Below are 115,343 nucleotides of genomic sequence, written 5' to 3' on the forward strand. Positions count from 1 at the left end.
AACCAGACGTAAATCCAACGATAAAGGCAATAGCCGCTCCTAATACAGGAGGATACCCATATCGAAAGGTCTTTCCAGCGGGATCCGTAAACTCCCTTTGAAAGGAGGCATCCTTAAATTTCTCAATAGGCTTTAACCTGTTTCGAACCATAAGAATAATGGCGATTAAAATCATGAAAATACCAAAGTATAAATTAAAGCTCTCCATGTTCAATCCCTTGTTTACCCAAGCTCCCAGTATTGAACCCGGCCCACTGCCCGCAAAGAAGATCAAGCCGCTTTTATAATCTACGGTCTTGTGCTTTAGATAAGCCAGGGTTGATGATAACCCTGTAAAAATCATAATGACCAATGATGTACCTACAGCTGTCTGAGGGTTCATTCCTTCTATCAAGCTTGTATATGTACCGAAATAAATGAGGGCAGGAACAATGATCACCCCTCCGCCCAGGCCTACGAGAGATCCCATTGCTCCTGCTAAAAGTCCGATTGATAGAAGAACCATCCATTCCATCTGTCTTTCATCTCCTGTCAGCTAAAATAAATCCAGTTGCTTTGGTGCAAGTCCTCCATATTCAAGGCCTAATAATTCAATGAGCTGTTTCGCGTTATCAGCGGCGTCCCCACCGGAATTATTATTGAAGAGAACATAAAGATCGTTAGAGGTTTCGTGCAAATGATGGATATGCGGAATCCACTCTTCTAATTCAGCACGATTATAGCGATATAAATAACGAACCTCCCGCCAATCTCCTCCATTCGGATTATTCCACCCATACAGATTCCTTCCGTGAAACCGAACTAGAGTCGCATCTTTATGCGTGGCTTCCAAGACCCGCGGTACAGATCCCTCTCCTGCCTGAGGTTCATCGCAAATGCTATGGATCCACCCTTCCTTTCTCATAAACATTAACGTCTTATCCCTGAACTCCGGTCTGAACCAGCTTTGATGACGGAACTCCAAAGCCAGGGGAAATTCCTTTAATTGCTCCCTGCAGTACCGGATATAGTCAACATGCTCCTTTTTACAATCATACCAAGGGGGAAATTGAAGCAGCACCATTGCTAATTTACCTGCATCCACATACGGGGCAAGGGATTCCTTAAAGGCATTGAACATTTCATCCTTTGTTTCAAAAGGGATCTCCCCCCGCTGATGTCCCGTCATTCCCTGATACGCTTTTACAATGAACTTAAAGTCCTTGGGTGTTTCCTTTACCCATTTTTTAGCATTTCGAAGTGGCTGCACAGCGTAGAAGGTTGTGTCCACCTCGACAATGGGAAAATGAGCACCGTATTCTTTTAGTTTGTCTCTCGGGGAAACATTTTCATAAAGGGTATCATGATCTCCCCACCCTGTTACACCTATGTATATCATCCGCATTCACCTGCTTTATTATGAACATGTCCATTTTATCATAAGGGAAATGGAAATTCTTATGTTTGGCTTCATTATTGTTTTATAGCATTTAATCTACCTGGCACTGCCAATCAGCGTGTGCATGATGTTGAGGGGAACCGCTCCGCTTGCAGCTAGCGTACGGCCGAGCCTCCTCAGCTTAGCCGAACGGGGTCTCGGCACGCCCGTTCTTCCGCAGGAGTCTACGCAGTTCCCCTCACCATCAATAGAAGATTTTCGTGGCAGAGCCAAAAGGTGACAAAAACATTCTAAAAAATAAAGTTTTCATTTACAAGAGATATTGATTGGTTGTTCTTTTTTGTCATTTGTAATTTATATGGGACAAACTATCTTCATAAGAGGCTTTTTTGTGTTTGTCTATATCAAGTTAGCTAGTAATAAAGTAGAAGCACAGAGTGGATTGTAGCGGAAGGCACTTGACTCCTGCGGGCAATAGAGGAAAGCAAGTGCCTGGAGCGGAAAGGAACGGACTATGTTTTAATACTTCTACACATCAAAATGCTTTACATATGAAAAAACTCCCCTGATGAAACATCAAGGGAGTTTAAATGATATATTATCCGATTGAACCTTCCATTTCGAACTTGATCAGGCGGTTCATTTCGACTGCGTATTCCATTGGAAGTTCTTTCGTGAATGGCTCGATGAAGCCCATTACGATCATTTCTGTTGCTTCTTCCTCTGAAATACCGCGGCTCATAAGATAGAATAATTGTTCTTCGGATACTTTAGAAACCTTCGCTTCGTGTTCTAACGAGATGTTATCGTTCAGAATTTCATTGTAAGGGATCGTATCGGAAGTTGATTGGTTATCCATGATCAGCGTATCACACTCAATGTTTGAACGTGCGCCTTCCGCTTTACGGCCAAAGTGTACAATTCCACGGTACGTTACTTTACCACCATGCTTGGAGATGGATTTAGAAACGATCGTAGAAGATGTATTAGGTGCCAGGTGAATCATTTTCGCTCCGGCATCCTGATGCTGACCTTTACCTGCGAGTGCAATGGAAAGTGTCATACCACGTGCGCCTTCACCTTTAAGGATGACCGCCGGGTATTTCATCGTTAATTTAGAACCGATGTTTCCATCTACCCATTCCATCGTTGCGTTCGCTTCACATACAGCACGTTTCGTCACGAGGTTGAACACGTTGTTCGCCCAGTTTTGAATCGTCGTATAACGGCAGTAAGCATCTTTCTTGATGATGATTTCAACGACTGCAGAGTGAAGTGAATTCGTTGTGTAAACCGGTGCCGTACAACCTTCAACATAGTGAACGCTTGCGCCTTCATCGACGATGATCAGCGTACGCTCGAATTGACCCATGTTTTCAGAATTGATACGGAAATAGGCTTGAAGTGGTGTATCCACCTTGATCCCTTTAGGAACATAGATGAAAGATCCACCGGACCATACCGCTGAGTTAAGGGCAGCGAACTTGTTATCCGTAGGAGGAATAACCTTCGCCCAGTGCTCGCGGAAAAGTTCTTCATTTTCTTTAAGAGCAGAATCTGTATCTTTGAATACGATGCCCATCTCTTCAAGGTCTTCTTGCATGTTGTGGTATACAACCTCTGACTCATACTGAGCAGAAACCCCAGCAAGATACTTTTGCTCAGCTTCAGGAATACCTAATTTATCAAACGTTTGCTTGATTTCTTCAGGTACTTCATCCCAGCTGCGCTCTGACTTTTCAGAAGGCTTCACATAGTAAGTGATCTCATCAAAGTTCAGTTCCTGCATGTCTCCGCCCCATTGAGGCATAGACATATTATAAAAATGCTCTAGTGACTTCAAACGGAAATCAAGCATCCATTGAGGTTCTTCTTTCATGCGGGAGATTTCTTCTACGATTTCGCGCGTCAAACCACGTTTCGAACGAAAAATCGAGACGTCTTTGTCGCTGAATCCATATTTATAATCCCCAATCTCAGGCGCTTTCTTAGCCATGTTGATTCCTCCATTCTTTGGTAGTGCCGAAGGAGAGCATCATTCCTGCTCTTCCTCTGACACTCCTTTTTCCATCGCTTTCCAAGCCAGTGTCGCACATTTGATACGGGCAGGGAATTTAGCGACTCCTTGTAATGCTTCAATATCTCCTAAATCCACATCGTCGTCATAATCATTACCTTGCATCATATCAGAGAAGATTTTGGAAAGCTTCAATGCTTTCTCAATTTCTTTCCCTTTGACCGCCTGTGTCATCATGGACGCAGAAGCCATGGAGATCGAACAGCCTTCCCCGTCAAACTTTGCATCCTGAACGATACCGTCTTCCACCTTTAACGTCAGGTGAATGCGATCTCCACAAGTAGGGTTATTCATATCGATGGTAAAGCTTCCATCCTCTAGAGAACCTTTATTTCGTGGATTTTTATAATGATCCATGATGACTTGTCGATATAACTGATCTAAATTATTAAAAGACATCGCTGAAAAACTCCTTTGTCTTCAATAGGCCTGCAACAAGTTTATCAATATCTTCTTCTGTATTGTAAAGGTAGAAGCTGGCACGTGCTGTTGCGGATACGTTCAACCACTTCATCAGCGGCTGTGCACAGTGATGACCTGCGCGAACGGCAATCCCTTCAGCGTCAAGTACGGTTGCCACATCATGCGGATGGACATCATCTATGTTGAACGTTACAAGACCTGCACGCTTACCTGGATCTGTTGGGCCGTAGATTTTCATTCCTTCGACTTCATTCATTTTCTCCAATGCATAAGCGGCAAGCTTATGTTCATGCTCTTCAATGTTATGAAGCCCTACTTGCTCAAGGAAATCGATCGCAGCTCCAAGTCCGATGGCACCCGCAATGATCGGTGTGCCACCTTCAAATTTCCACGGGAGCTCTTTCCAAGTGGATTCCTGAAGTCCGACAAAGTCGATCATTTCACCACCGAATTCCACCGGTTCCATTTTATTAAGGTGCTTTTTCTTACCATAAAGAACTCCGATCCCTGTGGGACCTACCATTTTATGGCCTGAAAAGGCAAAGAAATCACAGTCCAGGTCTTGTACATCGATCTTCATATGTGGAGCGGCCTGCGCTCCGTCAACAACCATGACAGCACCATTTTCATGAGCGATCCCGGTGATTTCCTTGATTGGGTTCATCGTACCAAGTACGTTTGAAACCATCATGATCGAAACGATCTTCGTTTGAGGTGTAACAGTCTCTTTTACATCCTCGATCGCAATCGTCCCATCTTCTTGAAGAGGAACATATTTTAACGTCGCCCCGGTTTCTTTGGCTAACTGCTGCCAAGGAATGATATTACTGTGATGCTCCATGTGAGTGATCACAATTTCGTCTCCCTCGGTCAGGTTCGCACGCCCGTAGCTTGTTGCGACTGTATTGATTGCGGTTGTCGTTCCACGGGTGAAGATCACCTCTTGAGTAGAGGACGCGTTAATGAAATTGCGGACCTTTTCACGGGCACCTTCATATCCATCTGTCGCTCTCGTACCAAGAGTATGAACACCACGGTGAACATTTGAGTTATATCCGCGATAATAATCATTCATCGCTTCGATAACGGAAACAGGCTTTTGAGATGTTGCCGCACTGTCAAGATAAACCAGTGGATGTCCATTTACTTCCTGGTCGAGAATCGGAAATTGTTTACGAATCTCTTTTACATCCATTAGTTTACTTTCCTTTCGATAACCTCAACAAGTTGCTTCTTAACTCCTTCGATCGGTAATTGCTTCACTACTGGAGCCAAGAAACCATGAATAACCAGACGTTCCGCTTCATGCTGCGGAATACCACGGCTCATCAGGTAGTAAAGTTGCAATGGATCTACCCGGCCTACAGATGCAGCGTGTCCTGCCGTTACGTCATCTTCATCGATCAGAAGAATCGGGTTTGCATCCCCACGTGCTTTTTCGCTTAGCATTAACACGCGTGACTCCTGCTCTGCATTCGACTTGGATGCACCATGTTCGATTTTACCGATTCCATTGAAGATGGAGGATGCTTCGTCTTTCATAACCCCATGCTTAAGGATGTATCCTTCGGAGTTTTTACCGAAGTGAACAACTTTTGTCGTAAAGTTTTGTTTCTGTTTTCCACGTCCGACGACAACCGTTTTTGTATCACCATATGAGCCATCGCCCATTAGGTTTGTTACGTTTTCAGAAACGGTGTCTCCATCGTTCATCAATCCAAGGGCCCACTCGATGCGAGCATCTCTTTGTGCAACTCCACGACGGTTAACGTAAGTCGTTAATCCGCTTGCTAAATTATCCACTGCACCGTATGCCACTTTCGCATTATTGTTTGCCACAACTTCCGTTACGATGTTGTATACGCCATTTTCTACGTCTGTCGTAGAAATGTAGTTTTCAACATACGTGACAGAGCTATTATCTTCAGCGACAACCAATACGTGGTTAAACATCGCCACTTCAGCATTGTCATGGACGTATACCGCTTGGATCGGTTGGGTTAATTCTACGTTTTTCGGAATGTAAAGGAATGCCCCTCCATTCATTAACGCTGCATGCAGTGCTGTTAGCTTATGCTCATCCGTTTTCACGCCTTCAGTCATGAAGTACTTTTGAACAAGATCACCATGATCCTTCACTGCTGTAAAAATATCCGTAAAAATAACACCGTTATCCTTTAATTCGTTCGAAAGAGAAAGAAAAGCAGGTGTATTATTACGTTGAATATATAGACTTTGGTCTGTGCTTTCCAAATCAACTAATGCTTTAACTTCATCCGGCAGCTCACTCAGTGATGAAAACGTATCACTTTCCACTGTATGCTTCTGGAATTGTGTAAAATTCCAGTTCGTGATTTTCGTTTTATCAGCAACTGGAAGGCTTAGATCCTTTACTTTATCAAAGGCATCTGTTCGAAGGGTTGTTAACCATTCCGGCTCTCCAAGTTGTTTTGAGTAGGAGCTGACATAGTCTTGATCTACTGGTAGTTTCGTTTCTACAGTCATTTTCATCCCCCTAACACTTACGCTTCTTGGCCAACAGTTTCGTCTTTGATTCCTAACTCTTCTTTAATCCAGTCATATCCTTCTGCTTCGAGGCGTTGTGCTAATTCCTCTCCGCCTGATTTTACAATGCGTCCTTGCATCATAACGTGGACATGATCAGGAGTGATGTAGTTAAGAAGGCGCTGGTAGTGAGTGATGATCAAGCAACCGAAATCCTCACCGCGCATTTTATTGATTCCTTTTGATACAACTTTAAGTGCATCGATATCAAGACCAGAGTCAATCTCGTCAAGGATGGCGATCTTAGGTTGTAACATCATTAGTTGAAGGATTTCATTACGCTTCTTCTCTCCACCAGAAAATCCTTCGTTTAAGTAACGCTGTGCCATATCCGGATCCATTTCCAGGTATTCCATTTCCGAATCCATTTTGCGGATGAATTTCATAAGAGAAATTTCTTCGCCTTCTTCACGACGGCTATTGATCGCTGAACGTAAGAAGTCTGCATTCGTTACACCGTTGATTTCACTTGGATACTGCATTGCAAGGAATAGACCTACGCGAGCGCGCTCATCCACTTCCATTTCAAGCACATCTTCACCGTCAAAGTGAATGCTTCCTTTTGTCACTTCATACTTTGGGTGACCCATGATAGCAGAAGATAAAGTAGATTTACCTGTACCATTTGGTCCCATTACTGCGTGGATTTCTCCACCTTTAATTTCAAGGTTAACCCCTTTTAGGATTTCCTTTCCTTCAATCTCAACATGAAGATCTTTAATTGTTAAAGTAGAACCTGCCATGTGTATTTACCTCCGTGACTTTATAATGAATTTAAGAATTAAATTCTTTAATCATTCTCAATTTATTCTCATTACAATCTTATAACAAATAAAAGCTATAATCAACTTTTTCAACTATACAGATAGTGTAAACTTGACAAGATAATCCTTTCCTATTGTTGGCTTAATATAAAAGAAAAATGTAGCATGCTTGTTCATTTTTCCGGATTGATCATATTGAAGAAATTTTGTTGTTATCTAATGATCTCGGAGAACATTCCGCTTCGTCCATCACCCTATGAGATGCATCACAACAAAAAAACCAGTGTATCAATTTACACTGGTTTCCTTTTTTCTTCCTTATTATATATTAGCATGCACTCTTCTATCAAGTGCCGCAATCATTCTTCTGCTTTCCTTGTAGTCCTGCTCTCTTCTTTTCTCTACTTGCATTCTGACATCATGCTTTCGTTTGTACACCTCATAACCAATTCCATGGGCTCCATGCATTGCCTTTTCCATTTCACTTGTGTACGAGATACTCTCAAGAGAGTCGATAATGAATCATTCCTTTCAGGTTTTTAATTACTTTACAACTATACTACCCCCTCGTTCACAAGACAAAACCAGTTTGAGGTCATTTTCTTTTAAAATCATCCTTATCATTCTAACTTTAGGGGGTTACCTTTAAGTTTTCACAAAATTCCGCCATTATACTGCCAATTAATAGCTTTTTTAATATATATTCATTTTATTGAATAAGTATTTAGAATTGGTGATCATAGATTCAATAAAAAAATCAAGGAGGTTTTCTCCCCCCTTGATCCTCACCCGCTTAGCTTATTGCTTTAACTGATTTAAGTCCTGAATCGATTGCTGTACTAGTGTCACTGCCTGACTCATGACCGCTCCGCCTCCGAATGCGGCCGTTACTCCTATTGCTTCCAGGATTTCTTCTTCTGAACACCCTTGATCCAGGCATCCTTTCGTGTGGTAGATGATGCAATATTCATCTTGGGAGTAAAGGCTGATTCCTAACGCGATCAACTGCTTTTCTTTTTTAGAAAGAATCCCTTCTCTAAAGCAATGCTCGGTGAACGTATTATACTGCTCGGCAAGCTCAGGCATTTTTTCAGTGAAGATTCCAAGTCCCATTTTATAATCATGAAGAGCAGCTTCTGTTGTATTTCTTGGTTCCATCTGCATTTCATTCAGCTCCATTTCTGAAATAGATTCATCGAAAATAGTATGAGCCATAATGGAAATGATTATGTTAAAAAAATACTGTTAGTACATATTCATAGAAGAAACCCGATTCTGATCAGCATCAAAAATCGGGTTCCTTATCTACGTTACATGAAATTATTCAGTCACCGGAACTACTGAACCGTCCCATTCCTCTTTAATAAAGTCTTGGATTTCCTTTGAACGAAGAGCTTCAACAAGCGCCTTTACTTCCTCTTTATTTTCGTCACCTTTATTCACAGCAATCACATTCACGTATGGAGAATTACTGTCTTCAATGGCAATCGAATCTTTCAATGGATTTAAACCGGCATCAATTGCATAGTTGGAATTGATCAGAACGGCATCTCCCTCTTCATTTTCATACAATTGTGGAAGAAGAGCTGCTTCATATTCGTAATCGAATTTCAGTTTCTTTGGATTTTCTTTAATGTCTTCCAGCGTCGCTTTTGTCTTGTCTACTCCATCATTTAATGTAATTAGACCTTTTTCTTCTAATAACGTAAGGATACGTCCGTGGTCTGCTACGGAATTACTCATTAAGATCGTTGCACCTTCAGGCAGGTCTTCAAGGGATTTATACTTTTTAGAATAAACGCCAATCGGCTCAATGTGAATGCCGCCAGCATTTTCGAAATCATATCCGTGTTCCGCTTTTTGGGATTCTAAGTAAGGTACGTGTTGGAAATAGTTTGCGTCAATATCTCCATTATCCAGATCTTTATTTGGCAGGATATAGTCCTGGTACGTTTCAATTTCTAAGTCGATACCTTTCTCCTCTAATAAAGGCTTCACTTGTTCAAGAATTTCAGCGTGAGGAATATTGGAAGCTCCAACTACTAATTCTTTCTCGTCGCTGCCTCCTCCTGATTGTGAATCACTTCCGCATGCTGCCAATCCAAAAATGCTTGTTGCTGCAATAACTCCTGCTACCCATTTTTTCATTTTTATTTCTCTCCTTTTATCGTTTATCCAATTTATTTGTAAAGAAATCACCTAATAGTTGAATCGCAAACACGATGAGTAAGATCATAATGGTTGCGGCGAGGGTCACGTCTTCCCTGCTTCGTTGAAAGCCATCTAAATAGGCAAGGTTTCCTAAACCGCCTGCTCCGATGACCCCGGCCATAGCCGTATATCCAACGAGGGCAATCGCTGTTACTGTAATTCCCGAAACCAAAGCCGGCATGGATTCTGGAATCAGTACTTTCCAGATAATTGTGCTCGTCTTTGCCCCCATCGCTTTCGCGGCCTCGATGACGCCTTTGTTCACTTCTCTTAATGCAATTTCTACCATCCGGGCATAAAATGGAGCTGCTCCGATAATTAGTGCCGGCAGGGCTGCGTTCGCTCCTCGAATCGTGTCCAATAAAAACTTGGTGAATGGAATTAATAGCACAATCAAAATAATGAAAGGAATCGACCTGAATACATTCACGACTGCACTTGTTATCGTGTACGTCAGTTTGTTATCCCATAAATTCTCCTTGGAGGTTAGAAAGAGCAGAATACCAAGAATCATCCCTAGTATAAAGGTAATCACCACGGACATTCCGGTCATGTACAGGGTTTCGAGGGTCGCTTCCCACATCTTCTCCCAATCTACATTTGGAAATAAATTTTCAATCATCCTCTTAACACCTCCACTTGAACCAGTTGCTTTTCTGCAAACGCCAAAGCATCTTTGATGGTCCGTTCATCCCCATCAAGGTGGACAAATAACGTTCCATAGGCACCCTTTTGGGTTTGGGAGATTTGTCCTTGAAGGATGTTCACGTCTAAGTCAAACTTCCTTATCAGAGTGGTGATGAGAGGCTGCTCAGTTGATTCACCTACAAAAGTGAATTTCAACACTTTTCCATTCGGATATTGCGTCAAAAGGTGATCAATGGTTTCACCCGTTTCTTTTGCTTGCGAAACTTCTTTCACGAAACGCTTTGTCACTTGCTCTTGTGGATTTCGGAACACTTCCAATACATCGCCGAGTTCCACGACCTTGCCCTGTTCCATGACTGCGACACGGTGGCAAATCTTCTGAATCACGTGCATTTCATGAGTGATCAGGACAATCGTCAGCCCTAAGCGTTTATTAATATCCACCAATAAATCAAGGATGGAATCGGTTGTTTGTGGATCTAAAGCGGAAGTAGCTTCATCACATAATAGGACATCGGGATTGTTGGCAAGGGATCTGGCAATCCCAACCCGTTGTTTCTGTCCTCCGCTCAGTTGAGACGGATAGGCATCTCCTCTGCCTTCCAACCCTACAAGCTTCAATAATTCATTGGATCTTTGAACTCTCTCTTTCTTTGATACTCCGGCAATTTCTAATGGGAACTGTATATTTTCTAATACTGTCCTGGACCAGAGGAGATTAAAGTGTTGAAAAATCATGCCTATTGACTGTCTTGCTTCCCGAAGCTTTTTACCCTTTACTTGGGAAACGATTTGACCATTCACGTCCACTATTCCTTCTGTGGGAACTTCGAGACCATTGAGCATGCGGATCAGCGTACTCTTACCTGCTCCACTATAGCCAATCACCCCAAAAATTTCTCCTTGGGCAATCTCGATATTGACGCCATCAACGGCTGAGATCGGACCCGATTTGGATTGATAGATTTTTTTTACATCTGAAATGGTAATCATGTTGTATTCCACCTTCTTTCGGAGTAAAACGACCTGTTTAATCAGGATTGTTGGTGTACCTACCCTGGCGTTTTCCGGTTACATTTTTTATTTCAATAAAAAATGCCTTTCCGCGATAAGCAGAAAGGCATAATCATATAGGACTATCCTTTCTCTCATCTGTCAAAGCCATTGCTTTGAGTGAATTGGCACCATTTCAATTTTCATTGACGGTTGCCGGGCTTCATAGGGCACGTCCCTCCACCTCTCTTAATAAGAGTAAAGTATCGATTATTAAATTTTTTAATAAGTTAAAGACTCTGAAAATTTGCTACAAGAGAGATTCTATCATCGGTGATCGAGTGTGTCAATTATTTTTTCTACTCATTCTTTAAACTTCAACCGGCTCTTTTCTCCTTGACCTCGTCAGCCAAAGAACAGACTCAACAAATAGAAGGGGGCGATACCCTCCTCTGATTTTCAACTCTCCGGATTCAATCAGTTGAGACAATCGTTCCTCCCCTGTAAGTAGGGAAACCACTTTTCCCTCCATTCCTTCGATTACGAAATGAGCGTCTTCACTCAAATCATCTAATACAACGCACCCCTTGCTGGAAATAGAAATACCGTACAAATCTTTTCCACAATCAAAGTGAAGAACAAATGGGCTGTCTGGAAATAAGAGTCGTAAGTGATATCTTGAATGACACTGAGCTACTAATTCCTCTAAATATATTCGCATGAATACCCTCCCAGTGAAACTTCTATATTATTACAATTCCACTTTTAGGTATTTATCCCTTTTATACTTTCTCGACATGTTTTGAACGTATCCATCTAATTTGTCGAACAGTAAGAATCTGGATGAATACTAGCCAAAAAATGATGCCATTCGCAACATTTCCCGAGAAATATGTCTTCGTTTGTAGAAAGAAAATCGTTTAGAAAATAGACATATAAAAAAGACCTTCTCCTAAAAGGTCTCTTATCCTCTAACGATCAGTGATCTTGTTTAAGGTTTCATATAAAAATGGAACGGATTGAAAGGCATAGATCCTGTCCCTTTCGACCCCATCCTTAAATAAAAGTAAGCAGGGTACACTTTCGATGGATTGTCCTTCTGCGAATTGGGGCAAATAATTCAAGTTGGCCTTCACAAAATGAAAAGGTTGCGGAAGCTTTTCCACTACGTCAATCATTTTACTTGCTACCTGACAGGTACCACACATCGGGGTATACAGGTAAACGGCTTCAAACGTATTGTCTTCAATCAGATGGGTTAATGCTTCGGTATTACTTACCTCCATCAAAACTAGATCATCCTTTTTCCTAAATATTCTTTATGAACGTCTATATTGGCTCCAATCAGGACAGACGCCAAGTGATACTCCGGAGCTGCTGCCACTTCCTTGTACATACGATCAATGTACAAATGTTCAGCTTCAGGGAACTCACGTTTAAATTGCTTACGTAATTTTTCACCTGCATCATCAGCATCTACGAGGATATAGACATCCCTTTCCAATAATGCATCAATGAGTTCGTCCATTTTCGTAATGCTAATGGTCCCGTTTGTACAAATAATTTCAATCGGTTCTTTAATGATATCTTTCACTTTCCGTTTGTCCGTTGTCCCTTCGACAATGATTACTTTTTCGTCAAGTTCCATCATGATCATCACCTTATCTTTCAGAAATAAGATTACGATAGTATATTCAAATAACAAGAGATGATGTCCACTTTCTACACTTTCTGCTTATATTTTCTCATGTTTATAAAAAAATGCGCAAGTGGTTTGCCTATCTGCTTATACAAATGGTGCCAGATCCATTATAGAATCTGGCACCATGAGCATCTCTAACACCAGCCACCTTCATCACAATCTGTGTATCTTGCTTGATCGCCTTCCGTGGAAGTGTAGCTTTGATAAATTTTATTTTCTTTTGCTTCAAAGTTTGGCTCCATGTTTAACCCATCAAGGGGTAAAGCCATTCTGCCGATTGGCTGATTATCTAAATATAGTTCTACTTCACCATTTTTTAGTTTTCCTGTCACCCTGTTGGTTACATCTAATTTCTTAGGCTTGAGCACCATAAATGTTCATCCTTTCTAATTGAAAAAACGTCTACTCATATGATGCCCAAAATATAAAACAAAACACCTTGAGAAGCCCTCAAGGTGTTTGGAAAGAAATTATCCTTCATTGATCATTTCATCGTATTGTTCAGCAGTCATAAGCTTGTCTACTTCTCCAGCGTCTGAAGGTTCAACAACGATCATCCATGCTTTTTCATAAGGTGATTCGTTCACGAACTCAGGGCTATCAGACAGCTCTTCATTCACTTCTACCACCTTACCTGATACTGGTGCATATAGCTCAGAAACGGTTTTAACCGATTCGACACTACCGAATGGCTCGTCCGCTTTGATTTCATCCCCAACCTCTGGTAACTCAACGAATACGATATCGCCAAGTTCAGATTGTGCAAATGATGTGATTCCTACGCGTACATTTTCCCCTTCAACTTTGACCCACTCATGTTCTTCTGAATAACGAAGTTCTTTCGGTGTACTCATTCTCTATCCCTCCAAATGCTAGTATACAACCTAATATTGACACACTTTTCATTAAAAAAGCAAGAAAACTAAGCGTGAATGATGAAACTTTTTCATTGTCCATGATCTGGTAATCCCAGACCTCTTTTTACTTCCAGGTTTCTTCAAAGGTTTCTTCCTTGAAACCAACTGTCACCTTGCTTCCATCCGTCGTAATCGGACGCTTGATCAGCATCCCGTCCGTGGAAAGGATTTCTAATAGTTCCTCATCAGAAGCTGAGTTTACTTTATCTTTCAAGCCCATTTCCCGATATTTTTTCCCACTTGTGTTAAAAAACTTCTTAAGAGGTAATCCGCTCTTTTCGTAAAGACTTTTAAGCTCGTCTTTTGACGGCGGATTTTCCACAATATGTATTTCATTAATGGCTAAATCTTGATCTTCCAGCCATTTCTTTGCTTTGCGGCAAGTGCCACACTTTGGATAAGAATAAAAAGTCAACGACATCATTCCACTACCTTTCATAATGATCTGGATGAAGCTTGGCCCCATCCAGCATTCTGTATTGCACGAATCTATCTCTACATTCGACAATATTCACTATTATCCTTCTTTTGTGAAACATTACTCACATTGTTTTTCAACCGTCTCAACCAGTTCCTTCAGAAGGACGGTTGCATTATCCAATTCAAGGGAATAGAAGCGCTGTGTCCCCTTTTGCTCTAATGACACCAATTGCTGATCTCTCAGGATCTTTAAATGATGAGAAACAGCAGGGCGCGATAATGTTAGATTTTCAGTTATTTGATTGACCGTAAGAGGTTCTTGTTCGGCAAGAAGTAATATTATGTCCTGACGATAAGGATCACTCAGTGCTTGAAATAATGGAATGCAAGCACGAAATGTATCGATTGCTTTTTGACCCATAGTCTTCTCCCTTCAAACTCATTCACATTCAATTATACCCGTTCTTGTACTTTACGAACAATATTTGTGACCATTTTCCTCGGCATAAAGCGGATGGATTGAGTCAGCATTCTATTTTTGAAACCAGGGATGATGACGGTTTTGTTCTTTGCCATCATTTGTCTATACCCCTCATCCACCACTTCCTCCACACTCATTACCCCTGACTGAAACAGTTTTGAAGATTGAAGTTCAGCTGCATCGCTGAATCCCGTTTTGGTAGCACCGGGGCATAAAGCGCTCACTGTCACTCCGTGTGATGCCCATTCATTCGCCAGGGCTTCTGAGAATGACAACACATACGCTTTTGTTGCATAGTAAACGGCCATCAATGGGCCCGGCTGGAATGCTGCTGTTGATGCTACATTCAGGATTTGCCCACTCTTTCTGCTCACCATTTCTTTTCCAAAATACTTACTCAGCTCTGTAAGGGCAGTGATATTAACTTGAATCATATCCAGTTCTTTTGATAATTCAGTCTGCTCAAATTCGCCAAACAACCCGAATCCTGCATTATTGATAAGGATATCAACATGGATTCCTTGTGCTTCCACTTCCTTGTATAACGCTTCAGATGACCCTGGTTTGGAAAGGTCGGATGAGATTACGTATGATTTCACTCCGTATTTATTTTCAATTTCGTTTGATAGAGTACGAAGCTTCTCCTCACTTCTTGCTACGAGAATCACATCATGTCCTGCACCTGCAAATTTATGAGTAAAGTGCAAACCGATACCACTTGAAGCACCTGTAATTAAAACTGTTTTATTCATCAATGATTACCACCTTATCTTTAATGTTTAAACACTTAAACGTTTAAGTGTTTAAACATATAATAATTAATACAATTTGAAATGTCAAGTTACCAACAAAACAAAGGGACGGACCTCCATTCAGAGGTCCGTCCCTTAAACTATTCTATTACACTGTATATTTTTCTGCGTCGATCAGCTTTTCTGATGCCGCACGTTTGACTGCGATTACGTTGATCGGTGTGTGGCGGGTGAATTTACGAAGTGCTGACAACATCATGCGCAGAGTGTCGCCTGTTTCGGTTGCCACAAGCGTTTCTTTTGCATGCTGTTCGATTTCGTTGAATGCTTCTTGACAGAAGATTTGTGTGTAAAGAAGTTTTTGCTGAGCTTTCTCTACTCCACCTTTTTGGATCGCTTTTTCTGTTCTAAGGACAACGGATTCCATCGCGTATGCGTTCGAAACGATATCAGCAATGTTCACAAGGATTTCCTGTTCTTTTTCAAGAGCTTTACCGAATTTTTGAGCTGCTAAACCAGAAAGCATCAAGCCGATTTTCTTCGCATTCTTCACAAGATATTTTTCTTGGGCAAGTGGCTCATCCCCTACTTCTTCAGGCATAAGCATCATTAATTCCTCTTGAAGGGCCTGTGCTTTTTGAAGTAATGGAAGCTCACCTTTCATTGCTTTACGCAGGTAAGTGCCTGGAACCAGAAGGCGGTTGATTTCATTCGTACCTTCAAAAATACGGTTGATACGGGAGTCACGGTACATTCTCTCAATTTCGTATTCCTGCATGAAGCCGTATCCTCCGTGAAGTTGAACACCTTCATCGACTACATAATCCAGTACTTCTGTTGCGAAGAATTTATTCAGTGAACATTCAATCGCGTATTCTGCAATCGATTTAGCCACTTCTGTTCCGTTCTTCACTTCTTCATCCGTAAGCTTGCTCATGCGATCCTCGAACAATCCTACTGTACGATAAACGGAGCTTTCTGCTGCGTATAATTTAGCCGCCATTGTTGCCAGTTTTTCTTTTGTCAGATTGAAAGCGGAAATTGGTGTTTTGAATTGCTGGCGTTGGTTTGTATATTGTACCGTCACCTCTAATGCACGTTTACTTGCTCCAACGGCACCTACACCTAGTTTATAACGGCCGATGTTTAAGATATTGAAAGCAATGATATGGCCTTTCCCTGCATCCCCAAGAAGGTTTTCTACTGGAATTTCTGCATCTTCCAGAATTAATGTCCGAGTGGATGAGCTCTTGATACCCATTTTCTTCTCTTCAGGACCGGTTGAAACACCAGGGAAATCTTTTTCTACTATGAATGCCGAGAAATGCTCCCCATCGATTTTTGCGTACACAACAAACACATCAGCAAATGCAGAGTTTGTGATCCATTGTTTCTCACCATTTAAAATGTAGTGAGTACCTTCTGCATTCAATTTAGCTGTCGTTTTCGCACCAAGGGCATCTGACCCTGAACCCGGCTCCGTTAATGCGTAGGCTGCCAATTTCTCACCAGTTGCCAGTGGAGGAAGGTATTTTTGCTTTTGCTCTTCATTACCGAACAGCACGATTGGCAGTGAACCGATTCCGACGTGTGCACCGTGAGAGATGGAAAATCCACCTGCGCGGGACATTTTTTCAGCAATCAGTGCCGAGCTTACTTTATCCAAGCCCAATCCGCCGTACTCTTCAGGAACATCCGCACCCAGAAGGCCAAGATCCCCCGCTTCTTTTAACAGGCGAACGGAGTGGTCAAATTCATGGTTTTCCAAATTATCGATTACAGGTACCACTTCATTTAACACATAATCCTCAGTTGTTTTAGCAATCATTTTTTGTTCATCAGAGTATTCCTCCGGTGTGAAAACTTGCTCACAACTTACATCTTCAATTAAAAAACTTCCACCCTTGATCAGCTTTTCTGTTTGATTCGCCATTTCGAATCCCCCTAAAAATTATTATTTTGAAGGAGCAGGGGGCCTCGGCATTCGAGGTCCGTCCCTCCTATTAACCTATTAATTCAAAGACGCCGGCTGCGCCCATTCCGCCGCCGATGCACATGGTGACGATACCGAATTGCTGGTTTCTGCGTTTCATTTCGTGTACGAGGGAAAGGGTCAGCTTCGCACCTGTACATCCCAGTGGATGGCCTAGAGCAATTGCTCCACCGTTCACATTCACTTTTTCTTCGTCCAACCCCAGTTGACGAATGACTTGGATGGATTGAGAAGCGAATGCTTCATTCAGTTCAAATAGTCCGATATCTGAAAGCTCCAAACCTGCCATCTTCAATGCACGTGGAATTGCCTCGACCGGGCCGATCCCCATGATTTCCGGCGGAACTCCCGCTACTGCGAAGCTTCTGAACTTCGCCATAGGCTGAAGACCCAGAGATCCAGCCTTCTCTCTATCCATCACCATGACCGCTGCCGCTCCGTCACTCGTTTGTGAGGAATTTCCTGCTGTTACAGAGCCCTTCACATTGAAGGCAGGACGTAACTTAGCCAGAACTTCCGAGCTTGTTTCAGCACGTACACCTTCATCTTTTGAAAATTGGAATGATTTCTCAACCAGTTTATTATCATTGCTTACTGAACGATGAAGCACATCAACCGGTACGATTTCATCGTCGAATTTCCCTTCAGATATCGCTTTTGCCGCTTTTTGGTGACTTCTTACCGCAAATGCATCTTGATCTTCACGGGATACACCGAACTTTCTTGCCACCTGCTCAGCTGTATGCCCCATACTCATATAGTATTGTGGCGCGTTTTCAGCTAATTTTGCATTCGGGCGTACAACGTGACCCATCATGGGTACGAGGCTCATGGATTCCGCTCCACCTGCAATCGCTGTATCAGAGTGACCCAGCATGATTTTTTCTGCAGCATAGGCTATGGACTGCAATCCGGATGAACAATAACGGTTGATCGTAATTGCCGGTACTGAATCAGGCAGTCCCGCAAGTCCGCCTATATTTCGCGCCATATTTAACCCTTGCTCAGCTTCAGGCATGGCACATCCGATGATCAGGTCATCGATGTTGCCTTCATAATTTCCTGCACGTTTGAGGGTTTCCTTCACTACAAGTGCTCCGAGATCATCTGGTCGAACTTGAGCCAATGATCCTTTTCTTGATTTTCCGACTGGTGTTCTTGCACCAGCAACAATGACTGCTTCGCGCATGATATTCCCCCGCTTTCTAATATGGTATAAACGCTCATTAATTACGTAATGGTTTTCCTTTTACAAGCATGTGCTGCATTCTTTGTTGTGATTTCGGCTGTGCAACAAGACTCAGGAATGCTTCTCTTTCTAAGTCCAACAGATATTGTTCATCTACTTCTGTGCCGTATGGTACTTTTCCGCCTGCGATCACGTAAGCAAGCTTTTTCGCGATCATCAGATCATGCTCTGAAATGAAGCCCGATTGGAGCATGGATTGAGCTCCTAGAAGAAGGGTTGCATATCCTGTTTCACCTACAACGGGTACCTTCTTACGTATCGGAGCTGAGTATCCACCTTCGTATAGGCTTAGTGCAGCCTGTTTTGCATCGTATAACAGATGATCACTGTTTACACTTACTCCATCTGCTTTATTTAAAAAGTTATTGTCCCTTGCTTCATCACCGGATGTGGAAACCTTCGCCATAGCAATCGATTCGAATACTTTATTGGCTACTTTTTGAAGATCGAATTCCACTCCATTCGGAAGGTTCGCTAAGTGCTTCATATAAAGCTCTTTGTTTCCGCCTCCACCCGGTATCAATCCGACTCCGACTTCCACTAATCCCATATACGTTTCCATGGAGGCCTGGATATGAGCTGCTGGTAAGCAGACCTCGCTTCCTCCGCCTAATGTCATACCGAATGGGGCAGCCACCACTGGCTTGGATGAATATTTGATCTTCATCATCGCCTGCTGGAAATGCCTGACGACCATATCGATTTCAAATATGTTGTCATCCTGTGCTTCCATTAGAATCATGGCAAGATTTGCACCTACACAGAAGTTCTTACCCTGGTTTCCGATGACGAGTCCTTTATAATTCTTCTCTACTTCATCAACGGCAAAATTAATCATTTGCGTAATATCCATACCAATGGCGTTATTTGGAGAATGGAATTCAAGAAGCGCGATGCCATCACCAATATCGATTAAGCTTGCTCCGGAGTTCTTTTTAATCAGCTTCCCTGAATTCTTCAGTGCCTTTAAGTCGAGTGCCTTTGGATTCCGTTCTACAAGTTGGTAATCACCATTGTGATAGAAGTAACGCTCACCATTTTCTTCTTTATAGAAAGTCGAATGTCCTTCACTAAGCATGTTTTCCACCCACTCAGGGACGTTCATGCCTTCTTCCTTCATACGTGTTACAGACTTTTCAACCCCGATGGCATCCCATGTTTCAAATGGACCCATCTCCCATCCGAAGCCCCATTTCATTGCTTGGTCAATGCCTACGATATCATCGGCAATTTCGCCATGGAGCTGGGCTGAATAGGTTAAGACGGGCGACACGATATTCCATAGAAGCGTGCCTGCCTGATCTTTCGCATATACGAGTGATTTCATTTTGTTTTTTAAGCCTTTTTCATTTTTCGCCATTTCAAGTGAAGCTGTTTTCAGCTTCTGACGTGGCTGGTAATCCATCGTTTCAGGATTAAGCTCCAGGATCTCTTTCCCTTGCTTCAGGAAGAATCCCTGACCGCTCTTGCTTCCCAGCCAACCATTTTTAAGCATTTTTTGCATGAAGGCCGGTACTTCAAACACTTTCTGCTCTTCACCATCTACTTGGTCGTACACATTCTTCGCTACATGTGCGAAGGTATCGAGTCCAACCACATCAAGTGTACGGAAAGTGGCACTTTTCGGTCTTCCGATCGTTGGTCCCGTGATGGAATCAACTTCTCCCACAGAGTAGCCGCCTTTCAGCATTTCCTGCACCGTGATGAGCAATCCATACGTTCCGATGCGATTAGCGATGAAGTTCGGTGTATCCTTCGCCATCACGACACCCTTACCGAGGACGTCTTCTCCAAATGTTTTCATGAAACTTACGACTTCGGGATCTGTCTTTTTCGTCGGGATCACTTCAAGAAGCTTTAAGTAGCGTGGTGGATTGAAGAAATGAGTACCTAAGAAATTCTTTTGGAAATCATCGCTGCGTCCTTCTGACATAGCCTCGATTGAAATCCCCGATGTATTCGAACTGATGATGCTTCCCGGTTTACGATAGCGTTCCACTTGTTCAAACACTTTCTTCTTGATATCTAAGTTCTCAACGACTACCTCAATGACCCAGTCACAATCCCCGATATTCTGAAGATCATCCTCGAAGTTGCCTGCTGTAATGAGTGAAGCATTTTGCTTTGATGTCAATGGCGCCGGTTTTTGCTTAAAGAGCTTTTTTAAAGCGTTTTCACTAAATTGATTACGAAACACCTTGCTCTCTTCTGTCAGTCCCTTTGCTTTATGTTCGTCGGTTAATTCTCTTGGTACGATATCTAATAACATAGTCGGGATGCCGATATTTGCAAGATGAGCGGCAATTCCTGAACCCATGACTCCCGATCCTAACACTGCGGCTTTCTGAATTCTACGAACCAATGGTATTTCCCCCTTTTACACACTTTGAATGAATACTCATTCATTTTTTACTCAAAAAAAAGACTCGAATGAGTTCCTGTTACATCTAATATAGCTGATTTTCTAATATATCGCAATATTTAAAAGACTAAAAATGATAAATTTTACAAAAATTTCGGTGTTTTTACTATGTCATGTTCTTCCTGGATAATGTAAACTTGTTAACACAATAATATGTTTTTAAGTATCTGGAGGTTCGAATGAAAAACGATACAACATCTATCACGATCCTTGAAACCAGTGATATCCATGGACATATATTCCCTTACTTATATGGAACCAAGGAGAATGCTGCCGTTGGTTTAGGTAAAATTGCCACCTATATTAAAGATGTACAAAAACAAGCCGGGAATGTGCTGGTCATTGATAATGGAGACCTCTATCAAGGCACTCCCCTTACTTATTACTATATGAAACAAGCTCGTCATTTGCCAAACCCTTTTATTTCAATTTTACATGAACTCAAATTTGATGCAGTCGTGATTGGCAACCATGAATTCAATTATGGGCTGGAACCCTTACGTAAAGCGCAACAAGATGCAGAGTTTCCTTTTTTATCCGCAAATATTCTTGATGAAAAAACGAAGAAACCTTATTTTGGTCTCCCATACTTCATCAAAGTACTACCTAACGGGGTAAAAGCAGCTGTGCTGGGTGTAACCACACATTATATCCCAAACTGGGAAAACCCCTCTCACATAGCAGGTTTGTCATTTGAAAATGCCTTAGCTTCAACTCAGAATTGGGTTTCCTGCATTCAAGAAGCAGAAAAACCTGACGTGATGATTGTTTCGTATCATGGGGGTTTCGAAAAGGATATTCGAACAGGTTCACCGACTGAACGGCAAACTGGTGAAAACCAAGGTTATCAAATTTGTAGGGAAGTAAAAGGGATCGATGTTCTCCTGACTGGTCATCAACACCGAAAGCTTGCCGGCACCATCAATGGGGTTTCAATCGTTCAGCCGGGAATGCATGGTGGGAGCATCGGACAAGTTACCATTGAGTTACAACGAAACAAGCAAGGATGGACTGTGTTAAACAAGGAGCCTCAGATCATTTCCATGGAGGGAATCGAGGCTGATGAAAATGTCCTTTCCTTAGCGCGAAATATTGAAAGCAAAACACAATCCTGGCTTGATCAACCGATTGGTACGATTGAAGGAAATATGCTGATAGAAGATACATTCGAGGCCCGTATCAAGGAACATCCATTCATTGAGTTCATTCAGCGTGTCCAAATGGAGGCTGCTGGAGTTTCCATATCAGCAACCGCACTATTTAGTGAATCACAGCGGGGGCTGCCTGATATGGTCACAATGAGGGATATCGTGTCTAACTACATCTATCCAAATACTTTGACCGTTCTTGAATTGACAGGGAGAGACATCCATCTTGCCCTTGAGCGTTCGGCATCTTATTTCGCTGTGAACCAAGTGGGATTGCTTAGTGTAAACCCGAATTTCACCACTCCTAAACCCCAGCATTATAATTATGATATGTGGGAAGGGATTGACTACGTGTTGAATATCAGCCATCCAATAGGAAAACGGGTTACTTCCCTACTTTATAATGGGGAGCCCCTACAGGAAAATAAACATTACCAAGTCGTCATGAACAATTACCGGGCAGGTGGCGGCGGGGAATACACCATGTTCAAAAACAAACCGATGATCAAAGAAATCCAAATCGACATGACGGAGCTGATTGCTGATTACTTCCTCAAACATAAAACCATAAAAGCTGCCTGTAATCACAATTGGAAAGTTGTTGTCGATTATGAGGGACGGACCTCTGTGTAGGTCCGTCCCTTTTCTGCATGATGTTCATCATAATTTCTAGAAGATCCGGGAACCTTAGTAATGGAGGTGTTCGACATGGCTAAGCATAAGAAAAATCCTTCCAAGGCTGGAGTCAGTGCAGCAAGTGTGAAGGGGAACGCTGGTCCTACCGTTGATATGGACGGCGGAGGAAAAAGAAACAGTCAAAACAATCAATTTAAGAAGCAACCATAATATGTAATGAGGAAAAGGCGCCTGATTTTGTTGATCGGGTGCTTTTTGCTGGAGTGGAAATTTATCAACCGTTTTTCGGAATTATCGACCGTTGTTTCATTTTATCAATACCGTATTCAATATATCGACCGATCGACATATTTCGCTAACCACACACCTAATAACCCAAACCTCCCCACCAATCTTTTCCCCACCCATACAAAAATTAACTTTGCCTTGTCCCCATTTATGCAGTAAACTAAGAATATAAATCCGAAGTTGTCAGACCTCCTACTTTATCATCACCATCCAAGGTAGCTCGTCTGTTTTTTAAAGTATAGTAATGAGAACGTTTACAGTAAAGGAGACTATGTGAATGAAGCGCAGACTTTTGTTTTTTACGATTGGACTTTTTATTTTGACGATGGGTGTCGCCCTGATAATTAAATCTGGTCTAGGTGCCTCTGCCTGGGATGCCCTGGCCGTTGGGGAATCCAATATGTTCGGGATAACGGTTGGTACCGCTGTTTTCATAAACGGGATTGTGTTGATTGGTCTAAATGCTCTTATAATGAAGAAGAAGCCTGATGTACTGGCAGCGGGATCCATTCTTGTTATTGGTCTTTTGATTGATTTTTGGTTACTGGTTGTCTTTAATGATTACGCTCCTGAGATGCTGATGAATCAGGTGTTCACCCTTGCTTCAGGGATTTTGACGATGGGACTTGGGATTGCGATTTACTTACAGGCTAAATTCCCGGCAAGCCCCATGGATACACTGATGGTGGCCATCCATACACGTTTCGGGTTAAACCTTCGCAATTCCCGTATTATCAGTGAAGGATTTGCTCTATCACTGGCTTTCCTGTTTAAAGGAGATATTGGAATCGGTACAATCATTGTAACGCTTCTATTAGGATTCGTGGTTCAATACAGCTTTCCAATTTTTGAACAGCTCTTCGAGAAAAAATCAGTGGGCAAAGCAGCCGTTTCTGCTGATTGATCCATAACAAAAAGCAATCTACCATGAGGGAGATTGCTTTTTTATTTGGTGATATATTGTGTATCCTCATGGCTGAGGTAATTCGTGGCAAGCTCCCGCATCTAAGGAAAGAACTGGTGGAATTGTTCCATAGTTTAAGTAGAGCTTAATCCACCTTTAGAATTCAGGAGCTCATTGATACGCTTTCTCTGACTCTTATTTGCAAGCACATAAAGTGTATCGTTTGCTTTGATGATCGTGTCTCCCATTGGAGTGATCAGTTCATTGTTTCTGATAACCGCAGAAATCAATGTCTTCTCAGGGAGATTGATGTCCTTAATCGCCTTGTTTGTAATATAGGCATCGTCGTTTATGAGAATTTCAAGCATTTCATTGTTTGTCTTTCCGATCGAAACGAGTTCTATGCTGTGAGCGATTGGCGGTTTTTCTTCTCCGGCCAGCTTCAGATAGTTGGCTAACGGTGAAATCGTCGTTCCTTGAATCAGGGCTGATAGGAGGACAACGAAAAACACGACGTTGAAGATGACTTCACTGTTTTCAATATTAGCCACCATCGGATACGTTGCCAATACGATTGGGACCGCGCCCTTCAAACCTGCCCACGAGATGAAGAATTTTTCTTTCATCGTGAAGTTCTTGGCAAGTGCAAGACTTAAATAGACTCCAAGCGGCCTCGCTACAACAATCAATAGAATCGACAGCACAATCCCTTGCCATGCAATGCTCGGAAGATGCTGGGGGAAAACCAATAAACCCAGGAGGATGAACATGACGATTTGCATCATCCACGCAAACCCTTCATTAAAACGCACGATGGAATGTCGATAGGTCAATTCCTGATTTCCGACTACGATTGCCATGATATAAACGGCCAATAGACCGCTCGCTTCCAATATGCTCGTAATGGCGTACGTGAAGATAGCCAGCGAAATGGACAGAACCGGGTATAATCCGGATGAATCAAGGTTAATACGGTTAATGATCCATACAGATGCCCATCCAAACGCCAGCCCAAGCACCAACCCCATACCCATTTGCCAAAAAAAGCTTAAAATCAAGGTAGCAGGATTTAATCCTGGAAATTGGATCAATTGTAAAAAAGCTACCGTTAAAAAAATGGCCATCGGGTCGTTACTGCCTGATTCAGCTTCCAGTGTGGAAGAAATTTTCGGTTTGATGTTTTTGTTGCCTAAAACGGAGAAAACCGCTGCAGCGTCCGTTGAACCAACGATCGCCCCAAATAACATCCCTTCCAGCCAACTAACATCCAGAATGAATTTGGCAGCCACCCCAATCGATAGTGTCGTCACAATGACTCCAATGGTTGCGAGTGATAATGAAGGTTTATAGACACTTTTCACGTTGCTCCATTTTGTCTGAAGTCCACCTTCAAACAAAATGATAATCAAGGCAAGTGTTCCGATGAATTGTGTCATTGGAGCATTATCGAAGAAGAAATATGTATTCAAGACCATACCTACGATGATAAATAAAATAAGTGAGGGGACGCCTAATCTGGTGGAGAACTTGGCGGTTATGACACCGACTAAAAGCAAGAGGCCAAGCAGTAATGTCAAATTATCAATGGTGATTTCCATTATATCGCCTCTTATTCATGAAGATTATACTCTTTTATTATATTATATTGTGAATACTGTAACAATTAAAATGCCTCTTCTCTCTTCTATTCAGCAATAATATTCCCATCAGTCGTTTAGCAATACCTTTTCCTCTTATATTGGGATGCTTGCTCCTGTAAACAAAAAAGACTCCGTGAATTTTCACAGAGTCTGATAAATCTCTTTTATTTTTTCATGACACCTTTTAGAACAAAGGCGACGTTGGCCGGTCTTTCAGCCAGTCTTCTCATGAAGTATCCATACCAGTCAGTACCGTACGGAACGTATACGCGCATTTTGTAGCCTTCTTTGACCAGTTCATGCTGGCGTTCCACACGGATACCAAAAAGCATTTGAAACTCGAATTGATCACGTGGAATATTATACTCCTCCACGAGTCTCTTCGTATATTCGATCATCTCATCATCGTGTGTGGCAATGGCTGTATAATTGCCGTTCAACAGATGAGTTTTAATAATTTTTTTGAAATTATCGTCTACATCCTTCTTTTCAGGAAACGCAACTTCAGGTGACTCTTTATAGGCCCCTTTTACTAGACGCAGATTGGGGGAATACGCATTCAGATCATCCATATCCTTTTCTGTTCTATATAAATAGGCTTGTATGACCGTGCCGATATTATCGTACTCGGACTTTAACCGCTTGAAGATATCAATGGTCTTTCCACAGCGGGAATAGTCCTCCATATCGATGGTCACGAATACATTTTGTTTGGTTGCTTCATCAAGAATCAACCTCATATTCTTCATGACAACCTCTTCGGAAATATCCAGCCCCATTGATGTCATCTTTAGGGATAGTTGAGATTTCAGGTTTTCTCTCCCGATTGCACGAACAGCCTCTACACATTCAAGGGCCATTTCGTTTGCTTCTCGCTCATTGTCCACAAACTCTCCTAAATAGTCGATCGTTACAACAAGATTCTGACTATTCAGTTCACGAATGACCTCAACTGCCTGCAGAATCGAAGACCCTGCAACGAATCGGCTGGCTCCAAAACGCAGGCCATATTTCTTAGCGAGCTTCGTCATCGGTTTATTTTTTGAAAGGAATAAAAAGAAATTACGCATTGCTTGCTCCATGTTGCTTACCCCCTGAAAAAACATATATATCATACTATGAAAACGTTTTCTTCATTGCTAAAAAAGAAAAAGTTCATACCATTATATACTTAGCAATATTTTATCACCTTTTATACGTTTTGAATATACTTTCAATATTTTCTTAGTAGAATATTATCGAAATTTGTAAATACGTGAATAATCATGCTGAGCATTAGGAAAAATAACCTTTGCCCTATGATTATAAAACTTTCTTAAGGGGTCGTATACAGGGTAATATTACCTATCGACCATACAAAGAAAGGAAATTAAAGGAATGAAAAGGAGGAAAAGAATATGCAACAACAACCTCAACAAGGAAGTCAGCCACAAGCCTATACAGAACCACCACAAATGCTTACAACGAAGGACTCTTTATATTTAAATGACATGCTTGCATGGAATCTTAATGCCATGAAGAAGTGCCATTTTGCAGCAGCTCACTGTCAGGATACTGAGATTAAAGCTGAGCTGGATAAGTGCGGGCAGATGCATCAGCGTCACTATCAACAACTATTGGCACATTTAAATACGACTAACCAAAACATGATGTAGAAAGGAGTACGATTACATGAATCAACAAAATCAACAAAAAATCCAAAATCCACAGACTCAAGTACCGGCTACACCTCAGATGAATGATCGTGACTTCATCACCGATGTCCTGTCTCAGGAGAAATACATGACTGCTTCTTACTGTACAGCACTTAACGAAGCGAGTCATCAAGCGCTATATCAAGACCTGCTCACGATTTTTAATGAAACTCAAAATGCTCAACGCGAGCTATACAATGAAATGTTCCGCAAAGGCTGGTACAAGCTTGAGACTGCCGACAGCCAAAAGATTCAACAATCCTATCAGCAGCACCAGCAGTACTCTTCTCAATTTCCTTATGGATATGGCGGTCAAGTTCAATAATTGGTGGCAGACTCGGGTCTGCCTCTTTTTATTGTGAATTGCATGCGGGGTGAAGCTGGTATGGGCTGCGAGTTTATGGCTCTCGGGATAAGGTGGGCATTTTTGCCCGAATTGAAAATAAAAGTTGGGATTTGAAAATAATATCGGAAATTTGAAAATAAATGTAGCTAATTTGAAAATAAAATTTGAAAGTCGATAATAAATAGTGCTAAGTCGATAATATAATCCTAAAGTCGATAATAAATAGGCCGAAGTCGATAATATATCCCATAAACCCGGTTAAAATCTCTCTCTGCCTCCCCACTCCAGATAAAATCCAATAAAAAAAGCACCCTCTCAATCAAATAAGGGCACTTTTTACATTAAACTGCTTACTCTTCATTCTTTTTCCCATTCATTTCCGCGCGATGAGCTTCATTCATCTCTTTGATCTCTCCAACGATTCGTTTCATCTCATCTTTTCCATCGGGATATAAAGAATTCCAATGTTTCACGAGGGCAGGCATGTTTTTCGCGATGAATGAATAAAGAGCATAGCGGCTGACCATTTCTTTTTTTTCCGAATCGATCTCACCTACTAATAGCTCAGTGTACTTATCTATCAATGCATCAAATTGTTCCGGAAAGTCTTTCATTATCTTAAACCTCCTTGTGAATATTGAGCTATGTCCTTTTCACTCGACAGGTTTGCGGACATGTTTTACAACGATACTGCTCCCCGTTTTCCAATCTATAGGAAAAGCAGCATGTTTTACGAACACGGACCTTTTCCGTTACACCTTCTACATTTACTTTACCACTATAATAACGGGCCAGTGGATTTCTGTGATAACGACCGAACCATTGGCTGTTTTCGTCCAAAAGCAACTGATGGAATTGTTCATCCCTCTGCTTTTTCATTCCTTCACTTAAAAGGAAGTCATCATTCTCATATATCCAGAAAACATATACAGCGATGTTTTCCCACAATATAAGGTTAGATAGCTTTGTCGTTTTCTTTAACGACTGAATCACTTTATCAAGATGCTCCGCAAAAATCGACTGAATAAATGCCTCTTTTTCCTCATGAGAAGTAAATTGAGTAACGGATGCGTCTTTTATATAAAACTGGGGCATCCACAAACCATTCTTGTCTCCATCTAAAAGAATAAGGTTTTCCGGTTTAAGGTTTAATTTCTTATTCCAATATGTCATCGCCATCAATCCCATAGCCGCTATGAATGCATAGCGTTTCATGAACAGGGAAGCCGCTACTTTGAGATCATCCGTTCTAATTGATGCAGCCCGGTCAGAGAGGTAAGAATTCATCCCTTGCTCATCTAAAAATGAGCTTGCTTCTTCCCCTTTAAAGGCAGGTGACCACTCCTTATGAAAACGATACTTCTCAAGGATCACCCACTGTTCTTGGGTCAGGGCATTCATCCCGTCTCACCCACGGCATTCAGAATGCAACGGCCTTTACCGAATGGGATGCAAAGCGGGGTTCCGAACAAAGGATCTCGGGATACCTGACAATCCATATCAAATACATTCTTCACCAGCTCACAGCTAATCACATCTTCAGGCTTCCCTTGGGCATAAATTTGCTTATCGCGGATGGCGACAATATTATGGGCATAGCGACAGGCCAAGTTAAGATCGTGCAGGACCATAACGATGGTTCGCTGCTCTTTCTCGTTGAGTTCGAATAATAAATCGAGAATTTCAATCTGATGGGTCATATCGAGATAGGTAGTCGGTTCATCCAACAGAATGATGTCTGTGTCTTGGGCTAATGTCAACGCAATCCAGGCACGCTGTCTCTGTCCCCCTGAAAGTTCATCCACTTTACGGTGCTGAAGCTCTTCCATCTTCGTTGCCTTCAGTGCATCCTGGACAATTTCTTCATCCTTATGGGACCATTGCTTGAGCCAGGTTTGGTGAGGGTAACGACCTTGCTTTACCAGCTGCAGGACGGTCAATCCTTCAGGAGCGGTTGGCGATTGAGGAAGAATGGCCATTTTTCGAGCGACTTCTTTCGTTGATAAACGAGAGATTGCTTCCCCATCTAACAGAACCGATCCTTGTTTCGGCTTAAGCAATCTGGCAATTGAACGAAGAAGAGTGGATTTACCGCAGCCGTTTCCACCGATAAAGACTGAAATCTCCCCTTTTGGAATGTCAATATTCAGTTCATCAATAATCGTTCGTTCCCCGTAAGATAGAGTTAAATCCTTCGTTTGTAAAATGTCACTCATTTATGGCCAACTCCTTTAAGAATTTCTTGTTTTAAATAATAGATAGATAAAATAAGGTGCTCCGATCGCTGCTGTAAATACTCCCGCAGGAACTTCCAAGGGCAGAAATAATGTTCGGCCGATCAAATCTGCCACCATCACGAGGATACCACCGATAAAGGCAGCAGTCGGAAGTAACGCACCGAAAGATGATCCAACCATCCTTCTTGCCATATGGGGAGCCATCAGGCCTACAAAGCCTATTCCCCCTGCAAATGCAACGGCTCCACCAACTAAAGCCGTTGACATCAATAGGAGTAAAAAGCGTTGTCGCTGAACGTTCCCTCCAACACTTGTAGCGATTTCTTCCCCAAGTTCCTGGATATTCAATTGACGGGTTATAAAGAAGCTTAACAGAATAAAGACCAGGCTCCACGGAAGCAGGATCCATACGTCCTGCCAATCCGATCCGTTGACGGTACCTGTAATCCAAATGTTTGCCTGACTTGCTCTATAAATGGGTCCAAGGATCATAAGCAAAGTAGTCAATGCTTGTGTCAGAGCTGAAATCCCGATTCCGATCAATACGAGCCTGACAGGGGATACACCTTTTCTCCAAGCCAAAAAATAGACTAAAAAGGCAATGACTGCTGCCCCTATAAATGCGGCAACAGGAAGCCACTTAATGCTGATCATCAAAGTATTATCATCGTTGCTGAAAACGGTCAGAAAAGCGACGACAGCTGCTCCTGCCCCTCCGGTTATCCCGATAATGTCGGGAGATGCCAAAGGGTTTCGGATCATCCCCTGTAAAATCCCCCCTGCCACGGCCAATGCCATCCCGGCCAGCAGGGCAATGATGATTCTTGGAAGTCGAAAAGAAGTAACAACAAGCTGTTCTAAACTTGTTCCGCCTCCAAAGAAGACGCTTACGACCTTCCAGGGTGCTATTTTCAAGTCGCCTATTCCTGTACTCATAATAAGGACCAGTAAAGTGATGACACCTAATATCATAATTTTTTTCATCGCTGATAAATCAACGAGCATAGAAACCCGGTCCTCGAGCCAACGTTTTCCTATAAATCTATTCATCGGTTAAAACCCCTTCCTTGCAACGTACACGAAGAACGGTGCACCAATAATGGCTGTCATAACACCAACCGGCACCTCTTGGGGCATGATGATGTAACGGGCTCCAATATCAGCAGCCAATAGTAAAATCGCTCCAAGTAATCCTGAGTAAGGAATCAACCAGCGATGATCTACACCAATGATTTTTCTGGCAAGATGGGGGATGACAATTCCGATAAAGCCTATCGGACCGGCAACGGCTACTGAGCCTCCAGCTAACAGTACGACAACAAGTAATGCGATAAATTTAATCAAGGCTGTTTTAAGCCCCAACCCTTTGGCAACATCTTCTCCCATGGCAAGTATATTCATTTTTCCTGCCAACATGAGTGCAAGGACCCAGCCTGCCACGATATAAGGAAATACTCCGGATAAAATGTCGAGGCTCCTTCCTTGAACAGATCCTGCAAGCCAGAACAAAACCTGCTCCAATGCTGCTTCATTCAATACAAGCAAACCCTGTGTAAACGAAGAGAACATTGCCGTTATGGCAGCCCCTGCTAACGTCAGCTTCATGGGGGTCAAGCCGTTATTCCCGACTGAGCTGATGACGTACACACCGACAGCCGCTAAACCAGCTCCTAAAAACGCCAGCCACGTAAAGGATTGAAGATTGGTTACACCAAATAACGTAACCGCCACTACCACCATAAAGGCACCGCCCGCATTGATCCCAAAGATACCGGGTGAAGCCAATGGATTTTTTGTTAAAGTTTGCATAAGAACTCCTGCAATGGCGAGGGAGGCCCCCACCGCGGCAGCAATAAGTGCCCGCGGTAATCGGATGGTCTGAAGCACGATATGTTCAGTTGATCCATTAGGGTTGGTAAACGCTTCAAGAGCTATTCTCCACGACGTATCCGTATACCCATATACAACGCTGATTCCTATACACACTATGAGAAAAAGAATGGTTCCTATAAACAGAAGAAATTGCTTTTGAATTTTCATTATGTGTTAACCTCTCTATCCCTTATTGAAATCAATAAGGGAAGGAAAATCTAATTTCACGTTCTTAACTTTCACTACTATTTTAAAGAAGAATGGAACAACCGTCAATGACTTTGAAAATCATTATCATTTAGATATTGACAATGAAAACCTTCTCAACTAATATAAAAGGTGTAAATGATAATCATTATCAATATCAAAATATTTTCAGGAGGAATTATACATATGAAGTTAAGAAATTTAGTATCTTTATTGCTTTTCGCTTCTCTTCTATTTTTAGCTGCTTGCGGTAATAAAGAAGAAAAAGAAGGTTCTACAGGGAACGATGATAAAAAAGAAGAAACCTATACAGTGGAACACGCAATGGGTACGACTGAAATCGAAGGAACACCTAAGAAGGTCGTGATCCTTACGAATGAAGGAACAGAGGCTCTTCTTTCTTTAGGCGTGACACCGGTTGGTGCCGTACAATCCTGGACAGGTGATCCTTGGTACGATCATATTGCAAAAGACATGAAAGATGTTGAAGTAGTCGGAACTGAAAGCGAATTAAACATGGAGGCTATTGCAAAACTTCAACCGGACCTGATTATCGGGAACAAAATGCGTCAAGAAGAACAATACAATCAGCTGAAAGACATCGCTCCAACTGTAATGGCGGAAACACTTCGCGGTAACTGGAAAGAGAACTTTGAATTATACTCCAAAGCAGTAAACAAAGAAGAAAAAGGTCAAGAAGTATTGGCCGAGTATGACCAGCGAATCGAAGATCTAAAAGGGAAGCTTGGGGATAAACTAAACCAGGAAGTTTCCATGGTCCGCTTTTTAGCAGGTGACGTACGTATCTACCATAAAGATTCATTCTCAGGTGTGATCCTGGATCAATTAGGATTTGCCCGTCCTGAAGGGCAGGATGTAGACGACTTTGCTGAAAAAGGTGTGACGAAAGAGCGCATCCCGGCAATGGATGGAGATGTGTTATTCTACTTCACATATGAAACGGGTGATGGGGAAGCGAACAAGCTTGCTGAAGAGTGGCTGAACGATCCCCTATTCCAAAACCTTGAAGTAGCAAAGCAAGATAAAGTGTATGAAGTAAGCGATGCTATTTGGAACACTGCAGGTGGCGTTATGGCAGCAAATGCGATGCTTGATGATATCGAGAAGTTTTTCTTGGAACAGGAATAACGACATGAGACTGGAAAAGGGACTCCCTTTTCCAGTCTTTTTTTAATTCAGCCCCAACCTGGATTGACCCACCTCAAACGGACCCCTTTTTTTTTTCAAGCATACCTTAACGTTTTTTTCCACATACCCCATCCTTTTTCATAATTCTCCTATTTTCGGAAACACTACAGGATAGACCATACATCGAACATGAGGGATTAGTATGTTTCCATTCTTTAAGAACAAGAAAAACACCGATAAGACGAAGAAAAAACAGACATATGAAAACTTTAAGCAGGAAGCTGAGAAATCGGCTGACTATAAACAAGCCTTTTACCAAAACCCTCATACAGGGGTCAAATTCAGTTTGCACTTCATCACTACACTCATCGATGGGAAGATTCTGCAGGAGGACGTCCTCCCCTCTTTGCTTTCAAAAGATTTTCACTCCTTTGATGATCTAAAAACGCTGGTTCCAGTATTGGATATTCAAATCTCAAAAGATGAAGCGGATATCGAACAGAAACTATTTAATGGATATACCTTATTAACGATGGATGCCTCCAACCGGAAATTCGCCTTCATCGCTACGAAAAATGAAATGGGAAGAAAGGTTTCCCAACCAGAAGTGGAATTCAGTGTGGTTGGTCCTAAAGAGGCCTTTGTTGAATCCCTAAGTGACAACCTTAATCTGCTTCGGAAACGTCTTCCGATTAAAGAGCTGATAGTCGAAGAATTTAATGTAGGGAAATTGACTCACACGAGACTCGCCCTTGTTTATCTTGATGGTTTAGTGGATGAAGCCAATGTGAATACGGTTCGTCAGCGTTTACATGGATTGGACTTTGATCAAATTATGGATAGTTCATTCATTGAACAGCTCATTGCCGATAATAGCTATTCCCCCTTCCCACAGCTATTGGATTCGGAACGCCCCGATCGTGTTGCTTCTGTACTGGTGGAGGGAAAAGTCGCAGTAATGGTGGATGGATCTCCTCATGCCCTTATTGGACCGACAACGCTCGTCGAGTTCTTTAATTCATATGAGGATTATTTCTTGAATTTCTCGATTGCTTCATTCCTCCGCCTCGTACGTGTGTTTGCGGTAGCATTTTCGATTTTGATCACACCGATTTACGTTGCGGCATTGACGTATCATTATGAACTCATTCCAAAAGATTTAATGGCGACTCTTATTACCTCAAGACAGGAAATACCTTTGCCTCCCATATTAGAGGCATTATTTCTTGAATTAACAATCGAATTATTGCGCGAAGCAGGAGCCCGCCTGCCGACGAAGGTCGGTCAAACCATCGGTATCGTGGGGGGGATCGTAATAGGGACCGCATCCGTTGAGGCCGGAATTACGAGTAACGTACTGCTCATATTAGTGGCCCTTGCTGCCCTTGCTTCCTTTACGACTCCCGTTTACCGCATGGGTAATACAATCCGCCTGCTTCGATTTCCATTTTTGTTGTTTGCACAACTTTGGGGGTTATTAGGAATCGTTTTCTGCTTCTGCCTGCTTATGGGACATCTCTTACAATTAACCTCCTTGGGGAGACCGTTCTTGGAACCGCTCTTCCCACCTAGAATGAAGGATTTTAAAGACGCTCTGATCCGCTTTCCCTTTAACAAGCAATCAGATCGTCCGGAGTATTTAAGAACAAAGAAACCTAACCGGTTCCGCGCATCTGAAGGAAAGAGAAAGCTAGATATCGATGAATGAAGGTAGGAGGTGATCAGATGCAACCGATTCCAGATAGAAGAAAAATATCCCCTTTCCTTGTGTTCTTTCTCATTCATTCAATGCAGGTGGGAGCAGGAGTTCTTGGATTTCAACGGGTCATTTCTAAGAATGCCGGATATGACGGATGGATTTCCGTCATACTTGCCGGCCTTTTCACTCACATTATCATATTTTTAATGTATCTTATTTTAGAGAAATCTGATGGTGATCTTGTATCTGCCCATACACTTGCCTTTGGAAAATGGATAGGGAATCTATTTAATTTCATTTTTGTCATCTATTTCAGTTTGCTTGTGATCACCATTATGAGAACATACATCGAGGTACTGCAAGTATGGATGTATCCAAGATTAAGTACCTTTATCTTTTCATTGATATTTCTCATCTTGGTTTACTATATAGTAAAAGGCGGCGTCAGAACGATAACGGGGACGGCCTTTTTCGGAACGGTTCTCCCCAGTTACTTACTTTTAACTTTCGGATTTACATTTCAATACGCAGATTTTCGAAATATCTTGCCCGTATTTGATCATTCAGTGAAAGATTTGCTCATTTCCACTAAAAATATGTCCCTCACATATTTAGGTTATGAGTCCATTTTAATGCTCTATCCATTTGTTAAAAATGCAAAAAAATCTCAGAAATATGCTCACTGGGGATTATTGCTCACAACGACCATCTATACGTTTATAGCACTCATTTCATTTGCATTTTTTAGTCAAAAACAATTGGAGAAAACCGTATGGGCAACCCTCTCCATGTGGAAAATCGTAGAGATGCCTTTTGTTGAACGCTTTGAATACATCGGGATTGCCAACTGGTGCCTCGTTATTCTTCCAAATGTATGTATCTCGATCTGGTGTGCAAGCAGGATCTTGAAACGAATGACACCTATGAAACATAAGCATACATTACTCATCATCTGTCTTATCTGTGTATCAGCACTGTCCTTTTTTACAGATAGAAAAGAAGTGAATTTATTAAATGATATGTCGAACAAGATTGGATTTTATATTAACTATTTCTATATTCCCTCATTATTGGTCTTTGTCATCATCATGAAGAAAGTGAGGCATAAACAGCAGTGAAACCCCTAAAACTAATTGGCTATATCCTCATTTGTTTGGTGTTCATGACAGGTTGCGTTGAAAGGGAAATCCTTGATGATTTATATATCGAAACGGGGAAGGCCTACGACCACGCCGGCGAAAATAAAATAAGAGGTACCGCCCTCTTTCCCATTTATCTAGCGGATAAATCCATCCAAAACGGAACCCTATCTGCAGAGGCTTCATCCACCAGAGAGGTCCTGGAAAAATTAGAGAGGAGAGCTCAACAGCCGCTTGTAAGAGGAAGCTTGGATGTTGTGCTGATCGGGGAGGAACTGGCCCGGAAAGGAATCATAGATATTGGTGATTCCCTGCAAAGAGATGCCAGTGTGGGAGCAAGAGTCTATATTACGGTTACCGAGGGAAATGCAGGTGAACTAATCAAAGGAAATTACGGATTAAGAGGAAATGGTACGTACCTTTCCAATCTGATTCACCATAATATCACCCGCAGAGAATTACCGGAGACCAATCTTCATTTATTTTTATTCGACTACTTTCAAGATGGACAAACACCGTATCTGCCCGTTTTAAAGCAGCTCTCGAATGAAAGTGTGGCGATTACAGGTGTCGCCCTCTTCGATAAAGATAAAATGGTCAAGAAAATCCCTGCTAAGGATATGTTTTTCTTTAAATTATTAGTGGATAAGCTGGCAGAGGGAAGCCATGTGATTAAAATGGGAAAAATGCAAGGGCATGCAGAGAAAATCGTTGAGGCTTCTGTTACGAGCCTGATTTCAAAGCACAAGTTAATAGTGAAACACAAAGCAGATCCAGTGGAAGTGACTATGAAGATCAAGATCAAAGGAATAGTCAGGGAATACACAGGGAAAAAATTGACCCCCGATAAAGTAGTGGAAGTTGAGAAAAAAATGAAAAAGGATATTGAAGAAAATTGTTTAGCCATGCTCAAAGAATTTCAGGAATTAGGCATCGATCCTGTCGGCATCGGGCAAAATCAAAAACACGGGGTTCGCGGATTTGATATTAAAGAGTGGAAAGAAAGCATTTATCCGCGAGTGAAATTCAATGTAGACGCAAAGGTTCAGATTTTAGAAGCAGGTACGGTGGAATAGCATCAATAAAGAAAGGCTCCTTTTGTGAGGAGCCTTTCTACTTTATTTCAGTTGGATAACACGTTTACTTTCCGCGCTCTCTTTACATGCTTCAATCAATTTGATCACGTGAAGAGCATCTTCAGGTTTTACCGGTAGAGGTTTGTTTTCTCTTAATGCCATATAAACCCCTTTATAGTATTGTGTGTAATCTCCCTTTTCAGAAGGAATCACTTCCGAGGTCACTTCCTCACCGGATAGGGTTGTCAATGCACCCCAGTTTTCTTCATCTTCCATTCCCCACTCTTCGCCGAGAGGGTTTCCCCCTGCTTTCAAGTCATCCTCCTGACGATCCATTCCGTGCTTCACATAGCTGCCCTGTAATCCATGAACTTGATAACGAGGTCCTGGATCCAGGACGATCGAACGTGAATACAATTGCACTCTCAGTACGTCATATCCGAGCGTAATATGGAAGTAGTCTTCAGCTTTCTCCGGGTCCCTTTGCGGGAACACATCTGCCTGCACCCATTGTGGTGCTCCAAACAGAGTAAGTGCCTGATCGAGGAGGTGTGATCCCAAATCATATAACACACCCGCCCCCTCGATTTTATTTTCTTTCCAACGGTCTTTAATGGCCGGTCGGAAACGGTCGAAGTGGGCTTCATATGTATAGACTTGTCCTAAAGCATTTTCTTCAAGTAATTTTCGGATGGTTAAAAAGTCGGCATCCCAACGGCGGTTATGGAAGACAGAAAGATGCAAGCCCCTCTCCTTCGCTAAAGCAAGAAGCTCTTCCCCTTCTTCACTATTCGTCACAAATGGCTTCTCTACCACTACATGTTTATCCGCAAGTAAAGCCTGCTTAATCATGGAATAGTGAAGATGGTTTGGGGTTGTAATCACGACTAATTCAATGTCTTGTTGAAGTAAATCAGCAAGGGATGAAACCACAGTCGCACCCTGAATATCCTTCAGCACTTTCTCTTCATCCGAAGAAAGCACCGCTTCGATATGAAACTCCTCCATATGAGAAAGTAACGGGCGGTGAAAGCTTTGTCCGGAAAAACCGTATCCTACTAATCCAACTTTGATCGGTTGCATAATGTCACCTTTTTCTTTCAAAATGTATTCCCATATTATCATGTACAAGTTCAGACGAAAAATGATTCGTTTTACAATTGATTATTTGTTTGTATAAAATAATGTAGAAAGGGAGGTTAACAACATGCAAGCAATCAAAAACAAAGAAACCTTTGAAGATTTAATCACTTCTGCGGAGCCGGTGATCGTAAAATTCCACGCGGACTGGTGCCCTGACTGCCGTCGTATGGATATGTTCATTGATGAGATCATGGAAGAGTTCGATCAATATAAATGGTACGACATCAATAAAGACGAATTTCCTGAAATCGCAGAAAAATATGATGTCATGGGCATCCCAAGCCTGCTTGTCTACAAAAACGGCGAAAAAATCGCTCACCTGCACAGCGCCAACGCCAAAACACCAGAACAGGTAACAGAATTCCTGAGTGCACTATAACCCAGAGGTCCGTCCCCATTATGCATAATGGGGACGGACCTTGTTTTTAAACCCCTTCAGATGAATATCCCTCAAATAATCAATAGATGTTTCCTTTTCCATCTACATAAACTGTTTGAATGATCGTTCTCTGATATTGGTTCCCCCCCTGTGTTTCCCCTTCTATATCGATGGTGATGTTATGGACTCCTTCTTCAAATTCAGCAAGGGGCAGAGAAGATAGATTTTCCGTTGTAATGAGGGTAGTTGTTTTTTTATTTCCGCTGTTCGTTGGAATATGATGAATCGTATAGGTTATCTTCACAGGTTTGTCGTGTATATTCCATGAACCCATTAAAGGTTCTCCATCACTCGCGAACTGATCCCCTTTCTTACTGACTCCTTTTTGAAACAGAATGGTCAGCATGTATTTTTCGCTATGACTATTATGCGCCCTCATCTCCCACTGTCCCAATAGCGGCTTTGAAATGATGATGGAATGATGATAAGCGCCAGGGAAAAAACCAGTCGCATCTTCAGTAACCATGAACTGTTTATACACTTGCCCGTTTGGACTAATGAGCTCATAGCTCGAACCCTGTTGATCGCTGATCCAGTCCACAGAGATTTTCTCTACCCCTTCCTCCACTGAAAACTTCTCCACTCCAACACCCATAAACACCCCGCCTCTATGGAGGACCGATATTTCTTCATCCTTTGCAAGCTCGCTCACAGCAGCATAGGATATCTCTTGCACCTCTTCAGTCAACAGATCCTTCAAATAAGGGAAAATCTCCCCGCCTTCTTTTATTGTTGTATGGGACCAGTCTTGGACCCGCACCTCTTTCCCATAAGGAAGGCGTGAACTTGTTACAAGCACCGCTCCATCACTTTGCCCATATCGGCTTAAGTATAACCCGCCCCAAAACAGTTCAGAATTCACCCCTCCCCATCCTGTACCACCGAACGTATAGAATGGGATGGCTTTTGCACGTTCAAGTTCATCCGTCTCTGAACGGAAAGATTTCATATATCCCGTTTGCAATGAAAACACGGCATTATTTTTACTTTTTAACGCATCGGTCAACCAGCCGGCCCATTTACTATAGGCAAGGTCTGCAAGTTCTGATCCATGATGAGGGGATGAAAGAGTGATGACCCTCTCCACATATGGTCCTGCACCATAATGAACCAATGCGGTTTGAACATCGATCCCTCCTTTACTATGCCCTACAACCACTACCTTCCTCTTAAAATAGCCGTAAATCTCACGAAGCTTTTCTCCTAAAAGCTGCCCATTCTTCCACATGTCTTCGTCTGGATACAAATCAATGAAAGCTGCTTGATGCCCATATTTCCGTGTGAATTCCTGTAGATCATTTTCTCGTATCCACGTGTCTGATGAGGCATGAATTCCATGAATAAATAAAATCGGATAGCCCTCCGACCCTTCCGCCATTTCATCCACAAACCACCTGCCCGGTATTCCCGACGAATTCTTCATCCCATTCATTTTCTCATGCAATGCCTTTACCTCCCTTTAGTTATCCTTCTATCTTCATTATGATTTAGAAGAATCAAAATATCAGTAGTAATGTTAAATATAGGAATAAAGTTACACATCATCGCAAAGGTCGTTCAGAACGAAATCAAGGCAGAACCTCTTACGGTTCATAACCTTTCTGTATAAACCGGTGAGGACATCCCCCCCCAAAAAGAGACTATGTATCTTTGATGAAAGAAAACATTCAAACAATCAGGAAAGCACTAGAATACAAATGATAAAAGCCAGGCGCATTCAAGCGCCTGGCTTTTTCCATCTATCAAACTTCCACCGTAAATGCAGGAATCGGGTCTTTAAATTCAGTCCAATCCTCTGTCATTTCTTTTTCTGTTAGCAAGCAGCTATCTAATGACTGCTCGATTTCTTCCCTATTCATCCCAAGGCCGATAAATACGATTTCGTTCATTCGATCCCCATGAACAGGGTCCCATTTCTCTGCTAATTCCACTTCCTCAGCAAGGATTTCCATTCTTTCATTCTCAGGATAAGCAGCTACCCATTCCCCTGCTCCCTGGATGATGATCGATGGACCTGCCTGGGATAATAAGCCCGTCATGTCGTTACGGGTCGGCAGCCAAAAGAAGCCCTTTGCCCTAACGATATCAACCGGCCACTCCTCCATCCAAGCCATGAAACGTTCTGGGTGGAAAGGCTTGTTGCGGCGATAGACAAAAGAAGAAATTCCATATTCTTCAGTCTCGGGTGTGTGTTCTTCTTGTAATTCTTTTATCCACCCGGCTGCCTGGCTGGCTTTCTCAAAATCGAATAGTTGGGTATTCAGGACTTGATCTAAAGAAATATTAGAATGTGAAGTTTCGATGATTCTCGCTTCCGGGTTCAACTTATGAAGAACTGCTTTTAATTCAACCACGTCCACTTTCTCCACTAAGTCTATTTTATTTAACACAATCACATTCGCAAACTCGATTTGATCAATCAGCAAATCCACTACTTCCCTTGTATCTCCTTCGCCTGTTGCCTGTTTACGGTCCAGCAGAGTTTCACCACTTGCAAAATCGTGCCAGAATCGGTTGGCGTCCACAACCGTCACCATCGTATCCAGTCTCGTTTTACTCGTCAGATCAATGTCCATCTCTTCATCCAGATAAGTGAATGTTTGAGCTACAGGAATCGGTTCCGAAATCCCGGTAGACTCGATCACAATATAATCAATATTCCCCTGGTCGACCAATCGCTGGACTTCGATCATTAAATCTTCTCTTAATGTACAGCAAATACACCCATTTTGAAGCTCGACCAGTTTTTCTTCTGTTCTAGCGAATCCCCCACTCTTAACGAGGGACGCGTCGATATTCACTTCACTCATATCATTCACAATAACCGCTATTCTCTTATCTTCCCGATTATGTAAAATATGATTTAATAATGTCGTCTTGCCTGATCCTAAATAACCGCTTAATACTGTTACTGGTACTTTCATGATAAACATTCATCTCCTTTTAAATTCGAAATCATTACGATTTAAACTGTATGGTTCACTATTCTTTCTGCTGCTTTCCTTGCACCTGAAATATTACGCGAGGGCGGCCCGATTTCTAACTCAGCCAGTGGTCCTGTAACAAATAAATGATTACACCATGACAAGTCCTCTTTCACTACCGGAAAACCACATTTCGCACACGCTAACTTTTCTTCCTGAATGAGTCTTTGCAGCCAGTCCACTTTCATGACCTCTCTTGAAAATCCGGTGGCAAATAGGATCGTCTTTGCCTTTACAATCGACTCTATCTTCGTTAAATGCAGTATAATCTCATTGTCTGATACATCCCATGATTGGATTTCATCTTGGATAAAGGTGAACGTGTTGCTTCGTTTCAGATTTCTCAACTTATTAGCTAATTCACTTGGCATAGACCCTTTATGACGGGCATGATCAATGACCTCTCTTCTGTCTTCATACCGTGAAATCTTTTCAAAGCCACTCATATACTTAGGGCCAAGCCAGCCAGGATCACTATCAAAGTCGTGAACTCTATAAGGGTGCCTGGCTATTTGATATACCAGTCCGGGGAATTGTTTGCTTAGCTTAACCACCAGGTGGGCAGCGGAGATCCCTCCACCTATCACGACGATTGGTGGTTCTATTCTCGGAAGGGATTCAGCAAATAAATGTCCAACTTGTTTTGGGTGTGCCACAACAAGATCACTTCCCCAAGAGGGATAAGCCAATTTATTATTCATTCCCGTTGCAATCACAATGTTACTCCCATAAAAATGGTCCAAACTACTTGTTCTCACTATCCACCCGTTATCACCTTTCTCAACGTGTTCCACCTTTCCCTGAAACCAGGCTTTAGAGATTTTTATTCCTTCCAAGACAGCGTTACTATGTTGATTGAATAGAGGAAGAGCCGGCCGCTTATATGGTCCGTAGAAATTTTCTCCTCCACCCTTCTTAAAGGATTTCAGACTAAATGGATGTGTATCCAAATGGTGGACAAAAGGTGATCGCAAATACGGCATATCAATTAAACCAGTCAGCCTTTTCCACTTAAATAATGGCTCTGGGTAAGGATCAATTACACATATCTTATGAATTGGCACCTCTTTCTTTTTCACAAGATACGTAGCCACGGTGCATCCATGGATACCTCCACCGATTATGATCCATTCATACATATCCTCACCACCTGATTACGTCTATTAAAACGAAATAATTACGATTTATTTATTATGAGAGAATCCTTACTTACATAAAAGTAAGGATTCTTTCGTTTATTCAATTTTAATGAAAAATTCTTCTACATAAGGATTAGCAGGCGGGTCGATTACTTCAAACACCGGATTCTTTATTACAGGCATTTGCTGACCATTAAAATCCACCTTATCAATCACGCCGCTCACGTTAATCCATGTATCTGGTTCCAGTTTACTCAGTTCTGAATCGCGTGCCAATAAACCATAAACAGAGGCATCGGCTACGCAGCATGTAACGGTGAAACGAGAAATGACCAATTCTTCCTCTGCAAATCCTTCATCTTTATAAACAAAACCTGTAAGCTGAATTTCTTTACCGACGAAGTTGTCAAGATTTTCATCCACAATACTTAATGTTTGAATATATTGTTCATCTCTTACGAATATTTTTTCTTTTTTATTTACTATCTCCTTCAACTTGTCGAAATCCTTTTCCACAGGAAATTCGTCATACGGGTCGAGGGTGGGATCGGTTGCAGTCGAACTTTTTTCACCATTCTCATCTTGATTTAACTCTTTTTGTTCACTGGATGGCGGTGTTGAAAATAGACTATTCCCCACTTTCACCCCTCTTTTAGCCGCAACGGAACTATCCAATAAGTTATCCGGCATGAGGAACCCAACCACAATTGGAAATATAAATAGGGCATATACCATGCTGGACTTGATGAACCCTTTTGGCAGTTCATGACCTTCGCAACCACAATGGTGTTCTTTTGCAGATGCTGAAGATGTCCCCCGGATGATTTGAATCGCCCCCAGAAGAATGAAAACACCCAGAGCAAAATACATATAACCATGCATTTTGGGTGCGACAAAGTTTTGCAAATTAAACGTTAAAAATAGTTTCAATACCAAGAGAGCATATCCGATTAAGATGATCCCTCTGATGAATGTATGGAATTGAATGGATTGTTTCACTCCTCTTGCCTCCTTTACACAAATACTTGGAATATAAGCGTGCAAATATATACTACGATTGTCACGATTCCAATAAAGGTCAACACGAATTTTTTATTAAAGTAAGCAAGCATCAATAATGTATTCTTGAAATCTATCATCGGCCCATACACTAAAAATGCCAAAAGGGACGAAGCAGAAAAGATACTGCCGAAAGACGAGGCCACGAATGCATCTGCCTCTGAACATAGAGAAATAATATACGCAAACCCCATCATAACCGCCGGTGCCAGAACCTCATTCGTCCCAATCCCCACTAACAGTTCTCTATCAAGATATGTCTGAAATCCTGCTGCAACAAATGCTCCGATGATAAGAAATTTACCCATGTCAAAAAATTCATCACTGGCATGTACAATCGTCTGCATGAGTTTATTGGAAGAGTGATCGTGATGATGCTCGTGATCATGCTCTTTCTGTATGAGCGGGTTTCTCTTTCCATAAAACCTGTACAATAGTGCCCCGATTATTAAGGCAGCTATTAGAGCAATACCCATCCTGCCCCAGACAACCGTCATATTATTCTGGAACGCATAATAAGTAGATGCGAAGACTATCGGGTTTAATATAGGCGCCGTTACCATTACGACAATCGCAAGATGAGCGGGCATCCCTTTTTTAATCAGCCTCCTGGCCACTGGTACAATGGCACATTCACATACCGGAAGCAATGCCCCTACTACAGCTGCAGGAAACAAAGCCAGGTAAGGAAATCTCTTGGGAATGATTTTTTGTAATAACCTCTCAGACACAAATACTTGAATAAGTGCCGATGCGAAGACACCGATTAAGATAAAAGGAATCGCTTCTAATAGGATACTTAAAAATATGGTAATGACATTCGCCATCGAAGAAGTAAGAAACTCGTCCGGGACATACCCTTTCACCCAATCTCCCGCTAAAAAAAGAACAATGAATAACAAAAATAATAGTATCCCTGTCATCTCTTGACTGAAGCTCCTCAAAGAATTCATTGGTTTACGTTTCCTTTCTTAAGACTGCATTTATTAATCGTAATCATTTCGCTTTACATTATACCTTATTCTTGTCCCAAAAAACTATGCTAAATTTTTTTTAATCTTTCTTTAACATTTCAATTCTGCATAACCTAAAGTTTTTCTTCAAAAACTACATATGAATTGAATAGATTGGAGGGGATTCATATGACGAAAAAGTACAACAAAGGCAGTGAAAATCAAAATTCACCAAAGCGCGGCACGACGGAATTTGCTAATGAAATCACGAGTGGAGACAACAGTAAGGGTAATAAGCACAATAAAGACCAACGTAATAAAACGAAATAAAAAGAACCTGCCTGATGATTCATCAGGCAGGTTTTAATTAGTTATAAGTAAAGGTCTCAACTGGTTCTCTTACTCATCATCACCAGTAATCCTCACCGCGGCCGTACCATTTTGAAGATAAGTGGGCGGTGTCGGATCAACTTCTTTATCATTACTTCCATAAAATCTTTCATTCAATTCCATATTTGCTTCTGTAGTCGATGTTCTTTCATCCTGCTTCTTCATATCATCATCACCCTTTCGCTATTAGCGTATCGGATTCCAAATGAAATATACGCTCATTTTTCTCTAAAAAAAGGACAAACTAACCAATGAAAATAGACTAAAAGGAGGAAATGAAGAATGGATTATAATCGTGTAAAACAGATATTATCTTCTTCAGCTGATATTGAAGTAAAATATAAAGATGCATCTGTCTGGATCGACTCTGTTACTGAAGATGGAAAAACAGCCGTTGTTCATCTTCGCGGACCATTAGAAGAACGTTCCGAAGTAAGTGTTTCAGATTTAGAAGAAGCATAAAGGTAGAAAAGACCATGCAGTCCCCCGAAAGGAAGGAGAAGCATGGTCTCATCTATCTTAAACTTATTTATTGTCTTTGATTTTCCCTTTGTTTTTAAGAAGTTCAAAGATCATTTTTGCTTGATCTGTGTTATCGATCATGCCGGAGAACTTCTCTTTTTGTGGACCAAATGCATAGACAGGAACGTCATCGCCTGTATGTCCATCCGTTGTCCAGCCCGTGCCTGAACGCTTGTCGAAGATTTTCTCGATTGCATTATCGATTTCGGTTTGATCGCCTTTTTCTGCTGCTTCTTTCACAGAAGCGATTTCCTCTTCCGTTAACTCAAGGTCGATATTTTCAGTTAATGTTTCTTCCACTGAAGCACCATTTACAATTTGGTCTGCCATGAAATCAGGAGTGCGTTTTGCTGCTTGAATCGGTGCCGGATCCCAATTGTATTCACCGTCTGCACCAATCGAGATTCCTCCTGTAGAATGGTCGGCTGTAACGACTACCAATGTTTCACCATTTTCTTTCGCAAAATCCCTAACTTCTTCAAGAGCCTTCTCAAAGTCTCTCATTTCACTCATAGCCCCGACAACATCATTATCGTGACCAGCCCAGTCGATTTGACTTCCTTCCACCATCAGGAAGAATCCGTCCTTGTCACCTTTTAAACGGTCTAGTGCAGATGTCGTCATATCCGCTAAGCTTGGCTGTTCTTCGTCACGATCAATCATCTTGTCCATCCCTACTTCAGAGAAAAGACCAAGAATTTGCTTGTTGTCGTCATTTTTAAGTTCCTCAGCTGATTTCACATAGCTGTAGCCATCCTTTTGGAACTCCTCAGCAAGGTTACGGTCATCACGTTCGAAGAAGTCCGTCCCCCCACCTAACATGACGTCTATCTTATGCTCTCCATTAATCATTTCATCATAATAGTCATCTGCAATCGCATTTTCGCTTTTACGCTGCTCTTCATGTGCTCCATAGGATGCTGGAGTTGCATGGGTGATTTCTGATGTTGCCACGATTCCTGTAGACATGCCGTTTTCTTTCGCCTGCTCTAATACTGTTTTAACATCAGTCTTATCATTATCGACTGCGATTGCATTATTATATGTTTTGACTCCACCGCTCATCGCCGTAGCAGCAGCGGCTGAGTCTGTTACGTTTTCTTTCTCATCCTCTGGATAAGTGGATTGTAATCCGACAAGGTAAGGATCGAATGCCGTTTTTTCCATTTCAACTGTTTCTGGATTGTCGTTCATGTAACGAAGAGCCGTTGTGTAAGGCACACCCATGCCATCACCGATCATAAAGATGACGTTTTTGGCTTTGCCGTTCTTGGATTCCTTCGCTTGTGCTTCTGTGTTGTCCTGATTCATTCCTATTACACTTCCAAGAGCTAATGTTGACACAACCGCTAACGGAAGAACCTTCTTCAATGATTTCTTCATATACCCTACCTCCTATAATTTCGACTACATATGTAGAATAAAGGGGAAATGTGAAGAAGCATTTGCAAAAAGAAGACAGGAGTGTAAAGCTTCTGTAAAAAGAAGAAAAACAGGTATAAAGTCACCTGTTTTTCTTTAATGACACTATCCAGTTCATAATCAATAAGATCTCAACTACTCTCTAATCAGGGGAAGCGTACAGCAGCGGAATGAGCCGCCTGACTTGATGATTTCGGATAAATCCAGTTCAATCACGTCAAAACCCTTCGATCTGATTCGTTCATTCATGTCTTGATTTTGAGTGAGACTGATGATTTTCCCGTCTCCGATCACTAATACATTTGGACCCATTTGAAATTGTTCTTCGTCAGATACAGTAATGATATTATAATGCTCCTTGATTGACTCAAGATCCTCTTTAGAAAAGGCCGGGGGATACACAAGTGCCCATTCCTCTGAAATGATTGTAAACACACAATCTAAATGAAGGATCTCTTCTTTTAAAGGCAATTCATGAACGGTGAATTGGGGAAGCTGATTCCGTAATGATTGGATGGCCAATTGATTCGTCCGTCCACTCACGCCAATCCAAATATTTTCCTCATCAACGAGTACATCCCCTCCTTCGATGGAATGTAGCAGCTCACTATAAGGCACATCATTCTCTTCCAGCCAATTCTTCAGCGTCTTCACTTCGCCTCGCCTGACATCCGTATTCATCGATGCAACGAAGAACTGATCATGGATCGTGAACCCGATATCCCTTGTGAAGACTTGTTCATTAAACTCCGGGGATGGTCGCAGATGAATGACCTCTGCACCATTTTTCTCTAGCGTATCAACAAAGTTTTTATGCTGCAGAACCGCTTTATCTATATTGATATTTTCTTTGAGGAAATGCTTTTGAGTCTCATTTATGATTTCATTTATTTGCATATTTTCAGGTGACACAACGACCACTTTCTTTAACTTCCCATACTCATTGGGACAATGGGTTTTAGATTTTGGAACCAACGGGGAATTCAAACTCATCTTTACGCCCTCCATTTATATACTCTTAAAAACTGCTTTTCCCTGTTATTATGCTGATAAAACTTCCTTTTTATAATTTATGCTGAAGAAGCCTAAACAGGGACGACGGGCATCATGGATTTAAGAAAGAAGGGCTTTTGTCCAGCCGAAAAAGGCATGCATCTGCACGCCTCCTTCATCAATGAACCATCCGGTCATGATCCTTCCAGTATTCTTTTCGGATCACGACCTTTTGGATTTTTCCTGAAGCGGTCTTTGGTAATTCCTTCGCAAAAGTAATACTCTTCGGTGCTTTGAAGTGGGCAAGCTTTTCCCTGCTGAACTCGATGAGATCCTTTTCCGTTAAGCTGTGCCCCTCCCTGAGTACAACCACTGCATGAGGCACTTCCCCCCAGCGTTCATGGGGGATGGCAACCACCGCTGCTTCCAGGACACTATCATGCTCATAGAGAGCCCCCTCTACTTCAATAGAAGAAATGTTTTCTCCCCCGCTGATGATGACATCTTTCATCCGGTCGACAATTTCAATGAAGCCATCTTCGTCAACGGTTGCCATATCCCCCGTATGGAGCCAGCCATCTCTAATCGTATGATTGGTGGCCTCGGTGTTTTTAAAGTAACCCTCCATCACCGTATTCGTTCTTGTAACGATCTCTCCAATCGCTTTTCCATTATGGGGCACTTCATTACCGAGCTCATCCACTACCTTCACCTTGCTGCCAATCATACTGTAGCCGGCTTTCGCCTTTAAACGGTACTTCTCTTCCTTTGGTCGGTCCTGCTCGGAAGATCTCAGTATGGAAGTCGTGATAAGAGGTGAGATTTCAGTCATTCCGTACACCTGGATGAACTCCCACTTCAGATCCTCTTCCACCTTACGGACAAATGCTGGTGGAGGAGCCGAACCTGCAATGACAACCCTTACATTTCGTCCGATCGTCCGCTCCCTGTCAGGATAGGTTTCCAGAAGCATATTCAGAACAGTCGGCGCCATATGCATAACCGTCACACCATGCTTCTCTACTTTATCTAATATCATTTCAGGGTCTACTTTTCTTAGCATCACCTGGGTCGCACCGTTAGCCGTATAGTAAAAAGGAGATCCCCATCCATTCACATGGAACATTGGCAGCACATGAAGTAAAGTGTCCCGATCCGAAACCCGTAAATGATGCATGGAGGATAGGGCATGCAGATAATTTGATCGGTGTGTGAGGAGGACTCCCTTCGGATCCCCGGTCGTTCCACTTGTATATAATAATGAAGCGATGTCGGTTTCTTCCAGCTCTACGCGATCGAAGGCTTCATCGCTGAATGAGCCTCGCCACTCGTCATAGCCGGGGTGTCCATCGATAGACTCACCATGAATCACAACTTGCTTTACATTCGGCACCTTTGACAAAATCGGCTGAACCAGTGGATACAGTTCCTCATCCACAAATAATACTTTGCTCTCGCTATGAGTCAGAATAAATTGATAATCCGCAGGTTTTAAGCGCGTATTAAGCGGTGTCATGATCCCTCCGACACCATAGACACCATAGAACCCCTCCAACATCTCAGTGGTATTAGGGGCAAGATACGCAACCTTGTCCCCTTTTTCAACCCCGAATTCCTTAAGTCCTCTAGACAATTGATTGACTCGGGCATTCAGCTGCTTATACGTCAAACGCTTCACATCATCAATGATTGCCACCTTTTCCCCATATTGTTCGACTGCCCGATCCAGAAAATCCGTTAACACTAATGGTACATGCATATGTACAACCCATCCCCTCTGTTAGTAAATGACATTTTATATTCATTATTTTAGCAGATTCGGGATATTAATTGGGAATATTCTGAAATTTTATGCAGAATATTCCCCCACTCCTTTCATCAAAAAAAAGCATGATGACACATTGGTCACCATGCTTTTAAAGTCAGCGGCCTCTTCTATTTGAAGATGCCCTTCCTTGGCTGTTTCTTTTACCACTGGAGTCGTTTCTTCTTGGTTTGCCAGAATCACTTGGCCTTGTTGGTCTGCCTTTTGAAGGGCTGACCGAGTCTCCGCCGCGCCGGGATGATGATTCTTCCCTTCTCGTCCGACGACTGTGTGACGAGTCACCACCGTCACTGTTACGGGACCTGCCTCCACGTGGAGACCTTGCTTTTCGCTCTTTATTCGCCTGGATATTCTTTTCACGTCTATCCTTCGCACTTTCATTTGATCCCTTATGGACATTGGCGGGTTCCTTAGAAGGTGCGACCTCCACGACACGACGAGGCAATGAACGGCCAATGCCTTTTTCAATCATTTCCAGGTCCTGCTTATCTTTTAATGCAACAAACGTGATGGCCAGCCCATCTTTACCGGCACGTCCCGTACGTCCGATTCTGTGAATGTAGCTTTCCACATCTTGAGGGATATCATAATTGAATACATGTGTTACGCCTTCAACATCAAGACCACGCGCTGCCACATCCGTTGCGATAAGAAGTTGAAGCTTCGCATCCCGGAACTTCTTCATCACGTTTTCCCTTTTCGCCTGGGATAAATCACCGTGAAGCTCATCGACTAGAAACCCTCTCGCTTTAAGGTCTCCAAGCAGCTTGCTGACCCTTCTTTTCGTGCGGCAGAAAATGATGCCTAAAAACGGCTGGACATCATGGATCGTTTGACTAAGGGCTTCTAATTTCTGACGATCCGTCGTTTCCACGATTTCCTGCTGGATTTCCTGTACGATTTTTTCTTTTTCGCGGATCTGTACATTATGCGGGTTGTTCATATAGCGCTTGCCGATCTTTCGGATATCTTTTGACATCGTCGCAGAGAATAGCGCGGTTTGACGGGTGAACGGCGTCTCGCGAATGATCGACTCCACTTCATCAAAAAAACCGATATGAAGCATTTGATCTGCTTCATCCAGTACTAAAAACGATACGTTTGAAAAGTCCACGGTCTCCCGACGAACGTGATCAAGTAAACGACCAGGTGTTCCAATCACTATATGAATCGCTTTATTCTTCAGTCGCTTGATCTGCTTCTCAACATCCTGGCCGCCATAAACGGCCAACACATGTATGTCATCTTCCGTAGAAGAAAGAATCTGATTTAATTCAGCCGTCACCTGAATCGCGAGCTCCCTTGTCGGGGTCACAATAAGAGATTGGATCTCATCTCTCGCTGGATCAATTTTGGCAAGCATAGGCAGAAGAAAAGCCATCGTTTTTCCCGTTCCTGTCTGTGCCTGACCGATCACATCTTCTCCATTTAATAACACAGGGATGGTTTCGCTCTGGATCGGTGTTGGTTCTGTTATCGATTGTTCTTTTAACGCATTGACGTACTTAGGTTGAATTCCTAAGGAAGTAAAATCATTCAATGGGGTCACCTCTTTGTACCCATTATACCTTTAACTCTCTTTAGAAAATAGGGCACTATGTTATAATGGGAAAATCGTAAAATGAAATGAGGAATAATCATGCTGGCATTTGAAGATAAATTAACTATAATTGAAGAGTTTCCTGAGCTTACACGGAAGGATGTATCATTGAACCGGGTAAATTTCCACTTTGAAGACAGTCTCTATGATAAAACGACCGTGGTGTACCACCTGCACCCGAACGGAAACGGTTTTGTTTATACGGGCAGCCTTCCCGGTTATGAAGCGAATCAAAAAGGACTCGTCAATATCCGTGATTTTTCGGCGGATGAACTGCGCGTAATCATCCGGGCTTCCATTGATCACTTGGCAACGGAAGAAGAAATCGTGCCTCCGGTAGAACAGTTGTGGAAAGATGCGGATGGGCACTCCCTCACACTGCTGGAAGAAGATGACCGCTGGAATATATATGCCGGTGACAATTTGGAGGACAGCTTTGGCGGATATGATGAAGCTGCGTTGTATTTGCGTGAGGAAGGGTTTCGGAGACGTTGATAAGAAGTTGCATCAAGTTTCTCTTGAAAAAGGACGAATTCTTTATCGATTCGTCCTTTTTTAATGGATTCTGGCGCTGCATCTGTCATGGGGCAGGTTCCCCTTGTAAGAATCGAGGTGAAATGGTGACGAATTCGGACGGTTTCTGTGAGAATCCAGCCGATACTTTGATGAATCCAGCCGGTTTCTCTGAAAGTCCAGCCGATACTTTGATGAATCCAGCCGGTTTCTCTGAAAATCCAGCCGATACTTTTACCAATCCGGCCGATTACTGTGAAAATCCAGCCGAAACCGTGACGAATCCGGCCGATTACTGTGAAAATCCAGCCGATATTGCCGATTATCCGGCCGATTCCGGGAAAAATCCGGCCGAATTACTTTTATTCCCAAATAAAAAACCGATTTGTTTATAGAGACCTTTTCAAAATATCCCTCACAGCGTCATAATCCATCTCCTTATAGGTTCCTACACCGGGCTTAATGAACGTCTTCTCCACAATGGCATCAAACTCGCTATCATCAATATCATAATCCCTAAGCGTACTTGGAGCGCCCAGCGAGTTCCAGAAATCACGAAGAGCTTTAGCACCTTCTCTCGCCACTGTGATATCGTTCTTACCTTCAGGGGAGATACCGAAAACATTGACCGCTAGCCTTTTCACCCGGGAGGGGTCTTCTTCAGCGACATGCTCCAACCAGTTCGGGAAAAGAACCGCAAGTCCGCCGCCGTGTGGAATATCGTAAACTGCGGAGATGGCATGCTCGATTCTGTGCGTTGCCCAATCTCCTCCATCTGTTCCATTCGAAAGGGTTCCATTAAATGCTGTGGTACTGATGTACATCATCGTTTCTCTATGCTTGAATGATTGTAAGTCTTCCAGTAATTGAGGGCCGGTTGCGATTGCCGTTCTTAACAGGGACTCAATGAATCCATCAATCATCGGTGTGTTTTCTGTCCGATGGAAATAGTGTTCAAGGGCATGGGACATACTGTCGACGATTCCATAGATTGTTTGATCCCGTGGCACAGAAAATGTATAGGCAGGATCAAGGATCGAAAACACAGGGAATACAAAGGGAGAACCCCAACCTAATTTATCCTTCGTTTCCCAGTTGGTGATGACTGAAACAGAGTTCATTTCAGAACCTGTTGCTGCCAGGGTCAGAACCGTTCCAAATGGTAGAGCTTCTTTAATAGGAGCTTTTCCTGTAATCAAATCCCAAGCATCACCCTCGTATTTTGCCCCGACAGAGATGGCTTTTGTGCAATCGATCACACTTCCCCCACCAACTGCCAATATGAAATCAATCCCTTCAGTTTTACAAATTTTGACTCCTTTACGTACCGTTGTCAAACGGGGATTCGGCTCAACTCCGCTCAATTCGTATACAGACGCATCGACTTTCTCCAACTCAGCAAGTACATGATCGTAAACGCCATTCCGCTTGATGCTACCTCCCCCATAGACCAGCAGGATGTTTTTTCCTCTATCTAAAATAGTCGATAATTGCTTTACTTCATCTTTTCCAAAGTACAGCTTCGTAGGATTGTATTGCAAAAATGTATTCATGTTTCGCACCTCATCTTAAAGTTTGTGTACTCATAGTAACACTGAGTTCTTTCATATAGATATTGATACTTTCCCATATGACTCATCAAAAATATTGATATTAATGAGTTATGGATGAAATCAATTGCGTTAATGGCGGAGTTAGCCACTTCTTTCTTTGATACACAACCTGCGTATAGACCTTTATTTTTTCATGATGAAACGGAAGTTGGATCACCTTACCGTTATCAATTTCTTTCCTTACCGAGATTTCAGGTATGATGGCAAGTCCTAAATCGTCCGCCACACATTGTTTGATCGCCTCTAGACTGCTAAAGGAAATAACGGATTTAGCCTGAACATTTTCTTCTTTCAGCAACTGTTCCAGCAAGACTCTGTAAGAGCAGCCTTCCTCCGTTAAAATCAAGGTTTCTGATTCAAGTTCCCGCAGGTCCATCACTTGATGTGAACCGAGTCGATGACCAGGCGGTGCAATCATGACAAGCTTTTCCTGACGAATCGGAATGGTCGTGAGTTCAGGGTGCTCCACATAACGGTCCATTAAAATCGAAACATCGAATTTCCCTTCAAGCGTCCCTTCCTTTAAATTAGGACAAAGTCCGGATTCCAATAGAATCTTTAATTCGGGATGCTTTTCTTTTAATTGTTTAATATAAGGCGTTATGAAATAGGCAGCCAATGATTCTACCGTCCCTACACGCAGCGTCCCCCTCAGATTACTTTCCTTCGAGATTCTTTCCTCTGCTTCATCTAAAAGGGATAGGATCTTCTCCACATAGTAATAGAGTTCTTCCCCTGATTGGGTAAGGCGCATCTTACGGCCGACCCGCTCAAATAACTTAATGCGATAATACTCTTCTAGCTTCTTGATCTGGGTGGTCACACTCGATTGAGCATAGCCCAGTTCTTCCCCGGTCTTTGTATAACTTCCCCATTTGGCGACTTCTTTAAAAGTATAAAAGTAATTCAGGTCCATGCTCTTCCTCCATCATTATTTACGATAATTAGTATCAATAATTATAGATAACTCCAATACTTTAAACAATGATATACTCCAATCCAACACCTTTCCCCAACAAAAGGTGGCGCCCAATCCGTATGATACTGTACACTTTAACTATTACTCTGGCTGACTAATAGATAAGAAGGATTTTCTTTCTAATCCGCTTATGGGTCGCTCTTCATCAAATCCCGCCATATAATTTAAGGAAAATATAAACTGTGACCAAAATTCATTTGGAGGAGTGTTAATTAATGAAAGTATTAGCGCTTTTAGGGAGCACACGAAAAAACGGTAATTCTGAATACCTTGCCAAAAAGATCGTTGAAGGAACCGATCATACCATCGTGTCGCTTGCCGACCTGCATATTGAACCGATCGAAGACTTAAGACACTCAGAAGGTGGATTCTCCCCTGTCGATGATGACTACGAACAGCTCGTTCATTTAATGGAAGAGCATGACGTATTACTGTTTGCTACACCCCTTTATTGGTACGGAATGAGTGGTCCCATGAAAAACTTCTTCGACCGCTGGAGCCAGTACCTGCGCGATGAGCGCTTTACCTTAAAAGAAGAACTAGCGAAGAAAAAAGCGTTTGTAGTGATTACCGGTGGAAGCTCTGCAAAGATCAAAGGCCTTCCCCTGGTACAGCAGTTCAATTACATTTTTGAATTCGTCAATATGGAATTTGCTGATTAAGAGTGAAGCCCGGAGAAATCGCAAATGACGTAGCAGCCCTTGAAAAGGCTGAGCGTTGGAATGCACAATTCAAATAATGGATGATCCCTCTACGGGGGTCATTTTTTTTGTTAATTTTTCCTTGATAAGGAAACAGTATAAGCACAACTCTTTATGGGAGGCTCACTATGGATTTTCCAACGATACACACAAACGTCTGGGACGCCGTCATCGCGATTCCTGTCATTATCATCCTCGTGCAACTCATTAAAGTTCTCTTTAAACCTCATGGCTTTTTAGTGCCTAATATTGCCGTCATTCTTGGCTTGCTAATTTCCATTTTCATCAGTCATAAAGGGCACCTTGCTACGGGGATTTTCATGGGGTTCTTTTATGGATACGCTGCGATTGGGAATTATGCTTCTTTGAAGACTTCCGTATTGGCTTTTCGGGGGGAGAAGGAGGATGTTCGATGAGGGGCGTTAAGTCGTATCTTTTATCTTTGGTTGACCCGGTGGTTGAAAGGTTCATTTTCTGTAAAATCTTACGTGTCGCTGAAACGGATTCCAACCTTAAAAATCCCCTCGCTTCCTTGTTCGTAATAGTAGGCTGGATAAGAAAAGCATAATCTCTCAACGAATAAACATGAGCATCTTTTTGTACTGATTTACAGCTGCTGCATATCCAAGTACCACCCATTCTCTCCATTGGTATGGATTCACACTGAACACAATAGACACCACATATAATATCCGTTTGTGAAACGTTAAAATGATGAAGAACATCATACGTTTGAGGCGTATGGCATTTTAGAAGAAGCTTTGAAATTTTGGATGATTCTTTAGAAGTTAATGAAGGGATTGGATAAAAGTGTGTGTAGGTTTCAATTTTGAAGGGGAGCTTGGCACTTCTTACCAGTCTTTGAAACACGTGCTCATCTTCCGGGGAATTTTTAATGAGAGTGTGAGGGTTCGTCAGGACTACAAGGTACTCGATCGATAGTGAAGGACATTTATTCTCAACTAACCACCTTTCAAGCTCCACCTTTTGTCTGTACGCTTGCAGGATTGGATCTGGAAACACTTCTGTTTTACCATTTAAAGTTCGAATCATCTGATTAAAGTTCGTATCGATATAAATATCCCCCGCAATGTTTTTCACTTCTAAAATAAGAATGAAATGTCTGTGCAGGATTAACGTATCGATTTGAAAAAAGGAAGATTTATTTTTCAGACGAAGATCGTGAAGGATAACATACTCTTTATCAGGAAGGTTGTTTAAATAATAGTCTAATGATAACTCTCCACTATACCCAGCCTTGGATTTTCCTAGTTGAGACTCTATTTCTATCCTTCTCACAAAGTATTTTGACAATCGCCTTAAAAGTGCTTCGAGCTTTGGGATGATAATAGGGGTTTGATGTTCTTTTCCGATCAAATAGATCACTCCTTTAGGTGAAGGTTTTTACTGGGTGACTGAGGTGTTGTTGAAAAAAATCCAGCATTTTTTAGGGGATGGTGTTGTTTTTGCAAGGGTTTCAGCAGTTTATGAGGTGCGCCAAAGCTACCACGGGATTGTTCCAGCCCTTTCTGAGATGGGACGGGGCCTGCAAAAGATAATCCGGCCGTTTTCCCGAAAAATCCGGCCGTTTCTGAAGAAAATCCGGCCGAAAAGTGGAGAAATCCAGCCGTTCTTAACAGTAATCCGGCCGAAATCACGAAAAATCCAGCCAATTACCAAATTACAACAAACACCTCGCCATGATTCTACAATTTACACAAAAAAAGATGACCAAAGTCATCCTTGAAGTCTTCCCAATATCGTCATCAACGTCTGATCCAAACTCTCCAACTCTTCCCCATCCATCTCTAATCGCTCGAGCAACCGGGTCGGAACACAAGCAGCTTTTTCTTTCACGGCTTCTCCTTTCTGTGTAAGAGAAATCTGGACGCTTCGTTCATCCTTAACAGATCGATGACGCTCGACGAGTCCGTTTGCTTCCATTCTTTTCAGCATCGGAGTTAACGTTCCCGAGTCTAAGAACAATTTCCGTCCCAATTCTTTTACAGATACCGTTCCATCTTCCCAAAGCACTAACAATGCCAGGTATTGCGGATATGTCACACCGATTTCTTCAAGCAGCCCGCGATATAACTTTGTTATCTCCCTCTCAGCTGTATAGATCTTAAAGCATATTTGATTCTCTAATAATAATGGATTTTTCATACATGCATATTCCTTTCTTGAACAAACTAACCTAAGATTATCATACAAATAAAGATATCAATTATCAAATTTAATTTTACACAACTTAATTGTTGACAACTAAAATAAAAGCCGTTAGTATAAGTTTTGTAATATTAAATTGTACACAACCAAAATGAACGAGGAGTGAAAGAAATGGAAGCATTATACACAGCAAAAGCAACAGCAACAGGGGGACGCGCCGGAAAAGTAACCAGCAGTGACGGAGTATTGGATGTCGGTTTGGCAATGCCTAAATCACTTGGTGGATCCGGGGCAGAAGGAGCAACGAATCCAGAGCAATTGTTCGCAGCTGGATATGCGGCTTGTTTCGATAGCGCTCTTAACTTGGTGGCCCGTCAAGAAAAGAAAAAGATTGAATCGAAAGTTACGGCTGAAGTCTCTATTGGTAAAGATACAGACGGAGGTTTTAAACTTGGCGTTGTTCTTTCTGTGGTTGTCAATGGTGTTGAACTGGATGAAGCGGAGCAATTGGTTGAAAAGGCACATGGAGTTTGCCCATACTCTAAAGCAACGAGTGGCAATATTAATGTTGAACTAAACACTGAATTATACTAAATAGCCGTGGATAGGCAATTAAATGCCTATCCCCTTTTTTTACACTAGTACGAACGTTTGTTCTTGTTTTATTCCAATAGATTGGACTATAATAAGAGGGTATTAAAATTCATGCGAACTGGAGTGGAGAAGTGATGAAGCATCAGGCTACACCTTATTTTAGTTTTAGTGGCGAAGCAAAAGAAGCACTAAACTTTTACAAAGAAGTGTTTGAAGGGGAAGTATTAACAGTTCAGACTTTTGGCGAAGCTGATTACCCAAGTCCACCGGAAATTGCTGATCAAATCATGCATGCTCACTTTAAAAAAGGAGATTTTTCCTTCATGATGTCAGATAGCTTTCCTGGTCATCAGCCAACGGCAGGAAACAATATATCCCTTGTCCTAGAGCTGGAAAGTGAAGAGGAAATCAATAGATACTATAGTCGTTTAACTGAAAAAGGAACAGTAGTTATGGAGCTTCAAGACACGTTCTGGGGTGCTATGTATGCAAAGGTGAAAGATCCTTACGGAATCAATTGGGACTTGAATTACACGAAAAAATAAACCAGTGGCTGCTGCAAACCTGCATATGCAGTAGCCGTTTTTCCACGTTTGCACTGATACATTTCGATCGAATTCCTTTCAGACTGAAACATCCTCTTCAGAATAAATCCTACCTAACTTAATAATTTTACTCATTTAATGCTGATGGAACCCACTAAGAAGCTGAAGTATATTACGGTAGCGAGTAAATTTATGTTTTACTCAATACTGTTAAGGGGAATGGAATATGAACATAATTTAAATGACGATATTTCTTATTGGGGGAACCAAAATGGATCTACATAATGGCCGCTTATTTTGGCCAACTACATTAAAAGATAAAAAGAGAAGCTTCGATACACATTATGATGTAGCCATCATAGGGGGAGGGATGTCCGGGGTATTATGTGCGTACTCACTTACCGAAGCGGGGTTGCGCGTTGCAATCATCGAGAAGCGGAGAATGGCTTCAGGGAGCTCAGCTGCTAATACTGGTTTATTGCAATTTTCCAACGATATCATGCTCCATGATCTGATTGAGCAAATTGGAGAAGAGAAAGCTGTCCGTTTTTATAGACTGTGTCTTGAAGCGATTGAAAGCCTTGAACAGATAGCAATGAAGTTACCAGTCTCTCCCGAATTCATACGGAGGAAGAGCATATACTATGCCAGTACTACCCGGCATGTATCAAAGCTGAAGAAAGAATACAAAGTATTGAAGGAATATGGCTTTCCAGTAGAATATTGGTCCAAGAAAGAAATCAAGCAGCGATTGCCTTTTTCAAAGCCTGGGGCATTGATTACCGATGGAGATGCCGAAGTAAATCCATACCGATTTGTGAACGGCATCATTGACTATTTAAAGACGGGCCAGAAGACCACAATCTTTGAAAATCTTGAAGCCGGGTTGACGGAAGAGGATTCCACCGGGGTCAGCATTCATACTTCTGAAGGCATGATCCATGCATCTCACTTGGTTCATGCAACCGGATATGAAACCCCTCCTATCGATAAGAAAATTGGCACTGATATCAATCGTTCTTATGCCATTGCAACAGAACCCATTGAAGATTTATCCCAATGGCATGAACGGGCTCTCATCTGGGAGACCAAACGCCCTTACTTATATATGCGCACCACAGTGGATAATCGGATCATCGCAGGAGGATTGGATGAGGATCCCCCTGAGGCACCTCAAAGTGAAAAGAAAATAGAAAAACGCGGAAAACAAATTGAAAAAGAAATTCAAAAACTATTCCCTGACCTTCATATCAAAATGGACTATGCGTGGGGAGCGAGCTTCGGAGAGTCATTGGACAACCTCCCTTATATCGGTAGGCATCCTGAAAAAGAACGCACCTATTACTTATTGGGCTACGGTGGGAACGGCACGGTCTATAGTATGCTCGGATCTCACATCCTTCGTGATCTCATCTTAAACCGTCCGAACCAGGACGCAGACATCGTTAAATTGGACAGGTGAAAATGAGGGACGGGCCTTCATAGGTCCGTCCCTCCCATCATAAGATAGTGCTTATCTATTTTTTGGAGATGTCCTTCTGATATCAGTTCTTTTGTGAGGCTGGTGACCGTTTCTCTTGTAGAGCCAATGAAGCTTGCGATGTCCTGGTGGGTAAGGGGGACCGTTATTTTTATGAATCTCCCATGTTTTTCTCCAAATTTTTTCACAAGAAATGACATGAAATAAAGAATTCGTTCTTTAACCGGTGCGTACATGATGCGTTCGAGGAACATGTTTCGTTGTTTCATATGTTGACAGAAGGTGTAGTAGAGCTCTGCAAGGAAAATAGGTTGCGTTACACTTAAGCTATCCAGTTGTTTAAGAGATATGATCCATACGATCGTTTCATCGATGGCTTCTGCATAAACCCCCTCATCGTCTAAGCTTAAATGCGCTATGTTACTGAAGAAATCTCCCTCACCCAGCATGGTGAGAATGATCTTGCGTCCATCTTCACTGTTCTTATATAGCTTTATTTTCCCTGATTGAATCATGTACAGGTTTTTACTAAGTGAAAAAGGTTGAAAGATGACTTCTTTATTTGAGTAGTTTACGAGCTTTCCGGGAAGATCACTGGTGGATGAAGCAGATCGTAATGAGCTTGCTGCATTCAAGATGACTCCCCCTCCTTTTTTTCGAAATGAGAAACGAACTTCCCGTAGCCTTGTTTTTCTAACTCATCTTTCGGGACAAACCGAAGGGCAGCTGAATTCATGCAATATCTTAAACCTGTTGGTTCCGGACCATCATCGAACACATGACCCAGGTGGGAATCGGCGTGTTTACTCCTAACTTCCGTCCGCACCATGAATAGTGTGCGATCTTCGACTTCAACAATGTTCTCCTTAACTAGGGGACGAGTGAAACTGGGCCAGCCGGTTCCGCTTTTATATTTATCTTTTGAGCTGAATAGAGGCTCTCCTGAAACAATATCCACATAAATCCCTTCTTCCTTGTTGTCCCAATATTCATTATCAAATGCTTTCTCGGTCCCGTCTTCCTGAGTCACATTATATTGGATATCTGTAAGTCTATCTTTCAATTCTTCGTCTGTGTAGGAAGGATAAAGGGGCTTTGTATCCAGCTTGATGTTCCGGTCTTCTCCCCAAGCTTCATCAAGGAAGTCATCCCTTCCTGAGTTGTTTCGGTAAAACTTATAGCTTAATTCATTTTTCTTATAATAATCCTGGTGATATTCTTCCGCTTTGTAAAATGTCTTAGCAGGTTGGATTTCTGTGACGATTTCTTCTTCAAAGCGACCAGAGTCTGCTAATTCCTGCTTTGATCGTTGTGCTATATCCTTCTGTTCTTCATTATGATAGAAGATACCACTCACGTATTGTGGACCCCGGTCCACGAATTGGCCACCATTATCGGTAGGATCGATTTGTCTCCAGAAAACCTTTAACAACTGCTCATACGTAATCACCTTAGGGTTGTATTCAATTTGAACGGCTTCCACATGTCCCGTTTGTTTCGTGGATACTTCATCGTAAGTTGGATTTTCCTCCTCACCGCCTGTGTATCCGGAAATGACGGAATACACGCCATCCAATTTTTCAAAAGGGGGTTCCATACACCAGAAGCATCCTCCTGCAAAGGTCGCAACCGCATGTTCATCATCTACCATATCTACCTTTACCGGCTCACTTCCCAATGACTTCTGGGTCATGCTTGCATACAATTTAGGCCCGAAAAAAGCCGCCAGACTCAATAAGAGTACCGCGCCGATCCCAATCATCACTTTTTTCATCGTCTCTCCTCCTTACTCATCTCTAAAGGTAATCTGAACCAAAAGGTACTGCCCGACTTACCATCACTCTCGACTCCGATTTCTCCACCATGAAGGTCAACAATCTCTTTGCAGATGGAAAGTCCTAATCCAGACCCTCCACTTGCTTTATTTCGTGACTTCTCCACCCGATAAAAACGCTGAAAGATCGAGGCCTGTTCTTCAAGGGGAATACCCTTCCCTTCGTCTGCAACCGAAAACTTCATCATCCCCCCATCTTTCACTGCCCTGATATCAAGCGTTGTTTGGTTAGGCGAAAAGGATAAGGCATTTTGTATTAAGTTGGTCATCACCCTTTTTATTTGAACAGGCATTAAAGAAACAAGAGGCAGGTGGTCATCGTATTCCACCTTCACTTCAACATGCTTCTCTTGTAACACCCGCTCGAATTGCTGGATGGTTTCAACCAGGAGCTTATCGATAGGTGCAAGCTGTGGATTCCACGCAAGTTTTCTATTCTCCAACTGTGAAAATTCCAGTACCTCTTCAATCAATTGACTCAGTTTTTCTGTTTCTGACAAAATGGTCTCGTAATATCTCCTCCGTGTTTGCGGCTCTTCAATGATGTTATCGTTTAAAGCGGCAACAAAGGAATGAATCGATGATAAAGGTGTTCTGAGATCGTGGGAAACATTGGCGATCAGTTCACTCTTGAACTTCTCTGATTCCCTTAACTCATCGAACATCTCTTCTATTCTAGTGGACATATGGTTGAAGTTAGCAGCGAGCTCTTTAATTTCCTGCGGTCCGGCCTCTGTCACCTTCACATCAAAGTCACCCTTGGCCATCCGCTCTGCCTCTTTGCTCATCTGCTTGACAGACTTCAATAAAGGCGATGTGATCATCAAATTCACGGCAAAGGATAGGATCCCCGCCCCGAGCGTAATAAGGGAAAGCAGGAGGATGATATTGGGTGAGAGAAACATCTGAACATACGATATTGTGAGAAATACCAAGATGACGATGAGTGAAATCGTGTTGGCTAAAATAAGGAGGGTCCTAATTTTCATGACGATCCTGCCCCTCAAACTTATAGCCTATTCCCCACACGGTCTTTATCCATTGAGGCTCAGAAGGATCGACCTCTATTTTTTCTCTTAACCTGCGAATATGAACATTGATCGTATTGGCATCACCCAAATATTCATATCCCCATAATGTTTCGAGCAGCTGGGATTTGGAGAACACCTGTGAAGGATGCCCTGCTAACAGAGTTAATAGATCGAATTCTTTCAAGGTCATGTCAATTTCTTTTCCTGCCACGACTACTTTTCGCTTATCCAGATCGATGTGTAAGTCTTTCCACTTAAGTACTTCCCTCTCTGCTTCCCGTTTTGGAGTGGAATAGGTCCTTCTTAAAACGTTTTTGACGCGAAGCAATAATTCCCGGGGACTGAAAGGTTTGGTGACATAATCATCCGCACCTATCGTCAGCCCATAAATCCGATCCTTCTCTTGCCCCAGAGCTGTCAGCATGATGATGGGGGTATCACTGTCTTCCCTTATCGTTTCAGCTGCCTGCCACCCATCCATTTCAGGCATCATAATATCCAGGATCACGATGTCCGGTTGGAACGTATTGTACAGTTGGATTGCCTCTTTTCCGTTAGAGGCAGTGCTCACTTCATACCCCTCCCTCATGAGGTACCGAGCGCATACATCCACAATATTTTCTTCATCATCTACTAACAGCACTTTGTTTACCATGGTTTACTCTCCTTTACATCGCTTTACCTAACTCAGCACGACCGAAATCCACATTAAATTGTTTACACCAGATGACAATGTCCATTCCTGATGATGCAGAATGATCTCCTGGTATTTCATAATTTTGATTGCCGATGTTCCCCTTTAATTTACCCAGTGAAATTCCTTCTTTGGTTTTCTGACCTTCTTCTACTAAGTAAACGTAAAGATCCGGTCCATTGGTCACTTCAAAATTTTCCAATCGGATATTTTTTTCTGATACACTCACTTTTCCTTTTGCTTCGTGATTTTCATCTGCTCCCTGAAAGGTCCCGACTAACTCATTTATTTTCATTGTATCGTTTGTCATTTCGTCTGGCGAAGATGAATCGGTTTCTTTCATACTATTCTCTCCTTGGTCTTTCATAATGGATCCGGAAGACGATGAAACAGCCGATTCGTTCACGACCTTATCCAAAAACAACGGAGAGATCAGCCACCACCCCACTCCCAAAGCTCCTGCTATAGCTATTCCAATCATCCATCTTTTCATTTGATCATCCCCTCACTATGATTAACGATAGTTTACTAAACAACCCTTACGGATTCTTAACGGAAATCTTAATTAATTCTTAAATGTTATACCGACTTCATTTTGGACAGTCATAAGTTAATCTGAGATAGTAAAGATATCGAATGAAAAGGAGCAAAATGCATGCTACTATTTATATTTTTGCTGATCGCTATACTCTTGTTTACCTTCCTGATTCTCAGATTCTACCCCGCGTTTGGCAAGAAGCCTTCCCTTGAACGCGTTCAATCATCCCCTCAGCATTCAAAAGGCTCATTTAACAATTCAATCCCAACCTCTATGGATACCAGCTTTTTCACGTCTCTTACGATGATCCGGGATCTTATGAAAAGAAATTCCAACCGTAAACCTGATCGCGATATTCCAATGGTCAGATTTCCATCCTTTGACCATCCTCATTCCATTACAAAAATAAGTTGGTTTGGCCATTCAGCTTCAATGGTTGAGATTGGTGGGAAAAGACTCCTTCTTGATCCCATGTTTGGTCGTGCTCCATCCCCGTTTCCTTGGATCGGTGGAAAACGGTATAGCACAGAACTGCCTTTTGAAATAGATAAACTGCCCTCCATCGATGCTGTGATATTTTCCCATGATCATTACGATCATCTCGATTATGGCACCATTCGAAAGCTAAGGGGCAAAGTGAAGCAGTTTTTTGTTCCCATTGGAGTAGGGAGTCACCTGGAGAGATGGGGAGTCCATTCCGGTCACATAAAAGAGCTTGATTGGTGGGATGAGGTTGAATGGGATGGTCTCACTCTGGCTTGTACCCCGGCAAGACATTTTTCAGGGAGAAGCTTACATGATCGTAATGCTACCTTGTGGTGTTCATGGTGTATCATTGGGAACTCTTCCAGAATCTTTTTCAGCGGAGATAGTGGATATGGGCCTCATTTTAAAGAGATCGGCCTTATATATGGCCCATTCGACTTGTGCCTGATGGAATGTGGTCAATACGATCCCAGATGGGCACCGATACATATGAGCCCGGAAGAGACCGTACAAGCACATATGGATGTGAAAGGAAAACGGCTGTTGCCCATACATTGGGGTGCTTTCACGTTATCTTTTCATGAATGGACAGATCCCATTAAACGAGTGACGGAATGCGGGGCAGAACAAGGGGTCCATGTTGTCACCCCGAGAATCGGAGAAACATTTCCAGTAGAAGGTGATTACTATCCCTCTTCTAAATGGTGGGAATGAACCAACCATCGCCTAGTTGTATACAATATCTAAGAACTTCAAAGTAGGCGATTATACTATGGGCAATGAACAAAAAGCCATATTCGGAGCATGGGTTGCGGCAATAGGAACGGTCATTGCCGCTATTGGCAGCACCCCTATCAGGAGCATTCCAGAGGAGACTTTAAACTCGTTCAATCTCGTAGGAAATGAATTACAAGCAACCGGAAATGCTTTAGAGGCAGATGCAATAGATGATTTTACCTTGACGAAAGCAGGGAATGAAATTCAAGCGATTGGAAACGTAACCGTTATAGCCGGTATACTCATTAAGTTTAATGACATTACGAAGCAAGAGCTGAACATTAAAGGAAATCTTCTCCAGGCATTAGGGGGAGGGGCTGCACTTGCCGATTCATTTGATGAAGAACATACGTTGGAGGAGCTTTATTCTATATACGGTAATCTCCTTCAGATTATCGGTAACTCACTCCAGGCCATTGCTGGAATCCTCGAATTAAATGAAAGAGACAGTGGCAATATTAATGTGGTGGGCAGCTGGATACAGGCAATCGGTGCGATCATTTCCGCATTAGTTCAAACGAAAGAGCCATCCTCATAAAGTTGTTTTACATACCTCGATATTCGATATGTAGGGCAACCGGGTTGGCTGCTCTTTATTTTAAAAAGGATTTACAGTTATCCTACTTGTGAAAATCGACATAGGCCTACCTTCTTAAAATCTCTCTTTATAGGTTGATGCCCATACCATTTGGTGTAAGGGCGAATATCCATAACCATAGATAGAGAGGAGGTTAATGCTATGAATGATTTACACTTTACCGGTTATGAAACATTTATAGATTACCATGATATACGCCGCCCCATCGGACGTGTGGGGTTTGGAAGACCTGGGTTCGGCTACGGGGGATTTGGAAGGCGCCCGTTTGGATTTAACCCGTTTTTAGGAGGACTTGCCGGCGGACTTCTGGGTGCGGCCCTTTTAAGTCCTTACGGTTATGGATATGGATACGGATATCCACCACCTTATTATGGTTATCCTCCTTACCCTTATTATTATTAATACATTCATACAAAAAAGGAGCCAGCGCACGTATTCCACGTACACTGGCTCCTTTTATTCATCCATTGATTTTGAAGTACATACTTCAGATTTAACCTGTCTAAAGGATCGTTTCCGCAATGAGCTCATATGATCTTATTTTATCTTCAAACTGATCTACATTGGTAATGATCATAAATTCATCCGTCTGATAGATTTCACTCAGCATTTGAAGTTCCTCCCTCACCTTTTGAGGCGTCCCTATAATGGCCCGCTTTCGGTTTTCTTTCACTTTAACTTTTTCCAACTGTGTCAGCGTTCTTGCTTTTGCTTCTTCCTTGGAGGGAATTCTCGTGTCTCTTCCCTTCTCTACGGCTAATAGCCATAAATCCTGAGTGATGGCAATTTCTTCAGCTTCCTCTTGCGTTGGAGCACAGACGATAAAGATACAAACATTGCTCTCAGGTTGGGATAAAGACAGGGAAGGCTGAAAATGAGAATGATAGTAGTCCAGAGCTCTTTTCCCATTTACAGGATTGATAAAGTGACCATATGTGAAAGCGGTCCCCTGCTCAGCAGCCACGCGTGCCCCCCTGTGGGTGATCCCTAATATCCAAGGAATAGGTGGCGCCGTCACTTTTGGATAAGCCTTGACTGCTTGGTCATTTGAATGGTGCAAATAGTTTTGAAGGGCTTCTACCTGTCCGGGAAACTCATTCATACTCTTCTTTAATCCATCCGTCAGCGCCAGCCTTGTCTCATACGAACCACCAGGCGACCGGCCGATCCCAAGATCGATTCGATTCGGAAAAAGGGTTTCCAATACATTAAAGTCCTCTGCAATTTTGTAAGGGCTATACTGTGGAAGAAGCACCCCTCCGGATCCGACCCGAATCGAATTCGTCTTAGATGCAATATGAGAAATCAACACTTGAGGAGCAGAACCCGCAAGACCATTCGTATTATGATGCTCTGCGACCCAAAAACGGGTATACCCAAGCTCCTCGGTTCGCTGTGCAAGGGTCAACGTATGTTGAAATGCCGTCCGCGCATCCTCCCCCTTGGAAATCACAGACTGATCCAATACACTTAACTTCATTCATGCCACTCCCCTGCCATTCTGACTATCACTTAGTATGTCCCCAACATTATCACACGAATTTCCCATCAAACAAAAAACCTTGCCTGAGGGACGGACCTTGGAACCTAGGAGTGCAGATGACGAACTTCGTATTGCAGCATGGATTTAACGCTATGGAATAAGGGTTTCGGTGATAATGTGCAAGAGGGACGGACCTCATTTTGAGGTCCGTCCCTCTCCCCTTACAAGCTTAAATAGATCCGGTTGCCTGAAGGGTCTTCGGTCAGGAGTCTTCCGTTTTGTTCCTGGATGGTCGCTCCCATGGATTGGAGCTTTCGGATGATGGTTGCCCGCTTTTCTTCTGATGGGAAATGTAAGGTGAACCAGTTAAGACCGACACTGTTTTCAGCTGGCCTCGGAGCCCCTACCCCGTTCCAGGTGTTGAGTCCGATGTGATGATGGTATCCACCTGTTGATATGAATAGTGCCTGACTTCCAAATCGACTGACTACATCGAAGCCAATTCCCCTGCCATAAAATTCTTCAGTTGATTTCAAATCTGAAACATGCAGATGAATATGCCCCATAACGGTGCCGGCAGGAAGCCCATCCCACGATTGTCCATGAGCCTCAGCCAATATTCCCCGTGCGTCGATCGGATCAACGGCCATCTCTACTTGATTGCCATTCCATGTCCAGTCAGATGAGGGACGGTCCCTGTAAATCTCGATTCCATTTCCATCGGGATCTGATAAATACAACGCTTCACTGACCAGATGATCAGAGGATCCAAGTTGAATATTCAGCTTTATAAGATGTTCTAATATTTTTCCGAGATCTGTTCTATTCGGTAACAACAGGGCAAAGTGGTACAATCCTGTCGTCCCTGGCTGCTTAGGAGTAACATTTTCAGGTTGCTCCAGAGATACTAATGGGCGGATGCCATCTGCCGTCAGAGTCGCTCTTTTCTCGGTCTGCTCCAACACTTGAAATCCGATTACTTCTTGGTAAAAGGAGAGCGACCGCTCTAAGTTTTCGACTTTTATATTCACTTCCCCAACAAATATGTGCGGCTCTTTATGAAAGTTCATCTTTATTCCTCCAATTCGAAAACTTCTGGTCTATTGAGAACAATGACTCCTGAGCCACGACAAAATATAATGAGATCGCAAGCAGTGCTAAATCCAATTCATATCCTGCCATCTGCCCATTCCCTAAGAAACCGGCAGCTAATTTCACTTTTACGATTGCTCCTGCCATGACGAACGCAAATAGAACTGCAATAATGCGAGTGCCAAATCCCAGGATCATCGCCAACCCGCCGACCATCTCAATGATTGCGACTGCATATGCTGTAAATCCCGGCAGTCCTAAGCTTTGAAAGAAACCGACCGTATTTTCTATCCCTCCCTGAAACTTAGTCAAACCGTGAATGAAAAAGGTGATTCCTAGAAATACCCTTAAAATAAATGCCCCTAGTAAGTGATTCTGTAACATTTAGTCATCTCCCTTCCTTGTTGTTATTATATTAAAGTCAGTTACTTTATGTAACTTATATTATTTTAATAACCTAATACTGTCAAGTAATTAAATTACTAAAATGTTAGTTATGTGGTATACTAGTTACAAAGAAGGAGGCGTTGACAGAGTGAATCAATCAGAAATTTGTCCAAGATTCGAAAAAGCAATCGGCATCTTAAGTCAGCGATGGACAGCACTCATCATTTATCAATTGCTTTCCGGTCCACAACGTAACTGCACCATCAAAGACGCAATCGGAATCAGCGGCAGACTTCTTTCAGAGAGATTGAAGGATCTTGAAGAAGAAGGAATCGTAAAACGGGACGTCTACCCTGAAACACCAGTGCGTATAGAATATTCATTAACAAAGAAGGGTTATTCTTTAGAACCTTTAATGAAAGATATAGAGAAGTGGTCCCAGGAGTGGATTGAGAAGGAATGAAAACTCGTCAGGTTGGCGGGTTTTTTATTTATGTTTTCGGGGTGGGCTCTCATCGAATAATAGGATGTATTGTTTTCCTTTTTTGATGCCAGTTGTGGGGAGGTTTAAGGATTGGAGGAGTCTTTTCGCAACATGAGGAGAATTGAGTTTCAAAAAATTTCTTAGTTTCACGTTACTTATTTTAGGACCAATCAAAAGTTCATAATCTTTAAGGGCTTGGATATGAGCATTAATATTTTCACTTTTACAATTCATACAAAACCATTTGCCATGTTTCCTTACTAATGGCCGATAATTGCAATCTTCACATATAACCCCCTTTAACAGCTCACCCTCTGTAATGTTAAATCTCTCCAAGACAGATGGATCAGGTTCTTCGTGTTGTCTTTTCAAGCTACGAACGATTTTTTTAATTTCTTTAGGCGTGGCCGTCTCTTTTTGAAGAGAGTTCTCAATATATTTCACCTTGTCCAATAGAGAATCACGGTGGATGACGATTTTTTGAAGTGTCTTGTTATCAGGAGAGGTTTTAATGATAGTCCGATCGTTGCTCATGACTACGCAAGAGAAAATGGGGATGGAGGGCAATCCGTTCTCTTTTAACCATTTCAATAGCTGACTTTCTTGTCGTTTGATTTGGAGAGTAGGGTCCGGTAAGGCTGATTCAATTCCATCTTTTGTTTGTATTAACTGGTTGAAATTAGGGTCAAAAAACGCAGTACCTGCAAGGAATTTGACTTCAATTATGAGAAAGAATTTGCTTGTGATGAGTAAAGTGTCTATTTGAAAGAAGCTATCCTTGTGGGAATTGCGGGGAAGTCGCAGATCGTGGAGAATGTAGTATTTTTTAGGGTCTAAAAAGCTTAAAGTATAATCTAGAGCTTTCTCTCCCCTGAATCCTGCCATTCTTTTACCAAGTTCCTCGGATATCATGTGCAGTTTTGGATGATTGAGGGGTAACCGGCGAAGTAGAGCTTGCAAAATCAGGATGATTCGAGGCATTATTCGTTCTTTTTCGATCATTTTATCACTCCAATCGGGTTTTATAATACATGTATTCTCCTTGAACTGCAGAAAATCCTGCTTCTAGATGGCGTATTCGAATTATATCAGCGAAAATCACGATTTATCAGCGAAATCTCAGTTTTATCAGCGAACACCCTTTTCCCCCATACACCCAACCACCCCCCACACAAAAAAATCATTCCCATTCCCCTCCACCCATAGTATATTTAGAGAAGCGAAATAAATTGACTGCGAGGGACGGACCTATATGTGGAGAAATAAAAATGTGTGGATATTATTGATAGGTGAATTTATTGCAGGCCTTGGATTGTGGCTGGGGATCATTGGTAATCTGGAGTTTATGCAGGAGAAGGTGCCTTCTGATTTCCTGAAGTCGGTGATTCTCGCTTCTGGGCTTCTCGCCGGACTTGCCGTTGGACCTTTGGCCGGCAGGATAACGGATCAGGCGAATAAGAAAACGGTGATGCTGATCTCTGGCTTCACCAGGGCATTAAGTGTTGTTTTTATGTTGATTGCGATTTCCACAGGGTCGGTTCTGTGGATGGTCGTTTTCTTAGTTAGCATCCAAATTTCTGCCGCTTTCTATTTCCCTGCTCTTCAAGCCGCCATTCCCATGGTGGTGAAAGAAAAGGAATTGCTTCAAATGAATGGGGTCCATATGAATGTGGCCACCCTTTCAAGAATACTTGGTACGGCGTTGGCTGGAATTCTATTGGTGGTTATCTCCTTATCGATGTTGTACTTATTATCATTAGTGGCCTATTTAGCCCTATTCGTCATGACCTGGTTCCTGACAATAGAAGAAACGTCAACATCCAAACAGCAAGATAAAAAAACAAAAGGGGCCGGCTTCAATGAAGTATTCCCCGTCATTAAGGGGCTGCCCATTGTATTCATGACCCTTGTGATGACATTGATCCCATTACTGTTTATTGGTGGTTTCAACCTGATGGTTATCAATATCAGTGAGCTGCAAGATAGTTCTGCCATAAAAGGGTGGATCTATACTGCCGAAGGAATCGCCTTTATGACAGGTGCTTTTGCTGTAAAGAAAATGGGTGAAAAGGTGTCACCCTACAAAATCTTGTTCTTTTTCAGTTTCGTCATCGGGATTGCCCAACTGCTTCTTTATTTTGCGACCAGCCCGTTATTATCTGTGCTGGCATTTACTGTTTTTGGTTTTGCAGTAGGATGCTTTTTCCCGACGGCTGCCACAATTTTTCAAACGCGGGTGCCAAAAGAATTTCACGGTCGTTTCTTTTCATTTAGAAACATGCTCGACAGACTGATTTTCCAAGTTGTGCTCCTCTTGACAGGACTGCTATTGGATCTTGTCGGGCTGCAGATCATGACCGTATTATTCGGATGTTTGTCCTTCGTAATGACAGGACTTTTCTACTCAAGATACCGACAGCTTAGAACGACCACTTTATCGGAACAGGCTGTTAATCAATGAGAAGCTCACAAAAGTGAGCTTTTTTTTGTATAAGAATGAGAATTATTATCAATACTATACAAAAAGAAGACAACCACGCCTATGGTTGCCTTCCCTTCCATTACATACCAGGATCGAATGTTTTACAATCTGTTTCTTCGCTATTGTGGGCTTTGTTTCCTTTGTGACTGACAACGAAAATCTGGTCGGCAGAGCACTTTTTGCCTTCACGGTTGTATTTGCAGTTGCTTACTTCACATAGTACGTCTTGTGCCATGTTTTTTACACCTCCCCTATTAGTGATTAGAATTCACTTTTTTTGTCTTCTTCATACTCATTTTCCTATGATCATTTACTTTAACCACTAATTTAAGGCGTTTTTTACATACTATTAACTCTTACAATGTATCTTCCTACTTATAAAAAAATGAAGGTGTGGGGTTTCATCCCCCGCCTTTTTTCTTATGTCTAAAAAACTCATTTTTTCCAAAAACAGGTCTTTCGGCTTTCGAATAATCTGTTTATTTGGTTTATTCTGTAAAAGAATGACGAATAAGGTTTAGGAGGAATTTTATGAAGAGTGCATTTTTGAAAATGGTATTCACCACCTCACTTTCGATTCCGCTTCTGACAAGTGGATTCGCTACCTCTACTGTTGTAAATGCAACAGAGCCATCAAACACACTTCCAGAAATTAAGGTTGAAAACGGAATGACTCAGCCTGTCTTTTCCCATCAAGATGCAATCATTGAAAGAGTCTTTGTAGAAACCTCAACAGATAGTGATCGAGATGGAAAACCGGATCGCGTCCGGGCAGACATCATCCGACCGAAGGAAACAAATAACGGTCTGAAAGTACCAGTTATTTACGAAATGAGCCCCTATCGATCAGGCATCAAGAATGTACCTGTTTATGATGTAGATGTTGAATTGAATACTGTACCACGAAAAGGGAAAGGAGAGACTGGAAGACCTCAAGCAGATCTTCGTGGCTACTATGATGATTATTTTGTACCGAGGGGTTACGCTGTTGTGTTGGCAGAAAGCGTAGGGACAGGGTTGTCTGATGGGTGTCCGACAACGGGAGATCAACATGAAATCCTTGGTACCCGTGCCGTCATTGATTGGTTGAATGGACGGGCAGATGCTTACAATGCTGATGGTGAGAAAGTATCGGCAGACTGGTCCACTGGAAATGTAGGCATGACCGGTGTGTCCTACAACGGGACTCTTCCCAATGCTGTAGCCACTACAGGAGTGGAAGGACTTAAAACCATTGTACCTATAGCAGCGATCAGCTCATGGTATGATTATTATCGCTCTAATGGCGCGGTCATTGCTCCCGGGGGATACCAAGGGGAAGATGCAGACAATTTAGCCGAGGCCGTTCTCACAAGGGATACTCCCGAAGCATGCCGGCCTATCATTGAAGACTTAACCTCCGGGCAGGATCGAACATCTGGAGACTATAACAGCTTCTGGAGTCAACGTGACTACACCAAAGACGCTGACAAAGTTGAAGCCAGTGTATTCATGGTTCATGGTTTAAACGATTGGAACGTAAAAACAAAACATTTCTCCGACTGGTGGAAAGCTTTGGAGAAGAATGATGTTCCACGTAAAATGTGGCTGCACCAAGGTGGACATTCCACTCCTTATTATTTTAGACAAGATGCCTGGTTACCTACACTAAATAAATGGTTTGATTATTGGTTGTATGATATCAATAATGATGTTATGGATGAGCCGATGATCGATATTCAACGTGAAGATCAATCATGGGGCACTGAAGAAAACTGGCCGGTTCCAGGTACAGAAGAAGCTAAACTGTATTTACAACCAGATCAGGATGGAATCGGTGGAAACTTCAGCCTGAAACCTGTCCCGAATAAGAATAAGCAGAGTCAATCCTTTGTGGATAATGCCCTGATAAAAGCGGAAACGTTAGCTGAAAATCCTGACATGCATTCTGACAACAGGCTTTCCTATACTACCTCGCCTTTAACAAAGGCGGTTCGTCTGAGTGGGACCCCTGAAATATCCCTTAGGGCAAGCATCAGCGAGCCAACAGCCAACTTAACCGCACTGCTTGTTAAATATGATTCTGATAACTCGGTCGAGATTGTAACCCGTGGGTGGATGGACCCTCAAAATCTTCGAAAAGACGATCGTTCAATTGCCTTAACACCAGAACGGGAATATACCTTTACATGGGATATGCAGCCCGACGATTATGTGTTTGACGAAGGAGAAAGATTAGGGGTCATCATCCTTTCAAGTGATTACAACTATACTTTACGTCCTGATCCCGGAACGATCATTACCATTGATCCCGAGAGAAGTCATATAACCCTTCCTCTCTTAAATGGAAAAAAAGCATTAGCGTGGGAATAATCATTAAAACAAGAAAAGCAGAGGTGGAAACCCTCTGCTTTTCACTTTCTCTTTCACATCTCCAGAACCTCTGCTCTTTCTTTCCTTGCACATCTTGCTTTCTTCGTAAAAAATTTATAAGCCAGAACCGTCAGTAAAACCACCAAGGCGCAAATAATATACAAAGCAGAAAATCCAAGCTGAAATGAAACGACTCCCAACACAAACGATCCCACCGCAATCCCCAGATCGTAAAAAATAAAGAACGTTGCGGTCGCATGCCCCGTCCTTTTTTTTGGTGCGGCCTGTATGGACATCGTCTGAAAACTTGGAAGAAGTGCCCCATATCCGAGTCCGATGAGTGTTCCAGCAATCAATAATAGAACGACGGAATGTGTGGCACTCAACAAAATCAAACCAATGGCAAAAATAAATAAGGATGGATAGATGACTGCATCCGGTCCTGATCGGTCGAATAAACGTCCTGTAAATGGGCGTGAAAGGAGCATGGCGGTTGCGAAAACAACGAAAAATAAGCTGACTGAGTCAAATAATCCGATGGATTTGGCATAGACGGAAATAAACGACATGATGCCTGAGTATGCAAATGAAGTTAAAAATCCCACAAGTGCGATCGGTATCGCTTTAACTTCCACCAAATCCTTAAAGGTTAAGCTCCTGGGCTCTTTCGATTCGACACCCTCCTCTATGACCTGAATGCCGAAAGAACAAAGGAAACCTATGACTATGACTAACGCAAGCCCCAAGAAAAGGGTCGTATAGGAAACCCATTGAACCAAGGCCAACGAAATGAACGGTCCTGCGACAACAGCTAAGTTCATCGACATTGCGAAGTAACCCAGCCCTTCTCCTTTCCGGTGAGAAGGAATCATATCTGCTGCGATCGCGACTAAAACCGTGGAACTGATACTGAACCAAATCCCATGAAAAAACCGCAGCCCCATTAAAAGGTAAAAATCATTGACCCAAAAGTACAAGTATGAAGAAATGCCAAAAAATAATACGCTGAGGATGAGCGTTTTTCGTTTCCCTAACCGTTCAATGATTTTTCCGGAGAAAGGCCGGACAATGATCGCTGATAGCAAGAAGATGGTGGTAGCGAGTCCTGCCTCCCCTTCCGTTCCTTGGAGTTCATCGATCACATAAAGGGGCAGTACCGTTAACAACGAATAAAATACAAGAAATATAAAAAAGTTGTTTACTAGTGCCATAAAGAATGGTCGTGTCCATATAGTTGATGGAGTTGTATGACTCATAAGATTCTCCTTCACTCAATTAGTTGTTATACTAATTATATCCACAACATGTATATTTGTAAATGTAGTTGTTTTGACAAGTAATTTTAATTTCTTTTATTAAACCTCTCAAAACACCCTGGATTTCATGTATGATTAAAGGAAGAAAATGAATGTAGTAGGTGAAACCAATGACTATTTCCCGTGATGAATCCATCGGCTTGTACACGAGCCATACAGTGAAGAATATCATTCGATTCCTCACCCTGCATCTGAAGGAATTTGATGTTACACCCGAACAGTGGACGGTTCTAAAGCGCTTAGCTGAACAGGATGGAATCAGTCAGAAAGAACTTGCCATGAAATCAGAAAAGGATCAGCCAACCCTGACGAGAATCCTCGACATTTTGGAACGGAAAGAACTGATATACAAACAGAGGAACCTGGAAGATAGAAGATCATTTTTAATTTTCATCTCGCAGAAAGGCATGACTGCCAAGGATGAGCTGTCCCCTTTTATAGAAGGTTTATATGACGAAACGATTCTTAAAGGTATTTCGGAGGAAAAATTAGAAGTATATAAGAGCGTCCTTTCTCAAATGAATGAGAATATTTCAAGAAAATAAATACCACCATCTAAAAGGAGTGTGACCATGAAAAAAATACCGATTGCCCTGCAAATGTATACTCTGCGAAACGAAATGGAAAAAGATTTTACAGGGACACTTCAACAAGTGGCACGGTTGGGATATGAGGGTGTTGAGCTGGCCGGCCATGGCGGGTTATCCGCGAAAGAACTTAAGGGCACACTCGATAGTCTGGATCTCCGTGTCGCTTCAAGTCATATTCCGCTCTCTGAACTGAGAAACGATGTCCAGAAAGTGATTCATGATCAACTGGAGCTTTCCAGCAGCTACATTGTCTGTCCTTATCTTCCACCTGAAGAGAGAACAGAGAAACATTATGTTCAATTGGTTGATGACTTAAATTCCATTGGGGAATTATGCTTTAACGAAGGGATCACCCTTTGCTATCATAATCACGATTTTGAATTAACCACCCTATCCACCGGAAAACCGGCACTGGAAATGATTTTGAATGAAACGAACCCACATTGGGTAAAGGCTGAGTTTGATATTTACTGGCTGACCTTTGCTGGAGAAAGGCCTGTGGAATGGTTGAAACGATATCAGGGACGAACCCCTCTTGTACATTTGAAAGACATGACGTTGGACGGGGAACGGTTTTTTGCTGAACTGGGAACGGGAGGTGTGGACCTCGCTTCTGTTCTCGACTATGGTATACATAGTGGTGTGGACTGGTGGATCGTGGAACAGGACCAGTCCAGGATTTCCCCTATTGAAAGCGTCAGGATGAGTTTAGAATATTTGCGTCAAAACAACCTATAAAGTAAGAAGGAGAGCCTGTCACAACAAGCTCTCCTTTTTTGTCACATTATTTTAATTTGGCCACTATTTTCCCTTTCACATGACGTTCTGAAAGACGGCTCAATGCTTCAGGAACTTCCTCAAGTGAGACGGTCTCTTTCAGCATCGCATCTAATTTCCCTTGTTCTAATAAGGAAAGCATGTCATCCCCGATGACGGCGAAATCTTTCTGAGCGAAAACATCATTTGATTGATGTGCAGCCGCCAAGGCAATCTCATGGTAAGAAACCACTTTAGTGAATGATTTGATTTTAGTGAAATCAGGAGCACCTGCGATGTACACCATATGTCCCATGTAGGCCAATGCGTCCAAGGAATCTGTTGCACTTTGTCTGCTTACCGCGTCGACTACAGCGTCCACTCCACGGCCATTTGTGATTTCCATCACTTTTCCATTCACGTCTTCTTCACGATAATCGATGACGTAATCTGCCCCGAGAGATTTGACATATTCATGATTGTGACGGGAAGCAGTGGATATGACGGTCTTACCTGCGAGTTTTGCAAGCTGCACGCCAAACCCTCCTACTCCTCCGGCACCGCCATGGATCAGAATTGTATTTACCTGATCTAACGGTAATTTACGATGAAGTGCTTGATAAGCTGTGTAACCTGCCGTCGGAAGAGCCGCAGCATCTTCAAATGTCACACTTTCAGGAATGCGTGAAACGGTATGCGCATTGATGACCGCATATTCCGCATAGCCGCCTTTTTTAGTAAAGTCACCATGGTAAACAACTCGATCTCCCTTCTTCCAATCGGTCACTCCCTCACCTGTTTCCACTACCACTCCTGCCACATCAAGACCGAGAATATGTGGATAGGACCACACAGGCATTCCATTCGTAGCTGTCTTATAATCAACCGGATTCAACCCGACTGCATGGACTTCTACAAGAAGTTCCCCTTTCTGTGGTGATGGTGTTTCAAATTCCTCGACCTTCATGTCTTTCCATAAACCTTTATCTTTTAAAAGCAGTGCTTTCATATCTATTCATCTCCCATTAGAGTTTTATGATTAATTTGTCTATATGGTATATAATATATACTATAAAGTTGTTAAACAAGTAGGCACTATTTAGTATCCTAGTTACCGTTTAGAAACCAAGGAGGTACTCAAATGAAACAATTAAACCCAGAATACCAATGCGCCATCGACCTGGTCATCGATGTCATAGGAGGAAAATGGAAGGTACTCATACTGTGGAATTTAAACGAAGGAGTGAAGAGATTTAACGAATTGAAGCGTTCCCTTCCCAATATCACTCAAAAAATGCTTACCCAGCAGCTACGGGAGTTGGAAGAGCACGGCCTGGTCACGCGCACCGTGTATCAGGAAGTTCCGCCGAAAGTCGAATATTCGACGACTGAGATGGGGAAGAAGTTGCAAACCACCCTCTTTGAAATGTGTAAATGGGGCGATGAGTATGCGGAGCAAAAAGGGATCGAGATGAATCGTTGTTGGACGACTTATAATTTCATGGATAAGAATCAGGAGCGTTAAAAAGGACTTGTCGCAAGGGACAAGTCCTTTCATCCTTACTTTTCCAGGATATGCCTAAGCGCCTTTTCCAATGTATCATATTGAAAAACGAATCCTGCTTTTTCCAACCGTTTCGGAATGACCCATCTGCTTTTCAGAACCAGTTCGGTTTCCGTTTTGATAAACAAGGCGCCTGCTTCAAGCATCCATTTCGGTGTCGGGAGCCCTATCTTCTTGTTCATAGCGGTTCTTAAGTGTGACATGAATTCACGATTGGTGACCGGATTTGGAGATGAACAGTTGAACACCCCACTTAACTCCTTCTCCTCATTCAGAAAAAGAATGATCCGGAACACGTCTTCTACATGAATCCAGCTGAATCTCTGATCCCCCGGACCCTGCACCCCTCCGAGACCATATTTGACGAGATTTTTATATGGTGTCATCACACCTCCATCCGGCCCTAAAACGATGGCGATCCTTAGAGCTGCCTGCCTGGTTGCCGGTAAAGAAAAGGAAAAGAATGCTTCCTCCCATTTCTTTGCTACTTCAACTGAAAAGCCCGTACCGATATCCCCATCTTCCTCCGTCATGGGTCGGTCCTCTGCGTGACGATAGATCGTTGCCGTGCTGGAATTGATCCATAAGGAGGGTGGATTCTGGCACTGTATAAGCGCACTCCCTAAGATCTCCGTTGTTTCTGTCCTGGACCTGAAAATTTCCGCTTTATTTTTTTCATTGTAACGGCAGTCTACTGACTTCCCTGCAAGATTGATGAGCATATCTGCACCTTCTAATGACTGAACGATGTCATTAGGGCGATCCCAGGATACATGAGGTGACTGTCTTGAAATGATGGTCACTTTATAACCCTCATCAAGGAATTTTTTCTGAAGATACTGGCCGATAAAACCTGTTCCCCCCGCTATGACGATTTTCTCTTCCACCGTATCAGCTCATTTCTTCTCATAAGTTTGTGAATTAATTCACATTAATCATACCAAATCCTGTAACAAATATGAACCCTATTTTCTCCTGATTCCCATATACAAAAAAGGTGGTGACGGCACACGCTTCACTTCCCTGTTCCGTAGGTTAGATGTTATCGCCCATGAACCGACAGATGTGGTAATGAAACGTAAGGATGGATTGGCAGCACCAGTACCAATCAGTCGGCTGCAAATCTTTACGTGATAGCAGCTCTACTTACAATTCCATTAAAGCGGCATGGGATGCTGTTGGGGTAAATTAATTCCTTTATAGAAAAAGCCTGCGATCAAAAATTGATCGTAGGCTTTTCCTTTTTTAATAAAAGACATAGAAACTAAGGGCTCAACTCTATATTCACTACCCTACAGTATTCAACATCTTTTCCCAGGAAATGATGTCAGTTGACCATGGATGATGTCGTTATCATGAACCTTTTGTCTCTTTAGGGATAACGAATAAATCAGGGTTTCTATCCCGTCATCCCCGCTCAAAAGGCATTGTCATACATCTGATTCCACCACCGCCCTTTTCAAGCTCATTCACATCCACTTCAATCAAATTCTTGCCTTTTAATTTCGGATGATCTTTCAATATCTTTTTACTCGCTTTCGTGCTTACCAAAAGGGTTTCAGGGTCTAGATTTAAGAAGTTGATATCAGCAACCGTATGCTTCACGTCATCCGTCCATAGTACCTCAAAACCTTGACGTTTAATAAATTCCTCCATCATCACATACCGGCCACCCTTTTCTCCGATGATTTGTACCGGAAAAAGTCTCATATAGCTCTTCGCAATGATCAGTTCTGACCCGGCCACATTGCAGTTCATATCCAGATGCATGGTTTCCCCGGTTCTGGGTAAATCGATGATGCCTATCTCAGAAAATCCAGCTTGAAAGATTTTCTGCTTCAACTCCTCTATACTTTCAATACTTGTCCGCATTCCTGTATTGATGAAGACGGCATCCTTATTCAAAACGAATACATCACCGTTTTCCAATGCCTTCAAACCGTTATTGTCTTTAATTGAAAACGTCTTTTCGTCAAACCAGGATTGAAACAGCTCATGGCAATGAACGTATTCAGGTGCTCTCATTGTAATCCCCGCATCTCCTGGAATCACAGTATTCCCGTACACACAGGCTAAATCGCGTACAAATACCCGGTTGATCAACTGATGATTGAGCGCAGCATTCTCACCCGTCAAGAATTCAGAGTAATTAACGACCGTTACCCCAGCGTCTTTCATCGCCCTGATCATTCCTTCGTGGTTTTCTTGGGCTCTCTCCTGGTTAACAGGCTTCTCCCACCCCACATAATCCGCGGTTCTTTGATCGGGTATATCCGATGTAGAAGGCGAACACACCAACACCGTCTTTAATTCTCCATGTTCACTCCAGCAATTCGGATTAATTTTCACGATGATCCAGCCTCCTTTTTTTTCAGTCACCTTTACTGTTTCCCTCCACAAGAAAATCATTCTGTTCCCTTCACATATTTCATGAGTCCTGGCGTCACACTATGAAGGTTAAAGGTCAGGTGAAAAAACATATGAGTAAATGTACAAATCAAACGAATCTATCTTGGTGGCAGCTTTCTTTCATCGGGGTGGGCTGTATCATTGGAACCGGGTACTTTCTGGGATCGGCTATCCCCATTCAAAAGGCTGGCTCCTCGGTTCTCATTGCTTATTTATTGGCTGGTATCGGAACCTGGATGGTGTTCCAAGCCCTTGCAAAGTTGACAGCACATCATCCTGAAAAGGGGTCCTTCCGAACTTATGCAAAGCAGGCATACGGATCATGGGCAGGGTTCAGTAACGGCTGGGTCTATTGGTCCGCAGAAATGCTCATCATGGGGAGTCAACTGACTGCTCTTGCTCTCTTTGCCCAATTTTGGTTTCCTGCCGTTCCCCTGTGGGTCTTCACCGCCGGATTTGCAGGACTTGGATTGTTGATCATTTTGATGGGCGTGCAAAAAGTGGAGCAGATGGAGAATCTGTTTGGCATCATGAAAATTGCAGCCATCGTGATGTTTGTCATCATCGCTTGTGCCGCCATGTTTGGGTGGTCAGGTATCGGAGCTTCGGCTCAACAGCTTCAATCTCCATTAAAAGACGTTCTTCCCCATTACGGAAAAGGGCTTTGGCTCGCCCTGCTTTTTGCCTTTTATGGATTTGGGGGAATTGAGGTGATGGGGTTGATGGCTCAGGAGCTTAAGGATCCCAAGGATGCGCCAAAGTCCGGGAATATCATGCTTCTCATTTTAACAATCCTTTATCTTTTATCCTTCTATCTCGTATTAAAGCTCGTACCTGAAGGCAGGATCGATACGAATGAAAGTCCATTTCTTACTGCACTTAAACAATATGACCTTCCCTGGGTCCCGCATGTTTTCAATGCCATTCTGATTATTGCCGGGTTTTCCACCATGGTTGCTTCTTTGTACGCTGTCACGACGATGCTCGTAGCATTGGCAGAAGAAGGGGACGCTCCGAAAGTTTTCGCCAAAACGGGGAAAATGAAGGTCCCCCTTCCTGCTTTCGGACTTACCACCCTGGTTGTCGCTGTGTCCATTATCATTGCCATGCTCCTGCCGGATAGACTATTCGAATATATCACTACAGCTGCGGGACTCATGCTTTTATACACATGGATATTCATTCTGGCTTCCTTCCACAAGCTGATGAGCAAAACCGGTTGGGAGCGCATCCAAACACTCTTTGCTCTCCTTCTCATTGTATTGGCCATCAGTGGTACACTTCTTGATCATGTGAGTCGCATAGGGTTCTTTGTAAGCATCGGTTTCATCATGCTTATTGGGATAGCGACATTCATCAAAGGAAAAAGAGCTAAAGCCGGAACGCTTTAACTCTTGATTTTCTTTTGGCTATTTAAAAAGGGACACTTGGAAAGTGAAGATTCATCGTCACTTAGATAATACTGTTTCCATTCGTAGTTATCTTCCTGACCATACCATTTCAGGCTTGGATGCGGCTCTGCCTCATCATATTCAATGAGACGCTTCCGAATGACTTTCTTTAATTTCTGACCGAATGCAGTGGAAGAGTTAATTTCATCAAACACCCATCGAGGCTGGAAGGCTACAAGAAAGTAAGGAAAATGACGGCTTTTCCTTACGATGTGAGCCGGTGTTGCACAAAAGGCAAAATACGGTTCACCATTAAAACAAAACTCCCATGTATGATGATGGGGATCCTTCGCTATACCGTCCGGCCAAGGTGTTTCATCTAATTCATGCACCCGATTTAAAAGAGTCCAGAATATACGTTGATACGAATCAATGGACTGGGCATCTTCCCCTATACCTTCTGAATTAAAAAACACGACAAGAGATGCGTAAGTTCCTGTATCCCTTGAGATTTCACCGTATTGTTTGAGCAAGTCCGCCAGCTCTTCGGATGCCTCTTCGTTTCTCGGATCATCTGCAAAGCCGAAACGTAATGTATCTGAATGAAAGCCTTGTTTTCCAGGCACACATGGGTATGGATGATTTTCGTCGCACATCACTGCCGAGAAATGATTATAGGCTGATTGCTGCCAGTTTGTAAGTTCATCCATGTGTTGATCGATCCAACTTTTAGAACGTAACATATAGCCGATCCCTCCTAAAGATTACACATTTATCCTATTAGGAGGGAGCCGGGTGGGTGTCTGTCTAGCCAAACAATAAACGGCAGGCCTGCACACCAAAATAAATACCAAATCCCATCAAGATGAATCCCGAAATGATGGAGATCATTCGAAGGATCCGGGGACTGACCAGCTTTCTCGCCCCCGTTGCAACACCTGCCATCGTCAGGTCCCAAAGTGTGATCCCGAGAAATATCCCCATACTATAGATGAAAATTTGCCCCGCTTCATAAGAGCTCGAGGTCTGGGCCAAAATTGAACCATAGATCCCAAGCCAGAATAAAATACTTAAGGGATTCGAGATCGCCATAAAGAAGCCTGTCCGGAACGCTTTCCTTTTCGTTTCGTATTGATCATGACTTGAGGATGAGGTGAGGGAACCTGACTTTAGGATGCTTTCAATCCCAGTATACGTGAGGACAAAAAAACCAAAGGTCCATAAAAATAATTTTATCAATGGGGTATCGATAAATTGAGCAATCCCAAAATAGATGAGGACCATAAATACTCCGTCCGCTACCATGCCGCCTACGCCCACAAGCCAGGCGTGGAGGAACCCGAAACGAATCCCCTTGTCCAATTGAGCGGCATTGATCGGTCCCATGGGTGCAGACAGAGATAATCCCAAAACGATATAACTGATAAATATACTCATCCTAAGACCACCTTCAAATTGACTTCTTCCTATTGTATTCGGACAGGCCGGTAAGTATTAAACGATTGTGGATGGGAGAATACATAATTGAACTGTAAGTGGTTATTCTAATCAACGATGTTATATAAACAGGAGGGAAAACTCATGCAGAATCAACCGAATACGCCGCTTCAACAGGGAAACCAAATGCCACCCAATATGATGAATAATCAAAGTAAAGACCATGGAGGTCATGAACTATTTGATGCCCACGAAATTATTGCCGGGATCATCAGCATGCTGGATCAATATCAAATGTATGATCAACACATACAGGACCCTGAACTAAAGGATATCCTCAAGAGGCAGTCGACTTTCGTGACGACTATGTATAATACGATTGTGGGAAGCTTTTCGACAGGTCATGACCCGGCTGTCCCAACCCAACAATACAAAATGACTCAATCCCACGCCACTACTTATGGAGTGAAACCAGGACCACCAAAAAAACCGAACCAATCCGTCAATGAGCTCTCAGATAAAGGCTTGTCAGCTTATATGCTAGGACAAACGAAATCTCTGGCCACCCTGCTTGCCATGACGGCTCTTGAGATGACGAACCCCGTATTACGCCGTGTTGTGGCAGACAGCGTACCGAACTTCATCGAAATGAGTTATGAGATCTTCCTCTATCAAAACAAGCATGGCTACTATCAGGTTCCTCAGCTGAATGTTCAGGATATGACTCTCATGCTGCAAAGCTATACGACGGTTCCACAGCAGAACCTTCCTCAATAATCTGGTTTTTACGCCTGCGTCTTTTATGGATGCAGGCTTTTTTAAGTCCCGGCTCGTCTGATGAACCGACTTTTTCACATGTACATAGACTGGAAAGAAAGTGAAATTGGGAGGTGTTTGAGCTGATACACACAGTAAAGACAGGAGAAACACTTAGTCAGATATCAAGGGACTACCGGACTCCATTGGCCGTCATCCTTAACGCTAATCCAGGTATAGACCCCGATAATATATATCCCGGGCAAACGATCACCATACCGGGGATTCCTGACGCTACTGCGAATCCCTACCGTATTCAAGTCTCTGTTAACAACCGCTGGCTGCGTTTATTCAAAGATGGCATACAAATCAAGCAGTACCCCATTGCAGTGGGGAGAGTACTCTTTGAAACCCCAATTGGGGAATTCATCATCATTAATAAAGCACCGAATCCCGGCGGACCCTTTGGAACGATGTGGATGAGCTTATCAAAAGAAAGTTATGGGATCCATGGAACAAATGACCCCAGTTCAATTGGAAATGCCGTGTCCAGAGGGTGTATACGAATGTATAATAAAGATGTTGAGGAGTTGGCGGGCCTCATTCCAATCGGTACACCTGTGTTGATCAGTCCATAGAAGAAGTGTATAGGCATGCCTATACACCCTTCCTTTTGGGATGTGGTGACAGCCGGAAGGCATCACCACTCTTTACTTTATAGTACGGCTCTCCTTGATTCTATATAATCCAGACCAAAGTGCATATGAAGGACCCTGGCCGCCTTTTCTACATCACTTTTTTCCACAAGAGCACTTAACCCTACGGAAGATTCCCATATGGACACCTTTGCGATATGGTAGTCATGAAAAACGTTGGTAACCTTCTCTTTCACCTCACGGGATGAGTCGATGCGTCCAATCACAGATACTTTAGATAGATCTTCTCTTTGTTCTACATGGGAATAAGCCTGGTTATATTGATCGACGATTCTCTTTACTGCTTGAAAATCCTGTTCTTTAACGATGAGGGCAAGGTTTTCCTGAAACTTTATTATTTCTGTCTCGATATGGTGTGAATCCAGATCATAAAGAATCAGTGACTCTCCTCCCTGACAATCATGGATTGTGAGAACACAGATGTCTTCCTGATGGGCTACTCCGACTATTGGGGCATTTCTTTGGGTTTTCCCACTGATCAAGGTTCCACGTCCCTCATTCAAACTGGAACAAACAACAAGCGGCACGTGATGTTCCCTCGCATGTTTAATGGCTCTTGGATGCAGGACACCTGCTCCCATGGTGGCCAAGCGTAGCATCTCCTCATAGGAGAGAGTATCAATTTTCGATGCCCGGGGAACGACTCGTGGATCCGATGTATAAACACCATCCACATCTGTATAGATATCACATCTTACGGCTTTTAACGCCGATGCAAGAGCAGCTGCCGTCGTATCCGAACCGCCCCTCCCTAATGTGGTAACCTCTCCCTCTTTCGTAATCCCTTGAAAGCCGGCTACTACGACGATTCGTCCGTCTGATAACTCCGAGTTGATCCGCTCGGTATCAATCGAGGTAATCTTCGCATTCCCAAATACTCCGTCCGTTTGGATACCCGCCTGCCTCCCTGTCAGGGACACTGCTTCGATTCCCTGATGCTCGAGGGCCATAGTCAAAAGGGAAATCGTCACCTGCTCCCCGGTGCTTAAGAGCATATCCATTTCTCTTTTGCTTGGCTCTGGTGCAAGTTCCCCTGCCAATTTCACGAGGGTATCCGTCGTTTTATTCATAGCTGAAACCACTACGACAACGTCATGCCCCTTTTCTTTTTCCTTCAAGACATGGGAGACGATCCGCTTGATTCGATCTGTAGAACCAACAGAGGTTCCACCAAACTTTTGAACAATGATACTCAAGTGTACCCCTACTTTCTATCAGACCTTTTTTTAAAAAACTGATTCTAGGAAACGGCGACGCCAGTTTTCACTTCATTTTCCAACGGAATTTCTTTTAATATAGAAACGGCTTGTATATGGTCATGTGTCATTAGAAGACTTTGAAGTGTATCTTTGCTGCCTTCAACAAATACATACAAGTTACCACCCAGCTGAATGCGATCTTTTAATATAAACGATGGGATCCAACTTTGATAATCTTCATTTTCGCGGATTCTCAGAACCCATTGGTGGCGGTTCTCTTCATGAACTTCCCCAGTGCTCGCTGTGCTTTGTGCAGAGTCCGTATACTTCCGTTCTATCAATGAAAGAAAATCCTCTACCATTGCGCTTCCGGTAGGTAATTTACCGGCACCGGGACCGAGCAGGGTGACCCTGCCTACAAGACTGCCCTTGAGTGAGACGGCATTTTCCACATCCTCCACGCCGTAAAAAGGATGGGTGTCATGGACAAGGATCGGTTCGACTTCACCCTTGATGTGATTGAATGAATCCCGCTCCAGGGAGCCTACATGCTTAAATCGCAATCGAAAAGATTCCGCTGCTTGAAGCCATTCTGCTGTCAGGTGTGAAATCCCTTTTCGTCTGATATCCTTCCAATCCGGCTGTTTGCCAAAGGCGGTTTGACTTAGAATGAGAAGTTTATAAAAAGCATCATAACCTTCAATATCACTGGTCGGATCAGCTTCAGCATACCCCTTTTCCTGCGATTGCTTTAATGCTGTCTCAAAGGAAATTCCACGTTTTCTCATTTGCGATAAGATGAAATTGGACGTCCCATTCAGAATCCCTTGAATCCGCTCGATCTCATTCACCTTAAGAAGCTGCCTGATACTCCCGATTACGGGGATTCCTCCGGCTGTCGTCGCTTCAAAACCGATGGATATCCCATTATTCCTCGCCTTTTCCAATAGATCCGGACCATATTTAGCAAACATCGCTTTATTGGCGGTAACAATATGAATTCCCTTCTCAATGGCTTGGGTTAAATACGTATGACCCGGTTCTTCACCTACTATTGCTTCGAATATCACATGAAGATCAGGGATATCCAGGATTTCTTGAAAATCCGTTGTTACTTTAATGGACGAATCGATGCTCCGTTTTTTAGCGGGATCCTTAATAAGGATGGCCCTTATCTTTACATCTTTCCCCAGGATTTCCCTCATTCTTTCCTGATGGGTATCAATGGCTTCACACACTCCTTGCCCGACTGTTCCAAACCCCAGAAGTGCCACATTTATCGTTGACATGCTTCAGCCTCCTTTATCACATTTTTTCATTTTCAGACTAGCTTGGTTCATTCCTTTGAAGCTCCACTTAGGAATCACTTGGAATAATGTGGGAAATAAAGAGGGTATACAGAAAAGCCCTCTTCTTTTTAAGAAGAGGGCTTTATGAGCATGCTCCTCCCCTTATCTGCCAGATCCATAGAGAATCTGTAGGAATTGGCACCTTTACAGTCTGATCCTGTAGGTTGCCGGGCTTCATCGGGCCTATCCCTCCGCCGCTCTTGATAAGAGATATATCGTTTGTTTTGGTATTACTTGCTATTTGAGTATGAATTGGATTATATAGGGGATTCATTCCTTCGTCAATACCATTTTTGTTATTTTTAAAAAATTCTTTCTAATGTGACGAGAGAGGGGAATTCCTATTGGTTTACTTAAGATTGAGCTCCTTCTGCGAGCCTATTAATCTAATTTACAGAGAGACGTTTTAACATGATCTGGCAGGGAAAACTAACCCATATCTCTTTATTTGAAAGGAACCGAATCGATTATGCTCAAAAAAATGCTTCCCTTATCCATCAGAAAATATATGCTCATGTCAAAACGGCAACGAATGCGTGAGGTTCGCCTGACCATTTGGTATATGCCATTCTTTTATATTTGTTTCTCCTTACTCCTTGTCGCTCTCACCCTCTACTTAGATCTGTATGCAGACATTTCTCAGTACACATATGGTTTCCTAAGTATGGATGCCGCTGTTACACGCATGCTTGTCAGTACACTCATCGGGGCCATTCTCACACTCAGTGCTTTCACGCTGAATTCGCTCCTTGTAGTACTCACGATGTTCAGTGGTCAATTTTCACCCAGGATGCTCCTTGATTTCATTTCGGACAAACAAACGCAGCACGCCCTTGGAATTTTCAATGGCAGTTTTGTATACGTACTGCTCCTCTTTCTTTTTATCGGAAATTCAAAGGACGAATTGTTTGTTGCTGCCCCGACCATGACGATCGGACTTGCATTCCTTACTGCCGTCACCTTTATCTTTTTCATTAATCATGCATCTACTTGGATGCAGGTACACAATATTACGTACAATATGAAGCAGGTTTCTGAAGTGATGATCAATCAAACGCTGAAACATGACTTAGAAGCCCACCGAACTAAAAATGCCGGGGATATCATGGAGCATCATAAGAAAAATATTGTTCATGTGAAGTCAAGAGAGTCGGGATATATACAGTTGATCGATTTTCATGGAATGATTGAAGCGGCCAAAAGAGATCAACTTGTCATTCAGCTCCACTATAAAGTCGGGGATTATGTTTTGGCAGGGAATGAAGTAATGAGCATATGGGGACCTGAGACCGAAGATATTTCCACTGATGTCCATCTCGATTTTATCGAAATGGGCCAGAAGGAGACTGAAATTCAAGATCTCCAGATGGGGATCCATAAGCTTGCAGAAGTTGCGATTAAGTCCCTTGGGAATGATGACCCTAAAACGGCCTCCAATACGATTGATCAGATGGCTGATCTGATGCTGACAGTTGAAGAACACCTTTCCTTCACTCCCTATTTAATCGATCAGGATGGAAAAATCCGAGTCATTCTCCAGACAGAAGCATTTGAATATTATCTCTATCGTGGATTTGGCTATATCAGGCATTATGCAAAAAACAATCATCTCATCATTACTGATATCGTTCGGGCACTCGCACTTATTGCTGAATCCATTGACCCATCTAAACACAAAGCCATTTGGGAATTTGCCTGCAATACCATTGATCACATCGAGAAAGAAGTGATTTATGAATTGGATAAAACGTTTCTTCTGCAGGAAGTTCATAAGCTGGCACGTCTTACTGAAAATCTTAGGGAATATAAGAAAATCGAAAGTAAATTCTATCCATATGCCAATGAAAATACGTAAAAAGCTTCATCTCTTTTAGAGAGATGAAGCTTTTTATTTGGAATTAAATCCATGTTTCGACGATACTGGAATCTTCCCCTTGTGCTTTCGGTACCAGCGAGAAACGTTCGGGAATTTCACTTCGGATTGCTTCTAATGTAGGTCTCATCAAAATATAATGGGTGGGCTGATTGACATCGAATAGCCTTGCCACAAACATGCCTTGATAATCTATTGGGCTTGAGTAAATACAGATGATGGGCATTTTATAATCACTCAATGTCACCTCATCAAATGATGAAATCAATCGATCCGGGTTTTCCATCTCAACCTCTCCTTTCTCTGTCATTTCTAATCATATAACCGTCAGCTAAATACGCATTCTTTTCCTTTTGCCTCTCTACTACCATCCATTCTATTATGGTTGTAGAGCTTTTGAATGTAATAGTTGCACTGGGCGTATTGCCCTTCTTCCTTTAATAGAGGGATGATGACATTCTCAATATAGTGATAATATGCTTCCTCTCCCTCTTGGATCCTGATCTCAAGCATTGTAAAGAACGTTTCCAAGCAGGAATTTTTCATATCTCTCACAGATGTCTGTCCCTCTTCTATTAAACTAGCATATTTTTCATTATTTGCGGAACCGTCTACCTCCATGGAACTATCAATATAACCAAAGAGGCTGTTTACATACATTTTTTTATCGGATTCGTGTTTCAATAATCCATATGCTATGTGAAATGCGTCTCTTGCTTTTCTATCATCCATTACGTCTCGATAAAGATTCCCTAAATTCAGGTGAAGAACGGCTTTTCTTCTATGATCATGGAGGTTATCACAATGTTGGATCAACTCGTCATATTTCTCCACTAGCGACGCAAGACTCGCTTCTTCGCTTCTGGCTTCCGCTGCCAACTGAATCGTAGCAGCATCTATACACCTTGTAAAATTAAACGTTTCCTTGAAATAGCCCAGAGCCAGCTGACTATAACGCATGGACTTGTCATACTGCCCAAGATCATGATAGCCAACGGACATATGATAATAGGATTCAGGATTGGAATAAATATCCCGATCTATTTTCTCCAGATACTTTATGGCTGTTTGCGGATTTCCCTCTGCAAGCTCATACATGCCTTTTATATGATAGTATAAGTGAAAATCATAATCGAACATATGGAAGGACAGACGTTTATTAGAAAACTGACTTAAATAGAATGCAGCTTCTTTTAGCTCTCCTTTCATAATAAAGTACCTTGCTTTCAGCAGCTTAAAGGTGCCATTAAGGGTTTCAATTTTGATTAACGGATTTTGTTCGATGGTCTCTTTCAATAATTCCATCTTTCCATTTACCTGCTTGATCATGACATCATGCCACAATTCCAAATCTAATCGTAATTTTTTAAACGCCTTTAACTCTTTCTCCACGTTAATGTTCAGCCTTTGATTGAACAATTCGATTTTATCTTTCGTAATCTGTAAGTGTCCGCTTTCAATTTTACTGATATGGCCAGGTGTACAGATCCCATCCCCTACCTGTTTCTGGGTCATTCCCTTAAAGATTCGATAATACTTAATAAATGTCCCAATATGCATGATTTAACCTCCAGGGTGACGTAGTATAGGTTGCTTCATTTCATCCAAATTTTTATTTCAATATAGGTTATACTCCTATTATACTAATAAGTGATCATGAAAAAATTGGGGTTTTCAGTAGGTTTCCCATAGCTTCAATCGAAACTATTTACCTAGTTCTTTTTACCTACACCTCTATTTTTTTGACTATTAAAAGTAAATATTAAAGAAATATCGCCACTACATCTTATATACTTGAAAAATTCCTAATCGTCTGTCTTTTTGGTCGAAACGGGACTAGTCCTTTTGATCTATTCTATTTTCCCGATTTCTTGCACATTTTTTATGCTATTTTCCGAAAGGAATTGTGACCTTTAAAATTAGAAAAAAAGATAACCGGCACCACCTGACTGATTCAAGGTGTGCCGGTTATCTTTTTTACATTTGATCTGAAGGTTGAATAGGAGGATCCAACTGGATTTCCTGGTTTGGATAAATCCTGGAAATAACAGAAGAGCCCATTAACTTCTTAATTTCATTTGCCGGTAATTCTATAGACACCCCATTAAAGGCTGTTTTATACCTGTGGTTGATACGATATTCCACTTCATTATCATCCAGGAAGGCATGAAGTTCTTGCTCGAAAGCCTGATGACTCTGTTCAACGTGTTCCTTGGCTTTGTCCAAGGTCATATCCACGCCTTGAGCTTCTGCTTCCAGAACGGCAATTTTTGCAGGTTTGGTCTTAAATTCTATAATCACTGAAATAGTCTCCCCGCTTGATAGGTCAATCGCTGGATCTACCTTGATAGACGAATTCATTGTTTCCTCCACCCCATTAAGGTCAATTTGATAGGCATTCTCTCCATTATCAGCCTGACATCCACCAAGATAAAGAAGTGAAAACACAAAAATCAGCCTACAGTAGCACTTCTTCATAAACTTTATATCTCCTTTATTTCAAAATAAAAAAAGACAATCTATCAGGATTGTCTCCTATAGGTTGTCTTTTCAAACATTATATGTAAATATACCACTGAGGGAAGAACCTTTTCCCCCCAGTATCAGCGTGCTACTGCTTTTGGAAATAACACTATTTTTCAACCAAGTCGTTTACTAGATTGATTTACTTTTAAAGTAAATCACATCAATCTAACAATTCTCAATCAACCTCTTCGCATAATGTAAGGCTTTTTCCGGGTTTTCTTGATTTAAATAATGCTCATACATAGTCTTTACATACGTGTACAACTGCTGGTGTTTTCCATTTTCCTCGAGCATAGGGATGATTTGTTCTTCAATAAACCGGTAGTACTGCTTTTTTTTACCTTCATGCAATAACCGGAGCATTTCAAAGAATAGGAAACTGCTTTTATCATGAATATTCTTTGAGATTTGGCTGCCTGTATCAATTAATTGCTTGAGGTCTCGCTCTTCTCGATCTCCTTCAATGTGCAAACAGCAATAAACATAACCAATCAGATTATTGAGATAGACAGGAGACATTCTGTTTTTCTCCAATAAGGTCAATGTCTTCTTATAATACATTCCTGCACTTTCATTATCTCCTGCAAACGAGTGTTCATATGCTAAATTGCTTAATAAGGCCGCCTTTTTAGATGTTTCATTTAAAATATCACATTGTGCAATCAAGCGATTATACCGCTCTACCAGTTCCTCGAAATCCCACAATTCGTTTCTTCCTTCATTGATCAACTTTATCGTTTCAGCGTCGATGACCTTTTTAAAATTATTCGTTTTCCTGAAGTAATCAAGTGCAACTTCACTATAGTGGTAGGCCTTTACTTTAAATTGAAGGTTATGATACGCTATCGCGATTTGATAGAAGAACTCGTGATTTAAATATTCTTTTTCATTAATTTGTAGAAGATAGTTGAGCGCATTCTTAAAGTTCCCTTTTAGCATTTCTATGATGCCCAGGAGATGATGAAGCAGGTGATGTTCATAGGAGTTTAATTCTTTACGGTGTTTTTTCATTTTATCCAGCAAGTTTTCCGCCTGGGCTATATTCCCTTGCAGAAGGTAGTACCTTGATTGTAATAAAAAATATTTATTCTTAACGGATTGGATGAGAAATAATGAATTCTTTTCAACTTCGCTCTTCAAGCGTTCAATTTCACTTTCCTGTTGTAAAACCATGCTATCATGCCATTGATCAAGCAAACGCTCATATCTTTGAAGTGACTGCATTTCCTTTTCCAGATCGATTCCGAGTTTCTCGCTTAGCATATGTGTGATTTCAGGAGAATATTGGGTGTTTCCACGCTCAATTTTACTTATATGAGTAACGGAACATATCCCTTTTCCAAGTTCTTCTTGTGTCAGCGCTTTTTTCTCTCTGTAAAATTTTATAAGTAGTCCTAAACTCATCAAATTCACTCCCGAAGATTATACTAATTGCTTCAGAATATCCCTTTTCTATCATCATACCTCTTCATTCTTCATTGAAACAGTATTATTTTTTGCCTATTTGGAATTTTCAAAGTAGGAGTATAGTGTAATCTCGAAGAACTTAGATTTACGCAATTCAAAAAAGGGCAGCCCTTAACGGACTACCCTTTCTTCTGGTTGATTACAATCATCAAGATGTGGAAAAATGAAACCGTTAAGGGTTAATTCCCAACTCTTCTTTAATCGTGTCGATCGTTTTGCCATTCGCTTCTGATTGAGGATCTGGAGTATCCAATACAAAATCATTTTCAGACAAGTAATACTTCTCAAGGAGTGTAAAGTCTTTTTTGTCTGTCGTACCATCGAAGTTAATATCTGTGTTTCGATAGTCCGTTCCCCAATTTTGTTGTAGCAATAGGGCATCGTGAATATCAATGGCATTGTCTTTATTGATATCCCCAGGTTTTGAAACGGCCATATAATACGTAACATATTCCCCAATATCTACACCATTTTCCGTACGTCCCGCTTCAAGTGGTGTATACGTTGTGTAGTGTCCTGGTACATCCGTCACGACTGTGTACTTATGAACCGACGCCGGTAGTTGTTCAAAATTAATGACACCGTTTTTCGGTATGGTAACAGGATAGATGTTACCATCCTTATCCTCCAAGTGTATAGTGGCACCTATTTGTGTGTAATCCCGGCTATAATCAAAGCGACCTGCATCTGTCAGGAGCCCTTCTGCGCCTATAAATCCTGCATTCACCTTTGATACTTTCGGATAGACTGGGTGAGCTCCCATTTTCGTCGGGATCCGTGGTCCGTTATTGATCTTCATCGTACTTACACTGCTGAACAATGGAGAATACGCATTGAAAAACTCCTGCTCATTCGTGTCAGCTACAATCTTGAATAATGCCACGTCCCCTGATACACCTTCACCAGGAATTTTAATCTCAATATCACTTCTGACACTTGTTGTACCGGTTTTTGTTACATTTAATTCTGTTCCCTCTGGTAATCCATCAGCCAATTGGAATTCAACAGAATCCAAGAACTTACTTGAGTTATAGGTATACATTGAAAAGTCATGGGCATTTTCCAAATTTTTAGCGTAGAAAGTATACGTAACCTTGTCACCCATTTGATAAGAATCTTTATCCGCTTTTGCAAAAATAAATTGAAATCCTTTCGGCACATAATAGACAACTTTAGGAATGGCTGTGTTTCCAGCATAATCTGCTCCTAAATATTGAATTTCTCTGATGTACGATGTATTCACATTAATTTCTTTTGAGAATTTCCCATTTTCATCTACTTGGAGCCGGTAGCTTGGACCATTCGGACCGTACCAAATATTATTACTCGCTTGAGTGAGCGGGATATCGGTCTTAGCCGTTTCCTCTATCTCAGCATCCAATAAGGATCCTGATAAAGTAACTGTTTCTTGGCCTTCTTCCAGCTCTACAATTGGGAAGTCACCAGTTGGCATTGCGTTTGTTTGGTCATAAACAACTGTTGGTGCCCCGTTGTCTAAGCTGATGGTTGATGTTTTCGTGAACTGCTTTCCATCTTTCGTCGTCCCGATCATCTTCACATCATAAATGCCATCTTCCACTCTCACTTTTGTATAGCTCAGTGGCTTTTTATCATTTCCTGTTAATGGATAATAATAACCATAGAATCCTTCTTCGATATAATAATCGACATCGATGGCTGCTCCAGCAGAATTCACACCCGTAATCCATCCAAGGTCTTCCTTCGTGTCCCGATCAACCAGTACCCAATCCAATCTTTCCATCGGGGAATTCAGCCTGAAATCAAGATCCGTTTCTTTTCTGCTATAAGGATTGTTCACGCGATTAGTCGAAATACTTTTCGTATAAACATCAAAGTAGCCGATTCCTTCCTCCACGACTTTCGCTCCGAATGGGATACGGTAGCTGTCCTCTGGATCCTTTTGATTTTGAATCACGATGTATCCTTCATATGTTCCTTTTTGAGCTGTTTTCGGGATGGTAAGAATTGCATTGAATTGTTCTTCTTTATTCTTTTTCACTTTCATGGAGCTTGGCACATTGAGCCTCACACCATTTCTCTCAGCATCCAGAGACCCAGAAGCCTTTGCCCCCACATTATATTCTACTGAAATATCATATTTGTTGTTATTATTACTATTATTTGTAATTGATAGATTGGTCGTTTTTGTAATATGTTCATCCCCCATCGGGATAAAACCGTAGCTTAGACCACCGGTTTGTTCCGGAATGATGATTTCTTCCTGGTTTTCAATAAATGGTGTTTCATCCAGAACGGAAATCATCGTGTCCGAATGGATGGCTTGCATTGGATCGACTCTTCCCGCTCCAACTTCAAATACGCTATATTGATTCTTCAGGGGATCTGCGGTATTCATTAACACGGATTTAATTTCGCTTGGCGTATAATCAGGGTGTGCTTGAAGTAATAATGCTGCAATCCCCGCTACTTGAGGTGACGCCATTGATGTGCCTGATAACCGTTGATAGGCATGTGAATAATCCGATGAATCTTCTTTATTCTGCATATAGGATGGAACGGTTGAGAGAATATTGACCCCTGGTGCCGTTACTTCTGGCTTGATATCATACAACGTTCCTGATGGACCTTTTGAACTGAAGGATGCAAGCTCATCACCGCTGATTTCCGCTTCCCCCATTTCTCCCAAAGTGATGGTTGGTGTGCCATCTTTGAGTAGCTCTTTCACTTCTAAGCCATCTTGGTTCGTTAATGAAAAAGTCGGGATGTTGTCATTGCTTTCACCTAAATAATGAGGAATATGCCCTTCATCCGGATTCATATTATAAATGATGACGGCTTTTGCCCCATTTTGTTTCGCGTATTCCATTTTTTCGATGAGTGCAAAGGAGCCGCGAGCCACGAATGCCACTTTTCCTGTGACATCTTTCCCGTTGTAATCAGCAGGTCCACCTTCTCCTACTTCAACCATTTCAAAGCTTTGGCCTTGGAGCTTACTAAACTCATCCGTCCATTTGTTGGTCATTAATTGTAGAACTCCATCCAGCTCCTTACCTTCCACAGAGAACACGCCATCATACGTCGTGACAAAAGATGGTGCAGAACTTGCTCCTACCGTCAAAGCAAGGGCAGCGGCACCTGGAGATCCCAGCGTATAATTCCCTTGATCCCCAGAGTTCCCAGCGGCAACAACGGCTGTCACACCACTTAACACGGCATGATCAACGGCTATGCTCGTTGCATACAAAGGGTTATTCGTTGCTGCTCCAAGGGAGAGGTTGATGACATCCATTCCATCTGCCACAGCACGGTCAATCCCGGCAAGAATATTACTCGTTGATCCAGATCCGTATGGACCTAATACACGGTATACATTTAATTCCGCATCTGGAGCGACACCAATCACTTTGTAATCTGAATCATTTACAGCTTGACCCACAATCGTTCCTGAGACATGTGTACCATGATCTGTGTAGTAACTGTTCCCTTGATTGTTTTCAGGATATCCAGAAGCTTTCCAGTCATCATACGTTGCTTCCATCGGATCATCATCTTTATCTACAAAATCGTATCCGCCTTTATAGGCATCTTTTAAATCAGGATGGTTATAATCGATTCCTGTATCGATCACTCCAACCTTGACTCCTTTACCAGTGAACCCTTCTTTATGTAGCTGATCAATATTCATGAAAGGAATACTGTCCACTTTTGTAGTTGATCCTTCTTCTTCATCTGTTTTTGGTGGAGGAGAAAGCTGGACTTCTTCTTCACTATATACAGCCTTAACGATTTCTGATTCTAACAGGTTTTCAACTTCATTGGCTGGTAGAGTCATCGCTACACCATTAAACGCATCTTTATACGTGTGCTTAATTTCGTAGTTTTCTTTCCCCGATTTCGTCTTTTTCACTAATTTTTCATTCAAGTCTTTTTTAAATTTTGCGTGGGACTCTTCTACCTGTTTCTTTGCCTTCTCAAGAGAAACGTCTTTCCCCTTTAAAGATTGTTTGATTTTTTCTGTCTTTGCAGGAAGCTGTTCAAATTCGACAATGACAGTCACTTCTTCTTCGCTTTTTAAATCAATGTCCCTTGATAATTGCAGACCCCTCATTGATCGATTGGCTTCTAGTTTGTCCAATGCCTCACGTTGTTCTGTTGACAAGCCCGCCAAGATTTTCATTGCATCCGACTGTGTTTCTGCATGTACAGCTGGCCCATGACTTAAAGGTGCAACTCCACCCATAAGAAGCCCTGCACTTAATGCAATCTTTGAATATTTGATAGCTTTCATGACTTCAACCCCTTTTTCTTTCTAATTAAATTATATTGTCGAAAGACGTATTCGTCATTGGGGGGAATTTTGTCATTATTGGGAGGCAGGTTATGGTGGTATTTGTGTTTACCTAGGGGAGAAAATCAGAAAAACCAACTATTTTGGAGGCTGAAAAATGACTCATCACACAAATTAGTCCATAAGACCCGAAACTTTCATCCTATTAAAGTTGGGGGAAAATTGATTTAGTTGGCATAAGTAAAGGGATTTAATATAAATAATACCAATATTAACCTTTTTTAATTAAAAAGAGGATTTTATAAATAGTAAACTTTCTAAATTGTTTTTACATCCTGAAGATGCTGTGCAAAAATAAAGCCCCTCCCTCTTAAATAAAAGTTTGTTTCAATATCATTTGAAGCTATGTTTAAGTAAGATGGTCCTTCTAATAAATATAATCATTATCGTATATTTAATAGAGTGTATTTACTAGAGTCGACTTATGAAAGAATAAGCCAGGACTAACCTCTTTAATAGAATAGTCCTGGCTTCATTTCTAGTGTTTCACTGTAATTTTTTTCTTCTCAGATGTCAACGATAATCCCGATTCATCTGTTCCCGTGACGGTCACATAATAGTCACCGTCCGGATATTCAGCAGCAGCATACCATTTCAACCCATAAATCGAATGTTCATTTTCAATATCGGCATACTCGATCATTTCGCCTTCTGCATTTGAAATCTCAATTCGCCAATCCATCCGTTTGTATCCAAAGACTAAGATGGAAGCCGGTTTCGTTTCATTCACATTGGATCGTGAAACATTCCAATAATTGATAAATGGATCTGCATTCAGCAATTCCTCATTTCCAGTATAACCAACACCAACATTTTGGAGAGCATCTATGGCTGAAATCATGACAATTTCAGGCTTTTCGTCGGTAATGTACTCATTTGCATCACTGTATACGCTTTTTCGACTACCACCATTTACCCAGATGAAATTTCCGATATGTTTCGTTCCTTCTTCTGTGACACCCCACGTAATTTTATACTTCCCATCTGTTTGTTCTGTAATCTTGATATTTTTAACTACAGGCGCAACAGAATCCAGTTTAAACGGAATTTTCGTTTGTTGAGGCTCTGCTCCCTCATAATTCAATGTACTCTCATACACATACGTATAGTTCCCGTCAGGAAGTTGGTTCCCGCCGTCATCTTCCCCACTCCAGAACATCCCATCGAACTTATAAGAGTAATTTCCATAGCCCATAATGTTCTTTCTGAATGGGTACGGGCTGCCATCTTCCGTAAATTCACCGAAATTCGTGATGTTGGCAACAGTTTTTCCATTCTCATCCTCTACCTTCAGAGACATTTCTTTCAAATTACGAAACGCCGTGAAGGAAGGATATATACCTGACGCAACCGCATTCTTAGAATATCCAATCTTATTTGGATCAAATGTTCCTGTGGAAGTATCATACCCCATAGGCAACTCCATTACGTCATTCCAAAGAACGGTATATCCTAAGTATGGATCTCCATTCACCGGACTCACATCAATATTATTAAGGGAATCCCAATCGCCGTAATATCCCATGAAAGGCATCGTTAAAGTTGCTAAATCTTTTACAGAGGTTCCTTTAGGAACAAAGCGGACAAACCCTTCAACAAAACGACCTTCGCTTAACCCTTCCGGGAGTGTGACAGAGATCTTCACTTCGCCATCACGACGTGGTTTGTATTGAATTTTCTTGTCTCCCATCTGTTTTCCGTTGATTTTAACGACCGCTCCCTCTATCGGTATTGAATGTAAAGTTAGATATTCTCTTTCTACACCGCCATATGTCTTCTTCTCTGTCTCATCCATTAACAGATCTACTGCGATTTCATATTGGTCATTGGCTTTTTCAAGCTTTTTTGCCAAGGGCTCTACATCCAATGTGAAATCGAACGTTCTGTCCACTTCCTTTAACGCAACGGATGCAGCCTTTTCCAAAGGGGCACCTACATGTTCCACAAGGTAAGGAGATTTAATCGCTTGTTCAATCTTCATCAAACCTGAACCTTGACGTCTTGGTGAGTATAAGGAATTCTCATCGTTGGGATTCGTTAACACCTGGGACGTGTTCATTAATGCATTCTTCGCTTTTAAGACCGTTTCTTCATTTTTTGGTAAACCTAACTCCTCGTAATACTTCTCAAGAAGTAAAGCCGCTCCAGCTGCTACGTGTGGAGTTGCCATGGATGTTCCACTCATGGTTTCATACTCGTTGTTCAATACTGTCGAGCTGATCTTTCCTCCAGGAGCTGTGATTTCTGGTTTAAAGCTTAAATCCGTTGGTGAACCATAAGAAGAGAATGAAGACATCGGTTCTGTTGTCGGGTTTTGTACCCAAACACCTTCATCTGACAGTTGCACTGAAATCTTCTCTCCGCTTTGTAATCGCTCGATTAATTGATCTCCTTCTGTATGTCCAGTCGTAACGGCTGGAATGGTGTATCTTGAGAAATTTAAACTTGCATAAGATGGATATTTATCCGGTGGGATGACGATCAGTCCGACTGCCCCTTTTTTTGCTGAGTCATATTGAAGAGTCGAATAAATAGCATACGATTTTGCAGGTTTTGCAACTACAATTTTCCCTTCTAGATCCAAACCATCCAAATGGCTGCCAAATCCTTCACCGGCGAAAATCAATTCGTAATCTTGACCAGCTTCGAGTTCATCACTAAGCTTTTTGGAACTGGATTGTGTTTGATATCCAAGCTGACTTCCATCATTCAAACTGAAAGCATCGACACTCATCTGATCATTCTCTGATGAAGCAACCTGCAGTGCGGATGGTGTTACACCAGGGTCGCCAACAAGACCGATATCAGGATTTTCGGCCCATGGTAATTGTGATTTTTCCAGCAAGTTTTGTTTTGTACTATAAGAAGCGTTACCTGCCGCAGCTACGACTAATACCCCATGTTCTGTTGCATATTGAATGGCACGTTGTACCGGATCATTCGGGTCTACGCTTCCTGCGTCAGATCCCAGACTTAAATTGATGACATCAGCACCAAACTCCACCGCATGATAGATTCCAGCCACAATATCATCGTCATATGCACCACTTCTACTATCCGAGAATACTTTTTCGGCCAAAAGCTGTACATCCGGTGCCACTCCCATCGCCTTTTTCTGGGATTCTTCGTATGCCCCGACAATTCCTGCTACGTGGGTTCCGTGGGAATTACTTGCAGGAATGACATTGGTGTCTTTATCTGCCCAGTCATAGCCTGTTGGTACTTTGTCTGTATACCAAACATCATCTACTTCCGACTCATCAAGCTTCTCTTGTATGTTATGTTCATTATACTTCGCTTTTTTCTTTCCTTTTTCAGAAAGCGTCATGGCCTCATGGCGATAGTCGATGCCAGAATCCACGATCGCTACGACCATTCCATCGCCGCTGTAATTATATTTCGTCCATACATTCATCGCTTCCACAAGCTCATTGCTCTTTACATCCATATGCTCATAGGTTTTGGCCAGACGAATATCCTTTACGCCCTCTAGCTCTTTGATTTTCTCTGCGTCTTTCATCGTCGTTTCCATACTGAATCCATAAAAACCTGTTGAATACGTATGTATGATTTTAGAAGAAGCATCCCTCTTTTTCATAAACGTATTTTTCACTTGCTCAACCTGTTTTTCAGGTGCCGTTTTCAGTTTCTTATTTACGTCCACCTCTACAATTAGGCGAATATTTTCATTTGGGTTGAATGCTTTAAGGTGCTGTCCATATAAAGAATCATCGGTAGCCTTCTTTTCCATATCCATCAATGGGAGTTTCCCTTTATGGATATGAGCAGGATCCTTTTCTTCCTTAGACTGATAGAATTCAGCACTTGCTGGCGTAATCATACTGCTGCTTAGGAGAACGGACATCAATCCAATGGATAACGTACTTTTCTTCGAAACCATCATATTTTCACCCTTTTTGATAGAATAGTATCTTTCTTTTTACGTAGCTCATAGAAGAAACAGTACTCCCGTGTAAGTATCATAAATATCCCCCTTCACTTCCCCTCCTCCTTCTATCAGTTTGAATACGGAGTACCATACCCTAAGCATTTCTGTTAAGTGATCCGGTTTCCTGTTGGGGGAGTTCCGATTTACAAACAAGGGCATAACGGGTCTTTTCACCCTGAAAATTCAAACATTTTTTGCATTTCTCTTCAAATAGCCCTGACTGTTAGTTAGAAAGAATGAAAATTCTAAAAAAAATTGGGGGAAACCAGGGACATTTTAATAATAAAAGAATAGAAGGATGTCAAAAGAATTCATTATAAGTAAATAGACTCACCATACTGATTGCTCTATATGTTTAAATAGCCACCCATTGGAAATAAGAAAAAGGGAAAGAAATGTTCATGAACATTTCTTTCCCTTTTGTTAGTTAATCCCTACTTGTTATTCAGTTCGTTCTAATCCCATCATATTCAAATAATAGGCTAGATCTTTTTTACCGTTTGTTTCTTTAGGTGATTTCCCTTTAGGCGCATCCGGTCCTTTTGTTAAGAAGTTCTTTTCAATGAATCGAACGTCGGTCTCATTTACTACTCCATCCTGATTCAGGTCATATGTTTGAACCTCAGGGTTTTCTTTACCGTAGTACTCAACGATATCCTGAACATCTTTGATGTCGATCAAACTGTCACTGTTTACATCTCCTGCAAGACCCATTTTGGTTCCTCCGGAAACGAACCTTCCATACTCTTCACCCTTTAATTCAAATCCAGGTATGAATGGAGTATAAGTCTTTATATGTCCTGGTGTTTCCACTACGACATTGTATGTCTCACGTGAAGCCGGAACACCATAAATGGTGTATTTCCCATTTGCAGCAATGCTGCCTTCGTATTTTTCACCATCCGGTGATAGGGCATATACCCTCGCTCCGATATTTTGAACTACACCATTTGGTAAATATAGATTTCCGCTGCCACTTTTCTTCAAAAATGCTTCTGGTTTGATATTCCCTTCTACCCTTGAATGTTTGGACACGAAGTTATAAGAAGATGTGCTGTAATATGGAAGAGTTACAGCCTCACCCTCACCTGCTTTTGAGTAACTTGACTTAGTTACATCAAGTTTATCAGATCCATAAAACCAGTCATCTTGATTGACCTTGAACGTTACGTCCACAACGGGCATATCACCATTTAATCCGGAGTACCCTTCCCCATTCAATGCAGCTCCCAACGTGACAGTCTGGTAATATCCCGTACCGCTTACAATAGGATCTTGCAGGGTTGCTTGAAGTCTGTTTTCTTCGGCATAGGCTTTAAAATCACCGTTCAGCTTTGCCGATTCGAATGAGTACATTTCCCCTTTATATTGAATCGTGTACTCTCCGGAAATAAAATCTTTCACGTTATTCAAGCTCAGCGTCATGGTCACTGTATCGTTTAACCCAACTTCTTTCTTGTTGTAATCAGATGTTACATATTCAGTGCCCTCTTGTAAGAAGATATAATGTTGGTAATTGACATTCATTGCAATATCAGCACCGGCTAAACTTAATCTTAATGGTCCATCTGCAATATCAGAAGGTTCGATTCCAAACTGAGTATCCCCTTCTGAATCCGCTGAAGGGAAACAACAATTGTAGTATGGACGAATGCCTGTTGCTATAAAAAATCTGTTTGATGATTGATCATAATTCATACCTTTTGATTGCAAGACATCCACTGTTTCATCCTGCACATTTCCGTGGAGCCAGAATGCTGTCTTTCCAAACTCTTCCGTGTACATATCTTCACTGATTTCATACACATCAGGAGCTTTATCAAATGTCACTTGGGGTTTTGAATTGTCTACGATAACAGGTGTGTCGATCGTATACGTTTTTCCTTCTTCATCATACCCGATGAACTCCATGTCATAGTCCCCTTCAGGCAAATCAATGTATTGTTCAGATATCGGATTTTGTTCGTCATTCGTAAATGGATAAACGCCTCCAGCAAAAACAGCAGGGATGTAATACCTGAAATCAGCCTTTGCATTCGCTTGATTAAGGGAAGCAATGAATCCAATTGCATCACCTGATTTTCCATCTTTCATTAGAATGTCTATCCTTGTCAGCGGGTTCTTCATTTGAAACATTGCTGAGATGAATGGATGGTAATACTGCCACTTAGGTGTATTATTTGCTAATGCTGGTCGGTCTGTTTCAAGAAAGTCGAACCCTTTTCCAGTGACTCGGATTGCAAACGGAACCTGGTACGTTTCACTCGCATCACTTGCATTCGTCAGGTGAATATATCCTTCATATCGCCCTTCTTCTGCATCTTCCGGAACCGTGATCGTTGGTGAAATCTCTTTCGAGCCGCTTGCGGCAACAGCTACACTCGACGGAACGTCCAAGTGGATGCCGTTCGCAGCTGAATCCTTGATACCTGTACGTTCACCATGGTATTCGACTTCAACCTTGAATGACTTATCTTCCCCGCCATTGTTCTCTATGATCATCCTGCTGTCTGCTTTAATTCCATCGTCATCTTTGTAGTGACTTCCGAAAGAGATGGATGCCGTCTCTTCATCGATCTCGACCTCTTCACCATTTTCATTTAGATTTTTTGTTGTATCCATCACTTTGATGGATACATCGGCATGTACTGCATCATAGGCATCCACACGTCCCGCTCCCTGTTCAAATACGGATACGTCACCATTCAAGTCTTCTGCCGTGTTCATTAAGGCGGCTTTCACATCGAATGGTGAGAGATTTGGATTTTCTTGAAGCATGAGGGCCGCCACTCCCGCAACATGAGGTGTTGCCATGGATGTTCCCTGAAGGCGGGCATAGGCTGCAGAATAGTCTACCCCTTCTTCCGGGCTATTGATATATTCTGGAATGGTTGAGAAGATCGCTACCCCAGGTGCCACAACATCCGGTTTAATATCATAGCTTCCAGCCACAGGTCCCCTTGAGCTGAAGCTGGCCAGGTTATCCCCTTCTGTTTGGACAGACGTTACATCTCCAAACGTAATGGATGCGTTATCGCCTAGCCCTTTCAGACGCTCTCCATCCGCTTTTGTCATACGGAAGGTCGGGATATAGTCTGATCCTTCTCCCAAATAGGCCTGAATCTCACCGTCTATATTATTGTAGATGATGACAGCTTCAGCCCCTGCTTCTTTCGCATGTATCATTTTATCTGCAAAGGTAATTTCTCCACGTTGAATCAAAGCGATTTTTCCTGTTAAATCTTTCCCCTCGAAATCAGCTTCATAACCAAGTCCGGCAAAAACGACTGGTTTGGATTGATTTTGAAGGGATGTCAAATTATCAGAGAAATTCTTCCCTAGTAGTAAAACATTCTCAAATGTCTCACCATTTACACTCATGGATGTAAAGGTAGGGATATCCATGGCAAAATCACTTGCTCCAACCGTAATGCCAAGGGCCGCTGCACCGGGAGCTCCAAGTGTGCCTTCATTTGGACCACTGTTCCCTGCCGCCACAACTGTCACCACTCCCGATAGCATTGCGTTGTTAACTGCTACAGAGGTTGGATATAATGGATTATTCGTTGACGCTCCCAGTGAAAGGTTGATGACATCCATTTCGTCGTCTATGGCTTTGTCAATTCCTGCAAGGATCCCTGCTGTCGCTCCGGATCCATAGGGTCCAAGTACACGATAGCCATAAAGATCTACATTCGGTGCTACCCCTTTCACGGCATAATCAACTACATTTTGTTGGTCCCCAGCGATGGTTCCTGACACATGTGTTCCGTGTTCTGTATAATAAGCTGTCCCTGAATTCGGATTAATTTTCGGTAAACCTGAGTTTTTCCAATCTTCATATGTGGTTTCCATCGGGTCATGATCGTTATCAACGAAATCATATCCACCTTTATATACCTCTTTTAAATCAGGGTGGTTATAATCAATTCCTGTATCCAAAACCCCAACTTTGATGCCTTTCCCTGTTACGTTTTCATCATGAAGCTTGTCCACATTGATTTGCGGGATACTATCCATCATTTTAGATTCAGAAGCTTCCCCTTCCATTTCCGGAAGTTCAAGCTGAACGACTTCATCTTTCCATATCCGTTTCACGACCCCGGAATCCAGTAAACTCTCAATCTCATTCCCCGGGATGGACATCGCGACACCATTGATGGCTGAACGATATTCTTTCGTAATTTTCGCCTCTTGTAATCCAGGGCTTGCACTCTTTTTATTTTTCATAGAATGGAATGTTTGTTTAAATTCACTGTGAGATTTCTCTACCTTTTCAGCCGCTGCTTTAGTAGTCGTACGGAGTCCCTTAGCTGCCTGCTTCATCACTTCCACTTTTGCAGGGGCCTGTTTGAATTCAACGATGACATCAACGAGTCCTTCGCTTTCTGTATTGATATTCGGAGCGATTTCAAAATCCGGTTTCGCTTCGATCTGTTTAAGAGCACTTCTCTGCTCATCCGATAGATTCATCAACGTCTTTTCTACATCTTTTACTTGTGTGAACTTAGACGGATTTGGCGAACCTTCTGCCATCACGTTAAATCGCATCCCTGATGTGCCTAGTAGACTTGTAGCCAGTGCAACCGTCAAGATCTTGGCTGAACGTTTCTTATTCATACTTTTCCCCCTCTTATATTCATCCATTAGCGTAGAGTTGTTTACAATTTGTATTTTAATCTTCTTTAATATGACTGTTAATTGGGAAAATTCTTTACACTTTCCGACATTTATCATAAAGATTCTATTTTTTTTATGGCATTTCTCTATTAAGTCATGAAGAAAGTTGGGAAAGTTTCGCATGAATTAGTCTTTGTACCTATTTTTCATTTCCTTCACCCTTATAAATAGGTAAATACACCCTTTGCTGAAAGGTGAATAATCCCTATTAAATTTCTTATAAAAGTAAAAAAACAAGCAACCAATAGCAGTCGCTTGTTTTTACTTTTTTATTTGAAGAGGTTCAATATGGTTAAAGATTAACTTTTTCAATAGCTCATTCGATAATTGAAGATAGTGATTGGAAGAAATCAGATCCCCCTTCTCTTTAAAATAAACCGCTAGTCGTTCTGAAAATGACGCGGCCTTGTAACGATCATATTGCTTCATCATTGGCAGACCACGATCGATTAAATAGTCGCTAAGCCGTTTATCATCCTCTGTCGCATCTAAATACAACACCATCAACTCCGTATATTTAACGGACTCTTGATCTTTAAAATCTTTTAGGTTCTCCTGCAAAAGATTGATTGCTATTTCCCTCTCGTTCAAGTCCAGCAACACTTGTACCATTTCGATCAATGTGCCGTAATACCCCATTGTATGCTTTTTTTTCAATTTGAGGGACTGGGAGAAATAGTCTAACGACTCTTGAAGCCTTCCTTTTTTTCTATTTAGCAATCCGAAATTATGAAGGGCGGTAATTTTCGTTTCGTTATCCTTTAACATCTCTGCATCGTTTAAGGCCGTATGCAACATGACTTCTGCACGTTCAAAATCGTTAATATAAATCAAGTTAGCCGATAATCCGATTTTCACATGGAGTATCCTCAAAATGTTCCCAGTGTTCTGAAAAATCCTCAATGCCTTGTGTGAGTAATGCAGAGACAATGTAAAATGCTTCAATAACCCATGATTTGCCGCTTTATAATAATAATAATCTGTTACTTTCTCACTATAGAGATCGGCTCTATCCTCTATTTGATCAAAGATGGAAAGCGCCTTTGAGTATTGCTGTTTCTGTCCGTAATAAATTCCCTGAAAGAACTCCCATAAATACTTTTCAAACGATGAAAATTTACTCATATTCTTTTTGAGTCCAAGAGAAGCATGTTCATATTCGGTTGGATTGTTCGTGAATAATTGATATCGAAGCATGTAAAGCTCAAATAAGTAAACCATTTCCGTACATTGGATATAGTCTTTATGTCTTTGTAACTCCTGATACAGTCTTTCGGCATGATCTCGATGAAGTCTCTCAATCGCTTCATAGAATTGGGCTAGCTGGCGTTTCAAGTAAAGTGTCTTTGCCGTTTCCTCTTCGATTGATACACCAAGTCGCTTACAAAGTAATTCTAATGTTTCCAGATTCCCTTCTTTAGAACTGTTCTCAATCTTACTTAAATGAGTGGTTGAACATATCCCCTTGCAAAGCTGCTCTTGTGTTTTATTTTGTTTTTTTCGATGATAGTAGATGATCCTGCCTATAGACATTGCTTCACTTCCCCCCTTGTATATATCTATCATTATACATAGGATAATCGTTTCTTATAAGCTATTAAAGGTAAGTAATTATCCTCATCTAAGTGGATAATATTTATAAATTATAAATGAATATACACTTTTACCTTTTAAAGGAAAAATATAAAAAAGCTGGCTCTCATTCCGTTCTAAAGAGCCAGCTTTTGATCTTTAATTGTTCAATTCATTCGGTATACTTTTAATACCTATTCCCTATCAAAAAGCACGCGCCCAGCAATCCCCGGGTTCGTCATTTCATAAGGGTTCAAGATCAAATCGAGCTCTTCTTCTGTCAGAACATCATATTCCAAACAAAGCTCTCTCACTGATTTCCCTTTTAATATGGCTTCCCTTGCGATTCTGGATACGACCTCATATCCCAGGTGAGGATTAACAGCCGTGATGATCCCCACACTGTTTTCAACATATTCCTTCATACGTGTCTCATTCGCTTCAATTCCCACAAGACAATTGTCCGTAAAGCTTCTGAACGCATTGTTCATGATACTGATGGACTGAAGGAGGTTGAATACGAGTACTGGTTCCATCACATTCAGTTCAAGCTGGCCGGCTTCTGACGCCAACGAGATCGTCTGGTCATTCCCCATGACTTGAAAAGCTACTTGATTGATCAATTCAGGCATGACCGGATTCACTTTACCAGGCATGATGGAAGAACCAGGCTGTCTTGCTGGCAATGAAATTTCACCAAGTCCGGCCCTTGGGCCTGAAGCCATCATACGCAGGTCATTGGCGATCTTGGACATATTGACCATACATACCTTCAGTGCAGCCGAAACTTCTGTGTAGGCGTCGGTATTTTGCGTAGCATCGACAAGGTGCTCAGCCCCCGTTAATGGCAAACCACTGATATCAGCCAGATGTTTCACGACGCTCTTGATATAAACAGGATCCGCGTTTAATCCAGTTCCTACTGCAGTAGCCCCCATATTTACTTCATAGAGGTGCTCCCGTGTTCGTCCGATCCGTTTAATATCACGCTCCACCACCCTGCTATACGCTTCAAACTCCTGGCCAAGGCGAATCGGAACAGCATCTTGAAGATGGGTACGTCCCATCTTAATGACGTGATCGAACTCTTGGGCTTTCTTTTTAAAGGCGTTCAGCATATGCTCCATTGTGCCGAGAAGCTTCTCTAATAATTTCAGTGTGGAAATATGGATGACCGTCGGGAATACGTCATTGGTTGACTGTGACATATTCACATGACTGTTGGGGCTCACCTTCCCATATTCCCCTTTACGGTGGGACATGAGTTCCAAAGCTCGGTTGGCAATGACTTCATTGGCATTCATATTGATAGAAGTTCCTGCCCCTCCCTGAATCGGGTCTACGATGAAGAATTCATGAAACTTTCCTTCCAGGATTTCATCAGCAGCCTGAACGATGGCTTGACCGATTCCGTCATAAAGGCGTGTAGTTTCCATGTTTGCCAATGCTGCCGCTTTCTTTACGACTGCCAAGGCGTCGATCATTTCTTTATGGATTTTGTATCCGGTAACCGGGAAATTCTCCACTGCCCGTAAGGTTTGTATTCCATAGTACACGTCCTCGGGTACTTCTTTTTCTCCAAGAAAATCTTTTTCTATTCTAAATCCACTAGTGACATTTATCATTTTTTCTACTCCCCGTTTTCGATTTGCAGTTTCTCTAATTGATGATTCTATCAATTACTGAGGCAGGAGGCAATATTTAATTAGAAACCCCAAGTTTCACAAAAAAATATAAAGCCAGCGAGGTATCCGCCGGCTTTTCCATTAACCTATTATTTCTGTTTGACCTGTTCCCGTAACGCTTCCAGCTCATCAACAAGCTTCATGACCAGCTCGTCACTTTGCCTTAGCTGTTCATTCAATAATAGAATGGTTTCTTCTTCCCATTGAAACGGATTGCCGTGATCGGGAGTGTAATGTAAGTCGCGGTAGAGGTCCCCTTCTTCTTCTGTTTCACGGAAATAGACAGCCACTTCACAGCCTGGGTCCCCGACAGCAATCCTTTTCCTTAAAACCACTTTGGAATAACCAAATTTACGGGATGCTATCCCTCCGAACACACTTGAGGTCATGTTACAAAGGTGGGGGGCATCCTGAACGGCTTCTCCAAATGGGCAGGCCGTAGCCTTTACGACGACATGATCAGGATATACTTCAGATATGTAGAAATGCCAACCGATTGCATTTTTTAAATCGACAATGACCTCTGCATATCGCTCGACCGTCCAATCCTCACTTTTCTTCCCATATAACCCTTCAATCCATTCCCCTGTACGAAGGCCGATTTGACGAATGTATTCATCCGCCGTTTTACCTACCGTTTTCTGATGTATATAAGCATATTGAGTGATGAGTTTACTTAAGAAAATTGTGCCGGTTAATGATATCTTAGTCTCCACCATATCACTCCTTCATTTTTTTCCAGGGACATCACTTATATCAAGCGCTTACATTATTGACACCGTCAAGACATATGACTAGCCACTTCTTTCAGTATAACACCTGTCAAACACAAGCTGTGTGTCTTTTGACATAAAATTAGATACATGGATGGAAATCCATGTTCTACATAGGTCTAAATTCTCATATATTACCAAAGAAAAGGAGGGAGATTAGATGGGGATTAAACTGATCAGGATTTCTGTCATCTACTTTATGATTGGTGTGTGTATCGGACTGTATATGTCCATGGTCCATGACTACAGTTTGACTCCGGTCCATGTCCACATTAACTTATTAGGCTGGACTGCCCTAACGTTAGCAGGTCTTATTTATCACTTATTCCCGGCAGTATCTTCTACTAAACTGGCTAAAGCTCATTTCTGGCTTCACAATGTCGGCTTGCCCCTTATGATGATTGGATTATTTTTCTTAGTACTTGGAAGTGAAGCCGTCGTCCCCCTTATTGCAGCAGGCGGTTTCCTGACGACAGTCGGCATACTCCTTTTCGGGGTCAATATTTTAAGAGAATTAAAAGCGGAATAGTATAAAAGAGCCCCGTCCTGACGAGTAAGGATTGGGCTCTTTTTTAATTGCCCATTGCCCAATCTATTTTTTGATTATTCTAAAATAATTTATGATTGTATAAAGACGAGTGGTACAATATGTATGAAGTACATTTCAAACATAGGAGTGATTTTGATGTCAGTCAATGTTTACCTTAATTTTAATGGAAATTGTCGCGAAGCCGTTGAATATTATGCAGAGGTATTCGGAACAGAGCCACCGCAGATCATGACATTTGCAGAAGCACCTCCCCATCCGGATTATCCCCTGCCTGAAGAAGCTAAGAAACTGGTGTTACATACAAGACTGACAATCGATGGCAGCAACGTCATGTTTTCCGACGTGTTTCCTGATATGCCTTTTGTTGAAGGGAACAATATCACCCTGGCCCTGGTAAGCAAGGATACAGAAGAGTTGACGACTCGTTTCCATAAATTGAAAGAAGGCGGGAAGGTGGATATGGAGCTTCAGGAGACATTCTGGAGCAAGCTGTATGGTCAGGTGACCGATAAGTTCGGGATTCAGTGGCAGTTTAATTATGAGAGTGAGGAAGAATAAACTCAAAAAATCAGCCTTTTTAGGAAAAGGCTGATTTTTTTTCATATTTAGTAGTTTCTTTATTATAGAGGTCTGTTTAGATTGATAGGATTTACTTCATTTCCTGCTCGTAAAACATTTCCTCTTTCGCCTTTAGTTTAGGACCTTTTTTAGCCTTCGGACCCTTGTAGTCAACTCTGGCACGGTCATAAACGGCAGATCCCACGATTTCAGCTACATCTTGAAGCTTTTCTTTACTGATTTTATCAATGGTGTCTTCCGGTGTATGATACCAAGGTTCTGAAGGGCTATGGATAAATAGGGCAGCAGGGATTCCCACTTCAGCAAAAGGAACATGATCACTGCGTCCCCCCTGACCATATGGTGTCGCCTCACCGTTTAGTTTTTCACTTGATTTCTGGGCAAGCTCCGTCACGAGGTTAGGCTTACCATCGAGAGTGAGCATTACAAGGTCACCTGCATCTTTACTACCCACCATATCAAGGTTGAAGTTAGCTACCGTATGATCAATTTCATCTTCTGATAACGTCTCGACATAGTGTGAGGAACCTAGTAGGCCTACTTCTTCTGCACCGAATGTGATAAAGCGGATTTCCGTATCTGTCTGCTCATTCTTCAGGACACGTGCAAGTTCGAGAGTCATCGCTGTACCTGAGGCATCATCATTCGCCCCCGGAGCTCCGGCTACCGAATCATGATGAGAGCCTACGACAATAATATCGTCAGTCGCTTTCGTTTTATTTTTTGGGTGTTTTGTCGCGATCACATTATGAGACGTTTTTTCGCCTGTTTCCGCTCCTTCGATTGTAATGTTGACTGCATTTCCCAACTCGGAGGAAAGTGCTTCCCCTTCTTCTTTTGATAGGGCAACTGCCGGTACAAAGTCATCATTATGTTCCCCTAATGTACCGCTTAATGGCCCATCTGAATGGTTATAAATGATGACTCCGACCGCTCCTTTTTCAGCTGCATTTAATACCTTTTCACTAAAGCTGATTTCTCCACGTTCAACAAGGGCAATTTTCCCGGTTAAATCCCTTCCTTGAAGGTCTTCCTGCTTTCCAAGACCGGCATCAACAAGTTCCCCCGTTACATTCCCACTGACTGAGTATGTAAATGCTCTGGGTGCATACTCCCCTTGTTGACCTACTACAGACAGCTCAATCGCAGTTGGTGGTGTATAGCCATAAAACGTAAATGGCTGAATATCCACTTCATAACCATACAATTCAAATTGCTCCTTAATATAGTGAACAGCATTTTCTTCAGAATCTGTTCCTGCTACTCTTGGAACCTTTGATAGGTAATCAATGTTTTGATAGATTTTTTCGGCATCAATCTTTTTTAATAGTTTCTTATCGAAGTGGTCTTGAACATGGTGATATCCGACTTCGCTACTTTGAGCAAAAGCGGGCTGTAATCCAAAGGCACCAATGGATAGTGTGGCGGCAAGCGTAAGAGATACAATCGGTTTTTTCAACAATCAAATCCTCCTGGTAGATTAATAGTTTGAATATACAGAATCATACATTATTTCGTAAAACGAAATAAGAGGCAAAACTACCAGTAAAATTTTACTATATTTACTATTTATAGGATTTTTTGTAGAAAATAAAAAAATAGAGACGGTTGAAATGTTTTCAACCGTCTCTATCTCAAATTAATGCATATTGCTCAATACCCAAATCGATCCAATGACAATCACAAGGGCGATGAACGCAGCTGACATCATTTTCCCTACCTGCCATCTGCCTTCACCTTCTGTTACGTGCATGAACATAAACAGCTGGATTGCAGCCTGGATGAATGCGAGCACAAATACTAGAGCAACCATCACATTGTACGCAAGCCCTGCGTAAAGTCCGAACCAAACGGCTAAGAATGTCAATGCAATGGATAAGACAAATCCAATGATCTGTGTCCAAGGAATACGACTATGATTCGCTGTATTGTGTTCCATTATCCCACCATCCCCAGTAAGTACACGCTTGTAAACACGAAGATCCATACAAAGTCCAAGAAATGCCAATACAAGCTGGATACGAATAGTTTTTTAGCGGTATCTGGATTTAAGCCTTGTCTTTTCACCTGGAACATCACAAGCAGTATCCATAGAATACCTAATGATACGTGGAGACCATGCGTTCCGGTCAATAGATAGAAAGAAGACCAGTATGCATTGGTTCCCATGGCGGCTCCCTCATGGATCAGGTGAAGGAATTCCGTGATTTCCATGTAAAGGAAACCTGCGCCAAAGAGCAATGTGATGATCAGCCAGACCATCATCCCTTTGACATTTCTTCTTCTTAATTCATTTATTGATAACCCTGACGTGAAACTACTGATCAATAATAGTAACGTCATGATGATGGTATTCTTCAGATCAAACACTTCAGATGGAAGCGGGCCTCCAACCGTGCCGCTTTCAAGGGCGAAGAATGTCGCGAAAATAGTGGCAAATAGCGCTACTTCCGCACCTAGGAAAACCCAGAATCCGAAAATATTCAGTTTACCGATTTCCGATTGATATTCTAGTGGCGTATTTGGATCTACATTTGTACTATGTGCCATATTCACGCCTCCCTCTTATACGGATTTTCAGTTTTTTCTATTTCTTCCACACTTACATAGTAACCAGCGTCCTGTTTGTGTGAGAACAGTGAGCGGTATGCCATGCATCCGAAGATACCGATGAGGGCAAGTATTGCCATCCACCACAGTTCAAACACCAGGCCGAATCCTCCAACGAAGAATAACCCGGACATGATGAATGGGGTCCCTGCATTGCTCGGCATATGGATCGGTTTGTACTCAACCTTTTCCGGTTTGCCAGATTCTTTTCTTTCTTGTTTCATATAGTAGAAAGCATCCGCACTCTTTACTTCAGGAACATGAGCGAAGTTATAGTGGGGTGGAATCGCAGAGCTGGTCGCCCATTCAAGCGTACGTCCATCCCAAGCGTCCCCTGACAGTTCACGTTTTGCAAAACGATAGCTATAGTAAACGTTATAGACGATGATCATGAATCCTACACCCATTCCGAAAGCCCCGACAGAAGAGATGACATTCAATGCCGTCCAGCCATCTTCTGGTCCGTATGTGTACACACGTCTTGGCATGCCGGCAAACCCTAAGACGAATTGCGGTAAGAAACATACATTGAAACCGATAGAGAAGAACCAGAAAGCCCATTTTCCAATTCGTTCATTCATCTTATGTCCAAACATTTTTGGATACCAGTACACGAGCCCTGCGAAGCAGGCAAACACTACCCCGGCAATCAGTGTGTAGTGGAAATGGGCAACCAGGAAGTAATTGTTGTGATACTGGAAGTCAGCTGCAGCCATACCGAGCATGACCCCTGTCACTCCACCGATCAGGAATGTCGGAATGAACGCAACCGACCACATCATGGCGACGGTAAATTCAATCCGTCCCTTATAAAGGGTACCCAACCAGTTAAATATCTTAATCCCGGTCGGTATGGCAATCGCCATCGTCGAAATCGAGAATACACTGTTAACCGCAGCACTTCCGCCCATTGTAAAGAAGTGGTGAACCCACAC

At 42.1% G+C, this 115,343-nt stretch carries 112 protein-coding genes and 2 riboswitches (2 of these 114 cut by a window edge); of the genes, 35 read left to right on the top strand and 77 right to left on the bottom strand.

Annotation, left to right across the window (positions count from 1 at the left end; genetic code table 11):
* From TV75_RS07735 to TV75_RS07840, 23 genes are all read right to left on the bottom strand, one after another.
* Positions 1-514, bottom strand: the 5' portion of a protein-coding gene (locus tag TV75_RS07735; RefSeq protein ID WP_044338165.1) for a sulfite exporter TauE/SafE family protein. The gene continues 311 nt to the left of window position 1, outside the view; 514 of the gene's 825 nt are visible here — the first part of the coding sequence; the start codon lies at positions 512-514; its stop codon lies beyond the left edge, outside the window.
* 21 nt (positions 515-535) lie between these two features.
* Positions 536-1,378, bottom strand: coding sequence for a DUF72 domain-containing protein (locus TV75_RS07740; RefSeq protein ID WP_044338166.1), 843 nt, complete (start codon positions 1,376-1,378; stop codon positions 536-538).
* Between the two features lie 598 nt (positions 1,379-1,976).
* A complete protein-coding gene (gene sufB / locus TV75_RS07745) occupies positions 1,977-3,374 on the bottom strand; it encodes a Fe-S cluster assembly protein SufB (RefSeq protein WP_044338167.1) in 1,398 nt (465 codons plus the stop codon).
* Positions 3,375-3,413: 39 nt separating this feature from the next.
* Positions 3,414-3,854 (bottom strand): Fe-S cluster assembly sulfur transfer protein SufU, encoded by a 441-nt coding sequence (gene sufU, locus TV75_RS07750; protein ID WP_044338168.1) that lies wholly within the window; start codon positions 3,852-3,854, stop codon positions 3,414-3,416.
* Entirely contained in the window at positions 3,844-5,073 is a 1,230-nt protein-coding gene (locus tag TV75_RS07755) for a cysteine desulfurase (protein WP_044338169.1), read from the bottom strand. The genes sufU and TV75_RS07755 overlap by 11 nt, the downstream gene beginning before the upstream one ends.
* Positions 5,073-6,383: a Fe-S cluster assembly protein SufD gene (gene sufD, locus TV75_RS07760; RefSeq protein WP_044338170.1), complete on the bottom strand. Its 1,311-nt coding sequence runs from the start codon at positions 6,381-6,383 to the stop codon at positions 5,073-5,075. Before sufD ends, TV75_RS07755 begins: the two co-directional genes overlap by 1 nt.
* 17 nt (positions 6,384-6,400) lie before the next feature.
* Positions 6,401-7,186, bottom strand: coding sequence for a Fe-S cluster assembly ATPase SufC (gene sufC, locus TV75_RS07765; protein WP_044338171.1), 786 nt, complete (start codon positions 7,184-7,186; stop codon positions 6,401-6,403).
* 342 nt (positions 7,187-7,528) lie between these two features.
* Positions 7,529-7,687 carry a hypothetical protein gene (locus tag TV75_RS22090; RefSeq protein WP_172655676.1) on the bottom strand — a complete coding sequence of 53 codons (159 nt, stop codon included), beginning with the start codon at positions 7,685-7,687 and terminating at the stop codon, positions 7,529-7,531.
* Positions 7,688-8,005: 318 nt separating this feature from the next.
* A complete protein-coding gene (locus tag TV75_RS07770; protein WP_044338172.1) occupies positions 8,006-8,371 on the bottom strand; it encodes a carboxymuconolactone decarboxylase family protein in 366 nt (121 codons plus the stop codon).
* Between the two features lie 156 nt (positions 8,372-8,527).
* Positions 8,528-9,355 (bottom strand): MetQ/NlpA family ABC transporter substrate-binding protein, encoded by an 828-nt coding sequence (locus TV75_RS07775; protein WP_044338173.1) that lies wholly within the window; start codon positions 9,353-9,355, stop codon positions 8,528-8,530.
* A 16-nt stretch (positions 9,356-9,371) separates the two neighbouring features.
* Complete coding sequence (locus TV75_RS07780; protein WP_044338174.1) at positions 9,372-10,040, bottom strand: methionine ABC transporter permease; 669 nt, start codon at positions 10,038-10,040, stop codon at positions 9,372-9,374.
* Positions 10,037-11,059, bottom strand: coding sequence for a methionine ABC transporter ATP-binding protein (locus TV75_RS07785; RefSeq protein ID WP_044338175.1), 1,023 nt, complete (start codon positions 11,057-11,059; stop codon positions 10,037-10,039). The genes TV75_RS07780 and TV75_RS07785 overlap by 4 nt, the downstream gene beginning before the upstream one ends.
* Positions 11,060-11,211: 152 nt before the next feature.
* A riboswitch (SAM riboswitch) is annotated at positions 11,212-11,318 on the bottom strand.
* A gap of 111 nt (positions 11,319-11,429) precedes the next feature.
* Positions 11,430-11,780 (bottom strand): SCP2 sterol-binding domain-containing protein, encoded by a 351-nt coding sequence (locus TV75_RS07790; RefSeq protein ID WP_044338176.1) that lies wholly within the window; start codon positions 11,778-11,780, stop codon positions 11,430-11,432.
* Positions 11,781-12,030: 250 nt separating this feature from the next.
* Entirely contained in the window at positions 12,031-12,345 is a 315-nt protein-coding gene (locus TV75_RS07795) for a thioredoxin family protein (RefSeq protein ID WP_044338480.1), read from the bottom strand.
* A 5-nt stretch (positions 12,346-12,350) separates the two neighbouring features.
* Positions 12,351-12,710 (bottom strand): toprim domain-containing protein, encoded by a 360-nt coding sequence (locus tag TV75_RS07800; protein ID WP_044338481.1) that lies wholly within the window; start codon positions 12,708-12,710, stop codon positions 12,351-12,353.
* A 185-nt stretch (positions 12,711-12,895) separates the two neighbouring features.
* Positions 12,896-13,132 carry a YusG family protein gene (locus TV75_RS07805; RefSeq protein WP_044338177.1) on the bottom strand — a complete coding sequence of 79 codons (237 nt, stop codon included), beginning with the start codon at positions 13,130-13,132 and terminating at the stop codon, positions 12,896-12,898.
* A 99-nt stretch (positions 13,133-13,231) separates the two neighbouring features.
* The gene (gcvH, locus tag TV75_RS07810; RefSeq protein ID WP_044338178.1) at positions 13,232-13,615 is read right to left on the bottom strand and encodes a glycine cleavage system protein GcvH; all 384 of its coding nucleotides are present in this window, start codon (positions 13,613-13,615) and stop codon (positions 13,232-13,234) included.
* A 127-nt stretch (positions 13,616-13,742) separates the two neighbouring features.
* On the bottom strand, positions 13,743-14,099 hold the full coding sequence (locus TV75_RS07815) for an arsenate reductase family protein (protein WP_044338482.1): 357 nt from the start codon (positions 14,097-14,099) through the stop codon (positions 13,743-13,745).
* 117 nt (positions 14,100-14,216) lie between these two features.
* Positions 14,217-14,519, bottom strand: a complete 303-nt coding sequence (locus tag TV75_RS07820) for an ArsR/SmtB family transcription factor (protein ID WP_044338179.1) — start codon at positions 14,517-14,519, stop codon at positions 14,217-14,219.
* 32 nt (positions 14,520-14,551) lie between these two features.
* The gene (locus TV75_RS07825) at positions 14,552-15,334 is read right to left on the bottom strand and encodes an SDR family NAD(P)-dependent oxidoreductase (RefSeq protein ID WP_437176704.1); all 783 of its coding nucleotides are present in this window, start codon (positions 15,332-15,334) and stop codon (positions 14,552-14,554) included.
* 145 nt (positions 15,335-15,479) lie between these two features.
* Positions 15,480-17,264, bottom strand: coding sequence for an acyl-CoA dehydrogenase family protein (locus tag TV75_RS07830; RefSeq protein ID WP_044338181.1), 1,785 nt, complete (start codon positions 17,262-17,264; stop codon positions 15,480-15,482).
* Between the two features lie 70 nt (positions 17,265-17,334).
* Positions 17,335-18,513: an acetyl-CoA C-acetyltransferase gene (locus TV75_RS07835; RefSeq protein ID WP_044338182.1), complete on the bottom strand. Its 1,179-nt coding sequence runs from the start codon at positions 18,511-18,513 to the stop codon at positions 17,335-17,337.
* A gap of 37 nt (positions 18,514-18,550) precedes the next feature.
* Positions 18,551-20,935 carry a 3-hydroxyacyl-CoA dehydrogenase/enoyl-CoA hydratase family protein gene (locus TV75_RS07840; protein WP_082051192.1) on the bottom strand — a complete coding sequence of 795 codons (2,385 nt, stop codon included), beginning with the start codon at positions 20,933-20,935 and terminating at the stop codon, positions 18,551-18,553.
* Positions 20,936-21,174: 239 nt separating this feature from the next.
* On the opposite strand from TV75_RS07840, the gene TV75_RS07845 reads away from it, so the two are divergent.
* The 3 genes from TV75_RS07845 to TV75_RS07850 all read left to right on the top strand — a co-directional run bounded on the left by TV75_RS07845 (position 21,175) and on the right by TV75_RS07850 (position 23,971).
* On the top strand, positions 21,175-22,776 hold the full coding sequence (locus TV75_RS07845) for a bifunctional metallophosphatase/5'-nucleotidase (protein ID WP_044338183.1): 1,602 nt from the start codon (positions 21,175-21,177) through the stop codon (positions 22,774-22,776).
* A 75-nt stretch (positions 22,777-22,851) separates the two neighbouring features.
* Complete coding sequence (locus tag TV75_RS21435; RefSeq protein ID WP_082051193.1) at positions 22,852-22,989, top strand: YuzL family protein; 138 nt, start codon at positions 22,852-22,854, stop codon at positions 22,987-22,989.
* 355 nt (positions 22,990-23,344) lie between these two features.
* Positions 23,345-23,971, top strand: a complete 627-nt coding sequence (locus TV75_RS07850; RefSeq protein WP_044338185.1) for a YczE/YyaS/YitT family protein — start codon at positions 23,345-23,347, stop codon at positions 23,969-23,971.
* Between the two features lie 134 nt (positions 23,972-24,105).
* On the opposite strand, the gene TV75_RS07855 is transcribed toward TV75_RS07850, so the two are convergent.
* Complete coding sequence (locus TV75_RS07855) at positions 24,106-25,569, bottom strand: potassium/proton antiporter (protein ID WP_044338186.1); 1,464 nt, start codon at positions 25,567-25,569, stop codon at positions 24,106-24,108.
* Positions 25,570-25,775: 206 nt separating this feature from the next.
* Complete coding sequence (locus TV75_RS07860; RefSeq protein ID WP_044338187.1) at positions 25,776-26,693, bottom strand: proline dehydrogenase family protein; 918 nt, start codon at positions 26,691-26,693, stop codon at positions 25,776-25,778.
* A gap of 315 nt (positions 26,694-27,008) precedes the next feature.
* Between TV75_RS07860 and TV75_RS07865 the strand changes: the two genes are divergently transcribed.
* Both TV75_RS07865 and TV75_RS07870 read left to right on the top strand, forming a co-directional pair.
* Complete coding sequence (locus TV75_RS07865; RefSeq protein WP_044338188.1) at positions 27,009-27,266, top strand: hypothetical protein; 258 nt, start codon at positions 27,009-27,011, stop codon at positions 27,264-27,266.
* A 16-nt stretch (positions 27,267-27,282) separates the two neighbouring features.
* Positions 27,283-27,630: a spore coat protein gene (locus tag TV75_RS07870; protein ID WP_044338189.1), complete on the top strand. Its 348-nt coding sequence runs from the start codon at positions 27,283-27,285 to the stop codon at positions 27,628-27,630.
* A gap of 371 nt (positions 27,631-28,001) precedes the next feature.
* Here the strand turns inward: TV75_RS07870 and TV75_RS07875 are convergent, their stop codons facing one another.
* The 5 genes from TV75_RS07875 to TV75_RS07895 are packed head-to-tail and all read right to left on the bottom strand — an operon-like array spanning position 28,002 to position 31,928.
* On the bottom strand, positions 28,002-28,268 hold the full coding sequence (locus TV75_RS07875) for a DUF2573 family protein (RefSeq protein ID WP_044338190.1): 267 nt from the start codon (positions 28,266-28,268) through the stop codon (positions 28,002-28,004).
* Positions 28,269-28,293: 25 nt separating this feature from the next.
* Positions 28,294-29,052 carry a siderophore-iron reductase FhuF gene (gene fhuF, locus TV75_RS07880; RefSeq protein WP_044338192.1) on the bottom strand — a complete coding sequence of 253 codons (759 nt, stop codon included), beginning with the start codon at positions 29,050-29,052 and terminating at the stop codon, positions 28,294-28,296.
* Positions 29,049-29,867, bottom strand: coding sequence for an ABC transporter ATP-binding protein (locus TV75_RS07885; protein ID WP_044338193.1), 819 nt, complete (start codon positions 29,865-29,867; stop codon positions 29,049-29,051). Before TV75_RS07885 ends, fhuF begins: the two co-directional genes overlap by 4 nt.
* A 15-nt stretch (positions 29,868-29,882) precedes the next feature.
* Positions 29,883-30,938, bottom strand: a complete 1,056-nt coding sequence (locus tag TV75_RS07890) for a FecCD family ABC transporter permease (RefSeq protein WP_044338194.1) — start codon at positions 30,936-30,938, stop codon at positions 29,883-29,885.
* A 3-nt stretch (positions 30,939-30,941) separates the two neighbouring features.
* The gene (locus TV75_RS07895) at positions 30,942-31,928 is read right to left on the bottom strand and encodes a FecCD family ABC transporter permease (protein ID WP_044338195.1); all 987 of its coding nucleotides are present in this window, start codon (positions 31,926-31,928) and stop codon (positions 30,942-30,944) included.
* Positions 31,929-32,153: 225 nt separating this feature from the next.
* Here TV75_RS07895 and TV75_RS07900 point away from each other — a divergent pair, with 225 nt between their 5' ends.
* From TV75_RS07900 to TV75_RS07915, 4 genes are all read left to right on the top strand, one after another.
* Positions 32,154-33,116: an ABC transporter substrate-binding protein gene (locus TV75_RS07900; protein WP_044338196.1), complete on the top strand. Its 963-nt coding sequence runs from the start codon at positions 32,154-32,156 to the stop codon at positions 33,114-33,116.
* 202 nt (positions 33,117-33,318) lie between these two features.
* Entirely contained in the window at positions 33,319-34,824 is a 1,506-nt protein-coding gene (locus TV75_RS07905) for a spore germination protein (RefSeq protein WP_044338197.1), read from the top strand.
* Between the two features lie 17 nt (positions 34,825-34,841).
* Entirely contained in the window at positions 34,842-35,933 is a 1,092-nt protein-coding gene (locus TV75_RS07910) for a GerAB/ArcD/ProY family transporter (protein ID WP_044338198.1), read from the top strand.
* Positions 35,930-37,030 (top strand): Ger(x)C family spore germination protein, encoded by a 1,101-nt coding sequence (locus TV75_RS07915; protein ID WP_052504464.1) that lies wholly within the window; start codon positions 35,930-35,932, stop codon positions 37,028-37,030. Before TV75_RS07910 ends, TV75_RS07915 begins: the two co-directional genes overlap by 4 nt.
* 42 nt (positions 37,031-37,072) lie before the next feature.
* Here the strand turns inward: TV75_RS07915 and TV75_RS07920 are convergent, their stop codons facing one another.
* On the bottom strand, positions 37,073-38,113 hold the full coding sequence (locus tag TV75_RS07920; RefSeq protein ID WP_044338485.1) for an oxidoreductase: 1,041 nt from the start codon (positions 38,111-38,113) through the stop codon (positions 37,073-37,075).
* Between the two features lie 124 nt (positions 38,114-38,237).
* On the opposite strand from TV75_RS07920, the gene TV75_RS07925 reads away from it, so the two are divergent.
* Positions 38,238-38,552, top strand: a complete 315-nt coding sequence (locus tag TV75_RS07925) for a thioredoxin family protein (RefSeq protein ID WP_044338199.1) — start codon at positions 38,238-38,240, stop codon at positions 38,550-38,552.
* Positions 38,553-38,631: 79 nt separating this feature from the next.
* On the opposite strand, the gene TV75_RS07930 is transcribed toward TV75_RS07925, so the two are convergent.
* The 5 genes from TV75_RS07930 to TV75_RS07950 all read right to left on the bottom strand — a co-directional run bounded on the left by TV75_RS07930 (position 38,632) and on the right by TV75_RS07950 (position 44,747).
* Positions 38,632-40,056 carry an esterase/lipase family protein gene (locus TV75_RS07930; protein ID WP_044338200.1) on the bottom strand — a complete coding sequence of 475 codons (1,425 nt, stop codon included), beginning with the start codon at positions 40,054-40,056 and terminating at the stop codon, positions 38,632-38,634.
* Between the two features lie 298 nt (positions 40,057-40,354).
* On the bottom strand, positions 40,355-41,536 hold the full coding sequence (locus tag TV75_RS07935) for a GTP-binding protein (protein WP_044338486.1): 1,182 nt from the start codon (positions 41,534-41,536) through the stop codon (positions 40,355-40,357).
* 41 nt (positions 41,537-41,577) lie between these two features.
* On the bottom strand, positions 41,578-42,735 hold the full coding sequence (locus tag TV75_RS07940; RefSeq protein ID WP_044338201.1) for an FAD/NAD(P)-binding protein: 1,158 nt from the start codon (positions 42,733-42,735) through the stop codon (positions 41,578-41,580).
* A gap of 96 nt (positions 42,736-42,831) precedes the next feature.
* Complete coding sequence (locus tag TV75_RS07945; RefSeq protein WP_052504465.1) at positions 42,832-43,734, bottom strand: TIGR03943 family putative permease subunit; 903 nt, start codon at positions 43,732-43,734, stop codon at positions 42,832-42,834.
* Positions 43,735-43,748: 14 nt separating this feature from the next.
* The gene (locus TV75_RS07950) at positions 43,749-44,747 is read right to left on the bottom strand and encodes a permease (protein WP_044338202.1); all 999 of its coding nucleotides are present in this window, start codon (positions 44,745-44,747) and stop codon (positions 43,749-43,751) included.
* Between the two features lie 189 nt (positions 44,748-44,936).
* On the opposite strand from TV75_RS07950, the gene TV75_RS22095 reads away from it, so the two are divergent.
* Positions 44,937-45,077: a hypothetical protein gene (locus tag TV75_RS22095; protein WP_172655678.1), complete on the top strand. Its 141-nt coding sequence runs from the start codon at positions 44,937-44,939 to the stop codon at positions 45,075-45,077.
* Positions 45,078-45,146: 69 nt separating this feature from the next.
* Here the strand turns inward: TV75_RS22095 and TV75_RS21795 are convergent, their stop codons facing one another.
* Entirely contained in the window at positions 45,147-45,302 is a 156-nt protein-coding gene (locus TV75_RS21795; RefSeq protein ID WP_156142353.1) for a hypothetical protein, read from the bottom strand.
* A 117-nt stretch (positions 45,303-45,419) separates the two neighbouring features.
* On the opposite strand from TV75_RS21795, the gene TV75_RS07955 reads away from it, so the two are divergent.
* The gene (locus TV75_RS07955; protein ID WP_044338203.1) at positions 45,420-45,599 is read left to right on the top strand and encodes an H-type small acid-soluble spore protein; all 180 of its coding nucleotides are present in this window, start codon (positions 45,420-45,422) and stop codon (positions 45,597-45,599) included.
* A 63-nt stretch (positions 45,600-45,662) separates the two neighbouring features.
* Here the strand turns inward: TV75_RS07955 and TV75_RS07960 are convergent, their stop codons facing one another.
* The 4 genes from TV75_RS07960 to TV75_RS07975 all read right to left on the bottom strand — a co-directional run bounded on the left by TV75_RS07960 (position 45,663) and on the right by TV75_RS07975 (position 51,448).
* The gene (locus tag TV75_RS07960) at positions 45,663-47,042 is read right to left on the bottom strand and encodes an alkaline phosphatase (protein WP_044338204.1); all 1,380 of its coding nucleotides are present in this window, start codon (positions 47,040-47,042) and stop codon (positions 45,663-45,665) included.
* A 174-nt stretch (positions 47,043-47,216) separates the two neighbouring features.
* Positions 47,217-48,074 (bottom strand): dimethylarginine dimethylaminohydrolase family protein, encoded by an 858-nt coding sequence (locus tag TV75_RS07965; RefSeq protein WP_044338205.1) that lies wholly within the window; start codon positions 48,072-48,074, stop codon positions 47,217-47,219.
* Between the two features lie 178 nt (positions 48,075-48,252).
* Positions 48,253-49,833: a long-chain-fatty-acid--CoA ligase gene (locus TV75_RS07970; protein ID WP_044338206.1), complete on the bottom strand. Its 1,581-nt coding sequence runs from the start codon at positions 49,831-49,833 to the stop codon at positions 48,253-48,255.
* A 163-nt stretch (positions 49,834-49,996) separates the two neighbouring features.
* Positions 49,997-51,448, bottom strand: a complete 1,452-nt coding sequence (locus TV75_RS07975) for a DEAD/DEAH box helicase (protein WP_156142354.1) — start codon at positions 51,446-51,448, stop codon at positions 49,997-49,999.
* 90 nt (positions 51,449-51,538) lie between these two features.
* Here TV75_RS07975 and TV75_RS07980 point away from each other — a divergent pair, with 90 nt between their 5' ends.
* Complete coding sequence (locus TV75_RS07980; RefSeq protein ID WP_044338207.1) at positions 51,539-51,994, top strand: hypothetical protein; 456 nt, start codon at positions 51,539-51,541, stop codon at positions 51,992-51,994.
* On the top strand, positions 51,991-52,407 hold the full coding sequence (locus TV75_RS07985; RefSeq protein ID WP_044338208.1) for a hypothetical protein: 417 nt from the start codon (positions 51,991-51,993) through the stop codon (positions 52,405-52,407). Before TV75_RS07980 ends, TV75_RS07985 begins: the two co-directional genes overlap by 4 nt.
* Here the strand turns inward: TV75_RS07985 and TV75_RS07990 are convergent.
* Together TV75_RS07990 and TV75_RS07995 are read right to left on the bottom strand one after the other, a co-directional pair.
* Positions 52,402-53,565: an iron-containing alcohol dehydrogenase gene (locus TV75_RS07990; RefSeq protein WP_044338209.1), complete on the bottom strand. Its 1,164-nt coding sequence runs from the start codon at positions 53,563-53,565 to the stop codon at positions 52,402-52,404. The two genes, TV75_RS07985 and TV75_RS07990, sit on opposite strands and share 6 nt — an antisense overlap.
* Positions 53,566-53,665: 100 nt before the next feature.
* Positions 53,666-54,541: a LysR family transcriptional regulator gene (locus TV75_RS07995; protein ID WP_044338210.1), complete on the bottom strand. Its 876-nt coding sequence runs from the start codon at positions 54,539-54,541 to the stop codon at positions 53,666-53,668.
* Between the two features lie 278 nt (positions 54,542-54,819).
* On the opposite strand from TV75_RS07995, the gene TV75_RS08000 reads away from it, so the two are divergent.
* A complete protein-coding gene (locus tag TV75_RS08000; protein ID WP_437176705.1) occupies positions 54,820-55,266 on the top strand; it encodes a flavodoxin family protein in 447 nt (148 codons plus the stop codon).
* A 167-nt stretch (positions 55,267-55,433) separates the two neighbouring features.
* On the top strand, positions 55,434-55,721 hold the full coding sequence (locus tag TV75_RS22285; protein WP_082051196.1) for a hypothetical protein: 288 nt from the start codon (positions 55,434-55,436) through the stop codon (positions 55,719-55,721).
* Here TV75_RS22285 and TV75_RS08005 read toward each other — a convergent pair.
* Positions 55,624-56,682 (bottom strand): nuclease-related domain-containing protein, encoded by a 1,059-nt coding sequence (locus tag TV75_RS08005; protein ID WP_044338211.1) that lies wholly within the window; start codon positions 56,680-56,682, stop codon positions 55,624-55,626. The genes TV75_RS22285 and TV75_RS08005 overlap by 98 nt on opposite strands.
* Positions 56,683-56,728: 46 nt before the next feature.
* On the opposite strand from TV75_RS08005, the gene TV75_RS08010 reads away from it, so the two are divergent.
* A complete protein-coding gene (locus tag TV75_RS08010) occupies positions 56,729-57,052 on the top strand; it encodes a hypothetical protein (RefSeq protein ID WP_044338212.1) in 324 nt (107 codons plus the stop codon).
* Here the strand turns inward: TV75_RS08010 and TV75_RS08015 are convergent.
* A complete protein-coding gene (locus TV75_RS08015; RefSeq protein ID WP_044338213.1) occupies positions 57,043-57,471 on the bottom strand; it encodes a MarR family winged helix-turn-helix transcriptional regulator in 429 nt (142 codons plus the stop codon). The genes TV75_RS08010 and TV75_RS08015 overlap by 10 nt on opposite strands.
* Before the next feature lie 174 nt (positions 57,472-57,645).
* Here TV75_RS08015 and TV75_RS08020 point away from each other — a divergent pair, with 174 nt between their 5' ends.
* From TV75_RS08020 to TV75_RS08030, 3 genes are all read left to right on the top strand, one after another.
* Positions 57,646-58,068: an organic hydroperoxide resistance protein gene (locus tag TV75_RS08020; protein ID WP_044338214.1), complete on the top strand. Its 423-nt coding sequence runs from the start codon at positions 57,646-57,648 to the stop codon at positions 58,066-58,068.
* A 134-nt stretch (positions 58,069-58,202) separates the two neighbouring features.
* Positions 58,203-58,613: a VOC family protein gene (locus TV75_RS08025; RefSeq protein ID WP_044338215.1), complete on the top strand. Its 411-nt coding sequence runs from the start codon at positions 58,203-58,205 to the stop codon at positions 58,611-58,613.
* Between the two features lie 271 nt (positions 58,614-58,884).
* Positions 58,885-60,075, top strand: a complete 1,191-nt coding sequence (locus tag TV75_RS08030) for an NAD(P)/FAD-dependent oxidoreductase (protein WP_044338216.1) — start codon at positions 58,885-58,887, stop codon at positions 60,073-60,075.
* A gap of 17 nt (positions 60,076-60,092) precedes the next feature.
* Here TV75_RS08030 and TV75_RS08035 read toward each other — a convergent pair whose 3' ends face one another.
* Genes TV75_RS08035 through TV75_RS22180 form a run of 5 tightly spaced genes read right to left on the bottom strand, consistent with a single transcriptional unit; the run spans position 60,093 to position 64,145 of the window.
* Complete coding sequence (locus tag TV75_RS08035) at positions 60,093-60,728, bottom strand: Crp/Fnr family transcriptional regulator (protein WP_044338217.1); 636 nt, start codon at positions 60,726-60,728, stop codon at positions 60,093-60,095.
* Positions 60,725-61,867 carry a peptide-methionine (R)-S-oxide reductase MsrB gene (msrB, locus tag TV75_RS08040; RefSeq protein ID WP_044338218.1) on the bottom strand — a complete coding sequence of 381 codons (1,143 nt, stop codon included), beginning with the start codon at positions 61,865-61,867 and terminating at the stop codon, positions 60,725-60,727. Before msrB ends, TV75_RS08035 begins: the two co-directional genes overlap by 4 nt.
* Positions 61,864-62,916: a sensor histidine kinase gene (locus TV75_RS08045; protein ID WP_044338219.1), complete on the bottom strand. Its 1,053-nt coding sequence runs from the start codon at positions 62,914-62,916 to the stop codon at positions 61,864-61,866. Before TV75_RS08045 ends, msrB begins: the two co-directional genes overlap by 4 nt.
* A complete protein-coding gene (locus tag TV75_RS08050) occupies positions 62,906-63,613 on the bottom strand; it encodes a response regulator transcription factor (protein ID WP_044338220.1) in 708 nt (235 codons plus the stop codon). Before TV75_RS08050 ends, TV75_RS08045 begins: the two co-directional genes overlap by 11 nt.
* Before the next feature lie 13 nt (positions 63,614-63,626).
* Positions 63,627-64,145 carry a DM13 domain-containing protein gene (locus tag TV75_RS22180; protein ID WP_044338221.1) on the bottom strand — a complete coding sequence of 173 codons (519 nt, stop codon included), beginning with the start codon at positions 64,143-64,145 and terminating at the stop codon, positions 63,627-63,629.
* A gap of 162 nt (positions 64,146-64,307) precedes the next feature.
* On the opposite strand from TV75_RS22180, the gene TV75_RS08060 reads away from it, so the two are divergent.
* The 3 genes from TV75_RS08060 (at position 64,308) to TV75_RS08070 (ending at position 66,453) form a co-directional block, all read left to right on the top strand.
* On the top strand, positions 64,308-65,390 hold the full coding sequence (locus tag TV75_RS08060) for an MBL fold metallo-hydrolase (RefSeq protein ID WP_044338222.1): 1,083 nt from the start codon (positions 64,308-64,310) through the stop codon (positions 65,388-65,390).
* A 58-nt stretch (positions 65,391-65,448) separates the two neighbouring features.
* On the top strand, positions 65,449-65,991 hold the full coding sequence (locus tag TV75_RS08065; protein WP_044338223.1) for a DUF6944 family repetitive protein: 543 nt from the start codon (positions 65,449-65,451) through the stop codon (positions 65,989-65,991).
* 201 nt (positions 65,992-66,192) lie between these two features.
* The gene (locus TV75_RS08070; protein WP_044338224.1) at positions 66,193-66,453 is read left to right on the top strand and encodes a hypothetical protein; all 261 of its coding nucleotides are present in this window, start codon (positions 66,193-66,195) and stop codon (positions 66,451-66,453) included.
* A 100-nt stretch (positions 66,454-66,553) separates the two neighbouring features.
* Here TV75_RS08070 and TV75_RS08075 read toward each other — a convergent pair whose 3' ends face one another.
* The 3 genes from TV75_RS08075 to TV75_RS08085 form a co-directional block, all read right to left on the bottom strand.
* Positions 66,554-67,531 (bottom strand): LLM class flavin-dependent oxidoreductase, encoded by a 978-nt coding sequence (locus TV75_RS08075; RefSeq protein WP_044338225.1) that lies wholly within the window; start codon positions 67,529-67,531, stop codon positions 66,554-66,556.
* A gap of 224 nt (positions 67,532-67,755) precedes the next feature.
* Positions 67,756-68,604 carry a VOC family protein gene (locus tag TV75_RS08080; protein ID WP_044338226.1) on the bottom strand — a complete coding sequence of 283 codons (849 nt, stop codon included), beginning with the start codon at positions 68,602-68,604 and terminating at the stop codon, positions 67,756-67,758.
* Positions 68,591-69,010, bottom strand: coding sequence for a DoxX family protein (locus tag TV75_RS08085; RefSeq protein ID WP_044338227.1), 420 nt, complete (start codon positions 69,008-69,010; stop codon positions 68,591-68,593). The genes TV75_RS08080 and TV75_RS08085 overlap by 14 nt, the downstream gene beginning before the upstream one ends.
* Positions 69,011-69,161: 151 nt before the next feature.
* Here TV75_RS08085 and TV75_RS08090 point away from each other — a divergent pair, with 151 nt between their 5' ends.
* The gene (locus tag TV75_RS08090; protein WP_044338228.1) at positions 69,162-69,476 is read left to right on the top strand and encodes a winged helix-turn-helix transcriptional regulator; all 315 of its coding nucleotides are present in this window, start codon (positions 69,162-69,164) and stop codon (positions 69,474-69,476) included.
* Between the two features lie 24 nt (positions 69,477-69,500).
* Here TV75_RS08090 and TV75_RS08095 read toward each other — a convergent pair whose 3' ends face one another.
* Positions 69,501-70,499, bottom strand: a complete 999-nt coding sequence (locus tag TV75_RS08095; RefSeq protein ID WP_044338229.1) for a nuclease-related domain-containing protein — start codon at positions 70,497-70,499, stop codon at positions 69,501-69,503.
* A 250-nt stretch (positions 70,500-70,749) separates the two neighbouring features.
* Here TV75_RS08095 and TV75_RS08100 point away from each other — a divergent pair, with 250 nt between their 5' ends.
* Positions 70,750-71,958, top strand: a complete 1,209-nt coding sequence (locus TV75_RS08100) for an MFS transporter (protein WP_044338230.1) — start codon at positions 70,750-70,752, stop codon at positions 71,956-71,958.
* Between the two features lie 100 nt (positions 71,959-72,058).
* Here the strand turns inward: TV75_RS08100 and TV75_RS21450 are convergent, their stop codons facing one another.
* A complete protein-coding gene (locus tag TV75_RS21450) occupies positions 72,059-72,214 on the bottom strand; it encodes a DUF1540 domain-containing protein (protein ID WP_082051198.1) in 156 nt (51 codons plus the stop codon).
* Positions 72,215-72,510: 296 nt separating this feature from the next.
* Here TV75_RS21450 and TV75_RS08105 point away from each other — a divergent pair, with 296 nt between their 5' ends.
* The gene (locus tag TV75_RS08105) at positions 72,511-74,331 is read left to right on the top strand and encodes a Xaa-Pro dipeptidyl-peptidase (RefSeq protein ID WP_044338231.1); all 1,821 of its coding nucleotides are present in this window, start codon (positions 72,511-72,513) and stop codon (positions 74,329-74,331) included.
* A gap of 53 nt (positions 74,332-74,384) precedes the next feature.
* Here TV75_RS08105 and TV75_RS08110 read toward each other — a convergent pair whose 3' ends face one another.
* Complete coding sequence (locus TV75_RS08110; protein WP_044338232.1) at positions 74,385-75,587, bottom strand: MFS transporter; 1,203 nt, start codon at positions 75,585-75,587, stop codon at positions 74,385-74,387.
* Between the two features lie 170 nt (positions 75,588-75,757).
* Here TV75_RS08110 and TV75_RS08115 point away from each other — a divergent pair, with 170 nt between their 5' ends.
* Together TV75_RS08115 and TV75_RS08120 are read left to right on the top strand one after the other, a co-directional pair.
* Positions 75,758-76,192 carry a MarR family winged helix-turn-helix transcriptional regulator gene (locus tag TV75_RS08115; protein ID WP_044338233.1) on the top strand — a complete coding sequence of 145 codons (435 nt, stop codon included), beginning with the start codon at positions 75,758-75,760 and terminating at the stop codon, positions 76,190-76,192.
* A gap of 27 nt (positions 76,193-76,219) precedes the next feature.
* Positions 76,220-76,975 carry a sugar phosphate isomerase/epimerase family protein gene (locus TV75_RS08120; RefSeq protein WP_044338234.1) on the top strand — a complete coding sequence of 252 codons (756 nt, stop codon included), beginning with the start codon at positions 76,220-76,222 and terminating at the stop codon, positions 76,973-76,975.
* A 46-nt stretch (positions 76,976-77,021) separates the two neighbouring features.
* On the opposite strand, the gene TV75_RS08125 is transcribed toward TV75_RS08120, so the two are convergent.
* Positions 77,022-78,002, bottom strand: coding sequence for a zinc-binding dehydrogenase (locus tag TV75_RS08125; RefSeq protein WP_044338235.1), 981 nt, complete (start codon positions 78,000-78,002; stop codon positions 77,022-77,024).
* A gap of 132 nt (positions 78,003-78,134) precedes the next feature.
* Between TV75_RS08125 and TV75_RS08130 the strand changes: the two genes are divergently transcribed.
* A complete protein-coding gene (locus TV75_RS08130; RefSeq protein WP_044338236.1) occupies positions 78,135-78,518 on the top strand; it encodes a winged helix-turn-helix transcriptional regulator in 384 nt (127 codons plus the stop codon).
* 35 nt (positions 78,519-78,553) lie between these two features.
* Here TV75_RS08130 and TV75_RS08135 read toward each other — a convergent pair whose 3' ends face one another.
* Together TV75_RS08135 and TV75_RS08140 are read right to left on the bottom strand one after the other, a co-directional pair.
* A complete protein-coding gene (locus TV75_RS08135; RefSeq protein WP_044338237.1) occupies positions 78,554-79,444 on the bottom strand; it encodes a TIGR01777 family oxidoreductase in 891 nt (296 codons plus the stop codon).
* 520 nt (positions 79,445-79,964) lie between these two features.
* The gene (locus TV75_RS08140; RefSeq protein ID WP_253275492.1) at positions 79,965-80,936 is read right to left on the bottom strand and encodes an arginine deiminase family protein; all 972 of its coding nucleotides are present in this window, start codon (positions 80,934-80,936) and stop codon (positions 79,965-79,967) included.
* Between the two features lie 101 nt (positions 80,937-81,037).
* On the opposite strand from TV75_RS08140, the gene TV75_RS08145 reads away from it, so the two are divergent.
* Positions 81,038-82,357, top strand: a complete 1,320-nt coding sequence (locus tag TV75_RS08145; RefSeq protein ID WP_044338238.1) for an amino acid permease — start codon at positions 81,038-81,040, stop codon at positions 82,355-82,357.
* On the opposite strand, the gene TV75_RS08150 is transcribed toward TV75_RS08145, so the two are convergent.
* Both TV75_RS08150 and TV75_RS08155 read right to left on the bottom strand, forming a co-directional pair.
* Positions 82,354-83,100: a YqcI/YcgG family protein gene (locus tag TV75_RS08150; protein WP_044338239.1), complete on the bottom strand. Its 747-nt coding sequence runs from the start codon at positions 83,098-83,100 to the stop codon at positions 82,354-82,356. The genes TV75_RS08145 and TV75_RS08150 overlap by 4 nt on opposite strands.
* Before the next feature lie 64 nt (positions 83,101-83,164).
* Positions 83,165-83,794, bottom strand: a complete 630-nt coding sequence (locus tag TV75_RS08155; RefSeq protein WP_044338240.1) for a LysE family transporter — start codon at positions 83,792-83,794, stop codon at positions 83,165-83,167.
* Between the two features lie 144 nt (positions 83,795-83,938).
* On the opposite strand from TV75_RS08155, the gene TV75_RS08160 reads away from it, so the two are divergent.
* Both TV75_RS08160 and TV75_RS08165 read left to right on the top strand, forming a co-directional pair.
* A complete protein-coding gene (locus TV75_RS08160; RefSeq protein ID WP_044338241.1) occupies positions 83,939-84,571 on the top strand; it encodes a spore coat protein in 633 nt (210 codons plus the stop codon).
* 122 nt (positions 84,572-84,693) lie between these two features.
* Complete coding sequence (locus TV75_RS08165; protein ID WP_044338490.1) at positions 84,694-85,188, top strand: L,D-transpeptidase family protein; 495 nt, start codon at positions 84,694-84,696, stop codon at positions 85,186-85,188.
* 77 nt (positions 85,189-85,265) lie between these two features.
* Here TV75_RS08165 and TV75_RS08170 read toward each other — a convergent pair whose 3' ends face one another.
* A complete protein-coding gene (locus TV75_RS08170; RefSeq protein WP_044338242.1) occupies positions 85,266-86,462 on the bottom strand; it encodes an aspartate kinase in 1,197 nt (398 codons plus the stop codon).
* A gap of 44 nt (positions 86,463-86,506) precedes the next feature.
* Positions 86,507-87,754: a homoserine dehydrogenase gene (locus TV75_RS08175; RefSeq protein ID WP_082051200.1), complete on the bottom strand. Its 1,248-nt coding sequence runs from the start codon at positions 87,752-87,754 to the stop codon at positions 86,507-86,509.
* A 159-nt stretch (positions 87,755-87,913) separates the two neighbouring features.
* Positions 87,914-88,024, bottom strand: a riboswitch (SAM riboswitch).
* A 304-nt stretch (positions 88,025-88,328) separates the two neighbouring features.
* On the opposite strand from TV75_RS08175, the gene TV75_RS08180 reads away from it, so the two are divergent.
* Positions 88,329-89,669, top strand: a complete 1,341-nt coding sequence (locus TV75_RS08180) for a DUF2254 domain-containing protein (RefSeq protein ID WP_253275493.1) — start codon at positions 88,329-88,331, stop codon at positions 89,667-89,669.
* Positions 89,670-89,712: 43 nt separating this feature from the next.
* Here the strand turns inward: TV75_RS08180 and TV75_RS08185 are convergent, their stop codons facing one another.
* The 10 genes from TV75_RS08185 to TV75_RS08230 form a co-directional block, all read right to left on the bottom strand.
* On the bottom strand, positions 89,713-89,973 hold the full coding sequence (locus TV75_RS08185; protein ID WP_044338244.1) for a hypothetical protein: 261 nt from the start codon (positions 89,971-89,973) through the stop codon (positions 89,713-89,715).
* A 41-nt stretch (positions 89,974-90,014) separates the two neighbouring features.
* Entirely contained in the window at positions 90,015-91,247 is a 1,233-nt protein-coding gene (locus TV75_RS08190; RefSeq protein WP_044338245.1) for a helix-turn-helix domain-containing protein, read from the bottom strand.
* 417 nt (positions 91,248-91,664) lie between these two features.
* Positions 91,665-92,165 (bottom strand): protease inhibitor I9 family protein, encoded by a 501-nt coding sequence (locus TV75_RS08195; protein WP_044338246.1) that lies wholly within the window; start codon positions 92,163-92,165, stop codon positions 91,665-91,667.
* Positions 92,166-92,378: 213 nt separating this feature from the next.
* Complete coding sequence (locus TV75_RS08200; protein WP_044338247.1) at positions 92,379-93,617, bottom strand: helix-turn-helix domain-containing protein; 1,239 nt, start codon at positions 93,615-93,617, stop codon at positions 92,379-92,381.
* 235 nt (positions 93,618-93,852) lie between these two features.
* Positions 93,853-97,950, bottom strand: coding sequence for a S8 family serine peptidase (locus TV75_RS22495; protein WP_044338249.1), 4,098 nt, complete (start codon positions 97,948-97,950; stop codon positions 93,853-93,855).
* A 538-nt stretch (positions 97,951-98,488) separates the two neighbouring features.
* Positions 98,489-101,911, bottom strand: a complete 3,423-nt coding sequence (locus tag TV75_RS08210; RefSeq protein ID WP_044338250.1) for a S8 family serine peptidase — start codon at positions 101,909-101,911, stop codon at positions 98,489-98,491.
* A gap of 489 nt (positions 101,912-102,400) precedes the next feature.
* Positions 102,401-106,579 (bottom strand): S8 family serine peptidase, encoded by a 4,179-nt coding sequence (locus tag TV75_RS08215; RefSeq protein ID WP_044338251.1) that lies wholly within the window; start codon positions 106,577-106,579, stop codon positions 102,401-102,403.
* A gap of 321 nt (positions 106,580-106,900) precedes the next feature.
* On the bottom strand, positions 106,901-108,172 hold the full coding sequence (locus tag TV75_RS21105; protein WP_052504466.1) for a helix-turn-helix transcriptional regulator: 1,272 nt from the start codon (positions 108,170-108,172) through the stop codon (positions 106,901-106,903).
* Between the two features lie 233 nt (positions 108,173-108,405).
* Positions 108,406-109,836: an aspartate ammonia-lyase gene (gene aspA / locus TV75_RS08225; protein WP_044338252.1), complete on the bottom strand. Its 1,431-nt coding sequence runs from the start codon at positions 109,834-109,836 to the stop codon at positions 108,406-108,408.
* 149 nt (positions 109,837-109,985) lie between these two features.
* On the bottom strand, positions 109,986-110,612 hold the full coding sequence (locus TV75_RS08230; RefSeq protein WP_253275494.1) for a methanogen output domain 1-containing protein: 627 nt from the start codon (positions 110,610-110,612) through the stop codon (positions 109,986-109,988).
* A 217-nt stretch (positions 110,613-110,829) separates the two neighbouring features.
* Between TV75_RS08230 and TV75_RS08235 the strand changes: the two genes are divergently transcribed.
* Both TV75_RS08235 and TV75_RS08240 read left to right on the top strand, forming a co-directional pair.
* The gene (locus tag TV75_RS08235) at positions 110,830-111,198 is read left to right on the top strand and encodes a cbb3-type cytochrome c oxidase subunit I (protein WP_044338254.1); all 369 of its coding nucleotides are present in this window, start codon (positions 110,830-110,832) and stop codon (positions 111,196-111,198) included.
* Positions 111,199-111,354: 156 nt separating this feature from the next.
* Positions 111,355-111,777 (top strand): VOC family protein, encoded by a 423-nt coding sequence (locus TV75_RS08240; protein WP_044338255.1) that lies wholly within the window; start codon positions 111,355-111,357, stop codon positions 111,775-111,777.
* Between the two features lie 91 nt (positions 111,778-111,868).
* On the opposite strand, the gene TV75_RS08245 is transcribed toward TV75_RS08240, so the two are convergent.
* The 4 genes from TV75_RS08245 to qoxB all read right to left on the bottom strand — a co-directional run.
* Complete coding sequence (locus TV75_RS08245) at positions 111,869-113,257, bottom strand: M20/M25/M40 family metallo-hydrolase (protein ID WP_044338493.1); 1,389 nt, start codon at positions 113,255-113,257, stop codon at positions 111,869-111,871.
* A 180-nt stretch (positions 113,258-113,437) separates the two neighbouring features.
* The gene (gene qoxD, locus TV75_RS08250; RefSeq protein ID WP_044338256.1) at positions 113,438-113,737 is read right to left on the bottom strand and encodes a cytochrome aa3 quinol oxidase subunit IV; all 300 of its coding nucleotides are present in this window, start codon (positions 113,735-113,737) and stop codon (positions 113,438-113,440) included.
* Positions 113,737-114,348, bottom strand: coding sequence for a cytochrome aa3 quinol oxidase subunit III (qoxC, locus tag TV75_RS08255; RefSeq protein ID WP_044338257.1), 612 nt, complete (start codon positions 114,346-114,348; stop codon positions 113,737-113,739). The genes qoxD and qoxC overlap by 1 nt, the downstream gene beginning before the upstream one ends.
* Positions 114,349-114,350: 2 nt before the next feature.
* Positions 114,351-115,343, bottom strand: partial view of a cytochrome aa3 quinol oxidase subunit I gene (qoxB, locus tag TV75_RS08260; protein ID WP_044338258.1) — the 3' portion only. It continues 972 nt past the right edge of the window; 993 of the gene's 1,965 nt are visible here — the last part of the coding sequence; the start codon falls outside the window, past its right edge; it ends in the stop codon at positions 114,351-114,353.

Source organism: Rossellomorea aquimaris, assembly GCF_000935355.1.
GTDB classification, from domain to species: Bacteria; Bacillota; Bacilli; order Bacillales; family Bacillaceae_B; genus Rossellomorea; species Rossellomorea aquimaris_B.

What these genes read in the sequence shown, in the direction of transcription:
- TV75_RS22495 (WP_044338249.1), bottom strand. Translation starts at nt 97,950, where the DNA reads ATGAAAGCTATCAAATATTCAAAGATTGCATTAAGTGCAGGGCTTCTT.
- TV75_RS08015 (WP_044338213.1), bottom strand. Translation starts at nt 57,471, where the DNA reads ATGAAAAATCCATTATTATTAGAGAATCAAATATGCTTTAAGATCTAT.
- TV75_RS07870 (WP_044338189.1), top strand. Translation starts at nt 27,283, where the DNA reads ATGAATCAACAAAATCAACAAAAAATCCAAAATCCACAGACTCAAGTA.
- TV75_RS07790 (WP_044338176.1), bottom strand. Translation starts at nt 11,780, where the DNA reads ATGCGAATATATTTAGAGGAATTAGTAGCTCAGTGTCATTCAAGATAT.
- TV75_RS07935 (WP_044338486.1), bottom strand. Translation starts at nt 41,536, where the DNA reads ATGAAAGTACCAGTAACAGTATTAAGCGGTTATTTAGGATCAGGCAAG.
- TV75_RS07910 (WP_044338198.1), top strand. Translation starts at nt 34,842, where the DNA reads ATGCAACCGATTCCAGATAGAAGAAAAATATCCCCTTTCCTTGTGTTC.
- TV75_RS07925 (WP_044338199.1), top strand. Translation starts at nt 38,238, where the DNA reads ATGCAAGCAATCAAAAACAAAGAAACCTTTGAAGATTTAATCACTTCT.
- TV75_RS07845 (WP_044338183.1), top strand. Translation starts at nt 21,175, where the DNA reads ATGAAAAACGATACAACATCTATCACGATCCTTGAAACCAGTGATATC.
- fhuF (WP_044338192.1), bottom strand. Translation starts at nt 29,052, where the DNA reads ATGAATGCCCTGACCCAAGAACAGTGGGTGATCCTTGAGAAGTATCGT.
- TV75_RS08085 (WP_044338227.1), bottom strand. Translation starts at nt 69,010, where the DNA reads ATGTTACAGAATCACTTACTAGGGGCATTTATTTTAAGGGTATTTCTA.
- TV75_RS07990 (WP_044338209.1), bottom strand. Translation starts at nt 53,565, where the DNA reads ATGAATACATTTTTGCAATACAATCCTACGAAGCTGTACTTTGGAAAA.
- TV75_RS21795 (WP_156142353.1), bottom strand. Translation starts at nt 45,302, where the DNA reads ATGAAGAAGCAGGATGAAAGAACATCGACTACAGAAGCAAATATGGAA.
- TV75_RS07780 (WP_044338174.1), bottom strand. Translation starts at nt 10,040, where the DNA reads ATGATTGAAAATTTATTTCCAAATGTAGATTGGGAGAAGATGTGGGAA.
- TV75_RS07885 (WP_044338193.1), bottom strand. Translation starts at nt 29,867, where the DNA reads ATGAGTGACATTTTACAAACGAAGGATTTAACTCTATCTTACGGGGAA.
- TV75_RS07775 (WP_044338173.1), bottom strand. Translation starts at nt 9,355, where the DNA reads ATGAAAAAATGGGTAGCAGGAGTTATTGCAGCAACAAGCATTTTTGGA.
- TV75_RS07865 (WP_044338188.1), top strand. Translation starts at nt 27,009, where the DNA reads ATGCAACAACAACCTCAACAAGGAAGTCAGCCACAAGCCTATACAGAA.
- gcvH (WP_044338178.1), bottom strand. Translation starts at nt 13,615, where the DNA reads ATGAGTACACCGAAAGAACTTCGTTATTCAGAAGAACATGAGTGGGTC.
- TV75_RS08070 (WP_044338224.1), top strand. Translation starts at nt 66,193, where the DNA reads ATGAATGATTTACACTTTACCGGTTATGAAACATTTATAGATTACCAT.
- TV75_RS07970 (WP_044338206.1), bottom strand. Translation starts at nt 49,833, where the DNA reads ATGCATGTACCATTAGTGTTAACGGATTTTCTGGATCGGGCAGTCGAA.
- TV75_RS07995 (WP_044338210.1), bottom strand. Translation starts at nt 54,541, where the DNA reads ATGGACCTGAATTACTTTTATACTTTTAAAGAAGTCGCCAAATGGGGA.
- aspA (WP_044338252.1), bottom strand. Translation starts at nt 109,836, where the DNA reads ATGATAAATGTCACTAGTGGATTTAGAATAGAAAAAGATTTTCTTGGA.
- sufB (WP_044338167.1), bottom strand. Translation starts at nt 3,374, where the DNA reads ATGGCTAAGAAAGCGCCTGAGATTGGGGATTATAAATATGGATTCAGC.
- TV75_RS07830 (WP_044338181.1), bottom strand. Translation starts at nt 17,264, where the DNA reads ATGGCGAATCAAACAGAAAAGCTGATCAAGGGTGGAAGTTTTTTAATT.
- TV75_RS07905 (WP_044338197.1), top strand. Translation starts at nt 33,319, where the DNA reads ATGTTTCCATTCTTTAAGAACAAGAAAAACACCGATAAGACGAAGAAA.
- TV75_RS08000 (WP_437176705.1), top strand. Translation starts at nt 54,820, where the DNA reads ATGAAAGTATTAGCGCTTTTAGGGAGCACACGAAAAAACGGTAATTCT.
- TV75_RS21105 (WP_052504466.1), bottom strand. Translation starts at nt 108,172, where the DNA reads ATGTCTATAGGCAGGATCATCTACTATCATCGAAAAAAACAAAATAAA.
- TV75_RS07795 (WP_044338480.1), bottom strand. Translation starts at nt 12,345, where the DNA reads ATGGAGGTAAGTAATACCGAAGCATTAACCCATCTGATTGAAGACAAT.
- TV75_RS07900 (WP_044338196.1), top strand. Translation starts at nt 32,154, where the DNA reads ATGAAGTTAAGAAATTTAGTATCTTTATTGCTTTTCGCTTCTCTTCTA.
- TV75_RS08105 (WP_044338231.1), top strand. Translation starts at nt 72,511, where the DNA reads ATGAAGAGTGCATTTTTGAAAATGGTATTCACCACCTCACTTTCGATT.
- TV75_RS08075 (WP_044338225.1), bottom strand. Translation starts at nt 67,531, where the DNA reads ATGAAGTTAAGTGTATTGGATCAGTCTGTGATTTCCAAGGGGGAGGAT.
- qoxD (WP_044338256.1), bottom strand. Translation starts at nt 113,737, where the DNA reads ATGGAACACAATACAGCGAATCATAGTCGTATTCCTTGGACACAGATC.
- TV75_RS21450 (WP_082051198.1), bottom strand. Translation starts at nt 72,214, where the DNA reads ATGGCACAAGACGTACTATGTGAAGTAAGCAACTGCAAATACAACCGT.
- TV75_RS07800 (WP_044338481.1), bottom strand. Translation starts at nt 12,710, where the DNA reads ATGATGGAACTTGACGAAAAAGTAATCATTGTCGAAGGGACAACGGAC.
- TV75_RS08095 (WP_044338229.1), bottom strand. Translation starts at nt 70,499, where the DNA reads ATGATCGAAAAAGAACGAATAATGCCTCGAATCATCCTGATTTTGCAA.
- TV75_RS08175 (WP_082051200.1), bottom strand. Translation starts at nt 87,754, where the DNA reads ATGTCAACGATAAATGTGGCACTTCTGGGGTTTGGAACAGTCGGGCAA.
- TV75_RS21435 (WP_082051193.1), top strand. Translation starts at nt 22,852, where the DNA reads ATGGCTAAGCATAAGAAAAATCCTTCCAAGGCTGGAGTCAGTGCAGCA.
- TV75_RS07820 (WP_044338179.1), bottom strand. Translation starts at nt 14,519, where the DNA reads ATGGGTCAAAAAGCAATCGATACATTTCGTGCTTGCATTCCATTATTT.
- TV75_RS07965 (WP_044338205.1), bottom strand. Translation starts at nt 48,074, where the DNA reads ATGAGTTTGAATTCCCCGTTGGTTCCAAAATCTAAAACCCATTGTCCC.
- TV75_RS07980 (WP_044338207.1), top strand. Translation starts at nt 51,539, where the DNA reads ATGCTGGCATTTGAAGATAAATTAACTATAATTGAAGAGTTTCCTGAG.
- TV75_RS07770 (WP_044338172.1), bottom strand. Translation starts at nt 8,371, where the DNA reads ATGCAGATGGAACCAAGAAATACAACAGAAGCTGCTCTTCATGATTAT.
- sufD (WP_044338170.1), bottom strand. Translation starts at nt 6,383, where the DNA reads ATGACTGTAGAAACGAAACTACCAGTAGATCAAGACTATGTCAGCTCC.
- TV75_RS08200 (WP_044338247.1), bottom strand. Translation starts at nt 93,617, where the DNA reads ATGAGTTTAGGACTACTTATAAAATTTTACAGAGAGAAAAAAGCGCTG.
- TV75_RS07920 (WP_044338485.1), bottom strand. Translation starts at nt 38,113, where the DNA reads ATGCAACCGATCAAAGTTGGATTAGTAGGATACGGTTTTTCCGGACAA.
- TV75_RS07835 (WP_044338182.1), bottom strand. Translation starts at nt 18,513, where the DNA reads ATGCGCGAAGCAGTCATTGTTGCTGGTGCAAGAACACCAGTCGGAAAA.
- TV75_RS08115 (WP_044338233.1), top strand. Translation starts at nt 75,758, where the DNA reads ATGACTATTTCCCGTGATGAATCCATCGGCTTGTACACGAGCCATACA.
- TV75_RS22285 (WP_082051196.1), top strand. Translation starts at nt 55,434, where the DNA reads ATGGATTTTCCAACGATACACACAAACGTCTGGGACGCCGTCATCGCG.
- TV75_RS08060 (WP_044338222.1), top strand. Translation starts at nt 64,308, where the DNA reads ATGCTACTATTTATATTTTTGCTGATCGCTATACTCTTGTTTACCTTC.
- TV75_RS07895 (WP_044338195.1), bottom strand. Translation starts at nt 31,928, where the DNA reads ATGAAAATTCAAAAGCAATTTCTTCTGTTTATAGGAACCATTCTTTTT.
- sufU (WP_044338168.1), bottom strand. Translation starts at nt 3,854, where the DNA reads ATGTCTTTTAATAATTTAGATCAGTTATATCGACAAGTCATCATGGAT.
- TV75_RS08120 (WP_044338234.1), top strand. Translation starts at nt 76,220, where the DNA reads ATGAAAAAAATACCGATTGCCCTGCAAATGTATACTCTGCGAAACGAA.
- TV75_RS07740 (WP_044338166.1), bottom strand. Translation starts at nt 1,378, where the DNA reads ATGATATACATAGGTGTAACAGGGTGGGGAGATCATGATACCCTTTAT.
- TV75_RS08025 (WP_044338215.1), top strand. Translation starts at nt 58,203, where the DNA reads ATGAAGCATCAGGCTACACCTTATTTTAGTTTTAGTGGCGAAGCAAAA.
- TV75_RS07855 (WP_044338186.1), bottom strand. Translation starts at nt 25,569, where the DNA reads ATGGAAATCACCATTGATAATTTGACATTACTGCTTGGCCTCTTGCTT.
- TV75_RS07815 (WP_044338482.1), bottom strand. Translation starts at nt 14,099, where the DNA reads ATGTCGTTGACTTTTTATTCTTATCCAAAGTGTGGCACTTGCCGCAAA.
- TV75_RS08160 (WP_044338241.1), top strand. Translation starts at nt 83,939, where the DNA reads ATGCAGAATCAACCGAATACGCCGCTTCAACAGGGAAACCAAATGCCA.
- TV75_RS07960 (WP_044338204.1), bottom strand. Translation starts at nt 47,042, where the DNA reads ATGAAGAAATCATTGAAGAAGGTTCTTCCGTTAGCGGTTGTGTCAACA.
- TV75_RS08185 (WP_044338244.1), bottom strand. Translation starts at nt 89,973, where the DNA reads ATGGAAAACCCGGATCGATTGATTTCATCATTTGATGAGGTGACATTG.
- TV75_RS08210 (WP_044338250.1), bottom strand. Translation starts at nt 101,911, where the DNA reads ATGGTTTCGAAGAAAAGTACGTTATCCATTGGATTGATGTCCGTTCTC.
- TV75_RS08215 (WP_044338251.1), bottom strand. Translation starts at nt 106,579, where the DNA reads ATGAATAAGAAACGTTCAGCCAAGATCTTGACGGTTGCACTGGCTACA.
- TV75_RS08050 (WP_044338220.1), bottom strand. Translation starts at nt 63,613, where the DNA reads ATGGTAAACAAAGTGCTGTTAGTAGATGATGAAGAAAATATTGTGGAT.
- TV75_RS08045 (WP_044338219.1), bottom strand. Translation starts at nt 62,916, where the DNA reads ATGAAAATTAGGACCCTCCTTATTTTAGCCAACACGATTTCACTCATC.
- TV75_RS08125 (WP_044338235.1), bottom strand. Translation starts at nt 78,002, where the DNA reads ATGAAAGCACTGCTTTTAAAAGATAAAGGTTTATGGAAAGACATGAAG.
- TV75_RS07955 (WP_044338203.1), top strand. Translation starts at nt 45,420, where the DNA reads ATGGATTATAATCGTGTAAAACAGATATTATCTTCTTCAGCTGATATT.
- TV75_RS08155 (WP_044338240.1), bottom strand. Translation starts at nt 83,794, where the DNA reads ATGAGTATATTTATCAGTTATATCGTTTTGGGATTATCTCTGTCTGCA.
- TV75_RS07940 (WP_044338201.1), bottom strand. Translation starts at nt 42,735, where the DNA reads ATGTATGAATGGATCATAATCGGTGGAGGTATCCATGGATGCACCGTG.
- TV75_RS08190 (WP_044338245.1), bottom strand. Translation starts at nt 91,247, where the DNA reads ATGCATATTGGGACATTTATTAAGTATTATCGAATCTTTAAGGGAATG.
- TV75_RS08130 (WP_044338236.1), top strand. Translation starts at nt 78,135, where the DNA reads ATGAAACAATTAAACCCAGAATACCAATGCGCCATCGACCTGGTCATC.
- TV75_RS22095 (WP_172655678.1), top strand. Translation starts at nt 44,937, where the DNA reads ATGACGAAAAAGTACAACAAAGGCAGTGAAAATCAAAATTCACCAAAG.
- TV75_RS08195 (WP_044338246.1), bottom strand. Translation starts at nt 92,165, where the DNA reads ATGAAGAAGTGCTACTGTAGGCTGATTTTTGTGTTTTCACTTCTTTAT.
- TV75_RS22090 (WP_172655676.1), bottom strand. Translation starts at nt 7,687, where the DNA reads ATGGAAAAGGCAATGCATGGAGCCCATGGAATTGGTTATGAGGTGTAC.
- TV75_RS22180 (WP_044338221.1), bottom strand. Translation starts at nt 64,145, where the DNA reads ATGAAAAGATGGATGATTGGAATAGCTATAGCAGGAGCTTTGGGAGTG.
- TV75_RS08145 (WP_044338238.1), top strand. Translation starts at nt 81,038, where the DNA reads ATGAGTAAATGTACAAATCAAACGAATCTATCTTGGTGGCAGCTTTCT.
- TV75_RS07950 (WP_044338202.1), bottom strand. Translation starts at nt 44,747, where the DNA reads ATGAATTCTTTGAGGAGCTTCAGTCAAGAGATGACAGGGATACTATTA.
- msrB (WP_044338218.1), bottom strand. Translation starts at nt 61,867, where the DNA reads ATGAAAAAAGTGATGATTGGGATCGGCGCGGTACTCTTATTGAGTCTG.
- TV75_RS08110 (WP_044338232.1), bottom strand. Translation starts at nt 75,587, where the DNA reads ATGAGTCATACAACTCCATCAACTATATGGACACGACCATTCTTTATG.
- TV75_RS07860 (WP_044338187.1), bottom strand. Translation starts at nt 26,693, where the DNA reads ATGGAGCAAGCAATGCGTAATTTCTTTTTATTCCTTTCAAAAAATAAA.
- TV75_RS08030 (WP_044338216.1), top strand. Translation starts at nt 58,885, where the DNA reads ATGGATCTACATAATGGCCGCTTATTTTGGCCAACTACATTAAAAGAT.
- TV75_RS07755 (WP_044338169.1), bottom strand. Translation starts at nt 5,073, where the DNA reads ATGGATGTAAAAGAGATTCGTAAACAATTTCCGATTCTCGACCAGGAA.
- TV75_RS07890 (WP_044338194.1), bottom strand. Translation starts at nt 30,938, where the DNA reads ATGAATAGATTTATAGGAAAACGTTGGCTCGAGGACCGGGTTTCTATG.
- TV75_RS08240 (WP_044338255.1), top strand. Translation starts at nt 111,355, where the DNA reads ATGTCAGTCAATGTTTACCTTAATTTTAATGGAAATTGTCGCGAAGCC.
- TV75_RS08180 (WP_253275493.1), top strand. Translation starts at nt 88,329, where the DNA reads ATGTCAAAACGGCAACGAATGCGTGAGGTTCGCCTGACCATTTGGTAT.
- TV75_RS08150 (WP_044338239.1), bottom strand. Translation starts at nt 83,100, where the DNA reads ATGTTACGTTCTAAAAGTTGGATCGATCAACACATGGATGAACTTACA.
- TV75_RS08100 (WP_044338230.1), top strand. Translation starts at nt 70,750, where the DNA reads ATGTGGAGAAATAAAAATGTGTGGATATTATTGATAGGTGAATTTATT.
- TV75_RS08235 (WP_044338254.1), top strand. Translation starts at nt 110,830, where the DNA reads ATGGGGATTAAACTGATCAGGATTTCTGTCATCTACTTTATGATTGGT.
- TV75_RS08065 (WP_044338223.1), top strand. Translation starts at nt 65,449, where the DNA reads ATGGGCAATGAACAAAAAGCCATATTCGGAGCATGGGTTGCGGCAATA.
- sufC (WP_044338171.1), bottom strand. Translation starts at nt 7,186, where the DNA reads ATGGCAGGTTCTACTTTAACAATTAAAGATCTTCATGTTGAGATTGAA.
- TV75_RS07805 (WP_044338177.1), bottom strand. Translation starts at nt 13,132, where the DNA reads ATGGTGCTCAAGCCTAAGAAATTAGATGTAACCAACAGGGTGACAGGA.
- TV75_RS07785 (WP_044338175.1), bottom strand. Translation starts at nt 11,059, where the DNA reads ATGATTACCATTTCAGATGTAAAAAAAATCTATCAATCCAAATCGGGT.
- qoxC (WP_044338257.1), bottom strand. Translation starts at nt 114,348, where the DNA reads ATGGCACATAGTACAAATGTAGATCCAAATACGCCACTAGAATATCAA.
- TV75_RS08080 (WP_044338226.1), bottom strand. Translation starts at nt 68,604, where the DNA reads ATGAACTTTCATAAAGAGCCGCACATATTTGTTGGGGAAGTGAATATA.
- TV75_RS07850 (WP_044338185.1), top strand. Translation starts at nt 23,345, where the DNA reads ATGAAGCGCAGACTTTTGTTTTTTACGATTGGACTTTTTATTTTGACG.
- TV75_RS08020 (WP_044338214.1), top strand. Translation starts at nt 57,646, where the DNA reads ATGGAAGCATTATACACAGCAAAAGCAACAGCAACAGGGGGACGCGCC.